Below are 115,343 nucleotides of genomic sequence, written 5' to 3'. Positions count from 1 at the left end.
GACACCACAACGCGGTCGAAGCCGAGTTCCTTCGCCGCCGCGACCTGCTCGGGACGCCGGACCGTGCCGACGACCTCGCGCGCCCCAAGCAGCCGCGCCACCTCGGGGTACACCGAGGCGAGACCGCCGAGCGCACCGTGCACGAGCACGCGCGCGTCCTTCGGCAGCCGCACCGCCTCGGTGAGCGAAAGATAGGCCGTCACCGTGTTCGCCAGGCCAGCCACGGCCTGCGCGCGCTCCACGCCGGTGCCGGCGAGCGGCACGACGAGGCTGGCGGGCGCGAGCTTGACGTCGGCGTAACCGCCCATGCCGGGCAGTGTCAGCGTGACGACCTCGTCCCCGACGGCGAACCCGCTGTCCGGCCCGGCCGCGCGGATCGTGCCCGCGACCTCCAGCCCCGGCACGAGCGGCGGCTTCGGCGCGTAGTCGTACTCGGCGAGCGTGCCCCGGCGGATCAGCGCGTCGATCAGCCCGACGGACGCGTGCGAGACCGCGATGGTCACCTCGCCCGGCCCCGGAACCGGCTCGGGCGCCTCGATCTCTTCGAGGACTTCTGGACCGCCGTAGCGAGTGATGGACAAAGCGCGCATCGTGCGTACTCCCCCGTGTGGTGCGTTTGTTTCAGCGAGCCGGAACAACCTGGTCCAGGCTGCGGTTATTCCGGCTTAGTTCCCCGGAGGAAGGACTCGCCGTGCCGACCGAAACGCAACCGCTGCGCAAACTGGGCTTCCTGACGATCGGGCTGTTCGACGGCGACGACCCGCGGCCGGGCCACGAATCCACGCTCCGGGTGCTCGAACTCGGCGAGCAGCTCGGCTTCGACAGCGCCTGGGTGCGCCACCGGCACCTGCAGTACGGCATTTCCTCGCCGGTCGCCGTGCTCGCCGCGGCCACCCAGCGCACCAGCCGGATCGAGCTGGGCACCGCGGTGATCCCGCTCGGCTGGGAGAACCCGCTGCGGCTGGCCGAAGACCTCGCGACCGTCGACGTGCTGTCCGGCGGGCGGCTCAACCCGGGCGTCAGCGTCAGCCCGCCGATGCACTACGACGACGTGCGGGCCGCGCTGTACCCGGACACCGGCGACCGCGAAGACTTCGGCTACGACCGGGTGTCGCGGCTGTTGTCGCTGGTCCGCGGCGAAACCGCGTCCACGTTCAGCGGGGTGGAGGGCATCGAATCGTTCTCCGACCGGGTGCAGCCGCATTCGCCCGGGCTGGCCGGCCGGCTGTGGTACGGCGGCGCGAGCACCCGGTCCGCGGTCTGGACCGGGGAAGCCGGGATGAACTACCTGACCAGCAGCGTCGTCCGGGCCGAGGAAGGCTCGACGGACTTCGAGAAAATCCAGCTCTCGCACGTCCAGGCGTTCCGCGCGCACCATCCGGACGGTGCGCGGGCGCGGGTTTCGCAAGGCCTGGTGGTGATTCCGACCGACAGCGCCACCGCCGAGCAGCGCGCCAAGTACGAGGATTACGCGGCCAAACGCCTGCCTCGCACGAAAACCCCGCAGGGCCCGGGCGGGCTGCTGTTCTCGCGCGATTACGTCGGTACTTCGGCGGAGATCGCCGAGCAGCTGTACCGGCACGCCGCTTTCCGGGAGATCGACGAGGTCGCGTTCGCGCTGCCGTTCACCTTCGAGCACGAGGACTACGTGCAGATCCTTACCGACCTGGCGGAGCGGCTGGGGCCGGAGCTGGGGTGGAAGCCGGGGTCGTGAGTGTTAGCGTGGAGGGGTGCCGGATTTCACGTCCACAGTGGACATCGCACGCCCCGCCGCGGACCCACGCGACGCCCTGGCCTGGGCCCGCGCGGTCTGGGAAGACGCCCCGCCGCCGGTGCGGGCCTTCCTGCGCGCCGGCTGGCTCGGCCTCGGCCTGACCACACGGCTGTCCCCGGAGCGGGTGCTGGGCTGGACGGTCGTCTCGGCCACGCCGGACGAGGCCGTGCTCGAAACACCGTCGCCGATCCTGACCGCGCGCAACATCGTGCGGCTCGACCCGGACCGGGTGCGCTGGACCACCGAGGTCACCTACGACCGCTTCCCGGCCCGGCAGGTGTGGGCCGTCGCCGTCCCGTTCCACGAGATCGTCATCCCGGCCCGGCTGCGGCACGTCGCAGGCCAGGCGCGGCCCGGCGATCTGCAGCACCAGATCGTCACGACATTCCAGCGGCGGCTCGGCAACCCCGTGCTGTCCCGGCTCCCCGGCCAGACGCTGCTCGAAACCACCGGCCGCAGCTCGGGCCTTCCGCGGCGCACCCCGATCGGCGGACGGCGCGTCGGCCAGGAGTTCTGGCTGGTGTCCGAATTCGGCGAGCGGTCGCAGTACGTGCGCAACATCCAGGCCGACCCGCGCGTCCGGCTGCGCCTGCACGGCCGCTGGCTGCGCGGCGTCGCCCGCCTGCTGCCGGAGGACGATGCCCGCGCGCGGCTGAAGTCGCTGCCGCGCCTCAACAGCACCGCGGTCCAGGCGTTCGGGACGGACTTGCTGACGATCCGGATCGACCTGGACTAAGCCTTCCGCCGCAGATACGACAGTGCCTCGCTCCAGAGCCCGGGCTGCGTACCGTCCACCGGAAGCGGATCCGGCACCGGCGGCCGCGGCGACGAGGCAGAACTGGAGATCAGGTCAACGTAAGCCCGGTCGTAGGCGGGCGCAGGCTGGGCGCGGGGCACGCGGACCCGGGAGGTGGTCTGCCGCACCCGCTCAAGGTCTTCGCCGCCCAGCCAGGCGGGGCCGGACGCAGCCAGTTCGAGGTCTTCGACCGCAGTCTTCGGATCGCCGAGGTGATCGGCGACCAGGAGCCCGCGCACGAAGTGGAGCACGGCCCGGTCCTGCGGCCGTTCGACCCACATCTGCAACGCCAGGTCACAACTGTGGACGGCGGTCTTCGGCTGCCGGTGGAGCAGCGCCGAACAGACGTCCATCAGCCACGCCTCGGGCAGGTACGCGCCGCCGTCGTTGCGCCAGCTCATCGCCGTTCGGTAGAGCTGGTGCCAATCGCCGTCCCGGAGCATCGCGACGCACTGCGCACGCCACCAGGACGGCGCGGTTGAAGAGGGCATGGCGTCAGTTTTTCACGGGCTAACCGTCCGACAGCACGGCCTCGATCGTGCGCCGCGAGTTGGTCGCCAACACCGGATTCGTCTCGCGGTAGTACGGCAGCTGGATCAACGCGATCGACAACGCCCAGCCACGGCCGCGCTCCCACGTCGCGTCGTCCACGTCGACCGCGTCCCGGAACACGGCCCGTTCGGCGGCGGCGAACGTGTTCCACGCCGGGATCACGTCGACCGCCGGATCGCCGGTACCCACCCCCGCGAAGTCCAGCACCGCGGTGAGGCCGTTCTCGTCGACCAGCACGTTCCCCGGCGACAGATCCGCGTGCAGCCACACCGGCTCCCCCGTCCACTCCGGTGCCGCGAGCGTCTTCTCCCAAGCCGCGACGTACGCCGGATCGCCGCCGAGCTGCGCGATCGCGTCCCGGGTCGGCGCGTCACGAGTGCGCAGCGGACGACCCCGGCTGACTTCCGGCGCGCCGGAGATATCCAAGCCGCGCAATGCTTTCACGAACGCGCCCAGGTCGCGCGCCACCTGAGCGTCGCCGAAATCCGGGTTGGCGCCGGGCAGCCAGCGCAGCACCGACCAGTCCCACTCGAACCCCTCGCCGGGCCGTCCTTCGGCAAGCACCTCCGGCACCGCGACCGGCAGGCGCGGCGCGAGCCACCGCAGCCAGCGCTGTTCGTGGCCGATCTCGGCGGCCCCGCGTTCCAGCCTCGGCAGGCGGGCGACCAGCTCGTCGCCGAGCCGGAACATCGCGTTTTCCGTGCCCGACGAGGCGACGCGCGAGACCGGCAGCCCGGCCCACCGCGGAAACTGGGCCGCGACGAGGCGACGGACCAGAGCGTCGTCGATTTCCGCTTCGTCCGCGTGCATCCGTTTCATGAGCATCGAGCAAACCGCGAAGGCACGACGGCGGGCAACCGGTTTATTCCCGCTCCGGCCGACTGTCCCAGACGCTGGTTACCGTCGCCCTCGTCCCGGACTCCGCGCCACACTGCTGGCATCCACGGGGAAAGGACGCAGCATGACAGGGCTCACCGGACCACGGCTCGCCGTCGCGCTGGAAGGCGCCGGCTGGCATCCGGCCGCGTGGCGCGAACCGGACGCCCGCCCGGCCGACCTGCTCACCGCCGGATACTGGACCGGCCTGGTCCAGCAGGCCGAAGCCGCGCACCTGGACTTCGTCACCTTCGAGGACTTCCTCTCCCTGCGCGACCCCGCCGCGCCGAAAGCCCACGACGACCGCGCGCAGACCCGCCTCGACGCGGTGCTGCTCGCCTCGCGGGTCGCGCCGCTGACGTCGCACATCGGCCTGGTCCCGACCGCTGTCGTCACCCACACGGAGCCGTTCCACCTGTCGAAGGCAATCGCGACGCTCGACTACGTCAGCACCGGCCGCGCGGGCGTCCGCGTGCAGGTTTCCGGGAGCCCGGAGGAGTTCCAGCACTTCGGCCGCCGCACGCCGCCTGAGGTCGCGGATCTGTTCGAGGAAGCCGCCGACTACGTCGAGGTGCTGCGCCGGCTGTGGGACAGCTGGGAGGACGACGCCGAAATCCGCGACGTCGCCACCGGCCGGTTCATCGACCGGGACAAACTGCACTACATCGACTTCGAGGGCCGCTGGTTCTCCGTCAAAGGCCCGTCCATCACGCCGCGCCCGCCGCAGGGCCAGCCGATCGTCGCCGCTCTCGCGCACGGACCGGACGCCTACCGCCTCGCAGCCCGGCAGGCCGACGTCGTGTACGTGACCCCGAACGACCGTGCACACGCCGCGTCGATCATCGACGAAATCGGTGCCCCCGTTCAGGTTTTCGCCGACCTCGTCGTCTTCCTCGACGAGACCGAGCAAGCCGCCGCCGACCGCAAAGCCCGTCTGGACGGCCGCGCCGAGTTCACCTCCGACGCACACGTCTTCACCGGCACCCCGGCCCAGCTGGCCGACCTGCTGCTCGACTGGCACGCCGCGGGCCTGACCGGCTTCCGCCTGCGTCCCGGCGCGCTGCCGCACGACCTGACCGCCATCACCCGCGCCCTGGTCCCCGAACTGCGCGACCGGGGCGCGTTCCGCACCGGTTACGAGGCCTCGACCCTGCGCGGGCTGCTCGGCCTGCCGCGCCCGGCCAACCGCTACGCCGCCTGATTCCCGGGAGATCTCCATGACTGCCAAGCAGATCCACCTCGCCGCGCACTTCCCCGGGGTCAACAACACCACCGTGTGGAGCGATCCCGAGGCGGGCAGCCACATCGAGTTCAGCTCGTTCGTCAAGCTGGCCCAGACCGCCGAACGCGCGAAGTTCGACTTCTTCTTCCTCGCCGAAGGCCTGCGGCTGCGGGAACAGAACGGCGAAATCTACGACCTGGACGTGGTCGGCCGCCCGGACACCTTCACCGTCCTGTCCGCGCTGGCCGCCGTCACCGACCGCCTCGGCCTGGCCGGCACGATCAACTCCACCTTCAACGAACCGTTCGAGGTGGCCCGCCAGTTCGCGTCGCTGGACCACCTTTCCGCCGGCCGGGCCGCGTGGAACGTCGTCACCTCCTGGGACGCGTTCACCGGCGAAAACTTCCGCCGCGGCGGCTTCCTGCCGCAAGACCAGCGCTACTCGCGCGCCGAGACCTTCCTCCGCACCGCGTGGGAACTCTTCGACTCCTGGCGCGGCGGCGAACTGCTGGCAGACAAGGAATCCGGCCGCTTCCTCGCCGACGGCGGCGCCTTCGCGCACCACGACGACCACTTCGACATCTCCGGCCGCTTCCCGGTCCCGCGCAGCCCGCAAGGCCGCCCGGTCACCATCCAGGCTGGCGACTCCGAGGAAGGCCGCGAATTCGCCGCCGCGACCGCCGACGCCATCTTCACCCGCCACGGCACCCTCGAAGCGGGCCAAGCCTTCTACTCGGATGTGAAGGGCCGCCTGGCGAAATACGGCCGCTCCCCGCACGAGCTGGTCATCCTCCCAGCCGCCACGTTTGTCCTGGGCGACACCGACGCCGAAGCACACGAGCTCGCGCACGAGGTCCGGTTGCAGCAGGTCAGCGAGCAGACCGCGATCAAGTTCCTCGAACAGCTCTGGAACACCGACCTCAGCGACCACGACCCGAACGGCCCGCTCCCGTCGTTCGACCCGGCGGTCGGCGACCTGATCTCGAAGGGCCGCGCGAGCGTCCGCATGCACCGCGACCCGATCGCGACGGCGAACGAATGGCGGCAGCTGGCGGAGGCGAAGCACCTGACGAGCCGGGAGCTGATCATCGAGGTCACCGGACGGCAGAACTTCATCGGCTCGCCCGAGACGGTCGCGTCCGCGATGAACGAACTCGTGCAGGAGAACGCGTCGGACGGCTTCATCCTGGTCCCGCACGTGACGCCGGGCGGGCTGGACCGGTTCGCCGACGAGGTAGTGCCGCGGCTGCAGGAACGAGGGGTGTTCCGGGAGGACTACAGCGGGCCTACTCTGCGGCACCACCTCGGTTTGGCTTGACCGGCACCTTCAAGTCCGTGAGGGCCACCTTCACGGACGCTGATTCCCTCAGCCAGAAACTCAAGGCGGCGCGATGGTTTCGGCTTGAGGTGCGTCCGCCCACGTCGAACGGATCAGCGCGGGCTCTTGCCGAGCCCAGCCGCGGTCGTCGGGAACAGGATCGTCGTCCGTGAAGGACTCCTTGCGGGAATCTGATTCCCTCAAGGAGTCCTTCACGGACCGCAAGCTGTGGCTTAGCCCAGGAACCGCGTCGCGTTCTCGCGTAACAGCAGCTTCCGCGAAGCCTCGTCCAGGAACGATGCCCGCCGCACCACACCGCCAGCCGGACGCTCCCCCAGCGGATACGGATAGTCGCTCCCGACCATCACCTGCTCCGCCCCCAACGTATCGACCAGATTCCGCAACGCCGGCTCGGTGAACACCACCGAATCGACACTGAACCGCCCCACATACTCCGACGGCGGCTTCTCCGACGTCGCGATGATGTCGGACCGCTGATGCCAAGCGTTCTCCAACCGCCCCAGCCAAAACGCGAACGACCCGCCCCCGTGCGCGAAGCAGATCCGCAGGCTCGACGGCACCCGGTCGAACACGCCGCCGAGGATCATCGCGATGATCGACAGGTGCGTCTCCGCCGGCATCCCGGTGAGCCACCGCGCCATCCACCGGTCCAGCCGCGGTGCGTCCGGCATGTCCCACGGGTGCACGAAAACCGGGACGCCCAGCGACGCGGCGTGCTGCAGGAACGTCACCACGCCCGCGTCGTCGAGGTCGCGGTCGCCGACGTGGTTGCCGATCTCCACGCCCCGGTGCCCGGCGGCGACCGCGCGGTCCAGTTCGCGGCAGGCGGCGTCGGTGTCCTGCAGCGGGACCTGGCAGAACGGGATCAGCCGGCCCGGCGCGGGCGCGCAGATCTCCAGGGCGAGGTCGTTGAAGACCCGCGCGATCTTCTCGCCGTGGCCGGGGCTGGTGTCGTAGCCGAAGAACACCGGCGTCGGCGAGACGACCTGCGCCTCGATGCCGTCGGCGTCCATGTCGCGCAGGCGGACGGACGCGTCCCAGCAGTCGGAGCGGATCCGGCGGAACTCCGCGGAGCCGACCATGATCATGGCCTCGCGTTCGGTTTCCGCGCGCAGCCACGGCATTCCTTCGCCGAGGTCGGGCCAGCCGTGCGGGACGAAGTGGCTGTGGACGTCGATCGCGCGCACGCTCAGCCCTTCCCCGGGTGCAGCGTCCCGCAGTTGCCGCAGGTCCGGGCCTCTTCGGAGGTGTAGAACTGCTCGAACACCGGCGGCAGGTCGTCGACGATGTCCCGCACCTGCAGTTCCACCTCGTGCACCTTCGCGTCGCACTCCAGGCAGAACCACACGAACTTCTCCAGCGTCCCCTCCTCCCGGATCCGCTCGATCACGATCCCGATCGAACCCTCCTGCGGACGCTGCGGCGAATGGTGCACGTTCCGCGGCAGCATCCACATCTCGCCCTCGCGGATGTCGACGCGCCGGGGACCGTCGTCGGTCATCAGGTTGACGTGCATGTCGCCCTTGTACTGGTAGAACCACTCCTCGTACGGGTCGAGGTGGTAGTCGGTGCGCTGGTTCGGCCCGCCGACGACCTGCACGATGAAGTCGCCCATCGGGGCCCACATCTGCTTGTTGTTGACCGGCGGCTTCAGGTCGTCCTCGTGCTCTTCGATCCAGGCGGCGAAGTCGAACACGGGCGGGATGGCGGTCATCATTCCTCCTTGCCGGGGATCCGGGCGATCGCCTGGATCTCGATGAGCAGATGCGGATGCGGCAGCTGGTGCACCGCGACGGTCGTGCGCGCCGGGCCGGTCTCGTCGAAGAACTCTCCGTAGACCTCGTTGTAGCCGCCGAAATCGTTCATGTTGACCAGGAACACGGTCACCTGGGCGAGGTCTTCGAGGCCCGCTCCTGCCGCGGCCAGGATGTCCCGGATGTTCTCGATCACCGCGCGCGTCTGCGCCCGGATGTCCAAAGTGGTCACACCGAACTCGTCGGCCTCCGCGCCGGCGAAGGTGTTGTCCGGCCGCCTGCTGCTGGTGCCGGAGACGAACACGAGATCGCCGACCACCTTGACGTGCGGAAACCGTCCCCGCGGAGTCGCTTTCCCGGCGACCACATGGGCTTGCGCCACGCTCATCCCTCCTCAGTCCGTACGGAAACTGAACCCAGCCCAGCCACCCGGGCCTCGACGTGCGTTCCGGCTTTCAGGGCCACCGCCGCGGTCGCCGCGCCGGCCAGGAGCACCGACCCGTCGAGCAGCCGGTGCCCGTACTCGGCGGCCATCCGCTGCGCTGCCGGGAGCGCACGCAGCGGGTCGCCGAGGATGTCCGCAGTCGATCCGGTCGCGACGGTCTCGCCGTCGAAGAGCAGTTCGACGGCCAGCGCGTCCACCTGGTCGATCCGGGTCCACGGCCCGAGCACGAAGGCCGACGCCGAGGTGTTGTCGGCGACGACGTCGGCCAGGCTGAAGCGGAAGTCCCGGTACCGACTGTCGATAATTTCCAGCGCGGGCGCGACGGCGAGCAGTTCGGCGTCCGGTCCGAGCCGGAACGCGACCTCGGGTTCGACCCGCGGATGCACGCCGCGGCCGACGTCGAAGGTCCCGCCGTCCTCGATCCGCATGCGGTCGGTCAGCGACCCGATGATGACGTCGGAGACGCCCATCTGCTCGGCCTTCGCCTTGCTCGTGAAGCCCAGTTTGACGCCCGCCAGCCGCTCCCCGCGCCGCTCGCGCAAGGCGATTCCGGCGTGCTGCACGGCATAAGCGTCCTCCAGGCTCATCGGCCCGTCGCTGGTGAGCTGCGGGACGGCCTGTCCGGTGGCGGTCGCCCGGTCGAGCAGCGCGGCGCGTTCTTCGATGGTCATAGCTGCACGCACACATTCGTCGGCTCGGTGTAGAAGTGCATCGAGTGCAGGCCGCCCTCCCGGCCGATGCCGGAGAGCCCGACACCGCCGAACGGCGACCGGAGATCGCGCAGGTACCAGGTGTTGACCCAGGCCATCCCGACCCGCATCTGCTGCGCGACGCGGTGACCCCGTTCCAGGTCCGTGGTCCACACGGCGGCGGCCAGCCCATAGTCGGTGTCGTTCGCCAGCCGGACGGCTTCTTCCTCGGTGTCGAACGGGATCAGCGCCGCGACCGGTCCGAAGACCTCCTCGCGCACGACCCGCGCCGAGTTGTCCAGCCCGGTCCACACCGTCGGCTCGATCCACGAACCGCCCGCGAGTTCCGGTCCGAGGTCCGGGACCGAACCGCCGGTCAGCACCGTCGCGCCTTCGGTGACCGCGAGGTCCACATAGGACTGGACCTTCTTCCGGTGCTGCTGGGAGATCAGCGGACCGGTCGTGGTGGCCGGATCGTCCGGACGGCCGAGGCGCAACGCCGCCGCGCGCTCGGCGAGCCCGTTCGCGACCTCGTCGAAGACGGACCGCTCGACATACACCCGCTCGGTGCACAAGCAGACCTGGCCGGTGTTCAGGAAAACCGACCGGGCGAGGCCGTCGAGGGTCTTCCCGAGGTCGCAGTCCGCGAACACGACGGCCGCGTTCTTTCCGCCCAGCTCAAAGGAAACCGGCCGCACCGACGGGGCGACCGCGCGCATGATCGCCGACCCGGTCCCGGATTCGCCGGTGAACGTCACGCCGTCGATGCCGCGGTGCGTGGTGAGGTACTCCCCGGCGGAGTCCGGCCCGAAGCCGTGCACGACGTTATACACCCCGGCCGGCGCGCCCGCCTCCGCGATCACCTCGGCGAGCAGCGTGGCGGTCGACGGCGTCTCCTCCGACGGCTTGACCACCACTGCGTTGCCGCACGCCAGCGCGGGCGCGACCTTCCAGGTCAGCAGCAGGAGCGGCAGGTTCCACGGCACGATCACCGCGACCACGCCCAGCGGCTTGGGCACCGCGTAGTTCAGCGCCTTGCGGCCGGTCGGCAGGTCGGTCAGGAAGGAGTCGAGACCGGCGGAGGCGATCGTGTCGGCGAAGGAGCGGAAGTTGGCCGCCGCCCGCGCGACGTCGAGGTCGCGCGCCAGGTGCTCCGGCTTGCCGGTGTCGCGCACCTCGGCGGCGGCGAAGTCCTCGAACCGCTCCTCGATCCGGTCGGCGATCCGGCGCAGCAGCGCGGTGCGCTCGGCGACCGGCGCGCGTCCCCACGGACCGTCCAGCGCGGCTCGCGCGGCCGAGACCGCGGCGTCGACCACGTCCGGCCCGGCCTCGTGGACGTGCGCGACGAGCGACCCGTCGACCGGGTCGATCTTCTCGAAAGTGCGCCGCCCGGCGACCCGGGTCCCGCCGACGACGTTGAGGAGTTCCGCAGCCATGAACCTGACCGTAGGGACGCCAGGAATGCCTCGCCAATGCTCTTTGCCGCCGCTGCCATGACCGTCCGGGCATAGCGTTGACCCATGCCTCGACAGACATGGACGCCGCCGGAATGAGCATTGGCCAGGCATGACGGCTGCGGCGAAGGATGGACCCCGTGACGGACGTCGATCAGGACTACAGCGCGCAAGCCACAGTGACCGAAGCCGAGTTCGACGCCGTGATGGCCCGCTACCGCTCCGCCTCGGAAGCCGCCATCGCCGGTCTCGACGGCCACCCTGACCTGGCTTTCGACCCGCTCAGCGACGAGCGGCTCGACGTCTGGGGCATCGCACCGGGAGAGCTGCGCCCCGTCGTCATCGCCGTCCACGGCGGCTACTGGCGGATGCTTTCGCGGCACGACACCGCCTTCATGGCCCGAACCCTGGCCGATGCCGGAATCGCCACCGTCGTGCCCGACTACACGCTCTCCCCCGCGGCGAGCCTGGAAGAGATCGTGCGCCAGGTCCGCGCCGCGGTCGCCTGGGTGCACCGGCACGGCACCGAGCACGGCCTCGACCCGGACCGCATCCACGTCGTCGGCAGCTCAGCGGGCGGTCACCTGACCGCGATGACCGCCGTCGGCGGATGGCAGCACGCGGCCGGACTGCCCGAGAACGTGGTCAAGGGCGCGATGACGATCAGCGGTCTCTTCGACCTCCGCCCGCTCGTCGACACGTTCGCCAACGCCTGGCTGAATCTCGACACACCGCGTGCGGAAGCCCTCAGCCCGCTCCTGGCCCCGCCGGGCACCGCGCCGCTGCACGTGGCCGTCGCCGAACACGAAGCCGCCGGATTCCACCGGCAGAGCACGGAATTCCACGCGCACTGGCCCGCCGAACGCTCGTGGACCCTCGTGCCCGGCCGCAACCACTTCGACGTCTTCCTCGACCTGGCCGACCCCCGCTCCGCGCTCGGCGAGGCCCTGCTCCGGCTCGTCCGCCCATGACGCTGGAAGCCGGGCCGGACAGTAATGTCGCCGGAATGGACCTGCCCCGCCTGCTCGACGGCCGTCTCAAGCTCCGGCATCTCGTGCTGGTGGACACCCTCACCGAGCAGGGCAGCGTCGTCGGCGCGGCCGCCGCACTGCATGTCACCCAGCCGGTGGTCACGCGCGGGCTGCACGATCTCGAAGCCATCCTCGGCGTCCCGCTCTACGAACGCGGCCCGCGCGGGATCACGCCGACCGAGTTCGGGACGGCGTTCACCGAACACGCGCGCGCCGTGCTGGCCCAGCTGACCCACGCCGCCCGGCACGTCGTGGAGATCGCCGACGCGACGCGCGGCCGGGTCGTCGCGGGCATCCACCTCGCGGGCTCGAACCTGTTGCTGCCCCGGGCCATCGCGCACCTGAAGGAGGACCACCCGCTGGTCACGGTGGTCGTCCGGGAGGGAACGCCGGAGTCGCTGCTGGTGGAGCTGACCGCGGGCCGGGTGGACGTGATCGTCGGGAGGCTGAGCGGCCCCGGCACCGAAGGCACGCAGCGCAGCGCGCTGTATCAGGAGTCGATCCGCGTCGTCGCCGGCGCGCACCATCCGCTGGCCGCGCGCGAGGCCGTCTCGCTGGAAGACCTCGCCGAGTTCCCGTGGATCGTGCCCGGCACCGAGACGATGCTGCGCCAGGAGCTGGAGAGCCTGTTCGCCCAGCACGGCCTCGACCTGCCCGCCAACCGCGTCGAGGCGACGTCGTTCCTCACCGTGCGGCAGCTGCTCACCGAAACCGCCATGGTCGCCGCGCTCCCCGGCCTCCTCGGCATGGACGACCCGCGGCTGGTCACTCTGCCGACGCCGCTGGAGAACATCGGGCACAGCGTCGGCCTGACGCTCGCCGCCGGACGCCGCCTGAACCCGGCCACCCAAGCGCTGATCGCGTCCCTGCACACCGTCGCCGGGCAGATCGACGACGCCTGACGCTGTCTGTCGTTTTCTTGACGACCGACGGCGAAACGTGATACCTCAATGCCTCTGCGGAGGGAGCGTTTCATGGGTTACCGCTTGTCCACCGTCGATCCGGCCCGCACCGCGCTGGTCGTCATCGACATGCAGCACGACTTCCTGGCTCCGGGCGCCCCGCTGGAATCCCCGGACGGCCGCGCCATGATCCCCGTCCTGAACGACACGATCCGGTTCTGCCGCGACGCGGGCATCGCCGTGTTCTTCACCGCGCACGTGCACCGCCCGGACGGCTCCGACATGGGCCGGTTCGCCGACCTGTACCCGCCGATCGCTTCTCGGCAAGCGCTCAGCGAAGGAACCCCTGGCGCGGCTTTGTATTCCGAAGTGGACCGCCGCCCGGACGAACCGCTGATCCTCAAGCACCGCTACAGCGCCTTCTACGGCACCGATTTCGAGACACTGCTGCGCGGACGCGGCGTGGACACCCTGATCGCCGCCGGAGTCACCACCGAGGACTGCGTCCACGCCACCATCCGCGACGCGATGTTCCGCGACTTCCACACCGCAGTGCTCGCCGACGCCTGCGCCACCTACGACCACCCCGACCTGGGCCACGGCGCGATGTCCGCCGCCGAGGTGCATGCGGCGACGCTGGTCGTGCTCGCTCAGTCCACTGCGGACGTGCTGACCAGCACCGAATTCAAAACCCTCGCCACGAAACCCTGACCCCCACCGCGGGTCGCGTCGGCGTCTAACACACGTGCGAGTGGATCCACCCCAGCGTCTCGTCGATCTGCCCAAGCGCGAGGTCCCGGGCATCGGCAGCCAGACCGTCAGGCAGGTGCAGCAGGTCGTTCGCCACCCAGGAACTCCGTTGCACCGCACGGGTCCGCGGCCGACGCAGCTTCTCGTACCTCTTCAGCGCCGTCTCACGGGAGTCCCGGGCCAAACACTCGGCGAGCGTCACCGCGTCCTCGATCGTCTGGTTCGCGCCCTGCCCGTGGTGCGGCAGCATCGCGTGCGCGGCGTCGCCGAGGAGCACCACTCCGCCGCGATGCCAGCGGTTGAGCGGATACTGGCCAAACAGCGCCCATCGCTGGAGCAGCGTCGTCGCCGCCACCATCTCGCGCACCGCCGGATGCCAGCCCTCGAAAGCAGCGTCGATCTGGTCCCGGGAGATGTCCTCCGTCCAGGACTCGCTCTCCCAGGTGTCCGGTTCGTCTAGCACGGCAAGGAAATTCACCACCGACCCGTCGCCGATCGCGTAATGCAGCACATGCCCGCCCGGCCCCATCCAGAACTGGATCGCGCCCGGGTCCGGCAAGGACGGCAACTGCTCCACCGGCACGAGCCCGCGAAAGCCGCTGGCCCCCGAGTACCGGGCGAGCGGCGCGTCGTCCACCCACGCGCGAACCGTCGAATGCACCCCGTCCGCCCCGACCACGACATCGGCGGTTTCGGTGGTGCCGTCCGCGAACTCAAGCCGGTATTTGCCGCCGTCCGCCGCCAGCCCGGTAACCCTCCGTCCAAGGTGGACCTTCCCGCAGGCGTCAGCCAGGATCCGCTGCAGATCCGCCCGGTGCACCCCGAAATACGGCCCGCCGAACCGTTCCTCGTACGCCGCCCCGACCGGATGCGCGGCCACCCGCTGCCCGCTCCGCCAGTGCCGGTAAACCAGCTCGGTCGGCACCGCCGAACACGCGGCAAGGTCGTCCCGCAGCCCGAGCCCGGCCAGCACCCGGGACCCGTTGGCGGACAACGCCACCGCCGCCCCGATCTCCCGCAGTTCGGCCGACCGCTCGTACACCTCCGCCCCGATCCCGCGCTCCCGCAACGCGAGCGCGAGCGTCAGCCCGCCGATCCCGCCGCCGACGATCGCCACCGAGGCCGCCTTCTCCGCCATCCGCCCTCCTCGCCTTGTACCGATCGGTACGGGACTGGACGGTACGGCGTACCGATCGGTACAGTCAAGGGGTGGATCCCGGAAGCGGCCGCCGCGCCGAGCTGCTCGAGCAAGCCGTCGCCTACCTCGCGACGCACGGCCTCGCCGACCTGTCGCTCGCGCCGATGGGCGAAGCGCTGGGGACGAGCAAGCGGATGCTGCTGTACTACTTCGGCAGCCGCGAAAACCTGATCACCGAAGCGCTCGCCGCGAGCCGCCCGGACGTCGCCGAACTCTTCCACGCCGTACACGACGCGGATTCACTTGCCGCCGCTTCACACGCGCTGTGGCAAGCGATCACCCGGGGACGGCAGCAGCGGCCGATCCACATCCTGTTCCAAGTGCTGGCTCTGGCCCCGACGCAGCCGGAACGGTATCTGGAGGTCGCGCGGGAGGCGATCACCGCGATGATGGAGCCGTTGGTGCCGGTGTACCGGAAGCTCGGGTACGACGAACGCGAGGCGGCCGCGCGGGCGAGCCTGCTGATCTCGGGCTTGCGGGGGTTGTGCTTGGACCGGATCGTGACGGGGGACGAGGAGAGGATCGAGGTCGCGGCGGCGGCGTTGATCGCTACTGCGGTCGCGCCGCCTGGCTGAGCCGCTCGCCTAGTGCTCAAGCACCCCCGGCAACTCCGCCACCGACCCCAGCACATGCGTCGCCCCGTGCGCCCGCAACGTCGCCTCGTCATGCGCCCCGGTCAGCACCCCCGCCGCCACCGAAGCCCCCGCCCTTCGCCCGGTCAGCATGTCGAACCCGGTATCCCCCGCCACCGCGACCGCGCGCACGTCCGTGATCCCCAGACGCAGCACCGCGGTCAGCACCATGTCCGGAAACGGCCGGCCCCGGCCTCCCGCATCAGCCGGGCACACCACGAGATCCGCCAGTTCCGTCCACCCGAGCCGACGCAGCAGCGCATCGCGCGTCCGCGCCGAGAACCCCGTGCTCAGGCACACCCGACGCCCCTGCGCGCGCAGCTTGTCAATCGCCTCCTCCGCACCGGGAAGCGGCTCAGCAACCTCGATCGCCCGGTCCGCGAACGCGGTCTCGAACACCTGATTCGCTTTCTCCGCAACACCGTCCGCCGGGAACAGCGCCCGGAAGACCTCGATCTTCGACTGCCCCATCGTGTCGCGGACGTAGGCATCCACGTCCTCCCGCTCCGGCGAATCCGCGGGAACCCCGGCCGCCTCCAAGGCCGCGGAGAACGCTGCCTCGACCGCGCCGTCGTCGCGGACTGTCGTGCCTGCCATGTCGAGCACGACCAGCTCCACCCCTCGCGTCATCGGGCGTTCTCCACTTCCCGGCCGGTCACCGCGTGCACGGCGCTGATCAGGGCCATTGTCTCGATGTCGGCCGCGCTGCAGCCGCGGGAAAGGTCGTGCAGCGGGGCTGCGACGCCTTGCAGGATCGGCCCGAGCGCGGTCGCTCCGCCGAGGCGTTCGGCGATCTTGTAGGCGATGTTCCCCGCGTCGAGGTTCGGGAACACCAGGACATTCGCTCGGCCGGCAACGCTCGAGCGCGGTGCCTTAGCCAGGCCGACGGCGTCCACGACGGCCGCGTCGAATTGCAGTTCGCCGTCCACATCGACGCCAGGCAGCCGTTCCCGGACCAGGGAAGTCGCCTGGCGCACCTTGTCCACTGCGGAATGCTTGGCGCTGCCTTGGGTGCTGAAGGAAAGCATCGCCACCACCGGTTCGGTTCCGGTGAGCGCCTGGTGCGTCTGAGCCGCGCCGACGGCAATGTCGGCCAGGGCGTCCGCGTCCGGTTCGGGGACCACGGCGCAGTCGGCGAAGGTGAGCGATCGGCCGTCCTGCAGGAGCATCAGGAACGAGCTGCTGAGGGTCCGCACGCCGGGCGCGAGGCCGACGATCCGCAGGCCGGCCCGGAGGACATCGGACGTCGGCCGGGTCGCGCCGGCGAGGCACGCGTCCACCCGGCCGAGTGCGAGAAGTGCGGCGGAGAGGGCGATCGGGTCGGTGCGGACCGTCTCGACCCGGTCGGGGAACGCCGTAGCCAGCCGGGCGAGGATGGCGTCGTCGGCGGCGAGGGCGGCGGTGTCCAGGAAAGGCGCGGAGACACCCAGGTCTGCCGCGACCGCAGCGATTTCCGCCGAAGGGCCGACCAGCACCGGTTCGATCTCGCCGCGCTCGGCCAGCCGCGCGGCCGCGGTGACGGCGCGCGGGTCGGCGCCGTCGGCGAGCGCGACGCGCGGGCGGGCGTCTCCGACTCGCTCGCGCCAGGTCTCGGCCAGCGGGGCCACGGTCATCTCTGAACTCCTCGCGCGGACGGCAGTGCTCCTCCGTGAGGATGGCGACGCCTGGCCCTAAGGGACAGAGCCAGAACAGTCCCCGTTGAGGGGTCCAGATGTCCTCGGCACTGGACCTGCCGACCGAGCGGTTTCTGGCACTTTCGCGGTGGCCAGTCCTCCCGCACTCTCGGTCGGACCACACACGGCAGATGGGAGCAGGGCGATGAAGATCGGTGTGCCTCGCGAGGTCAAGAACCACGAATACCGGGTGGCGGCGACGCCCGCCGGCGTCCACGAGTTCACCTCGGCCGGCCACGAGGTCTTCGTGGAACGCGGCGCGGGCGAGGGCTCGTCCATCCGCGACGAGGACTACGCGGCCGCCGGCGCGAAGCTGCTCGACCACGCGGACGACGTCTGGGGCACCGCGGAAATGGTGCTGAAGGTCAAGGAGCCCGTCGCCGAGGAGTACCACCGGCTGCGCGGCGACCAGCTGCTGTTCACCTACCTGCACCTCGCCGCGAGCGAACCCTGCACCAAGGCCCTCCTCGACGCGGGCACGACTTCCGTCGCCTACGAGACGGTCCAGCTGCCGAACGGCTCCCTTCCGCTGCTGTTCCCGATGAGCGAGGTCGCCGGACGGCTGGCCCCGCAGGTCGGCGCCCAGACGCTGATGCGCGTCAACGGCGGGCGCGGCGTGCTGATCGGCGGCGTGTCCGGGGTGCCGCCGGCCCGCGTGGTCGTGCTGGGCGCGGGCGTCGCAGGCATGAACGCGGTCGCCGTCGCGGCCGGGACCTGGGGCGACGTCGTGCTGTTCGACAAGAACGTCGACAAGCTCCGCGCCGCCGACCGGATGTACCAGGGCCGCATCCAGACCGCCGCCGCGAACTCGTACGCGATCGAGCAGGCGGTGCTGGAGGCCGACCTGGTGATCGGCGCGGTGCTCGTCCCGGGCGCGAAGGCCCCGAGCCTGGTGTCCAACGAGACGGTCTCGCGGATGAAGCCGGGCAGCGTGCTGGTGGACATCTCGATCGACCAGGGCGGCTGCTTCGAGGACTCCCGGCCGACGACCCACGCCGAGCCGACCTTCCGGGTCCACGAATCGGTGTTCTACTGCGTGGCCAACATGCCCGGCGCGGTCCCGCACACCTCCACGCACGCGCTCACCAACGTCACGCTCCCCTACGCGCTGGAGATCGCGAACAAGGGCCTCCGCACCGCGGTCCAGGACACGCCGGAGCTGCGCGGCGGCGTCAACACGGTGTCCGGCACGCTGACCTACGAGCCGGTCGCCGTGGCGCACGGGCTCCCGGTCGCCGACGTCGCCGAAGCGCTGGCCTGAGCGGCCCGGCGTGGCGCGGGGTGGGAAAACCGGCCACTGCGAGTTACGTTTCCACCCACCCCGCCGCCCGCCGACCGCCTGGAGAGCGCACTTGCCACGCACGTTGATCGAGATCGACCGCTCGTCGGACGAACCGCTGTACCGCCAGGTCCGGCGGGCGATCGAGCACGGGATCGCCATCGGCACGTTCGACCCGGCGCGCCGGCTGCCCAGCTCCCGGGAGCTGGCCGTCGAACTGGGCGTATCCCGGAACACGATCAACCTCGCCTACCAGGAGCTGGTCGCCGAGGGTTACGTGGAAAGCCGGGAGCGCAGCGGCCTGTTCGTGAACGGCGAGATGCGCCCGCACTGTGCGGTGGAGGAACGGGACACCGAATCGCGCATCGACTGGACGCGCCGGGTCCGCCGGTTCCCGGACGCCGGTGTCGCCCACATCGAGAAACGCACCGACTGGGCGAGCTACCCGTACCCGTTCCTCGCCGGGCAGGTCGACATCACCGCGTTCCCGGCCCGCTCCTGGACGCGCTGCCTGCGCGACGCGCTCTACCGGCCGCACGTCTTCCACAGCCTGCAGGACAGCGTCGGCTCGGACGACCCGATGCTGGTCGAGATGGTGTGCCGCCAGCTGCTCACCACCCGCGGCATCGAGGCCGACCCGGACGAGGTGCTGATCACCGTCGGCTCGCAGCAGGGCCTCGACCTGCTCGGCCGGGTGCTGCTGGGCCCGGACCAGGTCGTGGCCATCGAAAACCCCGGCTACCTCGACGCGCGGCACATCTTCCTCCGCACCGGCGCGCACGTGACCGGCATCGACGTCGACTCGCGCGGCCTGCAACCGCCCGACTCGCTCGACGGCGTCGACCTCCTCTACCTCACCCCGAGCCACCAGCACCCGACCAACGCGACGCTGAGCATCGGCCGGCGCCGCCAGCTGCTCGCCCAGGCCGCCGCGTCCGGCACGGTCGTCGTCGAGGACGACTACGACAGCGAATTCCGCTACCAGGGCAGCCCGACTCCCGCGTTGAAGGCACTCGACAACACCGGCGACGCGGTCTACCTCGGCACCTTCTCCAAATTCCTCTCCCCCGGCCTGCGCCTCGGCTACCTGGTCGGACCGCGCGAACTGGTGCGCGCGCTCCGCGAGGCCCGCCGGTACGTCCTGCGCCACCCGCCGGGCCAGCTGCAGCGGGCGCTCGCGCTGCTGATCGAGAGCGGCGAGTACCACCGTTCGCTGCGCCGCTACCGCACGAAACTGATGCGCAAGTGGACCGCGACCTGCGCCGCGGTCACCGAGTATCTGCCGTGGCAGCAGGGCCCGTACCCGCCCGGCGGGGTCAGCCTGTGGATGACCGGACCGGCCGAGCTGGACTGCCGGGTGCTGGTGGAGCGCGCGGAGGAGCTGGGCATTCTCATCGAACCCGGCGACATTTTCTTTCTCGGCGACGACCCGCCGCGCAACCACTTCCGGATCGGGTTCTCCGCGACGCCGCCGTCCGCGATCGACCCGGGGATCCGGCTGCTCGGCGACCTGTGCCGGGAACTGCTGGACAGCTGACTGGTCCTGCGGCTGGACCATCCACAAAGGACGCTAGAACCGCCGAAATGCCCGATTGATGCCCGCATGACCTTCTCCGAAGGTCCGTGAGGGGAACCCTGAGGGAATCAGAGTCCGTGAAGGTTCCCCTCACGGACGGCCCCAACTCCCACGCCCGCCGGACCCGCCTAGAGCCGCGCCGGCCCTGGACAGCCCCTCGGACCTGAGCAGACGAGCCTCGACCGCAAGTCCCTGGCGTCGGGTCCCCTCACCGACGATGCGATACGCCACGACGCAAGCCCGCGACAGTGGCACTGGACCCACGCGCGCGTAGCCTTCTGGACCTGTTCGCCGACCAGCTCCCCCGGCACTGTCTTGGGGTCAGGACACGTGGACAAGGAGGTCCCATCGTGGGCGAACCCGCCGTATCCGCTCGTCCGACCCCCGACCTGGTGGTGCTCGGGGGCACGGTGCTGACTCTGGACCGGGGCGGGACGCGGGCGTCCGCGCTCGCCGCTCGCGACGGCGCGATCACCGCGCTCGGCGGCGACCGGGAGATCGCCGCCCTCGCCGGTCCCGAAACGACAGTGCTCGACCTGGCCGGGCGCACCGTCGTCCCGGGGTTCGTGGAGTCGCACAACCATCCGTCGTTCTTCGGGATGGCGCTCGCCGCCCCGGTCGACGCGGGCAGTCCGCCCAACGACCGGATCAGCGACATCGCCGAGCGGGTCCGGCAGGCGGCGCGCGACTTCGGGCCCGGCGAATGGATCAAGGGTTTCCGTTACGACGACACGCTTCTCGCCGACAACCGGCACCCCACTCGACACGACCTCGACCCGGTTTCGCCACGCAACCCGGTCCTGCTCACGCACGTGACCGGCCACTTCTCCGTGGCAAACTCGGCCGCGCTGCAGGCCGTCGGGATCACCGCGGCCACGCCCGATCCGCCCGGCGGCGTCATCGCCCGCGACGAACGCGGCGAACCGACGGGACTCCTCATCGAGACCGCGGCGTTCCTGGTGAACTCCGCGATGCCCGCGCAAGGCCCGGACGCACTCGCCGAAGCACTCCAGCTGGCCGACGCCGAGTACCTGCGACACGGCGTGACTTCGGTGCACGACACCGGAATCGGGCTCATCGGCGGCGACCAGGAACTCGCCGCGTACCGGATGCTGACCCGCGCCGGGAAGCTGCGCACCCGCATCCACGGCTACCTCTTCCACACCCTCCTGCCCGGCCTCGCCGAGGGCACCCCGGAACCGCCCGATCCGTCCAATCCGGACGGTTTCACCATGAACGGCGTCAAAATCGTCGCGGACGGCTCGATCCAGGGCCGCACCGGCTGTCTGGCCGAGGGTTACACCTGCGCCCCGGACGAGCACGGCATGATGCTGCTCGAACCGGGCGAGCTGGCCCGCCGCATCGCCGCCCTCGACGACGCGGGCTGGCAGGTCGCCGTGCACGGCAACGGCGACGCGGCGATCGACGCCATCATCGACGGCTACGCCCGCCTCGGCGCGCCCGAGGGCACCGGCCGCCGCCACCGCATCGAACACTGCCAGACCGCCCGCGAGGACCAGCTCGACCGGATGGCCGCGCACGACGTCGCCGCGTCGTTCTTCATCAAGCACGTCTACTACTGGGGCGACCGGCACCGGGACGTTTTCCTTGGCCCAGAACGGGCGCGCCGGATCAGCCCGCTCGCCTCGGCGCGGTCCCGCGGAATCCACTTCGGACTCCACTCGGACACTCCGGTCACGCCGGTGCCGCCGCTGGAAGGCATCTGGTGCGCGGTCGCCCGGCAAACGAGCAGCGGCCAGCTCCTCGGGCCGGAGCAGGCGATCGACGTCGAAGCCGCGCTGCGCGGGTACACGATCGACGCGGCCTATCTGGCTGGCGAAGAGACGATCAAGGGCAGCCTGGAGGTCGGCAAGCTCGCCGACCTGATCGTGCTGTCCGAGGATCCGACCACAGTGGACCCGAGCCGGATCCGGGACCTGACCGTCGACGCCACGGTGATCGGCGGGCAGCTGGTCTGGCAACGCGATCCCGTCGCGACGGGAGGCGGCCGATGATCCGGAGCTGGCCGAGCCTGTGCATCGGGCTCGGCGTCCCCGCGGTCGCGATCCTCGGCGGCATCCCGCTGGTCGCCGGCTCGTCCGCGACGGTCGCCGGGTTCCCGCTGGTGTTCTTCTGGATGTTCCTGTGCTTCCCGCTGACCACCCTGTGCCTGTGGATCAGCTGGCGCTTCTTCGACCGCAAGCACTATCCGTCCGACACGCCCGCCGCGAAGGAGGACCGGCAATGCTGATCCTCATCGTCGCGGTCGTGATGGGACTGTCGATCCTGCTGGCGCTGTGGGCGGGCCGGTCCTCCCGCAGCGGCGGGATCTCCGAATTCCTGGTCGGCGGCCGCTCGTTCCCGCCTTGGCTGCTGTACTTCCTTGCCGTCGGCGAGGTGTACAGCATCGGCACGATGATCGGCTTCCCGAGCGGGATCTACGCACACGGCGCGAGCTACGGGATCTGGTTCCTCGGCTACATCCTGCTCGCCTACGCGCTGGGCTACTTCCTCGCCCCGCTGGTCTGGCGGGCGGCGCGCAAGCACGACGCGATGACCGTGCCGGACGTCTTCGGCCGCCACTACGGCAGCCGGACGCTCGAACTCATCACGTGCGTGACGATGCTGATCGCGCTCGTGCCGTGGGGCCAGTACCAGTTCATCGGCCTGCAGGTGGTGCTGAGCAACCTCGGCCTGACCCTGACGCCGGTGCAGTGCGTGCTGCTGGCCGGGATCATCGCGTTCGCCTACATCGCCGTGTCCGGCATCCGCTCGCCCGCGTTCGTGTCGATCCTCAAGGACGTCTTCATGCTGCTGGGGGTCGTGCTCGTCGGCCTCGCCGCGGTGCTGGCCGCGGGCGGGACGTCCGGGGTGACCGGGCCGGAGGCGCTGGCCAGGGCGCAGACCACGATGGGCGGCCAGGACCTGTGGTTCGCGATGACCACGATCCTGTTCCAGAGCGTGGTGTTCTACCTCGGCTTCGGCGGCGCGTACGTGTTCCCGGCGCGTTCGGAGCGGGCGGTGAAGAGTTCGACGGTGTGGATGCCGCTGTACATGCTGATCTACCCGTTCCTCGTCTTCGCCGCCTACTACGGGCTGAAGCAGCACCCCGGGCTGAAGAACCCGAACACGGTGTTCATGGTGACCGCGAAAGGCCTTCTGCCGGAACCGGTTCTTGGCCTCGTGGCCGCCGGCGCCGCGTTGTCCGGGGTGCTGGTGCTGTCCGCGACCGCGCTGGCGATCGGCGGCATGGTCAGCCGGAACCTGGCCCCGAACGTCCGTCCGGCGGCACAGCGGCGCTGGACGGTCGTGGCGGTGGCGGCGTTCCTGGTGCTCGCCGCCGTGCTCACGCTGACCGCCTCGACGCTCATGCTCACCGTGCTGAACCTGACCTACAACCTGCTGGCCCAGGTCGTGCCGGGCTGGCTGGCGATCCTGTTCGCCCGCCGGGTGCGCACCGCCGCGATCGCGACCGGCATGGTGGCCGGGGTGGTGACCGCGGTCGTCCTGTACGCCACCGGCGTGACGCTCGGCGGCCTCAACACGGGTCTGGTGTCGATGGGCCTGAACCTGGTGATCGTCTTCGGCTGGAGCCTGCTCGCGCCGGGCAAGCGACGGTCGCCGATCGCCTTCGAGAGCGGTACGGAGGTGGCGGCTAGCCCGGCGGTGGCGGCTGCGCGTTGAGCAGGGCTCGTGAGTGCTGGTGCCGGTTCTAACCGGCGTCAGCACTCACGAGGCAGGCCACGCGCGAGCGGGCGGCGCGGCGGGAGCGGCAACAGCAGCGCGGCAGCGGCAGCGGCAGGCCGGACCGTAGTCTGCTGCGGCCAGGTAGGTGGCTCGTGAGTGTTTATCCCGGTTCTAACCGGGATAAACACTCACGAGCCTGTGCAGTCGTCCCAACCGCAGCTGGCCTTAGCCCGTCGCCCCGCACCAGCGCCTGTCCCGCACCAGTACGCAGCGCGGCATGGCTTGTGAGTGCTGGCGCCGGTTCTAACCGGCGTCAGCACTCACGACCTGGTACCCGCGCTGGATCGCGACGTGGTCGGCGACGAACTTCGCGTCGTGCCACACCCCCCAGATGAAGCTCGACCCGCGCCGCGCCAGCCAGGGCAGTCCCAGGAAATACACCCCAGGCTCCACCGACACCCCCCGGCGCTGCTTCGGCCGCCCGTTCTCGTCGAAGGCGTCGACCTGCAGCCAGCTGTAGTCGACGGCGAACCCGGTCGCCCACACGATCGAAGTCACCCCCGCGGCGGCCAAATCCAGCTCCAGCACCGGATCCGTGACGCACGCCGGGTCCGGGCCCAGCTCGCGTGCGGACGGTTCCTCGGGCAGGTCGAGTCCGTTGCGGGCCACGTAGGCGTCGGCTTCGTCAAGCAGGGCAAGGTAATTCTCGTCGCCGGCGGCGATGTTCTTCGCCAGGTCCGTCGCGAAGCTGAGCTTGCCGTTCTCGTACGCGCCGGTCATGCCGACGAGCGTGATGCCGAGTCCGGCCAGCGCCCGGAAATCCACCGTGTGCCCGCCGCGCGCGCCGCTGACCGCGATGGTCACGTGCTCCGCCCCGGCCGGCGGCGTCTCGGCGTCCCACTTGCCCAGAACGCCCAGCCACCAGCAAAAATCGCGGTCGCGGTAGCTGCGCGGCGGACGGTCGTGCGGTCCGACCGACAGGTACACCTCGCGTCCGGCGCGGCGCAGTTCCTCGGCGATCTGCACGCCCGACGAGCCCGCGCCGACGACCAGTACCGCGCCTTCGGGAAGCTGCTCCGGGTTCCGGTAACCGCTGGAGTGCAGCTGCACCGGACCGGCGTCGGCGGGCACGATCGGCGGGATCACCGGCCGCTGGAACGGGCCGGTCGCGGCGATGACGAACCGCGCGTCGATCGTGCCTTCGGAGGTCTCGGCGCGGAATCCGGGCCTGCCCTCGTGCCGCCGCACGGACGTCACCTCGACTCCGGTGCGGATCGGCGCGGCGATTTTTTCCGCGTACGCCTCGAAATACTCCGCGACCTGATCCTTCGACGCGAACGCGCTGGGAGCCACGCCGGCGAACTCCAGGCCGGGGAACCGGTCGTGCCACGCGGGGCCGTTCGCGACGAGCGAGTCCCATCGTTCCGAGCGCCAGCGTTCGGCGATCCGGTGCCGTTCCAGGACGAGATGCGGCACGCCGCACTCGCTCAGGTGCTCGCTCATCGCCAGGCCGGCCTGTCCCCCGCCCACGACGAGGGCCTCCACCTGTTCGCTCGACATCCCAGACCTCCGCTCCGGCTCCGGCGCGGTTCAGCGCCGTCTCCCCGGATCCTCACGGCCCGCCCTGCCCGTGTCCAACAGATGTTTCCGGCGCTCAAGATCTGTTTTTCCGATGCAGAGTGCATCACCAGAACAGATGCATTGGTCCAGAAAGATCTACTGGACAGAACCTCGGCGGCGCGGTCAGGCTGAGGCGTCCGACGACCGCCGCAAGGGAAGGCCACGCAGTGACTGTCCACCGTCGCATCCGCCCGTTCAACACGCGGGACACCTATCCCGAGCAGAACCTCGACAACGACCTCTGCCAGGCCGTCGTCGCCAACGGCACGGTCTACGTCCGCGGCCAGATCGGGCAGGACCTCGACACGAGCGAATCGGTCGGGATCGGCGACGTCGCGGCGCAGGCGGAGCAGGCGATGGCGAACATCAAGATGCTGCTCGAAGAAGCGGGCAGCCGGATGGAGCATCTGGTCAAGCTCACCATCTACCTGGTCGACCCGCGTTATCGCGAGGCCGTCTACCGCACCGTCGGACGCTGGACCAAGGGCGTGCACCCGATCTCGACCGGCGTGGTCGTGTCCGCGCTCGCCCGGCCGGAGTGGCTGTGCGAGATCGACGCGATCGCGGTGATCCCGGAGGAGGAGAAGTGACCTTTTCGATTGTCGCCCGCGACGTTTCCGCCGACGGCGCGGTCCGATTCGGCATCGCGGCCAGCTCGTCCAGCCCGGCCGTCGTCGCCCGCGTCGCGCACCTGCGGCCGGGTCTCGGTGCGGCGGCTTCGCAGAACATCACCGACCCGCGGCTCGGCGGACGCCTGCTGGACCAGCTCGCCGAGCACGGGGATCCGGAGAAGGCGCTCGCCGCCGTCACGTCGACAGCGGAGCACATCGAGTACCGGCAGCTGACCGTGCTCGGCCACACCGGTCCCGGTTTCGCTTACAGCGGCTCGAAAACCCTCGGCACGCACGCTTCGGCGACCGCGGACGGCGTGGTCGTAGCGGGCAATATGCTGGCCGGCAAGCACATTCCGCAGTCCATGGTGGACGCTTTCACCGCGTCGACCGGCGAGCTGGAGCAGCGGCTGGTCGCGGCGATGCGGGCCGGGCTCGCGGCCGGCGGCGAGGAGGGGCCGGTGCGTTCGGCCGGGCTCGTCGTGGTGTCCGCCGCGGACTGGCCGGTCACGGATCTGCGCGTGGACTGGGCGGACGAACCGATCGACCAGCTCGCCGAACTCCTCGACGTGTGGCTCCCCCAGCGCGACGACTACGTCACCCGCGGCCTGAACCCCGCCGCCGCGCCGTCCTACGGCGTGCCGGGAGACGAGTGATGACCGCGCCCAAAGCGGCCGTCCGCGCGGTGGTCGACCGCCGCGCGGACGAGCTGATCCAGCTGTCCGAACGGCTGCACGCCGATCCGGAAACCGCGTGGGAGGAACACCGGGCCGCCGCCGCGGTGCCGGAGCTGCTCGACCGGGCCGGGTTCGCCGTCACGGCGAAATACCTCGGCCTCGACACCGCGTTCCACGCCAGCTTCGGCTCCGGTCCGACGCGGATCGCGCTGTGTGCCGAGTACGACGCGCTGCCCGGTCTCGGCCACGCCTGCGGGCACAACCTCATCGCGGCCAGCTCCGTCGGCGCCGCGCTGGGCCTCGCCGCGGTCGCCGACGAGATCGGCGTGACCGTCGAGGTCTACGGCACTCCGGCCGAGGAGGGCGGCGGCGGGAAGATCGAGCTGCTGGAACGCGGCGCCTTCGCCGGTGTGGACCTCGCGATGATGGTGCATCCGGCTCCGGTGGACGTCGCCGAAGCACGGCCGTTCGCGGTCAGCCACTCGAAGATTTCCTACACCGGCAAGTCCGCGCACGCCGCCGCTTATCCCGAAGCCGGGGTCAACGCCGCCGACGCGTTCACCGTCGCCCAGGTCGCGATCGGTCTGCTGCGGCAACAGCTTCCGGCTTCGGCGCGGGTGCACGGGATCGTGACGCACGCCGGGGACGCGCCCAACGCGATCCCCGAACACGCGTCCGGCCGGTGGTACGTGCGCGCCGAAACGCTGGCCGAACTGTCCACACTGGAGCCACGCGTCATGCGGGCCTTCGAGGCCGGTGCGCTGGCAACTGGGTGCGAGCTGAGCGTGGAGCCGGAAAGCAAGCCGTACGCCGAATTCCGCGCCGACGAAACCGCTTTGGCCGCCTATCGCGCCAATGCCCTCGAACTCGGCCGCGAATTCGCCCCGGACGGCACGGCGTCCCGGATGAACCGCGCGTCCACCGACATGGGCAACGTCTCGCAGGTCGTGCCCGCCATCCATCCGTACATCGGCATCGGGTCACTGCCCGCGATCAACCACCAGCGCGAATTCGCCGCGCACTGCGTCGGCGGCACCGCGGAACGGGCCCTGCTCGACGGCGCGATCGCGCTGGCGTGGACCGGCGTCGACCGAACCTCCTAGTCACCGGGAAGGACACCGATGTCCAGCACCCGCTCCGAGCACGACATGCTCGGCGAGATCAGCGTGCCCGCGCACGTCTACTACGGCGCGCACACCGCCCGCGCGCTGGTCAATTTCCCCATCACGCGCGAAACCCTCGCCGACCGGCCGCATCTCGTCACCGCACTGGCCGCCGTCAAGGAAGCCGCCGCGCGAGCCAACGCGGACGTCGGGGCCCTCGATCCCGAGCGGGCGGCGGCGATCGAGCAAGCCTGCGCAGAGATCCGCGACGGCCGCCTGCGCGACCAGTTCGTCGTCGACCTCATCCAGGGCGGTGCCGGGACCTCGACGAACATGAACGCCAACGAGGTCATCGCCAACCGCGCCCTGGAGCTGCTCGGCCACGCCCGCGGCGACTACGCGCGGCTGCATCCGCTCGACCACGTCAACCTCGGCCAGAGCACCAACGACGTCTACCCCACCGCGGTCAAACTCGCGCTCGACCGCCATCTCGCCGAACTGCTCGCCGCCCTCGCCGGGCTGCGGGAAGCTTTCGCGGACAAGGCGATCGAGTTCGCCGACGTCCTCAAAATGGGCCGCACCCAGCTGCAGGACGCTGTCCCGATGACGCTCGGCCAGGAGTTCGGCGCGTTCGCCGCGACGCTCGGCGAGGACGAACAACGGCTCGCCGAAGCCCGCCTGCTGCTGCACGAACTGAACCTCGGCGGCACCGCGATCGGCACCGGCCTCAACGCGCGCCCGGGGTACCGGGAGAGAGCCGTCGCGCACCTGCGCGAGCTGACCGGCATCGCCACCCTCGTCTCGGCTCCTGACCTGATCGAGGCGACTCAGGACGTCGGCGTCTTCGTGCAGCTGTCCGGCGTGCTGAAACGCGTGGCGGTCAAATTGTCCAAGATCTGCAACGATCTCCGGTTGCTCTCGTCCGGGCCGCAGGCCGGGTTCGGGGAGATCGCGCTGCCCGCACGGCAGGCCGGGTCGTCGATCATGCCGGGCAAGGTCAACCCGGTCATCCCCGAGGCGGTCAACCAGATCGCTTTCGAGGTCATCGGCCACGACGTCACGATCACGCTCGCCGCCGAGGGCGGGCAGCTGCAGCTCAACGCCTTCGAGCCGATCATCGCTCGGGCGCTGACCGCCGGCCTCGACCACCTCACCGCCGGAGCTCGCGTGCTCGCCGAACAGTGCGTCCGCGGCATCACCGCCCGGAGAGAACACCTCGCCGACCTCGTCGCCGCCTCGACCGGGCTGGTCACCGCGCTGAGCCCGGCGCTCGGCTACGAAACCGCGTGCACGCTCGCTTTGGAGGCGCATCGCACCGGCCGCCCGGCGCTGGAACTGGTGCGGGAACGCCGGTTGCTGACCGACGAGCAGGTCGGCGCGCTGACCACGCCGCAAGCCCTCACCGGCAGTCCGTGAGGGGAACCTTCACGGACTCTGAGTCCCTCAAGGTGGCCTTCACGGACTTGAAGCCGACGCGGGCCCCGCGCGTGAACGCTGTGTTTCGCGGCCGTCAGCCTCTCGTTTCGGCCCAGCTCAGCGCCTCCGCATAGATCGAACCGATGCATTGCTTTGCTTATTACTGCTTGTTAGATGCCGTGAGCCGCTCTTAGCGTCCTCCCGGAGAACCGGTCCAAGGAGGCCACTATGACCGCACCCGACGCCGCGCCCGCCAGCGATCTCGCCGGCGAGGGCGCCGATCCCGCCACGCTGCGCCGCAGCGTTGCCGCCGGCGCGGTCGGCGTCTTCGTGCACTGGTTCGACTGGGCCGCCTACGCCTACCTCGCGAGCACCATCGCGTCCGTGTTCTTCCCGGCGGGCGACTCGACCGCCGGGCTGCTCGCGGTGTTCGGCGTCTTCGCGGTGTCGTTCGGGATCCGGCCGGTCGGCGCGCTGATCTTCGGGCCGCTTGGCGACCGGATCGGTCGCAAGCGCACGCTGTCGGTGGTCATCTTCGTGATGTCCGGCGCGACGCTGGTGATCGGCCTGCTGCCGGGCTACTCGACGATCGGCATCGCGGCCCCGGTCCTGCTGGTGCTCCTGCGGCTGCTGCAGGGTCTCGCGGCGGGCGGCGAGTTCGGCAGCGCGGCCAGCTTCCTCGCCGAGTACGCGCCCCGGCGGCGGCGCGGTTTCGGCGTCAGCTGGATGGAAGTCGGTTCTCTGCTGGGCTTCCTCGCCGGTTCGTTCGTGTTCCTGCTGCTCTCGGTCGGCCTGACGCACGAGCAGCTGGCGTCCTGGGGCTGGCGCGTCCCGTTCCTGATCGCGGCCCCGCTCGGCATCATCGGGTTCGTCATCCGCAGCAAGATCGAGGACACCCCCGAGTACCGCGCGCTCGAAGCGACCGACAACGTGCCCCGCAGCCCGGTCCGGGAACTGTTCCGCCACAACAAGAAGCAGCTGCTCCAGGCGGCCGGCCTGATGACCATGATGCACGTGCCGTTCTACGCCGTCCTTACTTACCTGGTCACCTACGAGACCGATTACCTCGGCCACTCGTCCGGCAGCGCGGCGGCACTGTCCACCGTGATCTCGCTCGTCGGGCTCTTCCTCGTGCCGTTCTTCGGCCGGCTTTCCGACCGCGTCGGCAGGCGTCCGGTCCTGATCGGCGCGGGCGCCGCGCTGTTCGTCCTCGCCACCCCGGCGTACCTGCTGATGCGCACCGGCCTGGTCGGCACCTGGATCGGCAGCCTCGTCCTCGGCGCGATCCTGGCCGCGATCCTCGGCACCTACGCGGTGTGGTCCGCGGAGATCTTCCCGACCCGCACCCGCCAAAGCGGGCTCTCGATCGCGTACAACCTCACCGCCGCGCTGTTCGCCGGCACCGTGCCGTACGTGATGACCGTGCTGATTTCCGCCACCGGCACCACTCTCGTGCCCGGGCCGTACCTGATGGTCGCGGCCGTCGTCGGCCTCGTCGCCGCGTTCTCGATGCGCGAAACCGCCGGAACCCCGTTGCTGCACAAGGAAGACCTGGAGAACACCGAAGCCTGACCCTCCCCCTCGATTCACCAAAGGCGGTGAAGCGTGTCCGAACCCCAGTTCGTCAACAGCGAATCCGGAAACCTGCGCCGGAATCTGCGCCGGATCGACTCGATCTTCCTCGCGATCGCGGCCATCATCTCGGTGGACACGATCGGCCAGATCGCCACCTCGGGAGCGGAGGCGGTCACCTGGACCGCCGTGCTCCTGGTGCTGTTCCTCTTCCCGTACGGGCTGGTCATGGCCGAACTGGGCAGCGCCTTCCCGGCGGAGGGCGGCCCGTTCGTCTGGCTGCGGCTCGCCTTCGGGAAGCTGCCCGCCGCGCTCGGCACGCTGCTGTACTGGATCACCAACCCGGTCTGGCTGGGCGGATCGATCACCTTCCTCGCCGCGGCGACTTGGCAGCAGTACCTCGTCCCGGCCTCGCCCGGCGGGTTCGCGGACTACGCGTTCAAGCTGGTGTTCATCTGGCTGGCGATCCTCGGCGCGGTGGTGAGCCTGCGGTACGGCAAGTGGTTCATCGCCGCCGGGGCGCTGCTGAAGGTAGCCCTGGTGGTGCTTTTCGCGGTGACCGTGGCGATCTACGCGGCCCGCAACGGCGTCCAGGGCTCGCTGAACTTCTCCCCCACGCTCGGCGGTTTCCTCGCGGTCGTGCCGGTGCTGATGTTCGCGCTCGTCGGGTTCGAGGCCCCCAACGGGGCGGCCGAGGAGATGCACAACCCGCGCCGCGACGTCCCGGTCACCGTCGGCGTTTCCGGGCTCGTGTCGGCCCTGTGCTACCTGGTGCCGGTCGTCGGCATCGTGCTGGTGGTGCCGTCGGACAAGATCGACGGCCTCGGCGGTTTCCTCGACGCGGTGCGCCAGGTGTTCTCCGTGTACGGCGGTGCTTCTCCCGCGATGCTGACGCTCGCCGCCGTCGTGTTCGTCTTCGTGCTGCTGAACCAGGGCTGCTCGTGGATGATCGCGTCCGACCGCATCCAGGCGATGGCCGCCGTCGACGGCGCGTTCCCGCGCTGGTTCGGCGCGTTCCATCCGAAGCTGAACACACCTCTGCGGGTCAACCTGCTCTCCGGCGTGGTCGCGACCGCGTTCACGGTGGTGGCGACGATAGTGCAGAGCAGTTCGGCGTCGGCGGTGTTCGCGGTGGTGCTCAACATCGCGGTGAGCACGCTGCTGCTGTCGTATCTGCTGATCTTCCCGACGATCCTGGTGCTGCGGCGGAAGTACCCGTCGGCCGACCGCCCGTTCCGCGTGCCCGGCGGACGGATCGGGCTGTGGGCCAGCTCGGTGCTGATCTACCTGTGGATCCTGCTCGGCGCGTGGCAGACGATCGTGCCCGGCGTGCTCGACCGGGCGCTCGGGGCGCCGTACGACTTCGAGGCCACCTGGGGCGTTTCGCGGCTGACCTTCGAGCTGTTCACCGCCGGAACCCTCGCGGTGCTGATCGGATTCGGCTTCGTCGGCTACCTCGTCGCCCGCCGCCGGCCCGCGCCGGTCGCGGAGCCCGCCCCGGCCTAGACCTTCCGTCCCACCACGCCCGCGACACACCGCGCCGCGTCGCTCAGCGGCTTCAGGCGCGGGCCGTCCTGCCACCATTCGTCCGCGACCGACAGCCCCGGCCCGTCGATGCGGCTCGGCGGCAGCAGTTCCAGGCCCGGCAGCATCGCCTCGATCTCCGCGCGGGTGCGGAACCGGCCCGCGCCCAGCGGTCCGGACACGAGGATCTCTTCGATCCGCTTCGCGACCGCGGTCAGCTCCGGCACCTCGGGGTCATAGAAATGCGCCAGCGCGACGTACGAACCGGGTGCGAGGGCGTCGATGTACTCGCGCATCACGTCGACCGCGCCATCGCCCTCGTAGTGGTGCATCGTGCCGATGTGCAGCAGCGCCATCGGCTCCGAGAAGTCGAGGTACTCGCGGACCGTTTCGTGCCGCAGCACGGCCTGCGGCTCGAAGATGTCGGCCTCGACCATGTGCGTGAAGTCGTTGTCCTCCAGCAGCGCGCGCCCGTGCGCGAGCACCACCGGGTCGTTGTCGACGTACACGACGTGCGCGTCGCGGTGGTAGCGCTGCACGATCTGGTGGGTGTTCTCCGCGGTCGGCAGCCCGGAACCGCAGTCGAAGAACTGCCGGATGTCGGTCTGGCTCGCCAGCATCCGCAGCACGCGGTTGTGGAAACCGCGGTTGCCGCGCGCGATGTGCACCGCCTCCGGGACCGCCGTGCTGATCTTTCGCATCACCGCGCGGTCGACCTCGTAGTGGTGGCTCCCGCCGAGGAACCCGTCGTAGATCCGCGCGATGCTCGGGCGGTTCGGGTCCACCCCCACTGGCACCTGGCTGGGCGACAACGAGCCGGTCATGGACACCTCGCGGGACGATCGGTCGGCAGTGACCTACGCACAGTAGTACTCCGGCCGGTCAGCCGTGCGACCGATGCGGCCCCGCATGCCCGCCGCCGCCCCACTCCCGCATGTACGAACTGACCGCCGAGCGGAACGCATCCTCCATCGAGTCCCCGGACTCGCCGCCCTCCTCCTGCCGAGGCTCCTGCGTCGGCTGCACCTTCGGCGGCGGCGCGGTCGTCGCGGGACGGCTGCTCGCCCGGATCACCGTGTCACGCATCTTTTCGCTCGCCGGTGCCGGAGACGCGCTGAGCGTGCTCACCGCCGGCGGGGCCGACGTGTGGGCCGGTGCGGGAGGCGGCTGCACGGGCTGCGGGTCGGTCCCGCCAGACGCCGACGGCCACAGCGCCCACGAGCCCAGCCCCGCGCACAGCACGACCGCCGCGCCCGCGAAAACGCCGTACCGGTGCCTTCGCTCGACAGGCGGCGCGGTCTCGGCAGCAGGCGGCTCCACGACCGGGATCGGGCCGCGTTTGGCGAGTTGCTCGATCGGCGAGCCGGTCGAGGCGTCGAGGACCCCGCCGAACGCCGACGCGGTCTCCTCGGCGCGGTCCGCCCGGGGACGCACGAGCGGCGGGGGTTCGCTGCCGTCGATCCGGGGCATCGGCGCCGTCTCGGACAGCCGCACGAGATTCGCGACCGTCTCGAGGTCGCTGCCGGATTCCGGGTTCCCCATCCAGACCTCCACCCCGCCGGGGCCGCGCGTCCGCGGCGCTCCCGGCGCCGCAGATCCTAGGGACCCCCGGTCCGCGCTGTAAACCCGTCCCGGACGTGATCCCTCCCGTCGCTTACCGCAGCACGCGGTACCGCAGGCTCGTCCCCTCCTGCGCCAGCAACTCCAGCCGCACCGGCAGTCCAGGCCGTTCGAACAACCGCACCCCGCCGCCCAGCAGCACCGGCATCACCACGACGGCGACCTCGTCCAGCAGGCCGGCGTCCGCGCAGGCCCGGCCCACCGACGCGCCCAGCACGTTCACCGTCTTCTCCCCCGCCGCCGCCCGGGCCGCCGCGACGCCTTCCGCCAGCGACGAGCAGAACGTCACGCCGGGCACCGCCGGGAAAGACTGCCGGGTGAGCACCACCTGCGGCCCGTCCCAGCCGCCGCCGAACGCCTTGCCCTCGCCGTCGGTGCCGCGGTAGGGATCGTCGCCGGAGAAGGTCCGGCGGCCGACCAGCAGCGCGCCGACCTCCGCCGCCAGGTCCTCCCCCTCGGAGCCTCCGGTGTAGGGCGCGAGCCAGCCCATGTCCCCGCCGGGTCCGGCGATGAACCCGTCGAGCGACATCGCGGCCGAGTACAGCAGTTTTCCCATGTCGTGCCCTTTCGTGCCGGTTTCCGGTACCGGCTCCGGACGGGCCGAGCCGATCTGCGTGGCATCCGGTTCAATGCCGGGAGCTTAAGGCGAAACTGCCAGCGCGGACACGGTCAGGTGAGCATCGATCGGGCCCTTCGGTCGCACTGACATCCTTTGTGGACAGAGGCCACGCAGCTTGAGTCCTGGCATGGGGAATCAAAGTCCGCGAGGAAGCCCTGAGGGAGTCAGATTCCCATGCCAGGGACTTAAGGCGGCGCTGCGGGTGCGGCTGGCGCGGGGTTGGGCTGTCCGTGAGGGGAACCTTCACGGACTCTGATTCCCTCAGGGTTCCCCTCACGGACCTCAATAAACGGGCAGATGGACATCAGTCGGGCATTCGGCGAGCTTGGCGTCCTTTGTGGACGGGCCGCACCCATCGCGCCGCCTTGAGTGCCTGGGCAAGCGGGCCTGCCGGTCAGCCGGACAGCGCGCGCCAGGCCTCCCGGCGTTCCCGCTGCCGTTCCGGGTCCGCCACCGGGGCCGCCGCCACCAGCCGCCGCGTGTAGTCCTCTCGCGGGGAGCCCAGCACCGACGCGACCGGGCCCTCCTCCACCACCCGGCCGTCGTGCAGCACCACGACCCGGTCCGCGACCCGTTCCACCACCGCCAGGTCGTGGCTGATGAACAGGCACGCGAACGCCAGTTCCCGCTGCAGGTCCGCCAGCAGGTCCAGCACCGAGGCCTGCACCGACACGTCCAGCGCGCTCGTCGGCTCGTCCGCGATCAGCAGCCGCGGCCGCAGCGCCAGCGCGCGGGCGATCCCGACCCGCTGCCGCTGCCCGCCGGACAGTTCGTGCGGGTACCGGCCGCTCCAGCCGGGATCCAGGCGCACCGCGGCGAGCAGTTCGGCGACCCGTTCCCGGTGCTCGCCGCGTTCTCCGTGCACCACCAGCGGTTCGGCGATGCTCGCGCCGATCGTCGCGCGCGGGTTGAGCGCGGAGGCCGGGTTCTGGAACACGATCCCGATCTGCCGCCGGATGTCCCGCCGCTGCCGGGCCGAAGCCCGCGCGACGTCCACCCCGTCGACCTGCACGGTGCCCGCCGAAGGCGCGACCAAACCGGTCAGCACCGACGAGATCGTGCTCTTGCCCGAACCGGATTCGCCGACGAGGCCGAGCACCTCGTCCGTCCCGATCGTCAGGGACACGCCGTCGACCGCGCGCACCGGCGGGGCGCCACCGCCGACCCGGTAGGTCACCGCCAGATCGGTCACCGACACCAGCGGCGCCGACGTCGGCCGTACTGCTCCGGCCGGCGCGGAACCCAGCGACAGCACCGAATCCAGCAGCTCCCGCGTGTAGTCCGCCTGCGGCGAGGCGAACAACCCGGCGGCCGTGTTCTGCTCGACCACCTGGCCGTCGCGCAGCACCACCACCCGGTCCGCCACGTCCGCGACCACGCCCATGTCGTGTGTCACCAGCAGAATCGCCGTGCCGAGCCGGTCCCGCAGCGACCGCAGCAGCTGCAGGATCCCGGCTTGCACGGTGACGTCGAGCGCGGTCGTCGGCTCGTCCGCGATCAGCAGCTTCGGGTCGTGGATCAGCGCGATCGCGATGACCACCCGCTGCAGCTGCCCGCCGGACAGCTCGTGCGGGTACGCGCGCAGCACCCGCCGCGCGTCCAGTTCGACCAGTTCCAGCAGTTCCCGGGCCCGCTCCCGCGCGACCGCCCGCGACACCTTCCGGTGCGCCCGCACCGCGTCCACGAGCTGGGTGCCGATCCGGAACACCGGGTTCAGCGCGCTCATCGGCTCCTGGAACACCATGCCGATCTCGCCGCCGCGCACCGCGCGCAGCGCCGGACCGTCCACTGTGTACAGATCGCGGCCGTCGAGCACCGCGGACCCGGTCACCGTCGCGGTGTCCGGCAGCAGGCCGAGCAGCGACAGCGCGGTGACCGACTTGCCGGAACCGGATTCTCCGACGAGGGCGACGACCTCGCCGGGGTTCACCTCGAACGTCACCTCCCGCACGGCGGCGGTGTCGCCGAACCGGATCGAAACGTCGCGCAGGGACAGCAGCTGCTCGGACACGGGATTACTTCGCCAGGCCCATCTGGAGGTAGTTCGGGTACGCCGGGAACGCGCCGATCGCGAAATTGCCGACCTTCGCGCCGTGCAGGAACGAGTTGCGCGTGTAGATCAGCGGGATCACCGGCGAGTCCTGCATGATCCGCTTGTCCGCCTTGGCCCACAGCTTCCCGGCCGCTGTCGGGTCGACCGTGCCCTGCGCCTCGGTGATCAGCGCGTCCACCTCGGGCACCGAATAGCGCGCCCCGTTGTACCCGCCGTTGCCGATCTCCGAGGTGGCGAACAGCGGCTCGATGTTGGCGTTGGCGCTCGGGAAGTCCGGCTGCCACGAACCCAGGGTCAGGTCGTAGTTGCCGTCGTTGCCGGTGACCAGCGTGGTCCAGGCCTCGTCGTCGAGCGGGCGCAGCTTCGTGCGAATCCCCGCCCGCTGCAGCGCGGCCTGGATCGCCTGCGCCTTGTCCGCTTCGTTGTTCGACGTGGACACCGGGAAGTCCAGGTTGTCGATGCCGTTCGGGAAGCCCGCCTCGGCGAGCAGCTGCTTCGCCTTCGCGACGTCGCCGTTCGGCGGGGCCGGGTAGAGGTCGTACACCTCGCGCCCGGCGATGCCCTCGGTGATCAGCGTCGTGGCGATCGGGCCGGCCAGGTCCGCGCTGCCCGCGGCGGCGACCTGGTAGGCGGTCTTGTCCACGGCGTACTGGAACGCCTGGCGCACCTTGGGATTCGCCAGCGGACCGCGTTTGGTGTTCAGCGCGAGGTAGGCCAGCGCGCCGGACTTCGACGTGACGAGCTGGGTCTTCGCCGCCGGGTTCGTGCGGATCTGCGCGAGCTGCGCCGGGTTCACGAACGACGAGCCGAACGCGAACGCGTCGTTGCCCTGGCTGGCCAGCAGCCGCTTCGCGACCACGCCGGTGTCCTGGCCCATCTGGATCACGACCGAGTCCGGCAGCCCGGTGCGCGCCAGGTCGGTCTTGGCGTCCCAGTTCGGGTTCCGGACCAGCTTGACCTGCACGCCCTTCTGGTACGCCTCGACCTGGTACGGGCCGGACGCGACCGGCTTCGTGTCGTAGGTCGCGTCGGTGCCCTTGCCCTTCGGCACCGGGGCGAACGCCGGCATGCTCGCGATCCACGGCCAGTCGCCGTACGGGCGGGCAAGGTGGAAGACGATGGTCTTCGGGTCCGGGGTCTCGATCGACGCCAGCTCGCCGCCCTTGAACGGGCCCTTGTACCCGGAGCCGCCTTCGAGCAGGTTCTTGTGGTAGCTCAGGCCGCCGGAGAACGCGGAGTCGAACGACCGCTCGATGCCGTACTTGATCTCGGCGCTGGTGATCGGCGTGCCGTCGGCCATCTTCAGGCCGTCCTTGAGCGTGTACGTCCAGGTCTTGCCGTCCGCGCTCGCCCGGCCGGTGTCGGTGGCCAGGTCCGGGACCACGGTGGCCGGGCCGTCCGCGGCGGTCTTCCACGCGGTGAGCCTGCGGTGGATCAGGCTGATCGTGGTGATCGCGAGGTTCTGGCTCTTCGCCGGGTCGAGGTGCTGCGTCGTGGTGTCGCTGAGGATGTAGAGCGTCCCGCCGGACGACACCGCGACCGCGCCCCCGCCGCCGGACTGCTCGTTCGCGTTGCACGCGGCGAGGAACGCCCCCGCACCGGTGACCGTGGCGGTGATGCCGACCGCCTTCAGGAAGTCCCTGCGATCCATGGTTTTTCCGTTCCCTTTCCTACGAACCGAGCCGGGCACGGGGATCGAGCACCCCGTAAAGCACGTCCACCGCGAAGTTCGCGAGGACGACGAAGAAGGCGGCGAACAGGCTGACGCCCATCAGCACCGGCAGGTCCACCTGGTGCACCGCGTCGACGAGCAGCCCGCCGAGGCCGGGCAGCGCGAACACGCGCTCGGTGATCACCGCGCCGCCGAGCAGCGCGCCGAGGTCGACCGCGAACACGGTCACCACCGGCAGCAACACGTTGCGCAGCGCGTATTTCCCGACGACCGTCCGCTCCGGCAGGCCGACCGCCCGCGCGGTGCGGATGAAGTCCTCGCCCATGATTTCGAGCATCTGGCCCCGCGAGAGCCGCGCGTACACCGCGGCGTTGATGAACGCCAGCACCAGCCACGGCAGCACGAGATGCCACGCCCAGTCGACCGGGCTCTGCGCGAACGTCACGTAACCGCTCACCGGCACCACGTCGAGGGTGAAGCCGAACAGCAGAATCCCCAGCAGCCCCACCAGATACGCGGGCGCGGACACCCCGGCGAGCGTCACCGTCATCGCGGCCCGGTCGGCGAACTTCCCGCGCCGCAGCGCGGAGAACACCCCGGTCGCGACGCCGGCGATCAGCCAGATCACCGACGCGCCGATGGCCAGCGAAACGGTGATCGGCAGCCGGTCGCCGATCAGCGTCAGCACCGGTTCGCTCTGCTGGAACGAGTAGCCGAAGCAGGGCGCGGAGCAGACGATCGCGGTCACGCCGGTGCCGAACGTGCGGCCGGTGAAGATGCCGCCGAGGAAGTCGAAGTACTGCTGGATCCACGGTTTGTCGAAGCCCATGAACTCACGCGCCAGCGCCAGGTTCTCCGGCGTGCACGGCTTGCCGCAGGACATGAACGCCGGATCGGTGGGCAGCAGGTAGAACACCGCGAAGGTGCCGAAGCTGACCACGAGCAGGACGCCGAGCATGCCGAGCAGGCGGATGCCCACGAAGCGCAGGGTGCGGTTCACCGGCGCACCGCCGTCTTCGGGTCGAGCGCGTCGCGCAGCCCGTCGCCGAGCATGTTGAACGCCAGCGTCGCGATGAACAGCGCGGCACCAGGGAAAATGAGGAACATCGGATCGGTCTGCACCCAGTTGATCGCGTCGCTGATGGAACGGCCCCAGCTCGGCGTGGGCGGCGGGATGCCGACGCCGAGGAACGACAGCGCGGCTTCCAGCCCGATGTTGGCCGGGATGCTCACCGTGGCCAGCACGATGATCGGCGCCCACAGGTTCGGCAGCAGTTCGCGGCGGAACACGTGCGTGCCGCCCGCGCCGAGCGCACGGGCTGCCTTGACGAAGTCGCGGTTGCGCAGGCTCAGCGTCTGCGCGCGGACCACCCGGGCCACCCGCGGCCAGCCGAACAGGCCGATCACCGCGATCAGCAGCAGCGGCCTCGGGATCGACTGCGGGGCGACCGCGCCGAGCGCGATCATGAAGATCAGCTGCGGGAAGCCGAGCAGCACGTCGGTCACCCGGCTCACCACGGTGTCCCACCAGCCGCCGACGTATCCGGCGCTCGCCCCGAGCAGCACGCCCAGCAGCATCGACACCGCGGTCGCGGCGAGCCCGATCAGGAACGACGTGCGCGCGCCGTACGCGACGACCGCGAAGAGGTCCCGCCCGGTCAGCGGTTCGACGCCGAACCAGTGGCTGCCGCTGATCCCGCCGAGGAAACCCGCGCCGGTGCCGTCGGCCGGATTCAGCAGTTCGGTGTGGTACGTGTACGGATCCTGGCCCTCGATCAGGGCGAGCAGCGGAGCCGCGAGGGCGGTGACGATCACCAGCACGATGACGACCGCGCTGGCTTGCGCCCAGCGGTCGTGCCGCAGCGCGCGCCACAGGTTCCGGGAGGCCGGTGCGGCCGCCGGGACCCCAGCGCTGCCGGGCGACAAGATGTCGGACAACGGTTCCCTATGCAGATCAGCGTTACTTGACGACGTGACAGTAAAGAACCTGAAGGAAATTCACCACGACGGCGGAGCCCGTCCCGGATCGTGAGACGCCGCCGCCGTCGCTCCTCCCCCTGTTCTCGACGCGGTTTTCGCAGGTCGCCAGTGGTTCGGCGGCCCGGGACAGGGTGCCACGCGGACGACGGCCCGGCCACCGTTGTTGTCACCCGTTCGGACGTAGTCCCGGGACCGTCGGCTGACTCCGTTTGTGCCCCCGGACGCCCGGCGCTGGACTGGGCGGACGTAGATCAGTCTCCTGTGGACGGAAGGACCCGCCGATGTCTCGCTGCTCGCTCCGCAAGCTGGCCGGGATCGTGTTTTCCCTGGCCGCGGCCGCCTCGCTGGCCTCCCCCGCGTCCGCGGCGGCCGCCACGGCGGTGAACGGGGGCGACGCGATGTACACCGTTTCGCCGGGCCCCGGCCGCGAGCCGTACTACTGCTCGGCGGGGTTCGCGATCCTGGTCAAGGACGTCCGGTACGTCCTCACCGCCGGGCACTGCACCGAACACGGGCTGGACTGGAAAGACATCGGCGCCAACGGGGACACCCACTTCCCCGGCACCGACTACGGCCGCATCCACGACCCGTCCGGCTCCGCGCACGCGCAGGTCGATCTCTACAACGGCAGCACCCAGCGGATCCTGCGCGCGGGCACGCCGCGGGTGGGACAGACGGTGTGCAAGAGCGGCATGACCACGAAGAAGACCTGCGGGAAGGTCCTCGGCCTCAACCAGACCGTGAACTACGGCGACGGCAAGCTGGTCGTCGGGACGATCGCCACCGACATCCCGGTCGGAGAAGGCGACAGCGGCGGCCCGCTGTTCTACGCCGGGGTCGGGTACGGCGTGCTGTCCGGCGGGAACAGCCAGGTCAGCTTCTTCCAGCCGCTGCCGCCGGTGCTCGCCGCCTACGGGGCCACGCTCGCCTGAACGAGTCGTGAGCGGCGATGCCGGTTCTAAGCGGGATCGCCACTCACGATCCAAAACCGGTCTTCGCCGCGCTTCCGGCCGTCCGGCACGCCGCCGTTGGCCAGGATCGCCCGGCGCGAGGGCTCGTTGTCCACGTCGCAGGTCAACAGGACACGGTCGAGCCCGAGACGGCGGCACTCCGCGAGCCCGGCCGTCAGCATCCGCGTGGCGTGGCCCTGCCTTCGCCACGGGGGCACCACGTGGTAGCCGATGTGGCCGCCGACCTCGGCGAGCTCAGCGGTGAGCTCGTGCCGGACGACCAACGTGCCCAGGTAGTACTCGCCGGAGACGTACCAGAAGATCGTGGAAGGCACTCCCCATCGCGGTCGCACCCCGCGCCGCGCGGCGACGAACCCGGCGAAATCGTCGCTCGCCGCCTCCAGCCACTCGGTCGGGCGGCCTTCGAGCAGGCAGCCTGCCTGCTCGCCGACGAGATACGACGTGCGCACCTCGGCCGTGGGCCAGACCAGACGGGGCGGTTCGACAAGACGGATCATCGGCCTAGTCTTTCCGCCGCTCGCCCGGCGCACAGCTCATTTTCGCCTCCCGGACCTCACGACTGCGCCAGGTCCGCGTGGCTCTCCCGCAGGGTGCGCTTGACGATCTTCCCGCTCGGGTTCTTCGGCAGCGCGTCCGCGAACACCACGTATTTCGGGCACTTGTACCCGGCCAGGTGTTCCCGGGCGTGCGCGATGACCTCGGCCTCGGTGAGCGTGACGCCCTCGCGCGGCACGACCGCCGCCGTCACCGCCTCGATCCAGTGCGGGTGCGCGACCCCGAACACCGCGACCTCGGCGATCCCGTCGAGCAGGTATAGCGCTTCCTCGACCTCGCGGCTCGCGACGTTCTCGCCGCCGGTCTTGATCATGTCCTTCTTCCGGTCCACTACGGAGAGATAGCCCTCGTCGTCGAGCACGCCGAGGTCGCCGGAGTGGAACCAGCCGCCCGCGAAGGCCGCGGCGGTCTTCTCCTCGTCCTCGTAGTAGCCGAGCGTCGCGTGCGGGCTGCGGTGCACGATCTCGCCGACCTCGCCCGGCGGCAGTTCGCGGCCCTCGTCGTCGACGATCCGGGTCTCGACGTTGATCGACGCGCGGCCCGCCGAACCCGCCTTCGTGTGCTGTTCGTGCGGGCGCAGGATGGTCGCCAGCGGGGCCATTTCGGTCTGGCCGTAGAAGTTCCACAGCTGCACGTCCGGCAGCCGGCGCGCGAGTTCGCGCAGCACCTCGGCGGGCATCGCCGCCGCGCCGTAGTAGCCCTTCCGCAGGCTGGACAGGTCGGTGGTGTCGAACGCCGGATGCCGCAGCAGCGAGATCCACACCGTCGGCGGCGCGAACAGCTTCGTCGCGCGTTCGCGTTCCACCGCGGCCAGCAGCGCCGCCGGGTCCGGGCCGGGCAGGAGCACGCTCGTCGCGCCGAGGTAGACGTCGACCGACAGGAAGCAGTCCAGCTGCGCGCAGTGGTAGAGCGGCAGCGAGTGCACCTCGATGTCGTCGCCGGTCATGCTGCCGTCGATCGCGCACGACACGTACTGCGAGATCAGCGACCGGCTCGACAGCAGCACGCCCTTCGGCCGCGATTCGGTGCCGGAGGTGTACATCAGCCGCAGCGGATCGTCGTCCGCCACCAGCACCGCCGGGGCGGTTTCGTCGCCGGGCCGGTCGATCCAGTCCGCCACGCTTTCCCAGTTCTCGTCGCTGCCGCCGATCCGCCCGCGCAGCACGTCGGTGCGGCCGGAGCGTTTCAATGCCTCCGCGGCGGTGTCGAGCAGCGCGTCCTGGGCGATCAGCCCGGACACCCCGGCGTGGCCGAGGATGTACGCGACCTCCTCCGCGCCCAGCATGAAGTTCACCGGCACCAGCACCACGCCGAGCTTGGCCGTGGCGAACACGAGCACCGCGAACTCCCAGCAGTTGCGGCTGAGCAGCGCGAGCCGGTCGCCCTTCGCGAGGCCGCGTTCGGCGAGCCGGTGCGCGCAGCGGTTGACCGCCGCGTCGAACTCGCGGTAGGTCGCCCGTCGCTCGCCGTCGACGATCGCGAGCTTGTCCGGGAGGCGCACCGCGGTGCGCCGCAGGAAATCCCCGACGGAATGCTGGCGGGCGTGCTGGATCGCTTCCGCCGTTTCGGCGCTGAACGGGCTCGGCATAGCCGGAGTCTCATCCACCGGCGCGGCGCGCGCAAGCACGGCCGGCGGCGCCGCTCGGTACGCTTTCCCGGCACCCCCGGGGAGAGGCGCGTGGACGAGACCGAAGCACCGACGCTGGAGCGGCCGGACATCACCGGGCGGCTGCCCCGGTACCGGCTCGTGCGCCAGCTCGCCCGGACCCGGATGAGCGAGGTCTTCGAGGCCGCCGACACCCTGGCCGGCGACCGCGCGGTGGCGCTCAAGATCGTCGGGCCGGAGTTCATGGCGGTGCAAGGATTCCGCACCCGGTTCGAACGCGAGACGCGGATCGCCCGCGACCTGGTGCATCCCAACGTCGTCCCCGTGCTGGACGCCGGGTTCACCGACGACGGCCACCTGGGCTACCTCGCGATGGAGTACGTCCGGGGCGACAACCTCGCGCGGCTGCTCGCCGAACGGGGTTCGCTGTCCTTCGACGAGACTGTCGCGATCGGACGCGGGATCGCCGCCGCGCTCGACGCCGCGCACGGACGACGGCTGGTCCACCGGGACGTCAAACCCGGCAACATCCTCTTGGACGACACCGGCCGCGCGTACCTGTGCGACTTCGGCATCGCCCGCCAGCTCGACCTCACCCAGCTCACCGCCACCGGCGCGTTCCTCGGCACGATCGGCTACGCCGCCCCCGAGCAACGCCAAGGCAAACCGGCCGGACCGGCCGCCGACGTGTACTCGCTCGCCTGCGTGCTCTGGGAATGCCTGGCCGGCGCGCCGCCCGGCCACGACGACGGCCTCGGCCACCCCGGTGCCGCCGCGCTCCGCCGGTCGCTCAGCACCGACCCGGACGCCCGGCACCCGACCTGCGCCGCGCTGGTCGAGGAGCTGGCCGCCGCCCGGCGCCGCCGACGGTGGGTGCGCGCTGGAATCCCGGCCGCCGCCGTCGTTGTCGCGGGTGCGCTTGTCGCCTGGCTGACCACCGCCAGCCCGACCGGGTTCGACGACGCCACTCTCACCCGCCTGCCCGCCGCGCTGCGGGCGAACTGCACCACCGCGGACGCACCCGTTCCCGGCGCGACCGCGACCATCACCTGTCACGACCCGTCCGGCCGCGCCGCCACCACCGCGTTGTACGCCGACCCGAAGCAGGCCGCCGACGCCTACTCGACCGCGCTGTCCCGAGCCGGAGTCGCGGCCGATCGGGGCGACTGCGCCACCGCGTCCGGGGCGGAACATCGTTACCCGGCAACCGGACCCGCGCTCGGCCGTACGTTCTGTCAAGTCCGGGATGGACAGTCCACAGTGGTCTGGAAGAACGAAGCGGCGCGGACGGTCACCACCGCCCAAGCCCCGGCGGGAGACGACCCCGCGTTACGCGCTGCCTGGGTCGGCTGGACCGGCGCGCCCGCTTTCCCGACCCCGGACGAACAAGCCCTCACCGAGATCGCCGCCGGAACCGGCTGCCACCGCGCCACGCCAGCGGATCTCGGCGACTACCCCGGTGCCATCGCCGGAATCGCCTGCACGCCACGCGGCAGCGGTGCCCGCGAAGTCTCGTACTACCGCTTCGCCGACACCCAGACGCTGCGCAGCGGCTTCGACAGTCTCGTCACCGCGGCGAAAGCGCCGAGCGGGAAACCGTGTCCGGGCACGCCGCTGAGCACCACGCGCTTCGACTGGCTGAGCGTCGACCTCGGGCAGGTGCTGTGCCATCCCGGCCCGGAAAGCACCGTCGCGATCGACTGGAGCCTCGAGGCCTTCCACGTCCTCGGGCACGTCACCGGCACCAGCCCGGACGCCGCCGGCGGATGGTGGGCCGAATGGCATCTCGCGCCGCTGAACCGGATCGTCGCACAGGTCAACCGCGAGTCCGCGTTCCCGGCACCGGCGGAAAACGCGCTGCTGCAACGGATTCCGGCCGCGTCCCGGGTCAACTGCGTGCGCCCGTCCGCGGACCAGAAGTGGAACGACCTCGGCGCGGTGCAGTCCACTGCCGCGGTCGCGTGCGGGCGCACCAGCGGCGCCGAGCTGGTCGTCTACTACCAGCTGCCCGACACCGCGACGATGAACCAGATCTTCAACAGCACCGGCACCACCGAAAAGGCGTGTACCGAGCAGCCGCCCGACTTCGCCGCCGACCGCCCGTACGCCCGCGGCGGCCACACCGGACGGCTCGCCTGCGCGACCCTCTCCCCCGGCGGCGAGCGCTATCTCAAGTGGACGGACGACCAGACCGGAATCCTCGCCGTCGCCCATCGCGGCACCGACCTGTTCGCGATGATCGACTGGTGGAACCACGACGCGGGCCCGGCCTGAGCACTCAGCCCTGCACGCTGCCGCCGATCGACGCCGACCCGGTCAGGTTCCCGGACCCGGACCCGCCGCTCGCGCTGTGCGCGGACTCCTTCCCGTCCACCACCGAATACATCTCCACCTGCCCGCTCGCGCCGGAGTAGGTGATCTCCAGCGTCCACTGGTGCGGTTTCCCGTCCGCGGGCACGGTGAGCGACTGCCGCCACGGCATCTTGACCGGGCCGGTTTCCTTGGCGGCGCCGTCCAGGGTGTAGGTGACCTGCTTCAGCGAACCGGAACCGGTCGCGTTCAGCACGAGCGTGTGCGGCTGGCGGTCGGGCACCTGTTCCTTCACCGGAGCGGCCGACGAAGACGACGGCGCCGGGGCGGGCGGCGCGGGGGCCGGGGCGGGGCTGCCCGAACACGCGGTCAGCAGCACGACCGGCACGATCGCCGTCCAGGCAGCGGTACGAAAGTTCATGCGCGCACCGTACTGAGCGCGCGCCGGGACCGGTCCCCTTTCGGGAAATCAGCCGTCCTTCGCCCACACCCGCACGGCCACCGCGACGGCGACGCCCACGACGCCCAGCACGATCCCCGCCACCAGCAGCCCCGACGCGATCAGCCCGAGCGCGGCCACCGCGAACAGCGCCACCTCCAGGAAGAACCGCGTCGGCTCGGGACTGCGCCGCTTGGCCCGCGGCGCGATCACGAGCCCCCAGATCACCGCGGCGAGCGCCGGCCACAGGACCGCCGCCAGCACGTCGAGGAACACGTTCCCGCCGAGCCGCGCGCCGGCGACCGCGAGCCCGGCCAGCAGCGCCAGTTCGGTCAGGAAGCGGACGGCGAGCACCGCGCCGGGGAAACCGCGCAATTCGGGTCGAGTGGTGGTCACGCCGGGGAGCCTAACGGCCGGGCCCGCGCTCCGTACGAGGAGTCGCGGACCCGGCCGGAATCAGCGCCGGGCGACCATCCGCGACAGGGTCATCAGGATCGCGCCGAACACCAGCAGCGCCGCACCGAACACGGCGAGCCGCGGGGTGCTCACGCCGGTCTTCGCCAGCGCCTGCTGCTTCGGCTGGCTCGACTCCGGCGCGGACGCCTTGACCGGCTTCTCGGCGACCTTCTCCGGGGCCTTCGGCGTCACCTTCGCGACCTCGTGCACGCGCGCGGTGAGCGAGTCGGCGTGCTTCGCGTCCGACAGCGACCTCGGCGGGTTCGCCTGCTTCCCGCCCGCCCAGACGAGACCGTTGATGTCCTTCTTCGCCGCGGTCGACGAGGCGGACGTCGGCGACTTCGTGGCCGAACTGGTCGGGCTGGACTTCGTAGTCGTCGGCGGCGAGGTCGTCGCGGAACTGGTCGGAGTCTTGGTGGGCGTCTTGGTCGCCGAGGAGGTCGGCGGCGCGCTCGTGGTCGGCTTGGTGGACGTCGGCGGCTTCGTCGACGTGGTCGGCTTCGGCGGGGCCGGGACCTCGGCCTTCGGCGGCTGGCCGCCGGCGAGCTTGATCAGCTGCTCCATCGAGCCGTTGAACGAGTCCTGGTCGCCGGGCTTGTTGCCGGAGTCCGAGTACTGCCAGATGGTGTAGTACCGCCAGCCCGAGGGCAGCGGACCGGCGCTCTGCGCGTACCGGGCGATGAACAGCGGATGCGTGTCGCCGAACGCCGCCGAGTTGCCGGTGCAGGTCTTCCACCAGTCGGTGGTGGTGTAGAGCATCGGCCAGCGCGACGTCTTCGCGTGCACCCGCTCGGAGAACGACTTCACCCACGACACCATCGCCTGCTTGGACAGGCCGAAGCAGGTGGCACCGTACGGGTTGTACTCGATGTCCAGCATCGGCGGCATCGTGCGGCCGTCTCCCGACCAGCCGCCGCCGTGCGCGACGAAGTAGTCCGCCTGCTTCGCGCCGTCGGACACGTCCGGCCGCGCGAAGTGGTACGCGCCGCGGATCATCCCGACGTCGTAGGAGCCGTTGTACTGCTGCGCGAAGTACGGGTTTCGGTACCCGGTGCCCTCGGTCGCCTTGACGTACGCGAAACGCGCGCCGGCGTTCCAGGCCGCTTTCCAGTCCACGTTGCCCTGGTGCCCGGACACGTCCATGCCCGGCACCTCGGCAGGCGCGGCCGCCGCCGGGGGCGCGTGCAGCAGCCCCAGCGCTCCGACGGCGGCCACCGCTGCCGCCGCCACGACCGAACCCGCCCGAGCCGCAATCCGCCCGGAGCCCGTCATCGTCCACTCCCTCTTCTTTTCCCGCCCAGGGAGCGCTCCGGCCGTTCCGCGGCTCTTCCCCGAGTGCGGCACCGGATCGCCTGGGCGCGACCAGTGTGTGTGACACCCGGGACGCCTGTAAACCACTGGGAGTGATGTGACGCGTGGTACATGAGAGGTTTTCGCAGGCCATGGCGGGTGCGGGCGGAGAGGGGCGGGACGAAACTCACCCGTCCTGGGTCACTGCGGGCAAGCGGGCGGTGGGGCAGGCGGACGGACGGGCAGGCAGGCAGGCAGGCCAGCAGGCCGGGCCGGGGCGGGGCGGGGCGGGGCGGGACCCTGCCGCCGGTCCGGCCGCGCACAGGACGCCGCCGCTGGCCCGTCCCGCGCGGGGCCTTGCCGCCGGTCCGGCCCGTGCGGTCGTGAGTGGCAATCCCGGTTCTAACCGGGATTGCCACTCACGACCCCCACCCCGCGACAGCAGCCTTCGACCCGGCTTCCCCGCCGCACCCGCCACTCCGCAACCGCAGGCACGTCTCGCGTCGCGACCGCAGCAGACCTCCGACCCTCCCGCCGCACCACGGCACCCCGCGCCGCCTCGCAACCGCACGCCTGTCCCGCGTCGTGACTGGTCTCGTGAGTGCTGGCCGGGCCGGGCGTCGCCGCGGATGGTCCGGGCGGAGCGAGGGGTCGTGAGCGGCAATCCCGGTTCTAACCGGCATCGCCGCTCACGACACCCAGCCCCGCGCACCCCGCCGCCGCGAGACTGTCGCCCCGCACTCGCGCAAGGGCCGAAAGTCGGTCCCCTGAAACCCGCCCGGGACCCGCGCCACGCCCGGCCCGGCGAGCCGTTCACGAACAATTTCCCCGCGCCGGAAACCCTTGCCCGCACTGCGGAAACCGCCCGCTACCAGCACTTTTCGCCCAGGAGCGGGTAACTGGCCGGACACGCAGCGTCAACCGGGCCGACGTCTTCGCAACATCTTGGCAACCGGCTTGACACCGGCTGTGGTCCGGACCACCCTGCAGGACATTGGTCTACACCATTTGTCATTCAGCCCCGGTCGCCGACGACCGGGCACCGAAAGGACGAGACACGTGAAGCGCTGGCTCAAGCTGGCGGCGGGAGCCGCCGCCATCACGCTCGCCACGGCCGGGTGTGCCGGCTCCGGCGGGAGTGAGAACGCCTCGAGCGCTGGGGGCGCGCAGGACGGCAAGCTGACCGTCTGGCTGATGACCGGCTCCGCGCCGGACAGCCTGACCGCCGCCCTCCACAAGGAATTCGAGGCCGCCCACCCCGGCGTCAAGGTCGACTACCAGATCCAGCAGTGGAACGGCATCCAGCAGAAGCTGACCACCGCGCTGGCCAGCGACACGCCGCCGGACGTCATCGAGGTCGGCAACACCCAGACGCCCGCGTTCGCCGCGCAGGGCGTGCTGCAGGACCTCACCGCTGACGTGAACAACCTCAACGGCGCGCAGTGGCTGGCCGGGCTCAAGGCGTCCGGGCAGTACGAGGGCAAGACCGTCGGCGTGCCGTTCTACGCCGCCAACCGCGTCGTCATGTACCGCAAGGACATGTTCGAGCAGGCCGGCATCACGAAGCCGCCCGCCTCGAACGACGAGTGGCTCGAAGACATCGCGAAGCTGAAGACGAAGTTCGGCGGCGACTCGCAGTTCCAGCCGCTCTACATGCCGGGCCAGAACTGGTACGCGCTGTCCTCGTTCATCTGGGACAACGGCGGCGACATCGCGAAGGGCGAGGGCAAGTCCTTCAAGTCGTCGCTCAACACGCCGGAGGCCAAGGCGGGCGTCGAGTTCTACAAGAAGCTCGTGGACGCCTCCGGCACCACCGCGCCGAAGGACAACGACGAGGCCACGCCGCAGCAGGCGGGCATCTACGGCGCGGGCAAGGTCGCCATGTTCATCGGCACCCCGAACGAGGTCGCGACCGCGGCGAAGACCGACCCGGGCATCACCGCCAAGACCGGCGCGTTCCCGATCCCGTCGAAGACCGCCGGCCAGGGCGCTCCGGTGTTCCTGGGCGGCTCGAACCTGGTCGTCCCGCTCAACAGCAAGCACCAGGACCTCGCGAAGGACTACCTGAAGCTGCTGACCAGCACCAAGTACATGACGCAGCTGGCCGCGGGCGGCTACGTGCCGGGCACCTCCACCGACCTCAGCGCGCTCGACAAGGACCCGCTGGGCTCGGTGATGGCGAAGGCGTCGAAGAACGGGCACGCGATGCCCGCCAGCCCGAAGTGGGGCGAGGTCGAGTCCGGCCAGAACCCGCTGAAGGACATGCTGACCGCTTACCTGACCGGGAAGAAGACCCTGGACCAGGCCGCGGCTGACGCGAACACGGCCCTCGACAAGATCATCGGCGGATGACCGCGACGAAGGACAAGCCGATGCCGGCGGGGGCGACCCCGCCGGCATCGGCGCACGTCGGGGCAGCGCGGCGGCGCGGCACCGGATGGTTCAGCGAGCGGCTCATGCCGTATCTGCTGCTCCTTCCCGCGCTCGCCGCCGTGCTGGTGCTGCTCGGCTGGCCCACTATTCAGATGCTCGGCATCAGCCTGCGCCAGCTCGACCTGCGCGAGCTGGTGACCGGCAAGATGGTGTGGATCGGCTTCAAGAACTACACCGACGTGCTGTCCGACCCCGAGTTCTGGGCAGTCGCGCTCCGCACGATCCTCTTCACCGGCGCGCTCGTCGCCGGCACCCTGCTCGTGGCGCTGCTGATCGCGGTGCTGATGCGCCATCTCCCCCCGGCGCTGCGGATCTTCCTGCAGATCTCCCTGGTGCTGGCCTGGGCGGTGCCGGTCATCGCCACCACCACGGTGTTCCAGTGGATCTTCGACCAGCAGTACGGCATCCTCAACAAGACGCTGGACCGGCTGGGCTTCCACTCGTTCATCGGGTACTCGTGGTTCTCCACCGGCACGAGCACGCTCGTGGTGATCGGGCTGCTGGTGCTGTGGCAGGCCGTGCCGTTCGTCGCGTTCACGCTCTACGCGGGCCTCATCGGCGTGCCGCGCGAGCACTACGAGGCGGCGGGCATCGACGGGGCCGGGCCGTGGCAGACGTTCCGCGCGGTCAGCTGGCCCGCGATCCGGCCGATCCTGACCATGGTGACGTTCCTGTCGATGCTGTGGGACTTCAACATGTTCGCCCAGGTGTGGGCCATCCGCCAGGGCGGCCCGGACGGCGCGAGCACCACGCTGGCGATCATGCAGTACCTCAAGGGCATCGCGGGCAGCCACTTCGGCTCCGCCGCGGCCATCGCCACCATCATGCTGGTGCTGCTCCTGCTGGTCACCGGCCGGTACGTGCAGCTGCTGGTCCGGACGAAGGACGGGGAGATCGCATGAGGAAGTCCCTGCCCGCCCGGATCCTGGTGTCGGTCGCCGGCGTCCTCGTGGCGCTGCTGTTCCTCTTCCCGACGTACTGGATGTTCACCACGTCGCTGAAGACGCCCGGCGACGTGCTGTCGCCGAAGTACGACCTGATCCCGACTTCGGCGACGCTGTCGAACTTCGCGTCGGCGCTGACCAAGCCCGGGTTCGTCACGTATCTGTCCAACAGCCTGATCGTGACGCTCGGCGCGGTGGTGGCCGCGCTGATCGTGGGCGTGCTCGCGGCGATCCCGCTGGCGCGCTTCCGTTTCCGCGGCCGCAAGGGGTTCCTGCTGCTGATCCTGGTGGCGCAGCTGGCCCCGCTCTCGGCGCTGTTCATCCCGATGTACCTGCTGATGCGCGACATCGGGCTGCTGAACACGCTGCCGTCGCTGCTTCTGGTGTACTTCGCGACGTCGCTGCCGTTCACCGTGTGGATGCTCTACGGGTTCGTCAACGGCATCCCGTACGACCTCGAAGAGGCCGCGATGATCGACGGCTGCAGCCGGGTCGGCGCGTTCCGCCGGGTCACGCTGCCGCTGCTCGGGCCGGGCCTGGTGACCACTTCGGTGTTCAGCTTCATCACGGCGTGGAACGAATTCCTGTTCGCGCTGGTGTTCATGCGGGACCAGTCGAAGCAGACGCTGCCGGTGTGGCTGTCGTCGTTCAAGACGGCGTTCTCGATCGACTGGGGCGGCGTCATGGCCGCGTCGGTGATCTACGCGATCCCGGCGGTGATCTTTTTCCTGATCGTGCAACGGAAACTCGTGTCCGGCATGACCGCCGGCGCGGTGAAGGGATGATGGTGGCTGACCCCCGCAAGCTGGCCGAAGCCGTGCTGCTGCCCGGATTCGCCGGCACGACCGCGCCGGACTGGGTGCGCCGCCGCCTCGCCGAGGGGCTGGGCGGCGTGATCCTGTTCGGCCGCAACGTGGTCGACGACGAGCAGGTCGCCGCGCTGACCGCCGAGCTGCGGTCCGCGCGGGACGGCGTGGTCGTCGGGATCGACGAGGAAGGCGGCGACGTCACGCGGCTGGACGTCGGCAAGGGCTCGTTCATGCCCGGCCCGCTCGCGCTCGCCGCGGCCGGGGATCCCGGGCTGACCTCGTCGGTCGCGGCCGTGCTCGGCGAGCGGCTGGCGGCGTGCGGGGTCACGGTCAACCTCGCGCCGTGCGCGGATCTCGCCATCGCGGCGGAGGATCCGGGCAACGGCGTGCGGGCGTTCGGCTCGGATCCGGTCGCGGCTTCGGCGCACGTCACGGCGTTTGTCGACGGCATGCAGAAGTACGGCGTCGCCGCGTGCGTGAAGCACTTCCCCGGACACGGTGCGGCGACGGAGGATTCGCATTTCTCGCTGCCGGTGCTGCCGCGGACCGCGGCCGAACTGCGGGAAGTCGAACTGGTCCCGTTCGGCGCGGCGATCCAGGGAGGCGTCCGGACGGTCATGTCGGGACACCTCGTGGTGCCGGAGTGGGGCGAGGAACCGGCGACGTTCAACCGGACCGCGCTGGTCGACGTGCTGCGCGGCGAACTGGGCTTCACCGGGACGGTCATCACCGACGCACTGGAGATGGGGGCTGTCTCCGGGGCCTACGGCCGGCACGACGGTCTCGGCGAGGCTTCGGTCCGGGCTCTCCTCGCCGGCGCGGACGCGCTGTGCCTCGGCGGCGCGGCGTTCGATGCCGAGACGCTGGACCGGGTCGCCGAGGCGATCGTCGCGGCGGTGGCCAATGGGCGGCTTTCCTTGGAGCGGCTGGCTGATGCCGCCGAGCGGACTGCTGCGCTCGGCACCTCTCCGAGCCCGGCGCAGCTGCGGCCGGTGGACTACACGCTCGGCCTGTCCGCCGCGCGGAAGGCGTTGCGGATCACCGGCACGCCGAAGCTCGCCGGGCCGCCGCTGGTGGTGGACGTGCAGACCGACCCGGGCATCGCGGCCGGTCCGATGCCGTGGGGGCTGGGGACGCACCTGACGGAGCTGGTCCCGGGCAGCCGGACGCTATCGGTCTCGCCCGGCGACGCCGCTTCGGTGCTGGCCGAGGCTTCGTCGGCGGCGAGTGTCGTGGTAGTGACCCGGGAGGCGCACCGGCATCCGGCGGTGCGGGAATTCCTGGGCCAGCTGTCCACTGTGGACTACATTCGGGTCGAAACCGGTTATCCCGGGCCGGAAACTGGGGATGTGCAGCGGGTCGACACGTTCAGCGGCTCTTACGTGAGCTTGCGGGCGGCGGCGGAGTACCTGGCTGGCGCGTGACGTGAGGGGAACCCTGCGGGACTCTGATTCCCCCAGGGTTCCCCTCACAGCCCCGCGCACCTGGCCACGCGGGCATCAATCGGGCATTTCGACAGTATTGACGTCCTTTGTGGACGGTCGACAGGCGCGGTGCCACGCAGCTTAAGTTCCTGGCATTGACTCTGGTTCCCCCAGGGTTCCCTTCACGGACCGCAGCGGTACAGGTCGCCGACGCCGGAGGAGGCACCGGACTCCGACGGCGGCACCGGCCGGCACCGGGAGCGGACGAACTCGTACCGGCTGCGGTCCGGGAGCAGCAGGACGTGGGCCACCTCGCCGCGGTCGATCCACTCGCGGAGGCGTTCCGGGGACGGTGCCGCGTCGCGGCCGGTGAAGCCGGCCATGCCGACGATGCCCCGGTGAGCCGCGAGGATAAACGGCGCAGCCGCGTCGGCCGTTTCCACCGCCAAAGTCACCTTCGCCGCGCCGGCCCCGCGTTCCGCATAGGACAGCAGGGCTGCCGACGGTTCGTCGAGTTTTCCAGCCACCGCACGGAAGTCCCGGGCGCCCCAGCCGCCGAGCAGGTGCCGGAAGTCGTCTCGGACGTCCGGGGCCAGGTAGTCCGTCTGTAGCGTCACTGGGCCCGCCGCGGGCAGCATCGGCAAGCCGGCCGAGTAGCCGATCGTCGTCGCGGCCGACCAGGTCAGCGGGGCCGCCAGCACGGCCGCCAAGCCGGTCGCGAGCCCGGCCGTGCGCGCGCGGGAAGCAGTGCGGCCGACGCCGAGCAGCGCGACCGAAAGCACCGTCGCGCCGGCCACGACCGGGGCGACCCAGCCGTTCCAGGCGGGGTCGCGCCGGACCAGCACCCACGCCCAGGCGCCGAGGGCCGCGACCGTCAGCGGCAGCAGCGGCCAGCCGCGTCCGCCCGCCCGGTAGAGCCGCCACAGCGCGGCGAACGCGGCCGCGGACAGTGCGGCGATCGCCGGGGCGAGCTGCGCGGTGTAGTACAGCAGCCAGATCCCGCGCATGAAGCTGAACACCGCCGCGCAGACCAGCAGCCAGCCGCCCCAGAGCACCCAGCCGGCCAGTTCCTTCCGCGGCGGGCGGCGTCCGGCGCAGACCAGCACCAGCACCGTGCCGACAGCCGCCAGCGCGAGCGGGAGCAGCCAGGACGCCTGTCCGCCCAGCGACGTCCCGAACAGCCGTCCGATGCCGGGATCGCTTTGGTAGAAGGACTTCCCGTGGTCTTCGGCGTAGCTGGCCGCCGCGGCGAAGTCCTGGCCGAAGATCCGGCCGAAGCCGTTGTAGCCGAAGACGAGGTCGCGCGCGGTGCCGTCGGCGCTGCTGCCGATGAAGGGCTTCGGCGACGGCCAGAGGTCGACCAGCACGACCCACCAGAACGAGGTCGCCGCCAGCACCAGCGCGAACAGCCCGGCAGTCCACGCCTTCGCGCGTGCTCCGGACGACGACCCGACGAGGTAGGCCACCGCGATCGCGGGCAGGATCAGCCACGCCTGCACCATTTTCGTGGTGAACGCGCATCCGAGCAGCGCCGCGGACAGCGCCATCCACCGCCGCTCCTCGCCGTCGAGGGCGCGGGTCAGCGCCCAGGCCGCGCCGACGAGCAGCAGGAGCATCAGCGGGTCGGGCATGTTGTCGCGATTGACCGCGACCACGACCGGGGTCGCCGCGAGGATCGCCGCGGCCAGCAGCGCGACCCGCTCCCCCTGCCACCGGCGGACGGCGAGGTACAGCAGCCCGACGGCGGCGACGCCTTCCAGCACCTGGGGCAGGATCAGCACCCAGCCGTGGAAACCCAGCAGGCGCGTGCACAGCACTTGGACCCACAGCGCCATCGGCGGCTTGTCGACGGTGACCACGCCGAGCGGGTCGACCGAGCCGAAGACGAAAGCCGTCCAGTCGCGCGACATCGAGTCGACGGCGGCGCTGTAGTACGGGTAGCCGAAGCCGAGATCCCAGCTCCCCCAGCCGTATCCGACGGCCGAGAGGACCAGGACGGCGGCGAGGCCCGCCCGCGGCCATCGGGTCCGGGCTGGCGCGAGCGCGGTGCTGACCATGGTTCCCCCCTCGCATGACGAGGCCCGGCGGTCCACAGTGGACCGCCGGGCCCGGTGTCCGGTCAGTACTCCTTGAGGATCTTCTCGATCTCGTCCTGGAACGCCATCGCGGCCTTGTAGTGCAGGGCGTAGAAGTTGCCGGTCGGGAACGCCTTGCCCGCCTTCACCGCCTTCAGGCCCTTGAACGCGGGCAGGTCGACGATCTGCTGCGTGTCCGGTCCGGCCTTGCCCTGGTAGTCGGCCTGGTACAGGATCACGTCGGCCTCGTTGAGCTTGTCGAGGTTCTCGATGGAGAACTCCGGCGTGTTGTTGGCCCGGTCGGTGACGCCGCCCCGGGCGAACTGGACGCCGAGGTCCTTGAGGATGGTGCCGCCCCACGACTCGTCGAGGTTCAGGAACCACTTCCCGCCGCCGCCGTTGATCAGCGCGAACTTGAGCTTCGAAAGCTTGTCCGCGTACGTCGCCTTGATCTGCGCGGCGCGCTCCTCGTACCGCTTCTTCAGCGCCTCGGCCTCGGGCTTCTTGCCCACCGCGTCGGCCGCCTGGATGACCCACTGCGGCCAGGCCACGCCGGGTTCGCCGGGCGCGCCGCCGAGGATCGCCGTCGGCGCGAGCTTCTGGTAGTCCTCGATCTTGTGCTTTTCCAGGGACAGGAACTTGTTGCCCAGGATGAGGTCCGGGGCCTGCGCGCCCACCTGCTCGATGTCGATCTCCATCGAACCGCCGACCTTCGGGACCTTGGCGTACTCGTCCGCATAGGGCGGGAAGACCGCGAAGCTGTCGGTGTAGCCGGACGCGGTGGCCTTCGGGTGCACGCCGACGTCCAGCAGGCCGAAGTAGGTGTACTGGTCCAGCGCCACCACGGATTTCGGCGCGACCGGGATCTGCACCTGCCCGCTCGGGGTGTCGAAGGCGCGCGTGGCGCCCGCCGTGTCCGCGCTTTCGCTGGTCGATCCGCAGGCGGCGGCGCCGAACGCCAGCACCGCCGCCGAAATCCCGGCGACCGTCGTCCGCCACTTCTGGTACTGCGTCCTCACGACGCCTGCCTTTCTGTCACCGCACTCGATTGGTTAGGGCAGGCTATCCTAATCATGGTTCTCCGCGGAACGGGTCACCAACCGGTCAAGATTGGCCGTCCAGGACCCGGTGATCCGGGAGATCAGCTCGGCCGGGACCAGCTCGGGCAGGAACGACCAGTGCGCGGTCAGCACCCCGCGCTCCACCGACACGTTGATCGACACCGCGTGCGTGGCGCGGGCTTCCGGGTCGACGTCGCCGCCGATCACGTTGTCCCCCGGCGCGACGAGCCAGTCCTCGTCCCGCGCTTCGCCGGTGTCGTTCTGGCCGATGTAGTTGAACAGCACCTCGGCCGACGCGAGCTTCTCCCCCGCGCCGTAGCGCAGCAGTCCGTAGCCGATCCCGTTGTCGGGCAACGTCTTTTGTTCTTCGGACAGCTGACGGGCGGTGGCGGCGAGATCGTCGCCGAGCGCGACGCGGACCGGGTACAGCGAGGTGAACCACCCCACCGTGCGGGACAGGTCGGCGTCGCCGAGCAGCCCCTCCGCGCGGCCGTGGCTTTCGAGGTCGACCAGCAGTGCGTCGCCGCCCCGGTGTTCCGCGACCGCCGAAGCCAGCGCGGCCAGCAAGACGTCCTGGACGCCGCAGCCGAGCGCGGCGGGCACCGGGCCGAGCAGCGCCCGGGTCGTCTCGGCGGAAAGCGCCACGACGTCGTTGCGGCCCCGCGCGATCGTGTCGCCGGGCCCGAGCGGCCGGGCGGCCAGCGGGACGTTACCGGAGATTCCTTGCCAGTACGGCAGTTCGCCGCTCCGGTCCAGTTCGGACAGTCGCAGCGCCCACTCGCGGAACGGGACCTCCACCGGCGGCAGGTCCAGCCCGCGGCCGAGCGCGGCGAGGTCCTCGGACAACGCGCGCCACGACACCGCGTCGACCACCAGGTGGTGGATCATCAGCAGCAGCCGGCCGGGGCGGGCACCCGCGTCGAACCACACCGCGCGCACGACGTCCCCGGTGAATGGGTTCAGTTCGCGCACCGTGCGTTCGAACTCCGGGAACTCTGTGGTGAACAGGTCGTGGTCCGGGCGGTCACCGAGGTCGACGCGGCGCAGCACCGGTGTGTTCTCGGCGCCGACGTGCACGGTCCAGTCCTCGCCGAGCCGGGCGCGCAGGATCGGGTGCCGGTCTCGCAGCGCGGCCAGGACTTCGGCGAGCCGTTCGAGCCCGACTCCGGCGGGCACGCGCAGTACCGAATACTGGCTGAGCCTGCCGATCGGGCCGCCGCGTTCGCGCTGGGCGAGCATGATCGGCGTCGCCGGGAAGCTGCCCTCGGCCGGGACCGCCGCACGCCGGGCACCGTCGGTATCGGTGGCGACCTCGGCGAGCGCCGCCACGCTGCGCTGCTCGAAGACTGCGCGCGGGGTGATCCGCAGCCCGGCCGAGCGGACCCGGCCGACGACCTGCATGGACAGGATGCTGTCGCCGCCCAGTGCGAAGAAGTCGTCTTCGACGCCCACCGACGGCAAGCCCAACACCTCGGCGACGATCTCGGCCAGGACGTGCTCGCGCGGGGTGCGCGGTGCGACTCCGCCGCTGAGCGCGCAGAGGTCGGGGGCGGCCCAGTCTGCGGTGGCGAGTGCGGTCCGGTCGACCTTGCCGTTCGGGGTGACTGGCAGGGCGTCGAGCAGCACCACCGCCGCGGGCACCAGGAAGTCCGGCAGCGATTCGGCTAGGGCGGAGCGCAGCACCGACCCGTCCACTGTGGACTCGTCGGCGACCGCGTAGCCGATCAGCCGGTCGTCGCGGACCACGACGACCGCGTCCGACACCGCTGGGTGCGCGGACAGCTTGGCCTCGATCTCGCCTGGTTCGACGCGGTGGCCGCGGACCTTGACCTGGTCGTCGGCACGGCCGCGGAAGTCGAGGCGGCCGTCCTCGGTCCAGCGGGCGAGGTCGCCGGTGCGGTACATCCGGCCGCCCTCGAAGGGATCGGCGACGAACCTGGTCGCGGTGAGGCCAGGCGCGCCGAGGTAGCCGCGGGCCAGCTGGGCGCCGCTGAGGTACAGCTCGCCGACGACGCCGGGCGCGACCGGGCGCAGCGCGTCGTCCAGCACACGGAGACGGGTGTTGGCGACCGCGCGGCCGATCACCGGTCCTTCGGTGTCCCTCAGCCGCGCGACGACACTGTCCACAGTGCACTCGGTGGGGCCGTAGAAGTTGTACGCCTCGGTGCCGGGCAGGCTGCGCAGTTCGCTCCACAGTCCCGGTGGCACCGCTTCCCCGCCGACTCCGACGACGGCGAGCGGGCATTGCCCGTCGCGGACCAGTCCCGCCGCCGCCAGTTGCACGAAGTGCGATGGCGTGACCTCGACGAAGTCGATCCGCCGCTCGATCAGGAACCGGGCCAGCGCTTCGGCGTCGACCCGCACATCGTCGGTGACGACGTGCACCTCGTGCCCGAGCAGCAGGCCGAGCGTCGGCTGCCAGGAGGCGTCGAAGGCGAACGACCAGTTGTGCCCGACCCGCAGCCGCTCCCGCCCGGTGCGTTCCCTAGCCGGAACGAACACTTCGCGGTCGTGGCTGTGCGCCAGGTTGACGATGCCGCGGTGCGGGACGAGCACGCCCTTCGGCTTCCCGGTCGAACCGGACGTGTAGATCAGGTGGACCGGGTGCTGCGGACGCAACGGCGCGCGGCGGTCGGCGTCGGTGACCGGGTCGTCGGCGAACGCGGCGGTGTCGGGAAGCTCCTCGGTCAGCACGAACAGCGGGCTCGCGTCGGCGAGGATGTCCGCCGTCCGGTCTTCCGGCTGGGCCGGATCGATCGGCAGGTAGGCGGCACCGGACTTGAGAACCGCGAGCAGGGCGACGAAGAACTTTTCCGTGCGGCGCAAGCGGATTCCGACGATCTGCTCCGGCCCGGCTCCCCGCGCGATCAGCGCCCGGGCGAGGCGGTTGGCGCGCGCGTCCAGCTCGCCGTAGGTCAGCGTCCGGTCCTCGCAGGCGAGCGCGATCGCGTCCGGGCCGCGGCGGACCTGCTCGGCGAACAGATCGGCCACAGTGGACTCCGGCACCGGCAGGGCGGTCTCGTTCCACCGGTGCAGCACCAGGTCCCGCTGCCGGTGCGGAAGCAGGTCCACCCGGCCGACCGGGGTGTCCTGCTGTTCCGGGACTCCGGCCAGGAGCGCCACTAGCGACTGTCCCAGCTCGCCGATCCGGTCCGCGGTGAAGACGTCGGTGCGGTACTCGAGGATCAGCTCCAGGCGCGGGCCGGGCGCGGCGACGATCGTGAGCGGGTAGTGCGTGGCGTCCTCGCCCTGGACGCCGGTGACCTGCACGCCCGACTGCCGTTCGCTCTCGGCCAGTGCCTCGGCGTCCACCGGGTAGCTCTGGAAGATCAGCAGGGTGTCGAACAGCTCGCCGGATCCGGCCTGGCGCTGGATTTCGGCGAGGCTGAGGTACTGGTGGTCCAGCAACGCCGCCTGTTCCCCCTGCACGCGGGCGAGCAGCGCGCCGAGGGTTTCGGCGGGGTGCGTCCGCACGCGGACCGGCAGGGTGTTGATGAACAGGCCGATCATCCGGTCGGCACCGGGCAGATCGGCCGGGCGGCCGGACACGGTCGCGCCGAAAACGACGTCCCGGCGGCCGGTCAGCCCGCCCAGCAGCAGCGCCCACGCGCTCTGCACGACGGTGTTGAGGGTGACGCCGTGCTCCCGGGCCCACGCGGCGAGCCGGTTCGTCTGGTCCTCGGTCAGGCCGACGGTCAGCTTGTCGGGCAGGCGCTGGCTGCGGCCGATCCCGGGCGGTGCCAGCAGGCTCGTCCCGTCGAGGCCGGACAGCGCTTCCCGCCACGCCGTACGGCCGGTCTCGCGGTCCTGACGGCCGAGCCATTCGAGGTAATCGCGGTACGGCCGGGCTTTCGGCGGTTCGCCGGTGCGGTACAGCTCCAGCAGCTCCTGGCCGAGCAGCGGCGCGGACCAGCCGTCGAGCACGATGTGGTGGCTGGTGATCAGCAGCCGATGGCCGTCGCCGGTGTCGAACAGCGTGAAGCGGATCAGCGGCGGTTCGGCGAGTGCGAACGGCCGGAGCCGTTCCTCCGCTGAGACGTCGGTGTCAGTGAGTTCCTGCCAGCTCAACGGAACCGACCGCGGCACGACCTGCACCGCGCGGCCGGACGAGAGGTAGCGGAAGCCGGCGCCGAGGTTCGGGTGCCGTTCCAGCAGGCGCGCGGCGGCGGTGCGCAACCGGGCCGGGTCGGCGTCGCGCAGGTCCAGCATTTGCTGGGTGACGTAGACGTCGAGGCTGTCCTCGTCGAACGACGCGAGGAAGAGCATGCCTTCCTGCAACGGCGACAGCGGCCAGACGTCGGCGGCGTCGCCGATCTCCTCGACCTCGTCGAGAGTCAAGTCCAGCAAGGGGAAATCGGCCGCGGAGAATCCGCCGACGCCGCCCGAGGTCAGCCTTTCGGCCAGTTCGGCGGCGGCGGTCATCCACTCGGCGCCGATCGCCTCGGCGTCCAGGACCCCGGGCAGGTACGCCAGGCTCGCCTCCAGTCCGGCGGGCGTCACCGAGCAGTTGACTTCGAGCGCGTGCGAGGCCGGGGCGGCGGGATCGAGGTCGCCGCCCAGTCCCCCGGCCGGGCCCCAGTCCTCGCCGGAAGTTTCGCCGTCGAAGCGGCCGAGGTAGTTGAACAGCACCTCGGGATGGCCCTTCAGCTCCCCGGTGAGGTACCGCAGCAGCGCGTACCCGGCGGGAAGCCGGAGCCGGGTGTCCTTGGCCTGCTTGAGCTGGCGCACGGGATCGGACTCGGCGGTGATCCGCAGCGGGGCCACCGTGGTGAGCCAGCCGACGGTGCGCGAGAGGTCGAGGTCTTCGTCGCGGCCGTGGCCTTCGGTTTCGACCAGCACGGAGTCCGTGCCCCGCACCCGCGTCACCGCGGTGGCCAGCGTGCTGAGCAGGGCGTCCTGGATGCCCGCGCGGAATGATTTCGGGACGCCGGAGAGCAGGGTGTCGGTGATTTCGCGCGGCAGCGTCACGCGGACTTCGCGGACTTCGCGGACGTCGCCGGCGGTGCCGGTCACCGGGGCAGTGGTGCCCAGGACTTCGCGCCAGTACGGCAAATCCGCCCGCAGCTGTTCGATGCGCGGGGCCAGGCTCGCCGCCCAGGCGCGGAACGAGACCGGCACCGCGGGCAGCTCGCGGCCAGCCGCAGCGGTGGCGAGGTCGTCGAAGAGAATCCGCCAGGACACTCCGTCGATCACGGCGTGGTGGATCACCAGCAGCAACCTGCCTGGCGCGGCTCCGGGGTCGAACCAGACCGCCCGGACCATCACGCCCGCCGCCGGATCCAGCTCGGCTTCGGCCCGGGTCGCCTCGCGGTGCAGCAGTTCCTGGTCCGGCTCGCCGGTCACGCGGCGGACCGCGATCGTCGTGCCGGGCGGTGGAATCCGCAGCGTGGTGCTGAGGGTGGCCCGCAGCGCGCCGTGTCGGTCCAGGACCGCGCGCAGCACCCGGTTCAGCTCGGGCTCGGTCAGCCCGCGCGGCGTCCGCACCATGGCGGACTGGCTGAACCGCCGGGGCACGCCGCCGCGTTCGAGCATCGCGGCGATCATCGGGGTCTGCGCGGCGACGCCGACGGCGGGCACCTCGGCCGGGCCGGCGGCGGTCACCGGCTCGGCCAGTTCGGCGAGCGCCGCGACGGTCCGGGCCTCGAACACCTGGCGCGGCGTGATCCGCAGCCCGGCCTGCCGCGCCCGGCTCACCACCTGCAGCGACAGGATGCTGTCGCCGCCGAAGCCGAAGAAGTCGTCCGTCACCGAGATCGACGGAAGACCGAGCACTGCCGCGAACGCGTCGGCCAGCGCCTTTTCCTCCGGCGTGCTCGGGGCGGCGGCACCGGTCAGCCCGCTCAGGTCCGGCGCGAACTCCGCGCTGGCGGCCAAGGCACCGCGGTCGACCTTCGCGTTCACCGTCAGCGGCAGCCGGTCGAGCACCACGACCGCGGACGGCACCGAGTAATCCGGCAGCCGCGCCGCCAATGCGCCGCGCAAGTCGCCCGGCACCGCATCGGGTTCGGCCGTCACGTAGGCGACCATGCGGCGGACGCCGGGCTGGTCCTCCCGGATGACCGCGACCGCTTCGGCGACGCCTGGCTGACCGCACAGCGCCGTCTCGACCTCGCCGAGTTCGACGCGGAAGCCGCGGATCTTCACCTGGTGGTCGACGCGGCCGAGGAAGTCGAGGTCGCCGTCTTCGGTCCAGCGGACGAGGTCGCCGGTGCGGTACATCCGGTCGCCGGGAGCCCCGAACGGATTGGCGACGAACCGGGCCGACGTCAGGGCGGGCAGGCCGAAGTAGCCGCGCGCGAGGCCGCCGGCGACGTACAGCGCGCCCGCGGTGCCCGGCGGCACCGGCCGCAGGTCCGCGTCGAGGACGTACGCCTGCTTGTTCGGATCGGGCGGGCCGATCACCACCCGCTGCCCGGCAGCGCAGTGCCAGAGCGTGGAGTTGACCGTGCATTCGGTCGGGCCGTAGGCGTTGAACATCCGGCGGCCGCGGCTCCAGCGGGCGACCAGTTCCGGGGTGAGCGCGTCGGTGCCCGCGATGAGCGTGACGCCCTCGGGCAGGTCGCTGCCGGAGAGCGTGGTGAGCGCCGAGGGCGGCACGAACAGGTGGGTAAGGCCTTGCGCGGCAACGAACTCCGCGAGCGGTTCGCCCAGCCGGCTCTCCTCCGGGACGACCACTGCGGTCGCACCGACCAGCAGCTGGGTGGACAGCTCGGCGAGCGACACGTCGAAGCTCGGTGAGGCGAACCCCAGCACCCGGCTGCCCGGGCCGCTGCGGACGGAGTCGGCGAACATCGCCACCAGGTCCGGCACGCCCCGGTGCGGGACGAGCACGCCCTTCGGCCGTCCGGTCGAACCCGAGGTGTAGATCAGGTACGCGGCGCTGTCCGGGTGTGGCAGCGGAAGCTCGGCGGGCGGCTCGGGCAGCGCGGCGTCCAGCACGACGAGCGGCACGCCGTGCGCCGCCATCGTGTCCACAGTGGACGGATCGGCGACGATCAGGGCCGGGCGGGCGTCGGAGAGCATGTACGCGAGCCGGTCGGCCGGGTACTCCGGGTCCAGCGGCAGGTACGCCGCGCGCGCGAGCTGGACGCCCAGCATCGCGGTCAGGAACCCGAGCCCGCGTTTGATCGCCACGCCGACGATCTGCTCCGGCCCGGCTCCGCGCTGCCCGAGCACGCCCGCGAGCCGGGCGGCCCGCTCGCGGAGTTCGCCGTAGGTGACCGCGGTGTCGCCGTCCTCCACGGCGACCGCGTCCGGTCTCGCGCGCACCTGCTGGAGGAACAGGTCCACTAAGGACTCGCCGGCCCGGGGCAGCGTGGCCGCGTTGAACTTCCGCAGCACCAGCTCCCGCTCGGCGGCGGTGGTCAGCTCGGCCGCGCCGATCCGGTGCCCGGGTGCTGCGAGCAGGCCGGACAGCAGCGCGGCGGCCCGCCGGACCAGCGTGGTGCTGACGAGGTCGTCCCGGTAGACCAGAGCGATCGCGAACTCGTCGCCGGGCAGCGCGACGGCGGTCAAAGGGTAGTGCGTGACGCTGCGGGTCTCCTCGGCCCGCACCGCGAGCCCGGAAGCTTCGTCGGCGGCGCGGAGAGCCTCGGCGTCGGCCGGGGCGCTCTGGAAGACGGTGAGCGTGTCGAACAGTTCGCCGTGCCCGGTTTCGCGCTGGATCTCGGCGAGGCCGAGGTACTGGTGGTCCAGCAGCGCGGCCTGTTCGGTCTGCACTCGGGTGACGAGGTCCGCGAGCGTCTCCGCCGGATCGATCCGGACACGGACTGGGAGCGTGTTGATGAACAGGCCGATCATCCGGTCGACGCCGGGCAGGTCGGCGGGCCGTCCGGAGACGGTGGCGCCGAACACGACGTCGCGGCGGCCGGTGAGCTTGCCGAGCACCACCGCCCACGCCGCCTGCAGGACGCTGTTGAGCGTGACTCGCTGTTCGCGGGCCCACTCCGCGAGCCGCTCAGTGTCCGTTGTGGACAGCCGGACCTCCAGCTCGCGTGGGAACTCCGCGGCCGGGGTGGCTCCGGGCGCGAGCAGGGTCGGGTCGGCGAGCCCGGCCAGGGATTCGCGCCAGGCGGTGCGGGCCGCCGTGCGGTCTTGCCTGCTGAGCCAGGCGAGGTAGTCCCGGTATTTCGGCGCGGGCGGCAGCTTTTCGCGGCCGTAGGCGGTGAACAGCTCCTCCCCCAGCAGCGGACCGGACCAGCCGTCGAGCAGCAGGTGGTGCGCGGTGATCACCAGCTTGTGGTGCTCGGGCGCGAGCCGCAGCAGGCGGAACCGGATCAGCGGCGGCTTCGCGAGGTCGAACCGCCGCGCCCGGTCGGCGTCCAGCAACGCGGGGAGATCGGCTTCGGTGGCATCGTCGACCTGCCACGGCACCGGGACCGATTCCGGGATCAGCTGGACGGTCTCGCCGCTTTTGCGGGGCCGGAAAGCCGCACGGAGGTTCGGATGCCGTTCGAGCACGGTGGCCGCCGCCGCGCGCATCCGCTCCGGGTCAAGGGCCCCGCGCAGGTCGAATACCTGCTGGATGGTGTAGACGTCGGTGGCCGCACTGTCCCATGTGGACAGGAAGAGCAGGCCCTCCTGCAACGGCGACAGCGGCAGCACGTCCTGGACACCCCGGGCGGCACTCACGAAACACTCCAATCACCCGAGAACTCGGCGAACTCGTCCTCGTCCAGTTCGATCAGCGGCTCCCCCGCCGCCGGTTGCTCCTCGGCCGCGACGGCGACGTCCGCCAGCGCGGCTGCCGTACGCAGTTCGAACACCTGCCGGGGCGTGATCTTCAGCCCGTGCGGCCGTAGCCGGCCGACGAGGTTCAGCGAGCGGATGCTGTCCCCGCCGAGGGCGAAGAAGTCGTCGAACACCCCGACCCGATCCAGTCCCAGCACTTCCGCCACCGCCTCCGCGAGCACGCGCTCGGTTTCGGTGCGCGGTTCCGCCGAACCGGTTTCGGCCTGGCGGTCGGGTTCCGGCAGCGCGGCACGGTCCAGCTTTCCGTTGGGGGTCACCGGGAACGCGTCCAGCCACATGAACGCCGACGGCACGAGCTGGTCCGGCAGGACGCCGCGCAGCGCTTCCCGCACCGGCGTCTGCTCGCCGGTCAGGTAGCCGACGAGGCCCGCGCTTCCGGCGACCACCTCGGCCCCGGTGACTCCGGGCAGCGCCGCCAGTGCCGCCGCGACCTCGCCGGGTTCGATCCGCACGCCGCGGATCTTCACCTGGTCGTCGCCGCGGCCGAGGTATTCGAGCACCCCGTCTGCGCGGCGGCGGGCGAGGTCCCCGGTGCGGTAGAGCCGGGTGCCGTCCGCGCCCGCGACGAACCGGGTCGCGGTCAGGCCCGGCCGGCGCAGGTATCCGTGGGCCAGCTGGGTTCCGGAGAGGTACAGCTCGCCGGCGCAGCCTCGCGGGACCGGCCGCAGCGCGGCGTCGAGGACGTGCGCGCCGGTGTTCCACACCGGGTGCCCGAGCGGCACCGGCCTGGTTCCGTCCTCGCCCGCGGTGTCCCAGAAGGTGACGTCCACCGCGGCCTCGGTCGGGCCGTACAGGTTGTGCACGCTCGTTCCGGGCAGCAATTCCCGCGCAGCGAGCACCAGGTCGCCCGGCAGCGCCTCGCCGGAGCAGACGATCCGGCGCAGCGGCAGGCCCGCCGACGACGGTTCGGCCAGGAACGGCCGCAGCATCGACGGGACAAAGTGGACGGTGTCGACCCGTTCGGCCCGCAGCACCTCGGCCAGCCGGGCCGGGTCCTGATGCGCGTCCGGCGGGGCGACGACCAGGGTGCCGCCGGTGAGCAGCGGCAGGAACAGCTCCCACACCGACACGTCGAAGGAGATCGGCGTCTTCTGCAGGGTCCGGGTGCCCGCGTCGAAGCCGTATTCGGCGGCCATCCACCGCAGCCGGTTGACGATCGCGTGGTGGTCGACGACGACACCCTTGGGACGGCCGGTCGACCCGGACGTGTAGATCACGTACGCGGGCGCGGTGTCCGGGACCCGCACCAGCGGTTGCCGCTCGGTGCTCAGCTCGGGGAGTTCGGTAATCAGCAACGCCGGGGCGGCGTCCTCGACGAGGTACTCCCGGCGCGCGGCCGGGTAGCCCGGGTCGATCGGCAGGTACGCGGCACCGCGGCGGTGGATCGCGTGCAGGACTGCGACCAGCTCGATCGACCGGGGCAGGCTGACGCCGACGAGGTCGCCGGGGCCGACGTCGAGGGTCGCCGCGATCCGGCCGACCAGGTCGTCGAATTCGGCGTAGGTCAGCGAGCGTCCGTCTCCGACCACGGCCACCGCGTCCGGGGTCGCCGCGGCTTGGGCGGCGAACAGTTCCGGCAGGGTCGCCGGTTCCAGCACGACCTTGGTGCCTGGCGGTTCTTCCTCAGCGGCAAGGGGAATCCGGCCGACGAGCACGCCGGGGTCGGCCGCGATCGTGTCCAGGACACCGGCGAGGCGGGCCAGGACGGCGTCGGCGTCGACCACGCCGGGACGGTGGTCCAGGCCGAGGACCAGCTCCTCCCCCGGCTCGACGACCAAGGCCAGCGGGTAGTGCGTCGCGTCCGTTCCGGCGACGGCATCGACGGTCAGCCCGGCCGAGTGTTCCGCACCGGCCAGACGGGCGTCGTCCACCGGGTAGCTCTCGAAGACCACCAGAGTGTCGAACAGCTCGCCAGTGCCCGCCCAGCGCTGGATCGACGCGAGACCGGCGTGCTGGTGGTCCAGCAGCCGGACCTGCTCCTCGTCCACCCGCCGCACCAGGGTCGCGAACGGCTCGGCGGCGGCGGTCCGGACCCGCACCGGGACGGTGTTGATGAACAGGCCGATCATCCGCTCGGCACCGGGCAGGTCGGCGGGGCGGCCGTGCACGGTGACGCCGAAGACGACGTCCGTGCGCCCGGTCAGCTGGCCGAGGACCAGCGCCCAGGCGGTGTTGAGCAGGGTGCTGACGGTGACGCCGAGGTCGCGGGCCGCCGCCGTCACCTTCGCCGACCGGTCGGCGCCGAGGGAGGTGCTCGCGCGGTCGGGCCGGACGGTCTCGCGGGGGCCGGCCGGGAGCAGCACGGTCGGGCCGTCGAGGTCGGCCAGCGCGGTGCGCCAGGCCTGCTCTGCGGCGGCTTCGTCGCGGGCCGCCAGCCACTTCAGGTACTCCGCGTACGGCCGGACTGGGGGCAGCTCGCGGCCCGCGTAGAGCGTGAACAGCTCCTCGGCGAGCAGCGGGCCGGACCAGCCGTCGGCGAGGACGTGATGGTGCGCCAGCAGCAGCCGGTGCCGGTTATCGCCGAGCCGCCGCAGCCCCATCCGGAGCGCGGGCGCCTCGGCCAGGTCGAAGCGGCGGGTCGCGAACTCCGTCTCGTCTTCGACGGTCTCCCACGGCAATTCCGCTCGTGCCGGGACCACCTGCACGGTGGCGCCGGACCGCAGCTGCCGGAACGCGGCGCGGAGGTTGGCGTGCCGGTCGAGCAGCGCCTGCCCGGCCGCGCGCATCCGCTCGGCGTCCAGCGGCCCGGTCAGGTCGAAGGAGTGGCAGACCGAGTAGACGTCCTCGCGGTCGAACGACGCCTGGAACGCGATCCCTTCCTGCAGCGGGGAAAGCGGCAGGACGTCGGCCGCGTCCGCGAGTTCGTCCACATCGGACTGTCCTAACGCGACCAGCGGGAAGTCCGACGGCGTGCGGAACGGCTCGCGGACCGCGCCAGCGAGTTCGGCCAGGGCGGTGCGCCAGCCGTCGGCGAGTTCGCGGATGTCGGCGGCGGTGAACACGTCGCGGACGTAGGCGAAGTCGCCGTGCAGCCGCAGGCCGTCGTCGTGGCGCACCGCGACCGCGTTGATCTCCAGCGGGTGGCTGACCGGGGTGGTCTGGTCCGCGCTTGCGTCGAGCTGGGCCGATTCCGGGGCGGGACGCCAGTATCCGGTCGCGGCCGGGCCGTCGAGGCGGCCGAGGTAGTTGAACAGCACGGTGCGCCCGGCGGCCGGGCCCGGGAAGGTCAGCGGTTCGGGCAGGGCGCGGAGCTGTTCCTTGACGGTTTTCAGCCAGGTGACCGCGTCTCCGTCGGCACCGCCGATCCGGGCGGGATAGACCGTGGTGAACCAGCCGACGGTGCGGGACAGGTCGGTGCCGGGCACCAGGTGCTCGTCCCGGCCGTGGCCTTCGAGGTCGAGGAGCAAGCCGTCGTCCGGGAGGCCGCGGGCCGCCCGCCAGCGGGACACCGCGAGCGCCAGCCCAGTCAGCAGGACGTCCTGGACCCCGGCGTGCGCAGCGGCGGGGATGCTCGTCAGGAGCTTGTCGGTCAGGTCCGCCGGGATCTCGACGGCGTAATCCTCGACGGTTTCCCTGGCGTGCACGGCCGGGGTTTCCGTGCCCAGTGAACCGGTTCCGGCGAGGACGCCTGTCCAGTCGGCTTTCCACTCACGTTCGCGGAGCGCGCGGGCCCAGTCAAGGAACGACGTTTCCTCGGGCGCGACCTGGGGCTCGGCGAAGTCGTCCATCAGGATGCGCCAGGAGACGCCGTCCACGACGAGGTGGTGTGCGACGAGCAGCAGGAGCCCGCGGTCGAACCACACCGCGCGCAGCATGATCCCGGCCTCGGGGTCCAGCTCGCTGAGCGCGGTCTCGAATTCCTCGCGGACGTCGCCGGTGGCGCGCCGCAGGACGTCGGCCGCGGTGACGCTGCCTTCGGGCCGGATCCGGTAGACCCAGCCGGGTTCGAGCTGGGCGCGCAGGGCGTCGTGCGCGGCCAGCACGGCGGTCAGCTTCTCGGCCAGCTGGGCCTCGGTGAGATCCGGCGGGGTGGTCAGCAGCATCGACTGGCTGAACCGGCGAGGGTCGCCGCCGAGGTCGCGCAGGGACTCCATGACCGGCAGCAGCGGGACCACGCCGGTGCGCGTGCCCGTCGTGGCGGCTTCGCGGTCCCGGCGGGCGAACGCGGCCAGCGCGGCCGGAGTGCGGTGCTCGAAGATCTCGCGGGGGCTCAGCCGGTAGCCCGCGCGCCGCAACCGCGCGATCAGCTGCAGCGACGAGATGCTGTCGCCGCCGAGGCGGAAGAAGTCCGCGGAGGCGCCCACGGTGTCGAGGCCCAGTACGGCGGCGAACTCGGTTGCGATCGCCGTCTCGACTGGGCCCGCCGGAACGTCGCCGCTGTCCTGTGTGGACAGATCGGGGGCGGGAAGCGCCCTGCGGTCGAGCTTTCCGCTGGGCGTCAGGGGCAGCGCGGCGAGCACCAGCACCACGGTGGGCACCATCGCCGCCGGCAGCCGCTCGGCCAGCCGGGCACGGACTGCTTCGCCGTCGACCGGGCCGGTGACGTATCCGGCGAGCACCGGACCGTGCACCGCGACCGCGGCGGTCTCGACGCCGGTGATGTCGCGGAGAGCGTGCTCGATCTCGCCGGGTTCGATGCGCTGGCCGCGCAGCTTGACCTGGTCGTCGGTGCGGCCGAGGTAAGCGAGCGTGCCGTCAGGATGCCAGCTCGCGCGGTCGCCGGTGCGGTACAGCCGAGTGCCGTCCGGGCCCGCGACGAACCGGGTCGCGGTGAGCCCGGGACGGCCCCGGTACCCGTCGGCAAGCTGGGCTCCGGCGAGGTACAGCTCCCCTGGCACGCCGGGGGCGACCGGCCGCAGCGCGGCGTCGAGCACGTAGGTCTGCGTGTTCCACACCGGACGGCCGATCGGGATAGGGCGGGTGCCGTCTTCGGCCGCGGTGTCCCAGGCGGTGACGTCGACCGCGGCTTCGGTCGGGCCGTAGAGGTTCTGCACGGCGACGCCGAGCACCTCCCGGGCCTTCAGTGCCAGGTCGGCGGGCAGAGCTTCGCCGCTGCAGACGACCGTGCGGAGGCCGAGCCCGGCCGCTTCGGGCAGGAACGCCGCCAGCATCGACGGGACGAAGTGGACCGTGTCCACGCGCTGCTCCCGGATGATCGCGGCCAGCCGCGCCGGGTCGCGGTGCGCGTCCGGAGCGGCGACGACCAGCGTGCCGCCGGTGCTCAGCGGGAGGAACAGCTCCCACACCGAGACGTCGAACGAGGCCGGGGTTTTCTGCAGGGTGCGGGTGCCGGGGCCGAATCCGTACGCTTCGGCCATCCACAGGAGACGGTTGACGATCGCGGCGTGGCCGACCGCGACTCCCTTCGGCCGTCCGGTCGAGCCGGAGGTGTACAGCACGTAGGCGGTATCCTCCGGCTGGACCGCGACCGGAACGAACGCGGCACTGTCCACTTCGGACAGCCACTGCGGCGTGACGACCAGCGCGGGCCGGGTGTCTTCGAGCAGGAACTCGATGCGCTCGGCGGGCAGGTCCGGGTCGATCGGCAGGTAGGCCGCGCCGCACGCCTGGATCGCGTGCAGGACGGCGACCAGCTCCGCCGACCGCGGCAGCGACACCGCGACCACCGCGCCCCGCTCGACCCGCAGCGCACCGGCCAGCTCGCGGACCCGCGCGGCGAACTCCGCGTACGTCCACTCGCGATCACCGTCGACCACCGCGAGGGCGTCCGGACTGCGCTCGGCTTGTGCGGTGAACAGCGCGGGCAGCGTCGTGCGCGGGACGTCCCGGGCGGTGTCATTCCAGGTGTGCACGACGGTCCGGCGCTCGTCCGCGGTGAGGAAGCCGGTGGGCACGTCGCCGCCGCGGACGAGCCAGTCGGCGACCGCGCGCAGCCGGGCGGCGAGGCGCGTGACGTCCCGGCGGTGCCGCAGGGTCAGCAGCGGGGTTTCGCCCGGCGCGACGAGCAGCGTGAGCGGGTAGTGCGTCTCGTCCCGTTCGGAGAGACCGGCGACGGTCAGGCCGGACCGGCGTTCGGCGTCGGCGAGGGCGGCGTCGTCGACCGGATAGCTCTCGAAGACCAGGAGCGTGTCGAACAGTTCGCCGGTGCCGGCCGCGCGCTGGATGTCGGCGAGACCGGCGTGCTGGTGCTCCAGCAGCCGCGCCTGCTCCGCCTGTACCCGGGCCAGCAGCGCGGCCACGGGCTCGCCGGGCCGCAGCCGGACGCGGACCGGGACGGTGTTGATGAACAGCCCGATCATGCGGTCGGCGCCGTCGAGGTCGGCGGGCCTGCCGTGCACGGTGGTGCCGAACATGATGTCGGTGCGGCCGGTCTCGGCGGCGAGGGTGAGCGCCCACAGGACCTGGACGACGGTGTTGAGCGTCGTGCCGTGCTCGCGGGCCAGCGCGGCCAGCTCCGGCGGGAGGGGGACGACGAGGTCGCGGGCGGGTCCTTCGGCCGCGCCGACCAGCGTCGGGCCGTCCACATCGGACAGTGCGGCGCGCCAGGCCTCCTCGGTGGCCGCGCGGTCCTGGCGGGCGAGCCAGCCGAGGTAGCCGGCGTAGTCCGCGGCCGGGGGCAGCGCGGCCGGGTCGCCGCCCGCCGCGTACAGCAGGAACAGCTCGCGGCCGAACAGCGGGCCGGACCAGCCGTCCATCAGGATGTGGTGGTGCGTGAGCACCAGCCGGTGGGTGCCGTCGGCGAACCGCACGCAGGCGGCGCGCAGCAGCGGCGGTTTCGCGAGGTCGAACCCGGCGGCCCGGTCCGCTTCGAGCAGTGCGGCGAACTCGTCCTCGGTCCGGTCGAGTTCGCGCCACGGCAGATCGGTGCGGTCCGGCACGAATTGGACCGGCCGGGACGTCTCGCTGAACACGAACCCGGCCCGCAGGTTCGGGTAGCGCTCCAGCATCGCGTGCAGGCACCGGCGCAGCAGACCCGCGTCGAGGTCGCCGGAGAGGGTGAAGACCTGCTGCACGAGGTAGCCGCCGGGCTGGAGCTGGTCGAGGTAGAGCAGGCCCTCCTGCAACGGGGCGAGCGCCTGCGACTGTCCGTTCGCGACGGTCGGCTCGGCTTCGAGCGGGGCAGCCGCGGCGGCCAGCCCGGCGATCGTCTGGTGCTCGAACACCTGGCGCGCGGTGATCCGCCAGCCCGCGGAACGCAGCCGCGAGACGACCTGGATCGACGAGATGCTGTCGCCGCCGAGCGCGAAGAAGCCGGTGTCGACGTCGACCTCGCGCAGGCCGAGCACGTCGCCGAATGCTACCGCGACGGCCCGTTCCGCGTCGGTCTCGGCGGCCCGGCCCGCTGTCTCGGGCGGGGTGGCCCAGTCCGCTGTGGACAGTGCGCGCCGGTCGATTTTCCCGTTGGCGTTGAGCGGAAGGCTGCTCAGCCCGACGATCGCCGACGGCACCAGGTACTCCGGCAGCGTCGCGCCGAGCTGACGGCGCAGCTCGGTGCCGTCCAGCTCGGCCGGAACAACGTAGCCGACCAGCCGCCGCTGTCCCCCGTCCGCGCGCGCGACGACGGCGGCCATCGAGACCTCCGGCAAGGCGGTCAGCGCCGCCTCCGCCTCAGCCGGTTCGACGCGGAAGCCGCGGATTTTCACCTGCGTGTCGGCGCGGCCGAGGAATGCCAGCTCGCCGTCCTCGGTCCAGCGGACGCGGTCGCCGGTGCGGTACATCCGGCCGGGCGCGAAGGGGTTGGCCACGAACCGTTCCGCGGTCGCCCCGGGCGCGTTCCAGTAGCCGAGCGCCAAGCCGTCACCGGCGACGTACAGCTCGCCCTGGTACGCGGGCCGCAGCCAGTCGTCGAGCACGTACAACGCGCGCCCGGTGTCGGGGCGGCCGATGCGGACGGGGCCGGCGAACGGTTCCGGGCAGGCCCAGACCGTCGCGTTGACGGTGGTTTCGGTGGGTCCGTAGGCGTTGAACAGCTTGCGCGCGGGCGCCCAGCGGGCCACCAGGTCGGCGGGGACTTCGTCGGAGCCGACCACGATCGTCGCCGTCGCGGGCAGCGATCCGGCGGGGAGGGTCGCGAGGGCGGCGGGCGGGAGATCGACGTGCGTGAGGTCGTGCCGCCGGGCGAACTCGCCCAGCGCCGCGCCGAGGCGTTCGCCGTCCTCCGGGATGTACAGCGTGCCGCCGGAAAGCACGGACATCGCCAGTTCTTCAAGCCAGACGTCGAAGGCGGGCGAGGTGAACTGCAGGACTCGCGCGCCCGGCCCGGCGCCGTAGGTGTGCACGGCGGTGTGGACCAGGCTCTCGATCCCGGCGTCCGAGACCAGCACGCCCTTGGGGCGACCGGTCGAGCCGGACGTGTAGATCAGGTATGCGCCGGGCGCGGCGGGACAGGACTCGCCCAGCGTCCGCACGCCGTCGGCGGTGATCTCAGCGATCGGGCGCGCGTCGGCGACGATCTCGTCCCGCCGGGCGGCCGGGACATCGACCGCGAGCGGCAGGTAAGTGGCACCGGTTTTGGCCACGGCCAGGAACGCCACGACGGCGTCCGCCCCGCGAGGCAGCTGGACGAGCACGCGCTCGCCAGAGCGGGTGCCGAGCCGCGCGGCCAGTTCGGAGCTTCGTGCGTCCAGGTCGCGATAAGTCAAGCCGGAAACCGCTGTGCGGTCGGGGAAACGGGCCACGGCGGACGCGAACAGCTCCGCGATGGAACGGCGGCCGGGTGCCGCCGCGCCCCGCCCGAAGCCGAGCAGACGGTCACGGTCGGCCAGGGACAGCAGGTCGACGGACGTGATCGGGCGGTCCGGGTCGGCCGCTGCCTCGGCGAGCAGCCGGACCAGGCCGTCGGCGAGCCGGCGCGCGGCCGCCGGGGTGAACAGGTCGGTGCGGTGCAGCACCGCGCCGGTCACGCGGTCGCCGAGGTCGGCGAACTCGAACTCGAGGTCGAATTTGGCCACCGGGAACGGAAAACGGTATGGCGACAGGGTCAGCTCGCCGTGCCGTTCGTCCCCGGCGTCGGCGTGCTGGTAGGCGACGCCGACCTGGAACAGCGGGTGATGCGCGGTCGAGCGCTGCGGGCGCAGCTGGTCAACGAGCCGGTCGAAGGGCACGTCCTGGTGCTCGAAGGCAGCCAGGTCCGTCTCGCGGACGCGGTCCAGGAGCGTGCGGAACGCGGGGCTTCCGCCGACGCGGGTGCGCAGCACGATGGTGTTGGTGAAGAACCCGACCAGCTCGTCCAGCGCGCTGTCGGAGCGTCCGGCGACCTGGGTGCCGAGCGGGATGTCGTCCCCGGCCCCGGCGAGGTGCAGCAGGGCGGCGACCGCGGCGTGCGCGACCATGAACTGCGTCGTGCCGGTCTGCGCGGCCAGTTCCCGCAGGCGCGCGGTCGTTTCGGCGGGCAACTCGAACTCGGCCGCGCCGCCGTGCTGCCCGGCCACTGGCGGACGCGGCAGGTCGGCGGGCAGGTCCAGCAGCTCCGGGAGCCCGGCCAGCTCCTTCAGCCAGTACTCCGCCGACGGCTCGTTTTCCTTCTGCCACACCGCGAAGTCGGCGTACTGCACCGGCAGCGGCGGCCATTGCGGAGCGGTTCCGCCGAGCCGGGCTTGGTAGGCCGCGAACAGGTCGCGACGCAGCGGATGCGACGACCACTCGTCGCCCGCGATGTGGTGCAGCAGCAGGACCAGCACGTGGTCCTCGGCGCCGAGACGCAGCAGCGCTGGGCGGATCGGCGGCTCCGCGGTCAGGTCGAACGGGCGTGCGATCAGCTCGGCGACCCGGTCCGCGAGGCCACCTTCGGCGACGTCGGCGACCGGGCACTCGACCGGGCCCGGGTCGAGGATCCGCTGGTACGGGACGCCGTCGCGGTCCGGGTAGACGGTCCGCAGGATTTCGTGGCGTGCGGTGAGGTCGGCGAGTGCGGCGCGCAGTGCGTCGGCGTCGAGCGGGCCTTGGATCCGCCAGACCAGCGGCAGGTTGTAGGTGGCATTAGGGCCGTCGACCCGGTGGAGGAACCACAGCTGCCGTTGCGACGCCGACAACGGCGGGAATTCCGGCCGTGGCAACGGAGTCAGCGGTGGCCGGGCGGCGTCGGCGTCGGCCAGCGCGGCGGCGAGCGCGGCCGGCGTCGGGTGTTCGAACACCGTGCGCGGCGACAGGTCGACGCGCAGCGCGGACTTGAGCCCGGCGACGAGCTTGACGGCCAGCAGGGAATGCCCGCCGAGGGCAAAGAAATCCTCGTCGGTGAAGACCCGCGAGCGGCCCAGCACGGCGGCGAACCGTTCGGTGATCAGCTGTTCCGCCGCCGTTCGCGGCTCCCGGCGCACCCCGCCCGGCCCTCGCTCGGGGTCGGGCAGCGCGGCGACGTCGAGCTTGCCGTTCGCGGTCACCGGCAGGGCGTCCAGCGCGACGATCGTCCCTGGCACGAGGTAGGACGGCAGGGTGCGCGCCAGTTCCGCGCGCACCGCCGCCGGGTCGGCCGTTCCCGGAGTGAGGTACGCGGCCAGTTCTCCGGCCCGGAGCGTCACCACGGCGTCGCGGACGCCCGGCAGCGCGGTCAATGCGTGCTCGATCTCGCCGGGTTCCACGCGGACGCCGCGGATTTTGACCTGGTGATCGGTGCGGCCGAGATAGCCGAGGGTGCCGTCGGGGTTCCAGCGGGCTAGATCGCCGGTGCGGTACATCCGGCCCGTGCCGAAGGGGTTCGCGATGAACCGGCCCGCGGTGAGCCCGGGCGCGCCGAGGTAGCCGTCTGCCAACTGCGGTCCGGCGAGGTACAGCTCGCCGGGTTCGCCGGGCGCGACCGGGCGCAGGGCGGCGTCGAGGACGTAGGCGCGGGTGTTCCGGACCGGCCGCCCGATCGGGACCGGGCGGCTGCCGTCCTCGCCGGAGGTGTCCCACGCGACGAGGTCGACCGTGGTTTCGGTCGGGCCGTAGAGGTTCAGCAGCGTCGCGGCGGGCAGGATTTCGCGGGTGCGCCGCACGTGATCGATCTGCAGGGCTTCGCCGCCGACGGTCACCAGCCGCAGCGACGTCGCGGTGGCGGCGGCCGGTTCGGCGAGGAACGCGCCGAGCATCGACGGCACGAAGTTGACGACGGTGACCGCGTCACGAGCGATGAGACCGGCCAGATAGGCGGGATCCCGGTGCCCGTCGGGCCGGGCGAGGACGACCGGCTGTCCGGAGTACACCGGCCAGAACGCCTCGGTCAGGAAGACGTCGAAGGAGACCGGGGCTTTGAACAGCATCCGGTCCGTGTCGCCAGGCTGCACGACCGCCGCGAACCACGCGGTCTTGGCGGCGATCGCCGCGTGCGAGACGACCACGCCCTTGGGACGGCCGGTCGACCCGGACGTGTACAGCACGTACGCCGCGCCGGAGACCACGGTGGTCCCGGAAACCGGTTCGGCGGGCTCCGCCAGTACTTCGGGCGTGACGACCAGCGTCGCCCCGGAATCCTCGACGAGGTACTGGATCCGCTGCTCGGGCAGCCCGGGATCGACGGCGAGGAAGACCGCGCCGAGCCGGTGCACCGCGTACAGCGCCGCGATCAGCTCAGGCGACCTTGGAACCGCGACGGCGACGCGATCCCCCGCGCCGACCCCGTGCGCGGCGAGGACCCCGGCGTACTGGGCGACGCGCCGGTCCAGCTCCGCGAACGTCCACCAGCCGTCCTCCGCGATCACCGCCAGCGCGTCCGGGGACCGGCGGACGCGGTCCGTGAACTGTTCCGGCAGTGTCGTATCGGGCACCGGGTGACCGGTGTCGTTCCAGTCGCGCAGCACGGTGCGGGCGACGTCGTCCGGCAGCAGCGGCAGCCGCCCGACCGGCCGCGCCGGGTCGTCCGCGAGGGCCAGCAAGGTGGTGACGACGCTGCGCAGCAGGTGGTCCGCCCGCTCCGCCGGCACCAGATCGGCGCGATGGGACAGGCCGATTTCGAGGCGGGGACCGGGAATCACGGTGAGGCCGACCGGGTAGTGCGCCGCGTCGGCGGTCGTCACCGAGCGGACGTCGAGCCCGGCTTCGCGCTGGGTGCGGGCCAGTTCGTCCTGGTCGACGGGATAGCTCTCGAACACCAGGAGGCAGTCGAAGAGGTCGCGGCCGCCGGCGAGCTGCTGGATCTCGGTGAGGCCGAGGTGCTGGTGCTCCAGGAGGTCTGCTTGCTCGGACTGGACACGGCTCAGGAACGCGCCCGCGGTCTCGGCCGGACGCGCAGTGACGCGCGCGGGCACGGTGTTGATGAACAGGCCGACCATCTCGTGCGCGCCGGGCAGATCGGCGGGCCTGCCGTGCACGGTGACGCCGAAGACGACGTCCGCGCGGCCAGTGGCCCGGCCCAGCACCAGGCCCCAGGCGGCCTGCATCAGCGTGTTGAGCGTGATACCGCGCCGCCGGGCGAACGCGGTCAGTTTCTCGGTGTCCGCAATGGACAGACGCTGGCTGATCCGGTCCGGCACCGCCGACCGGCTCCCTTCGGGCGCCAGCAGCGTCGGTCCGTCCACATCGGACAGTGCGGCCCGCCAGGCGGCGCGGGCGGCGGGCTTGTCCTGCGCGGCGAGCCAGCCGAGGTAGTCGCGGTAGGGACGCACGCGCGGCAGCGCCGAAGCATCGCCCGCGGAGGCGTAGAGCGTGAACAGATCGCGGCCCAGCAGCGGACCCGACCAGCCGTCCATCAGGAGGTGATGGTGGGTCAGCAGGAGCTGGTGCGTGCCGTCGCCGAGGCGGACCAGGGTGAACCGCAGCAGCGGCGGGGTTTCCGGATCGAAACGGGTCGCGCGGTCGGTTTCGGCGATCGCGTCCGCTTCCGCGCGATCGGCCGCGGCGACCTCCGCGAAAGGCACCGTGACCCGGCGCAGCACCAGTTGCACCGGCCGCTCGACGCCGGTCGCGGTGACCGCCACGCGGAGGTTCGCGTGCCGGTCCAGCAAGGCTTGCGCGGCCGTGCGCAGCCGGTCCGCGTCCACGTCTCCGCCCAGCTCGAAACGCAGCTGGACGGTGTAGACGTCCCGCTCCTCCCGGTCAAGAGAGGACAGGAAGAACAGGCCCTCCTGCAGCGGTGTGAGCGGGAGAACGTCCTCGAGTCCCCCGTGCGTCATGCCTTCCCCCATTTCGCTTCGAGCAGGTCGATCTGCTGCTGGCTCAGCGAAACCAGGCCGAAGTCGGACGAGGTGTGCCCGCCCGTGCCCGGTCCCGCGGTGTGTTCGGCGAGTGCGGCGAGCGCGTCGGCCCACGCGTCGGCGAGTGCCCGGACGTCGGCCTCGGCGACCGCGCCCGGGGCGTACGTCCAGTCGACGGTCAGCTCGTGCCCGGTGACCACCGCGGTGACTTCCACCGCGTGTGCCATCGGCAGCTCCGGTTCGGTGGCGCCGTCGACGCCGGTGCTGCCCGGCGCTGCCGCCCACGGTTGTTGCTCCGGGGCATCGAACCGGCCCAGGTAGTTGAAGCTGATCCGCGGCGGGTCGAAGGCGGCGAGTTCGGCGCTGGCGGACGGATCGAGGTACCGCAGCACCCCGTACCCGAGCCCCTGCTCCCCCGGCACGGCCTGCAGCTGTTCCTTGACCGCCTTCAGCGCGCGCCCGGCCGCGTCGCCGCCCCGCAGCGCGTCGGCGACGTCGACTCCGGTCAGCCGCAACCGGACCGGATAGGCGGTGGTGAACCAGCCGACGGTGCCGGAAAGGTCGGCGCCGTCGAGCAGTTCGGTGCGGCCGTGGCCTTCCAGCTGCACCAGCAGTTCCCGTGGTCCGTGCTTGGCCGCGGCCAGCGCGAGCGCGGTGAGCAGGACGTCCTGGACCCCGGCGCGGTAGGCGGCGGGAACGGTGGTCAGCAGCGGTTCGGTCTTCTCCGGCGGAAGGACCCGGCGGAGGCGTTTCGCCGTGCCGACGCGGTCGAGCTTCGGATCGGGTGCGCCGAGCCCGGGCGGGACCGGGGCGTCGGCGAGGGTGGCGCGCCAGTGCGGCAGTTCCGCGGCGAACTCGCCGTTCTTCCCGGCTTCCGCGAGGCGGTGCGCCCAGGCGCGGAACGACGTGCCCGGCGCGGGCTGTTCGCCGGCCAGCGCGGCGGGCAGGATGCGCCAGCTGACGCCGTCCACCGCGAGATGGTGGACGAGGACGAGGAGCCGGTCGTGCTGCCAGACGAACCGCACCTGGCCGTACTGCTCGGGATCCAGCGTCGCGGCGGCCGCCTCGACGTCCGGCTCGCCGAGCGAAAGCACGTCCTCGGCGCGGACGGTGCCGGGTGGCGGCACCTCCAGGGCCGATCCGGCCAGGCGGGCTCGCAGCAGGTCGTGCCGGTCCAGGACGTCCTGGATGCGCCCGGTCAGCTCGGCCAGGGTCAGGCCGGGCGGGGTGACCAGGAGCTGGGCCTGGCTGAAGCGGGCGATCGGGCCGTCGAGTTCGCGCAGCCAGTGCATGACCGGCGTGAGCGGCATCGAGCCGACGGCGGCGATCTCCGGCGCGGCGGCTTCGGCCGGGATCCGCGTCGCGGCCAGTGCGGCGAGGTTCGCCACCGTCTTGCGGTCGAAGAGGTCCCGGGGCCGGACGTCCAGCCCGGCCGCGCGGGCCCGGCCGGACACCTGGATCGACAGGATGCTGTCGCCGCCGAGCGCGAAGTAGTCGTCGTCGAGGCCGATCGAGGGCAGGCGCAGGACGTCCGCGACGATTTCGGCGAGCACGCGTTCGGTTTCGCTCGCGCCGGTCAGGTCGCCGGCCGCGGCGGGCTCCGGCGGGGCCGGGAGCGCTCGCCGGTCGAGTTTTCCTTGCGAGGTCAGCGGAAGCTCCGGCAGCGCGACGAAGACCGCCGGGACCATGTGGTCCGGCAGCTTCGTCAGCGCGGCCGCGCGCACGTCCGCGAAATCCGCTTCGCCGACGACGTAGGCCACCAGCCGCTTGGCACCGCGTGCGTCCGGGAGCGCGAGCACCGCGACCCGCCGCACGCCCGGGCAGCCGGACAGGACGGCTTCGACCTCGCCCAGCTCGATCCGGAACCCGCGCACCTTGACCTGGTGGTCTGCCCGGCCGACGTAGACCAGCGCGCCGTCCGCGCGGCGGCGGGCGAGATCGCCGGTGCGGTACAGCCGGGTGCCGTCCGGTCCGGCGACGAACCGGGTCGAGGTCAGGCCGGGCGCGCCGAGATAGCCGCGCGCCAAACCGGTGCCCGCGGCGTAGATCTCGCCGACCGAGCCGGGCGGGACCGGCCGCAGCCGCCGGTCGAGCAGATAGACGGCGGTGTTGTGCACCGGGCCGCCGATCGGCACCGGGCCGGGGCCGTCGTCCGGCCCGCACTCCCACAGCGTGATGTCCACTGTGGTCTCGGTGGGGCCGTAGGAGTTAAACATCCGGCGCTGCGCCGACCATTCGGCGGCGAGCGCGGGCGGGCACGCTTCCCCGGCGGCGATCACGACGAGGTCGTCCGGCACCTGCTCGGGACGGATCGACGCCAACGCGGCAGGCGGGAGCGTCGCGTGCGTGACGCGGTGCTCGCGCAGGAACGCCGCGAGGGGTTCGCCCGCGCGTTCGTCGTCGGGGACGATCACCAGCGTCGCGCCGGTGAGCAAGCCCATGCCCAGCTCCCACACCGAAGTGTCGAAGCTGACCGACGCGAACTGCAGGACCCGGCTTCCCGGGCCGGTGCCGAACGCCTCGGTCATCGTGTGCACCAGGCTGGCGACCCCGGCGTGGCTGACCAGGGTTCCCTTGGGGCGGCCAGTCGAACCGGAGGTGTAGATGACGTACGCGCCGGCGGCGGTCGACGGCGCCGGCGAGAGCGGGTGGTCGCTCGGCGGCAGGTCGAGGTCGCGCAGGATCAGCACCGGGTTCGCGTCGGCGACCATGGCGGCGCGGCGTTCGGCCGGATAGTTCGGATCGAGCGGCAGGTATACGCCGCCCGCCTTCTGGATAGCGATCAGGGCGACGATCAGGTCCGCCGATCGCGGCAGTTCGACCCCCACCACAGCCTCGGGCCCGACACCCCGCTCGGCCAACGCGTGCGCCAGGGCGGTCGAACGGCGGTCTAGCTCGGCGTAAGTGAGCGTGGTGCCGCCGTCGAGCACTGCGGGCTGCTCGGTCTGGGCCACTCGCGCGAACAGCTGCGCGATCGTCAGATCCGTTACGGCGCAAGCGGTATCGTTCGCCGCCGCCAGCTCCGCGTGCTCGGCGGCGGAGAGCACGTCGACCGCTCCGGCGAGCTGATCGGGCCGCGCGAGCAGCGTGCGGCAGAGCTGGGTGAACCGCTCGGCGATCCGCTCGGCCTCGCCCGCGCCGAACGCGTTTTCCGCGTACTTCCAGGTGATCCGCCCGTCCGGCTCGACGACCAGCGCGAGCGGGTAGTGCGTGTCGTCCGAGGCTCGCACCGAGCGCAGGTCGCCGGACTCGGCCTGGTCCAGCGGGTAGTTCTGGACGACGAGGAGCGTGTCGAACAGCTCGCCGGTGCCGGTGATGCGCTGGAGGTCGCCGAGGCCCGCGTGCTGATGGCCCAGCAGAACCGCTTGCTCCGCCTGGATCCTGGCGGCCAGGGCGCGCAGCGATTCGGCGTGGTCGATCCGGACGCGGACCGGGATGGTGTTGGCGAACAGGCCGATCGCGGCGTCGGCACCGTCCACTTCGGCCGGTCGGCCGGAGACGACCGTGCCGAACACGACGTCGTCGGAGTCGGTGAGCCGGCCGAGCAGGAGACCCCACGCGGCCTGGACGACGCTGGTCAGCGTCAGGCCGGCGTCCCGCAGCAGCGGGGTGAGGTCCGGCAGCGCGGTCTCGAACCGGCGTCCGATGCGCTCGCCGGCGGCGGCCGGAACCAGCAGAGTCGGCTCTTCGACGCCGTCCAGTGCGGTGCGCCAGGCCTTTTCGGTGGCTTCGTGGTCCCTTGTGGACAGCCAGGCGAGATGGTCGCGGAACGGCCGCGACACCCGCGTCGGCGCGCCGTCCCGGCGGTAGGCCTCCAGGAGGTCGCCGACGAGCAGCGGGCCGGACCAGCCGTCGTACAGCAGATGGTGCGCCGTGAGCAGCAGCGTGCGGTCGACCAGGGCGAGCCGCAGCAGCGGCGGGTCGGCGGGGTCGAACCGGTCGGCCAGTTCGGCGGCGGCCAGTGCTTCGACGTCGCCGCCGGGATGTTCGGCCCAGCGGGGTTCGAGCGCGGCCGGGACGAACTGGACCGGCACGCCCGAAGCCGTGTGCCGGAAGCCCGCGCGCAGGGCGGCGTGCCGGGCCAGCAGCGCGGCCGCCGCACGGCGCATCCGTTCGCCGTCGACCGGGCTGCCGAACTCCAGCCGCAACTGCATCAGGTACGGGTCGGGTCCGGCGGCTTCGTAGTCGCTGAGGAACAGCAAGCCGGTCTGCAGCGGCGTCAGCGGCAGGACGTCCTCGACGGCGCCGAGTTCGTCCACATCGGACTGGCTCAGCTCGGCGAGCGGGAAGTCCGACGGGGTGTGGAACGGCTCGCGCACCGCGTCCACGAGATCGGCGACGGCGCGCTGCCACCGTTCGGCCAGCGCGCGCACCTCCGGTTCCGGAAGGACGCCGGGGACATACGCCCAGGACGCGCGCAGGACGTCGCCGTCGGCCGAGGCGTTGATCTCCAGCGCCGCCGCGACCGCCGTCGACGGATCGGCGTGCCCGCCCATCGGCTCGGCCACCGTCCAGTCGCCGTCGCCGCCGGTGAACCGGCCGAGGTAGTTGAAGCCGACCTCCGGCTCCGGCAGGCCCGGCACCCGGTCGAGATAGCGCAGCTTGCCGTACTGCGGACCGGCCAGCTCGCCGCCCGGCAGGCCGCGGACGGCGGTCTTGACGCCCTTGAGCGTCGCGACCGGGTCCCCGGCCGGGTCGAGCGGGACGGGATAGCGCGAGGTGAACCAGCCGACCGTCCGGGAGACATCGAGACCCAGATCGACGCGGCCGTGTCCCTCGACGGCCACCAGCAGCGGCTGCCCGGCCGCGGTCACCAGCGCGGCGAGCAGGACGTCCTGCACCGTGCCGTGCGCCCGCACCGCGACGTCGGACAGCCCAGCCCAGGGCAGCTCGACGACGAACTTCGCCGCCCCGCCGACCAGGTCCGCCGGGCCGGCCGGACGGCGGCCGAGCCGGGGCACCGGCCGGTCCAGGAACGCCCGCCACGCCGCTGGATCGGCTTCGACCCGGACGGCTTCCCTTGCCCAGCGGGCGAAACTGCTGCTCGGCGCTGCCGGAGAGCCAGCGAGGTCGTCCAGGATGATCCGCCAGGAAACACCGTCGACCACGAGGTGGTTGGCCACCAGCAGCAGCTTCCGTTCCGGCGGGCACCACACCGCGCGGAACAGGACCCCGGCCTCGATGTCCAATTCGGACAGTGCGCGTTCGCGTTCGCCGGTCAGGTCCTCGACCACCCGCACCTTCGGCGCGCTCGTACGGCCGGGCGCCATCCCGCGGGTGCCGAGTTCCGGATGCCGCGCGAAGAGGTCGTCAAGCCGGTCCTGGAGGTCGTCCAGCCCGGCCGGGGTCGTGACGACGAGCCACTGGGCGAACCGGTCGAGGTCGCCGCCGCGTTCGGCCGCCCACGCCATGATCGGCGTGCGCGCGATCTCGGCGGGCTCCTCGGCCGGGAGTTCGGCTTCGACCGCGCCGATCCGCTCGGCCAGGGCCGAGGGCGTGCCGAGTTCGACCACGTCGCGGGCGCGGACCGCCAGCCCGGCCGCCCGGGCGCGGCCGACCACGCGCAGCGACAGGATGCTGTCGCCGCCGAGGCGGAAGAAGTCGTCCTGCTCCCCCACCGAGGGCAGGTCCAGGACCTCGGCGAAGATGCCCGCGAAGACGGCCGCTGCCGGACTGCTCGCCACGGACTCGGTCACCCGCGCGACGGGTTCGGGCAGCGCCGCCCGGTCAAGCTTTCCGCTGGGAGTCAACGGGAACCGGTCCAGCACGACGATCGCCGACGGCACCATGTAGGACGGCAGCCGGTCCGCGCAGTGCGCTTTCAGGTCTACAGTGGACAGTCCGGTGACATAGCCGGTCAGCGTGTTCCCGCGAGCCGCGACCGCCGCGCCGGTGACTCCCGGGGCGGCGGCGAGGACGTGCTCGATCTCGCCCAGCTCGATCCGGAAACCGCGCACCTTGACCTGGTGGTCGGCGCGGCCGAGGTAGTCGAGCTGGCCGTCTTCGGTCCAGCGGGCGAGGTCGCCGGTGCGATACATCCGGCCGCCGCCATAGGGGTTCGCGACGAACCGCTCGGCGGTCAGCCCGGGGCGGCCGAGGTAGCCGCGGGCCAGGCCGCCCGCGAGGTACAGCTCGCCCGCGACGCCCGGCGGCACCGGGTTGAGGTCGCGATCGAGCACGTAGCAGCGGCAGCCGGGCAGCGGCGCGCCGATCAGCACCCGCTCGCCGTCGGCGACCGGCCAGCTGGTCGCGTAGACCGTGGCCTCGGTGGGGCCGTAGATGTTGACCAGGTTCGCCTCAGGCGCGGCGGCGCGGATGGACCGCACGAGATCCGCCGACAACGCCTCGCCCGCGAGCGCGAACGTGCCGACTTCGAGGCCGGACAGGTGCTGCGCGAAGACCCCGGCGACCGCCGACGGCACCGCGCAGACCAGGCTGAGCCGTTCGCCCGCCGGGGCGTCGGCCAGCGCGAGCACGTCGGGCACGACGTCGATCCGGCCGCCGTTCAGCAGCGGCGCGAAGATCTCGAACACGGACACGTCGAAGGTCGCCGGGGTCGCCGCGAGCACCCGGGAAAGTCCTTCGGTGCCGAAAGCCCGGTGCCCCCATTCGACCAGCCGCAGGACGCTCTCGTGCGCGACAACCACGCCCTTCGGACGGCCGGTCGAACCCGAGGTGTAGATGACGTAGGCCGCGTTGCCCGGCTGTACCGCGACCTCGGCGTCGCACGGCTCGAATCCGGTCAGGGACAGGTGCTCGAAACCGTCGTAGTGCTTGTCAGTGGTGAGGATCAGGACTGGCTGGGCCTCGGCGAGCACGCCCGCGACCCGTTCGGCCGGATGGGCGAGGTCGATCGGCAGGTAGGCGCCGCCGGCCTTGTGCACGGCGAGCATCGCGACGATCAGCTGCGCCGACCGCGGCAGCGCCAGCGCGACGACGGACTCCGCGCCGACGCCCCGCGCCACGAGCGCCCCGGCCAGGCCTCGGGCGGCCGCGTCCAGTTCGGCGTAGGTCAGCTGGGTGTGGTCGTCGGTGACGGCGATCGCGTCCGGGGTCCGGCGGGCCTGGGCGCGGAACGCGTCGGCGAGCGTCCCGCGCGTGTCGATGTCGCCGGTGTCGTTGAACTCCGTGACGACCAGGGCGCGTTCGCTCTCGTCGGTGATGCCGAGCGAGCCAACCGGGGCCGCCGGGTCGGCCACGACGTCCAGCAGGACTCGCACGAACCGGTCGAGCAGTTCCGCCGCCTGCCGCGCCCCGAAACCGGGCTGGTACTTGACTCCGACGTACAGCTCTTCTTCGGGCGCGACGATCAGCGTGACCGGATAGTGCGTGGCGTCGACCGGCGGACCGCCCGTGACGCGCAGGCCGGGCCCGGCGTCCCAGCCGGTGTCCGCCGGGTAGTTCTCGACCACGACGAGGGTGTCGAACAGCGTGCCGATGCCCGCGATCCGCTGCAGTTCGCCGAGGCCGATCCGATGGTGGTCCAGGAGGGCGGCCTGCTCGCGCAGCACGCGGGCCAGCAGGTCGCTGACCGGTTCGCCGGAGCGGAGGGCGATCCGCACCGGGAGCGTATTGATGAACAGCCCGATCATCTCGGTACTGCCCGGCAGGTCGGCGGGGCGGCCGGAGACGGTGGTGCCGAACACGACGTCGGCGCGGCCGGTGAGCCTGCCCAGCAGGATCGCCCAGGCGGCCTGGACCAGGGTGTTCACCGTGCAGCCGAGTTCGCGGGCGCGTGCTGTGACGCGCGCGGTCACGTCCGCGTCGAGAGTGCGGTCGAGGTGTTCCGGCCACTGCGGAGCGCGGACGTCGGGGGCGAGCAGGGTGGGTTCGTCGAGCCCGGCGAGCGCTTCCGTCCAGGCGGCCCGGTCGGCCTCGTGGTCCACTGTGGACAGCCACTGGTCGCGATGCGGCCGCCGGGACGGGGGTTTCGCCCCGGCGTAGGTCGCGAAGAGTTCGCGCGCGAGGGCCAGCGAGGACCAGCCGTCGAGGAGAATGTGGTGATGGCACACCAGGAGCCGACGGCCGGGGGTCAGCGCGAAGCGGATCAGCGGCGCGCGGCTCAGGTCGAACCGGGCCCGGCGGAAGTCCTCTTCGGCGATTTCGCCGTCCTGCCAGTCCAATTCCGGTGCCGGGCGGATGACCTGGATCGGGTCGCCTTCAGCGCGCAGGTGGAACTCCGCCCGCAGCGCGGCGTGGCGGCGGACCAGGTCCTCGGCGGCCACCCGCAGCCGGGCCGGATCGAGATCGCCGTCGAGATCGAAGGCCAGCAACACGGTGTAGACGTCGGTTTCGTCGTCCTGCGCCAGCAATCCGGCCTGCAGCGGGGTGACCGGGAGAACGTCCTCGACCGTGCCGAGGCCGTCCACTTCGGACTGACTGAGCCGGACGAGCGGGAAGTCAGACGGGGTGTATCCGCCACCTTCGGTCAGTGCGGTGAGCGCACGCCGCCACGCCGCGAGCAGCGCGTCGAGGTCGACGTCCGGCACGGACGACCAGCGCGCCTTCAGCATCCCGTCCGCCAGCAGCGTGGACACCTCGACCGGATGGCTCGCGCCGAGTTCCGGATCGACGCCGCCGGCCAGGAAGTCCAGCCCAGGCAGCTGCTCGGGACGGGCAGTTCCGAGATGGTTCACCAGGAACGGCCGCGGCGCTCCGGGCACCCGGTCGCGCAGCAGGCCGTACCCGGTGCCGTCACCCGGGACCGCGGCGAGAGTTTCCTTGACCCGCTTGAGGATCTGCTCCGGAGTGCCACCGAGATCGACGCGCACCGGGTACAGGCTGGTGAACCAGCCCACGGCGGTGTCGGCGCCCGGGACGCCGTCGCGGCCGTGGCCCTCCAGATCGGCCCGCAGCGCGGTTTCGCCCCAGACCTCGCGCGCGGCAAGGCCGAGCGCGGCCAGCACGACCTCGCGGACGCCGGTGTGGAACGCGCCCGCGATCCCGGAGACCAGCTCGGCGGGCACCTCCGTGACCACGTGCCGCAGTTCGCCGACCGGGCCGGTGCGCAGCTCGACGCTGGTGCCCCCGGCCATCTCGGCCCAGAACGGCACCTCGGTCTCGTCGGCGGCCAGCGCGGCCGCCCACGGCCGGGCGGCGAAGTCCGCCGGGCGGTCCGGCACCCCCTCGGCCAGGTCGGCCGCGATGACCGACCACGACACCGCGTCGATCACCAGGTGATGCGCGACCAGCAGCAACCGGTCGGCCCCGATCCGGACCGCCCGCAGCACCACCCCGCCACGCGGGTCGAGCGCGGCGGCTTCCCGGGCCAGCTCGGCGTTCGGGTCGGCGTCCGCGGGCACCGAGCGCAGCGGGACCTCGCGCGGTTCGCCGATCTCCAGAGTGTCGCCGGTCAGCCGGGCGCGGAGGAAGTCGTGCCGGGCTACCAACCGGGCCAGCAATGCCGGTACATCGGGCGTGGACACGGACAACAGCGCCGCCTGGCTGTAGCGGTCGATCGGGCCGCCTCGGCCGAGCAGCCAGCGCACCATCGGGGTCGGGGCTACCGGCCCGGCCCGGTCGACGGACACCACGGGCGCGGCGGACTCGACCGCGCGGGCGGCGAGACCGGCCACCGTCGCAGCTTCCACGACGTCGCGCGGCGAGACGGTCAGCCCGGCCCGGCGCAGGGCGGCGACCAGGTGGATGGCCAGGATGCTGTCGCCGCCCGCAGCGAAGAACCCGGTGTCCGCCCCGGCCTCGGCCAACCCCAGGACCTCGGCGAACGCGGCGGCGACCGCGGTTTCCCGCGCATCCCGTGGTGCGACAAGCGCGGCCGTCTCCCCCGGCGGCTCGGACAGCGCGGCCCGGTCGAGCTTTCCGTTGCGGTTCACCGGAAACTCGCGCAGCGGCACCAGCACCGACGGCACCATCGCGGCCGGCAGCACGCGGCTCAGCTCGGTGAGCGCGCCGGAGACCGTTTCGGGCACGCAGTAGGCGATCAGCCGTCCGTCACGCGCGACGACCACGGCGGCGTCGACCCCGGGCAGGGCCGCGAGCCGCGCTTCGATCTCGCCCGGTTCGATGCGCTGGCCGCGGATCTTGACCTGATGGTCGGTGCGGCCGAGGTAGTCGAGCGCCCCGTCTGCGCGGCGGCGCACCAGGTCGCCGGTGCGGTAGAGCCGTCCGCCGTCCGGAGCCGCGACGAACCGCTCGGCGGTCAGCGCCGCGCGGCCGCGATAGCCGCGGGCGAGCTGCGCCCCCGACAAGTACAGCTCCCCCGCGACGCCGTTCGGCACCGGCTGCAGCCCGGCGTCGAGCACGTGCGCCCCGGTGTTCCAGACCGGCACGCCGATCGGCACCGGCCGGACGCCCTCCTCCGCTGAGGTGTCCCATTCGGTGACGTCCACGGCGGCCTCCGTCGGGCCGTAGAGGTTGTGCAGCGGCGCGGCGAACACCTCCCGCGCTCGCGGGACCAGATCGGCGGGCAGCGCCTCGCCGCTGCAGAACACCCGGCGCACCGAACGGAGGTCGTGGAGCACCCCGGCCGCCACGAAGGCGGCCAGCATCGACGGGACAAAGTGGACAGTCGTGACCCGCTCGGCCTCGATCAGCGCGGCGAGGCGCTCCGGATCGCGGTGGTCCCCGGGCTCCGCGACGACCAGCGCGGCACCGCTGATCAGCGGGAGGAAGAACTCCCACACCGAAACGTCGAACGTGGCCGGGGTCTTCTGCAGCACCCGGTCGCCCGCGCCGAAGCCGTAGCGTTCGCGCATCCAGAGCAATCGGTTCACGATCGCGCGGTGCTCGACCAGCACGCCCTTGGGACGGCCGGTCGAACCCGAGGTGTAGATCAGGTAAGCCGCGTTGCCCGGCTCCACCGGCGCGCGGCGGAGTCCGTCCGCCGCCGGGAGGACGTCGGCGGTGAGGACGGCGGCGGGAGCGGCGTCGGCGAGCAGCTCGCGGATCCGCTCGGCCGGCTGTTCCGGGTCGACCGGCAGGTAGGCGGCACCGGCGCGCAGCACCGCGACCAGCGCGAGCACCAGCTCCAGCGAACGCGGCAGCACGACGGCGACCACCGATTCCGGCCCGACGCCGCGGTCCTGCAGGGCCGCCGCCAGCCGCGCGGTGCGGTCGTCGAGGTCGCGGTAGCTGAGCCGCGAACCGCGGAAAGCCAGCGCTTCGCGGTCGGCGTGCTCGGCGAACGCCTGCTCCAGCAGCGCGGTCAGGGTCAGGTCCGGCAGCGCGTGGCCGGTGTCCGGGACGAGCCGCTCTCCGGGCAGCCGGACGTCGAGCGCGGCCACCGGTTCGTCGGGCGCGGCCAGCAGGTCGCCGAGGACCTGGGCGAACCGGTCGGCGAACAACGCGGCCTCGTCCGGCTCGAACAGGTCGCGGGCGAACTCGAGGAAGCCGCTGAGCCCGCCGCCGGTTTCGGTGACGTTGAGGGTCAGGTCGAACTTCGCGGTCGCGGTGGGCACCAGTTCGGTTTCCGCGGCCAGCCCGGCGAACCGGCCGGTCCCGGCCGGGGTGTTGCGGTAGGCGAACAGCACCTGGAACAGCGGATGCCGCGACGTCGAGCGCGGCGGGGCGAGCCGGTCGACGACCTCGTCGAACGGGACGTCGTCGTGCGCCAGCGCGGCGAGGCCGGTGCGGCGGACGCGGGCCAGCAGCTCGCGGAACGTCGGACGCCCGGACAGGTCGGTGCGCAGCACGACGGTGTTCACGAAGAAGCCGACCAGCGGATCGAGGGCTTCGGCGGCGCGTCCGGCCACCGGCACGCCGATCGGGACGTCGTCTCCCGCGCCGCACCGCGCCAGCACGGCGGCGAACGCGGCGTGCAGCACCATGAACACGCTGGTGCCGGTTTCGGCGGCCAGTTCCCGGATCCTCGGCAGCTCCGGGACGGCCAGGTCGAGAACGATGCCCTCGCCGGACGGGCGGGGCGGGCGGGTCCGCCCGCTCGGGACCGCGATCTCGTCGGGCAGGCCGTCGAGTTCGGCGGCCCAGAAGTCCAGGTCGACCGGCAGCGAGCGGTGCCACAGCGCGTAATCCGCGTACTGCACCGGCAGCGGAGTCCACTGTGGAGCGTGACCGGCGGCCCGGGCGGCGTAAGCGGTTTCGAGGTCGGCCAGCAACGGCCGCAGCGACCACTCGTCGGTGGCGATGTGATGCACGGTGACCAGCAGGACGTGGTCGGCGTCGCCGAGGACGATCAGGGCCGCGCGGATCGGCAGTTCGTCCGCGAGCGAGAACGGCCGGCGGCTGAGGTCGGTGATCCGCTCAGCCGCCTCCGCAGGCAGCACGGTGAACGGAACCGGCTGCGGCGCAAGGACTTCCTGCCACGGCTCACCATCGGTCTCGTGGTAGACGGTGCGCAGCGGCTCGTGCCGGGCGACGACGTCGTCGAGCGCGGCCCGCAGCGCGTCGCGGTCGAGGTCGCCGCGAAGGCGCACGCTCAGCGGGAGGTTATACGCCGCGCTGTCCGGGCCGGACAGGGACTGCAGCAGCCACAGCCGTCGCTGCCCGGCCGACAACGGCAGGCGATCCGGTCTCGCCGCGACCGGCACTTCCGGACGCGCCGGGGCGAGCCCGGTCAGCCGTCCGGCCAGCTCGGCGGGGGCCGGGGCGTCGAAGATCGCGGCGATCGGGACGTCCACGCCGAACTCGGCGCCGAGGCGCGTGCTCAGCCGCAGAGCGAGCAGGGAGTGCCCGCCGAAGCGGAAGAAATCGTCGTCCGGGCCGAATCCGGGGACGCCGAGAACATCGGCGAACAGCTCGCTCAGCCGGGCCGTCCTCGGGTCCGCCGCGGCGGTGCCGGAGCCGGTGTGCGTGCGGGCGGCCAGCGCGAGCCGGTCGACCTTTCCGTTGGGGGTCAACGGCAATTCGGGCACAGCGACGAGCAGGCCGGGCACCATGTAGTCCGGCAGGTGCCGGGCCAGCTCGGCGCGCAGGTCGCCGATGTCGCCGGTCGGCACGTAGTACCCGGCCAGCCCGGCGCCGACGGCGACCACCGCGCAGTGCCCGACGCCCGGCGCGCGGCCGAGAACGGCTTCGATCTCGCCCAGCTCGACCCGGAAACCGCGGACCTTGACCTGGTGGTCGGTTCGGCCGAGACACTCGAGGGCGCCGTCGGCGGTCCGGCGCGCGAGGTCGCCGGTGCGGTACATCCGCCCGCTGCCGTACGGATTGGCCACGAACCGCGACGCGGTCAGCCCCGCACGGCCGAGATAGCCCAGCGCGACGCCCGAACCGGCCAGGTACAGCTCGCCGGTCGCACCGGGCGGCACCGGCCGCAGTGCCGCGTCGAGGACATAGGCGTGGGTGTTGTGCAGCGGACGCCCGATCAACGGCCGCTGTGCACCCGCCGCGTCGATTTCACTGGCGGTAGACCAGATCGTGGTCTCGGTCGGTCCGTACAGGTTGGTGACCTCAGCGGTGCTCCGGACAAGCAGCTTCGCCAACGCAGGCGGCAACGCCTCGCCGCCGACCAGCGCCCGGACGCCGCGCAACGCCTCGGGAACCGACTCGGCGAGCGCCTGCCACAGCGATGGCGTGGCCTGCATCGCGGTGACCCCGTCCAGCAGCCCCGCCAGCCGGGCCGGGTCGCGCACGTCGGCGGACTCCGCCAGCACGACCGTCGCGCCGTCGAGCAGAGGCAGGAACAGCTCCAGCGCGGCGATGTCGAAGCTGATCGTCGTGACCGCCAGGAACCGGTCCTGCGGGCCGAAAGCGAACCGCTCGCGCAGCGAGGCCAGCAGGTTGCCGAGGTTGCGGCGGGTGACGACCACGCCCTTGGGACGGCCGGTCGAGCCCGACGTGTAGAGCACGTAAGCGGGTGCGTCGGCCGGAACGTCCGGCAGCGCGACCGGCTCGGGCAGCTCCTCCGCGCCCAGCCAGTCCGCATCGACGACCAGCACCGGACCCGCGTCGTCGAGCATGAACTCCACGCGCTCGGCGGGAAATCCCGGGTCGACCGGCAGATACGCGGCACCGCTCTTGAGCACCGCGAGCAACGCCACGACCAGCCCGGTGCCCCGGGGCAGCCGGACCGCGACGAGGTCGCCCAGGCGGACGCCTTCCGCGATCAACCGGGCCGCCAGACGGTCGGCGCGGTCGTGCAGCTCGGCGTACGTGAGCCGCGAGGTCGCGTCCTCCACCGCGATGCCCGCACCGCGCGGAATCTCGCGCAGCAGAGCGAAACTGTCGTGCGAGGTCGGCTCCGTCCGGCCCGCCGCGAGCGCGCCGGGCACGTCCGCGGTCACGTCGAAGCGGCCGACTGGCGTGCCGGGAGCGGCTTGGCCCAGCGCGGAGAGCACGGCGGCGAATCCGGTGGTGTGCCGGTTGAGGCCTTCGGCGTCGTGCACCGCGGGGTTGGCGTCGACGTCCAGGACGAGCCCCGCGTCCCCGGGCAGGCCCTGCACGGTGAAGGTCAGGTCGTCGACCGGTCCCGCCGCCAGGTAATGCGTCGTCGCGCGCAGCCCGCCGAAGGACAGCTCCGTCGGGAACGGCTTGATGTTGATCCACGGCCCGACGAGCCGCCGGGACCCGAGCCGCCCGAGGTCGCGGCGGACGTCCTCGCCGCGGTAGCGATGGTGCGGGCGGGTCGTCTTCAGCTCGGCCGCCACGGCCGCGACCAGTTCGGCCACCGTGTCCGACGGAACGACCGGGACCCGCAGCGGCAGCACGTTCACCGTCGTCGCGGGGATGCGCGCGGCCGGGCCGAGCCGGCCCATCACCGGCAGGCCGAGCACGATCTCCGGGGCGCCCGAGACGCGGTGCAGGTACAGCGCGGTCGCGGCGATGACGACCTCGGTCCAGCCGGTGCCGAGGTCTTTCGCCAGCGCGGAAAGCGCGGCGAAGTCCGGCACCGTCGTGTGTTCCCGCAGGAAGTCGTGCGACGCCGGGGCCGCGGCGGGCAGCTCCGGCAGCCCGGCGAGGTGGTCTGTCCAAAAGCGACGGTCGGCGGCGAAGCGGTCGGACGCGCGATAGGCGACGTCCTGCTCCAGCAACGCCGCCATCGGCCGGAACGGGCTCTCCCCGGCCTCCGCACCGGCGGTCAGCGCGGTGTAGACCTCCGCCACCCGCCGCTGGACCAGCCCGAAGCCGTAACCGTCGAGCAGGATGTGGTGGCAGCCGAAGAACCAGGAGTACCGGTTTCCCGGCCGCCGGTAAAGGATCTGCGTCACCAGCGGCCCGGTGCCGAGATCGCGCGGGGTCGCCAACTCGGCCCGCATCAGCGGTTCCGGATCGCCGTCCACCTCCACGACTGCCAGCTCAGGCACCGCCGCCGCGCCCGGACGGGCCGACGGGCCGGGTCCGAAAAGGACAGTCAGCCCGTCCGCCTCCGACATCGCCGTGCGCACCGCTGTGCGGAAGGCTTCGACGTCCAGCTCTCCGTGGATTTCCAGGTACTCGCCGGTGTGGTACGCCGGGCTCGACGGATCGAGCCGGGTCCCGAACCAGACGCCCTCCTGCGCGGCGGTGAGCGGGCTGCGGGCGTCCTCGTGCGCCGACGACACAGGTGATCCTCTCGTGGTGCCAGAAACTCAGTGGGAGTGGCCGCCGCCGGGAGCGGGCGGCAGTTCGCGGGCCATCGAGTCCGCGATCGCGATGACTTCCTTGGGCTGCACGAGAAACGGGCGCATCATGCTCATGTCCTCGTGCTCGAGCATGTGGCAGTGGTAGACGAACTTGCCGGTGACGTCGCCGAATTTGGCGATCACGTCGACCGACTCCCCCGCGTCCACGTTCACCACGTCCTTCCAGCCCGCCTGCGCCGGCGCGACCGGCGGGGCCTCTTTCCAGAACACCGGGGTGTCGGTGCCGCCGCCGATCCCGCCGCCGGGCAGGTCGATGAACTTGAAGCCGTCGATGTTGTAGTAACCGCGCTTCACCGGCTGGAACGCGCACACGTGGACGTGCATCGGATGCGGCCAGCCGGACCAGTCGAGATTGAGGAACCGCCAGCGTTCCCACGCGCCGGCCGGCACGGTGAACTGCGGCGGATCGGTCCACTGGTAGGCCATCCGCTGCCAGGTGACGACGGTGCCGTCCGCCTCCTTGACCTGCACGATGCCGTCGATCGGCAGCTTGCCCTCTGGCGGGCCGTCGATCCGCTTCATCTCCCACAGCCGGGCGTGCGAAACACCCACCGGAGTCAGCATGATCATCCGCTCGGCCTGCACCGGCTGCGTTTCGGCCACCCGCCGGAACGACTTCGCCAGCGTCTTCGGCAGCCGGAAGACCGGCGGCCTCCCGTACTGGGCGACGCGGAACTGGAGGAAGTCCGGCCACGGCCCCGGGTCGTAATTCACGTTGCGCAGCTTGAGGTTCCGCCCGGCCAGCGCGCGGAAGTCGATCAGCACGTCGGCACGTTCGGACGCGGCGAGGCTGAACCCGTCCCGGACGTCGACCGGCGCGCCGAGCAGGCCCGCGTCGGTGCCGATCACGAAAATCGTGCCCGGCGGGACGGGTTTGCCGTCGTCGGTGACCAGCTGCACGTCGTAGGGCCGGGTGTTGGACGCGTTGGCCATCCGGAAGCGGTACCAGTCCGGCTCGACGTCCCGGTACGGCCAGATCACGCCGTTGACCAGCGTGTACGGCCCGGCGAACGACCGCACCTGCTTCAGCGGGTCGGTGCTCATGATCGTGGTCTTGTGCAGCATCGTGCCGGTGAGCCGGTTCCGCGCGTCGGTGTCGAGATTCCGGTCGCAGATGACCAGCGGGATTTCCCGGTCCCCCGAAGGCAGCCGCAGCGCCTGTTCCTCGTCGTCGCGCACGAGGTACATGCCGAGCAGTCCCGCCATCACGTTCCAGCGCGTGATGTGCATGGCGTGGTCGTGGTACCAGAGCGCGGTCGCGGGCTGGTCGTTGCGGTACTCGACCAGCTGGCTGTGCCCGGGGAGGACGGCGTCCTCGGCCCAGCCGTCGCTGCTGCCGTCGCTGAAGTGCCCGTGCAGATGCGTCGACGTCCAGCCCGGCAGCGCCGCGACGTCCGCGCGCGGCGCGACGCCCTCGCGCCCCGGAACGTCCCATTGGTAGGGATTCGCGTTCTCGTCGAAGAGAATCTCGACGACCGGGACCGGCATCGTGCCGGTGATCTCGTTGCGCCACGTGACGCGCAGCGGGCGGCCGCGGCGCGCTTCGATGACCGGGCCGGGGAATTTCCCGTCGAATCCCCAGATTTTCGTCGGCGGGAGCTGCGAATGCAGCCGCACGGTCGCCGGGCGCATCCGGACGGTCAGTTCGCCCGCGTAGTCGCCGCGCGCCCGCGCCAGGTCCGGCAGCGGATCGCGGAACGGGGCCAGTTCGGTGACCGTGCCGCGGAACGGCGCGCCGGCCGGTTTCCCGTTCGCCGCCGGGCGGACCGGGCTCGTCCGGTCGCCCTGGGCCCGCGGCCGGACGAGCGCCTTGGGGTCGATCGCGACGGCTTCGCCGCGGCCCCTCGGCATGGCCTCCGCGGCCACCGAGCCGATCCCCAGCGCGAGCGCGCCCGCGCTGCCCGCCTTGATCAGGAATCCGCGCCGGTCGAAGCCTTCCCGGCCGCTCACGGCCGTTCGGCCATGCTTTCGACGAGGCTCTTCGGCCGCAGATCGGTCCAGTTCCGCTCGACGTAGTCCAGGCATTCCTGGCGGCTCGCCTCGGTTTTCGCGACCGTCCAGCCGGACGGCACCTCCGCGAAGACCGGCCACAGCGAATGCTGGTTCTCTTCGTTGACCAGGACGAGAAACCGGCCGTTCTCGTCGTCGAACGGATTGGTCATGGCAGCTCCCTCAGTAGACTTAGGGAAGGCTAGCCTAATTCGCTTTTCCGGGCTATAGGCCAGAAAAGTGACGCGGGCTGCACTTTTGATCAGTGCGGCCCGAGCAGCGCGGCGTGCTCAGGTGCGGCCCTTGCGCACTTCGCCGGCGAGCAGCCAGCCGAGATACAGCCCGCCGAGGACGAGCGTCGCCACGCCGACCGGCAGCTGCGTGCCCGCGATCAGCCGCTGTGCCAGCAGATCCGCCAGCGCCAGCAAGGCCGCGCCCATCAGCGCCGAGATCACCAGCGACGGCCCGGCCGAGCGCGCCAGCCGCCGCGCCGCCTGCGGAGCGGCCAGCGCCACGAACGAAATCGGCCCGGCGCAGATGATCGCCGCCGCGCTCAGCACCACCGACACCACGATCGCCCAGCGCCGCACCCGGCCCACCGCCAAGCCGAGCGCGATCGCCGGCTCCTCGCCGATTTCCAGCGTCAGCAGCGCCCGGCTCAGCGCGAAAGCCAGCGGCAGCACGAAAACCAGCACCACGGCCAGCAGCCGCACCTGGTCCCAGCCCCGGCCGTTGAGGCTGCCCACCAGCCAGATCTGCGCGTTGAGCGAATCGTTCAGGTCCGCCCGGCTCAGCAGATACGCGATCCCCGCGCCCAGCAGCGCGTTGATCCCGACGCCGACGAGGATCAGCCGGTACCCGCTCACCCCGCCGCGATAGGCCAGCAGGTACACCAGCACCGCGACGACCCCGCCGCCGGCCACCGCGCCGATGCCGGTGCCCAGCAGGCTCGAATCGCGCAGCAGCACGAGGCAGACCAGCGCCCCCGCGCTCGCGCCGCTGTTGAAGCCGACGATGTCCGGGCTGCCCAGCGGATTCGCCGACAGGCTCTGGAAAATCGCCCCGCTCACCGCCAGCGCCGCCCCGACCAGGAGCGCGACCAGCACCCGCGGCAGCCGGACGTCGTTGACGAAGTACCGCTGCTGCAGCGTGCCGTGCCCGCCCAGCGCGCGGAAGACGTCCGGCAGGCTGATCGCGTACTGCCCGGAAAGCAGGCTGGCCAGCACGATCCCGAGGCACAGCACGACGAGCGCGGCCGCCACCCACGCCGTCCGCCGGTGCACGCGCAGGGAAATCCGCCCGGTGCGCAGCGTCCATTGGCGGTTCGCCGTCGCGGTCACAGTTTCGCCAGCCGTTTCCGGCGGACCAGGTTGATGAACACCGGCGCGCCGATCACCGCCGTCACCACGCCCGCCTCCAGCTCCCCGGTCGGGAGGACCACCCGGCCGAGCACGTCCGCTCCCACCACCAGCAGCGGTGCCGCGGCCATCGAATACGGCACCACCCACCGGTAGTCCGGGCCGACGATCGCGCGCACCGCGTGCGGCACGGCGAGACCGACGAACCCGATCGGCCCGGCGGCCGCGGTCGCGCCGCCGCACAACAGGACGATGCCGAGCATGCTCAGCACCCGGGTCCGCCCGGCGTGCGCGCCGAGCGCACGGCCCGCGTCGTCGCCGAGCGCCAGCGCGTTCAGCGCTCCGGTGACCGAAAGCCCGATCACCGCACCGGCGACGAGGAAGGGCAGCACCTCCCACAGCACGTCGTAGCCGCGGTTGACCAGCGAGCCGATCGTCCAGAACCGCATGACCTGCCACGTTTTCGCGTGCATCGTGGTGAACGCGGTGATCACCCCGGTGAGCACCGCGGTCACCACCGTGCCGGCCAACGCGAGCCGCACCGGCGTCGCCCCGCCCCGGCTGCTCGCGCCGAGGAGGTAGACGAGCACGCTCGTCGCGGCGGCTCCGGCGAGCGCGAACCAGACATAGCCGGAAAGACTGGCTACGCCGAACACCGAAATCGCGGTCACGACCGCGACCGACGCGCCCGCCTCGACGCCGAACAGCACCGGATCGGCCAGCGGATTGCGGGTCACCGCCTGCATGAGCGCCCCGCCCCCGCCGAGCGCGGCCCCGACCAGCGCACCCAAGAGCGTGCGCGGAATCCGCTGGTCCCACACCAGATTCGCGTCGTACGAACCGTCGAAATGGAAGAGCGCGTTCCACACCACGTCGATCGGCAGGTGCTTCGCCCCGACCGCGACGCTGACGAGCATGGCCGCGAACACCAGAGCCAGTACGACGAACAGCCCGCCGATCCGGAGCGCGGTGAGCCGCCGCCGTTTCGCTTCCCGCACGCGCGGCATCTCCACGACAGTCATCGCTCACCCGCCAGTACCCGGCCGGATTCCAGCCGCACCGCGTCCGGCAGCCGGTCGATCGTCGACTGCCGGTGCGCGACGACGATCAGCGACCGCCCGGTGTGCAGCCGGTCCAGCGCCCGTTCGATCCGGTCGCCGGTCTCCGGATCGACGTCCGAGGTCGCCTCGTCGAGGATCAGCACCGCCGGGTCCACGAGCGCGGCCCGGACCAGCCCGATCAGCTGCCGTTCGCCCGCCGAGAGCGTTTCGCCGACCGGGGTGTCGAGGCCGTTCTCCAGGCTCGCGGCCCACTCGCGCAGGCCGAGGTCCTCGAGCGCCCGGTCGATGCGGTCGTCCGGCGGCGGTTCCGGGACGAGCCGGATGTTGTCGCGCAGCGTGCCCGCGACGAGGTGGACCCGTTGCGGCACCAGCATGACGCGGCGGCGCAGGACGTCCGGGTCGATCTCGTCCAGCGGGACCCCGGCGTAGCGCACCGAACCGCCGTCGACCGGGTACAGCCCGGCGAGGATCTTGGCGAGCGTGGTCTTCCCCGACCCGGTCGGCCCGACGAGCCCGGTGCGGGCCCCCGGCGGGAACGCGCACGACACCGCGGTGAGCACCGGAACGCCTGCCACGTAATGAAAGTCCACAGAGGACGCTTCGAGCGCGCCGCGGGCGGGCAGCTCGTCGACCGCGCCGGGACGCGACGGCCGCGCGGTGAGGTCGAGCAGGTCGAGCAGCCGGGCGAGACCGACGCGAGAGGTCTGCAACTGGCCGATCAGCGCGGTCAGCTGGTTGGTGGAATCGAACAGCTGGCGCATGGCGACGACGAACACCGCGACGGTGCTCAGCGGCAGGCCCCAGGCGAGCACGAGCCCGCCGCCGAAGACCAGGATCGTGGCGTCGGCGACGCTCTGCGCCAGGGTCACGCCGCCGGTGCGGAGGACGACGAACTCCGAGCGCAGCGCGGTCTTCCGGACGGCGGCCGCGTCGCGGTCGAACCGTTCGCGCCACTGGCTTTCCGCCCCGCGCGAGACGATCGCCTCCCGCGCCTGCAAGCCTTCCCGGTAGGTCGCGGCGACCGCGGCCCGCGCGGCGGCTTCGGCGGCGAACGCCGGACCGGCCCCGCGCTGGAACCACCGCATGATCAGGACGGCGAGCGGCAGGAACACCAGCACGACCACCAGCGTGAGCTGCCACGAGTACACGAGCAGCAGGATCGTGGTGAAGAGCAGATACCCGGTCACCGACAGCAGATCCGGCAGATCGCCGCGCACGAACGAAGCGAGGTCGGCGATCTCGGTGGTGCTGCGGCGGAGCAGGTCGCCGGAGCGCTGGGCCTCCAGGAAGCGCAGCGGCGCGGTGGAAAGCCGCGAAACGACGAGGTCGCGCAAGCTCTTGACGACCCGTTCGCCGGCCTTGGCGAGCCAGATCTCCCCACTGCGCAACAGAACCATCCGAGCAGCGACAAGCACCGCGAACGCACCGGCGGCAAGGCCGAGCCCCGCCACATCCCGCTGCGCGACCCGGTCGACAGCCCACCCGACCACCGACGGGACCAGCGTCAGCGCCAACGTCGCGGCCGTCCCGAGAGCGATCGCCACCGCCAGGACGCCGCGATGCGGCCGCAGAAACGGAACGATCCGACGAAGGATCCCGCGCAGACGCGGACTTTCGCTCAACAACAACGCCTCAGGCACGGCACGCTCCCACCGCATCCGCAGCAGGCAACGCCACGACCCGATCCGCCGCCTCGGCGACCGCGCCCCGGTGCCCGGCGAACACCACTGCCCGGCCCTCCCCCGCCGCCAGCCACTCCCGCAGACCCGCCAGGATCCGCCGCTCGGTCACGGCATCCACCGCCGACGTCACGTCGTCCAGCAACAGCACATCCGCGCCGTGCAGGAACGCCTGAGCCAGCGCCAGCCGCTGCAACTGACCACCCGACAACGTCGCTCCGCCCTCGCCGGTCTCCGTGTCGTAACCGTTCGGCAGCGTCACCAGGTGGTCGTGAATCGCCGCCGCCACACAAGCCGAACGCAGGTCTTCCTCGGTCAGGTGCGGCCGCCCCAGCATCAGGTTCTCGCGGATAGTCCCGGAAATCAGGCCAGGCCGCTGCGGCACGAAAGCCAGCCGCCGCCGGACGTCCTCGCGGGCGGCGGTGCGCAGGTCGGTCCCACCGTAGGACACGGTCCCGGCGTCCGGGTCCGCCCAGCCCGCCAGCAGCCGCAGCAGCGTCGACTTCCCCGACCCCATCGGACCGGCGAGCGCGACGAATTCCCCTGGGCCGACGGTGAAATCGAACGGCCCGATCGTCCGCCCCGGCCCCGGGCGAGCCTCGGCTCCCGACGCGACCAGCGCCGCCCGAGCAGGCAACGGCGTCCCCCGATCCTCAGCCACCGGAACGTCGAGTACTTCGGCGATCCGCCGCCCGGCCGTCAGCGCCTCGCCGAGCTGCGTGAACCGGTCGGTGAGCACACCGACCCACATGCCGAGCATCGCCATCCACGTCGTGAACGCCACCAGCCCGCCGATGGTCAGCGATCCGTCGATCGCCGCGCGCCCACCGGCCAGCAGTCCGACGGCAGTGGCCAGGCCGGGCACAAACGGCCCGGTGGCAGCCCAGTTCGCCGCCGCCCGTGCGGTCGCCATCGTCTCCTCGGCGACCGTCCCGCTGTGCTCGGCGTGCCGGTCCAGCAACGGCCCCGACCCGCCGATGCCGCGTACCGCCGCACTCGCCGAAAGCAGCTCCTCGACCGTGTCGGCCCGCGCCCCGTGCGCGGCCGCCAGCCGGTTGTTGGCCGCCGCGAACCGCTTGGGCAGCACGATGTTCAACGCGACCAGCAGCGGCACCGTGGCCAGCCCGACCAGCGCGAGCAGGCCGTCGAGCCGGCCGATCAGCACCAGGATCACGGCGAACCCGCCGAGGCCCGTGACCATCGAGGCGAACCCGGCCATCCAGTGCTGCACGAAGTCGACGTCGCGGGTGCCGCGGATGGCGAGATCGCCGCGGCCGAACCGCGCCGGCCCGCGCCGGTCCGTCCGCAGCCCCTGGTCCAGCAGGTCCGCGCGCAGCCCGTTCGACGCCGAGACCGCCGCGACGGTGATCTGCCACTGCATCAGCGCGAGCCCAGCGACCAGCGTCACCGCCGCGCCGACGACGGCCAGCGCCCAGCGCACGGTCGCGGTCTGGTCGCCGGCGTTGATCCCCTGGTCGATGGCGTTCTCCACGCAGAGCGGGAAAACCACCGAGGACAGCTGGAAGACCGCGCCCCCGGCGATCGCGGGCAGCACGTGCTTCCATTCCGCGCGCAGGCACCGGCCCAGCAGCCGGACGGCGGCGCGCGGCGACGTCGTTCCCCCCGTGTCGGTCACGTCGGCGGCCTCAGTCCTGCCCGGCCTCGAACGGCGCGTCCTCAGATTTCCCGTACCGCCAATAGCCGCAGAAGTCGATGCGCTTGCGGTCCATGCCGCGTTCCCCGACCAGGTGCCGCCGCAGCTCCCGCACCTGCCCCGCTTCCCCGGCCAGCCAGGCATACCCCGGCTCGGCAGGCAACTCGGCCTCCCGCACCGCCGCGAGCAGCGCCGCGCTCGTCCCGGCCGGAGCCCCGTTGCGCGGCAGCCAGGTCACGGTGACGTCGCCAGCGGTCCGCCACTCCTGCCGGTCAGCCGCGACCGGGACCTCAACGAAGACGTACGCCCGCTGCCCCGGAGCCAGGCTCTCCACAATCCCGCCGATCGCGGGCAACGCGGTCTCGTCGCCGGCGAGCACCTGCCAGGTCGCGTCGGCCGGGGCGCCGTAGTCCGCGCCCCGGCGTGCCGGATCGCCGTCGTCGGCGAACCGCGCGTTCGGCCCGTAGATCACCACCTGGTCGCCCGGCGCGACCGCACCCGCCCAGCGCGTCGCCGGACCGCTGTCCCCGTGCCGCACGAAGTCGACGTCGATCTCGCCCGCCCGCGCGGCCCGGATCGTGTAGGTGCGCATGTACGGACGTTCCGCGTCGGGCAGCTCCCGGTAGCGGCCGTACCAGTCCTCGCCGGTCGGCACCCGGGCACTGCCGCCCGGCTCCCTCGGCAGGAAGATCTTGATCCGCTGGTCCGGACCACACGTCGTGACGTCCCGCATCCCCGGACCGCCGAAGGTCACCCGCACCAGGCTTTCGCCGAGCGGTGCCACGGCCAGCACCTCCGCGTCGAAGTGCAGCGTCGGCTCGGTGCCGAGCAGATCGGTGGTCATGCGGGAACCAGCTTTCAGGACGGACGGATGCGTGGACCAAAGGTTAGCCTAACCATATTCCGAAGGGGAGGGGAAGAGGCCCGCGATCCGGACGATCGCCCGGCGACACCGGAAAACCGCCGGCCCGGCCGGCGAACACCACCCGTCTGGATCAACGCACGCACGCGAAAACCGGCCCTGCCGCCGGCGCGCGCGCGGAAGGGCCGACGACGTCAGCCGCGGAACCGAGCGGACGGCGGGCGAAGTCCGTGAAGGACCCCTTGAGGGACTCAAGCTGCGCGGCCTGGAACCTGCTGGACCATCCACAGAGGACACCAGAACCGCCGAAATGCCCGACTGGTGCCCGCATGACCACAGGTAAAGGTCCGTGAAGGACTCCTTGAGGGAACCAGATTCCCTCAAGGAGTCCTTCACGGACCTGGGCCCCGACGACAGGGCTTAAGGCGGCGCGATGGGTGCGGCCGAGGCGTGTCCACCCAGGCCGAACTGGCTGGCGGACCGGAGCCGACGCGGGCAACGGAAACTGGACGTGTTGTCCGTGAGGGGAACCCTGAGGGAATCAGAGTCCCTCAGGGTTCCCCTCACGGACTTGAAGAGACGGACATCATGGCGTTAATCGGGCATTTCGCTTACGTTTGCGTCCTTTATGGACGGTCAGCAGGCTGAGCCGCCCGGCTCAAGTCCCTGGCACGGGAATCAGGGTCCGTGAAGGGACCCCTCACGGACAACCCAACCCCGTACCCGCACCGGACCCGCCCGGAACGGCACCGGAACGGCCCTGGCCCTGGCCCTGGCCCTGGCCCTGGCCCTGGCGAGCATGGCACCCTCATTCCCTCAAGGAGTCCTTCACGGACCTAAGCCGGAAAGCACCGCCTCACGCGGCGTCGAGAGCGCGGGTGAACGCGACCCGGTCCAGACCGGGCCCGTCGTAGTCCGGCAGCACCTCGGACTCCGAGAACCCGAGCCGGGCGTGATACGCACGGGACGGGGTGTTCTGCGGGCTGGTGATGCACTTGACCTTGCGCACTCCCGAATCCCGGACCTGGCCGAAGAACCATTCGTACAGCGACCGCCCGATCCCCTGCCCGTGCAGTTGCGGGTCGACGCCCACGAAGTGGATGTACGCGGTGGCCGGGTCGGTCTGCGAGACGAAGCCGATCAGGAACGCCGCGAGCGTCCCGTCCGGACGCTCAGCCAGGCGGCTGGTCGTGGTGAAGTGCTGGAAGTACAGGCGCGGCACCAGCAGCGCCCGTTCCTTCGCACCGGCTTCGCCTTTCAGGCCGCCCCACCAAGGTCCCAGCGCGGCAAGCACCCGCGCGTGGTCGTCTTCGGTCGGCTGGCGGAAGGTCAGGTCGGCACTCATGCCCCGACCCTCTCGTTTCCGCGCCCACACGGCAACCTGGTTACCGACGCGGGTCCACGTGCACCTTCGGCGCACCGCCCGGCCGCTGCCCGCCGAGCACCGCTGCGACCTCGCCCAACCCGACCGTCGCCGCCACCAACGGCCGCGGATCGACCTCGCCGGACGCATAGGCGTCAATCGCCGTCGCCAACCCCGGCGACCCGCTCAGCACACCGATCGCGGTGATGTCCTTCAACGCCAACATCCGCGTGTCGAGCAGGCTCGGCCGCCCGGACAGTCCAATGTAGACAATCCGCCCGGACGGCTCGACCACCTCCGCCGCGAGCGCGGGCGCGGCGGGATCGTTCGTCGCGTCCACCACCGCGTCGAAGGGCGGCTCCGGAACGCTGGTACCAGCGGAAAAACCCAAGCCGCGGGCGAATTCCACCGACCACGGCGTCGCACCCACGAGATGCACCTCGCTGCCCGCCGCGCGCAGAAACAACGCCGTGAGCAACCCGATCGTCCCCGGGCCGAGAACCAGCACCCGCTCGCCCGCCGCCGCCCGCGCCGCGCGGCAAGCGTTGCCGCCCGGTTCGACCAGCGCGCCCGCGACGGGATCCAGCCCGCTCGGCAGTTCGTGCAGCGACCGCACCGGCACCGCGAGGCGTTCGGCCAGCGCACCGGCCCGGCCGCCGCGGATGCCGACCTCCTGCCGGTTCGCGCAGACGTGCTGGCGCCCGCCCCGGCAGCGCCGGCAGTCGCCGCAGCCGAGCATCGTGTCGCCGGTGACGCGGCGGCCCGCCCACGCCGGATGCACGCCGGGCCCGGTCTCGGACACCGTGCCGCACCATTCGTGGCCGAGCCGCATCGGGTACCGGGCGTGGCCGTCGGCGAGGTACTGCATCTCGCCGGTGAAGAACTCGACGTCGGTGCCGCACACCCCGGCCCGCTCCACGTCGACGACGACCTCGCCGACCCCGGCGACCGGCTCCGGCACCTCGGCCGGCCCTGCCTCCCCTGGCCCGGTCACCACGAACGCCCGCATGCCCCGATCGTACTGTGCCGATGGTTGCCAACCCGGCCACAGCCACGGCCGGATGACTTCGCAGCAACGGTTGCGTGCCGCGTGGGGGCCGGCCTGCTTTTGGCCGGATCGGCAACTGCGCTCAGCCGGTCACGCGCTCGCGCAAGAAGGCGGCGGTCGCCGGGTCGGCCGGGAAGAACGACTCGATGACCAGCTCGGCGACCGTCACGTCCAGCGGCGTCCCGAAGGTCGCGACGGTGCTGAAGAAGGTGAGTTCCAGGTCGCCGTGCCGATAGCGCAACGGGACGAAGATGTCGCCCGGGCCGGGGATTTCCACCTCGGGCACCTCGTCGTCGCACGGATAGCCGCGCAGTTCCTCCAGCAGCTCGGCCAGCCCCGCGTCCGCGGTCTGCTCCACCTGCCGGCGCAGCCTGCCGAGCAGATGCGCGCGCCACTCCCCCAGGTTCAGCACCCGCGGCGCCATCCCGTCCGGGTGCAGCGTCGCGCGCAGGACGTTCACCGACCCGGTCAGCAGGTCGGCCGAGATGCCCTCGGTGAGCAAGCCGAGGCTGAGGTTGGCGTCGACGAGATTCCAGCCGCGGTCGACCACCGCCGCCGGATACGGGTCGTGCCCGGCCAGCAGCCTCCGGACCGCCTCGCGGACCACGGCCATCTCCGGCGCGCCGATGTCCGACTCGCCGTACGCCGGCGCGTATCCCGCCGCGAGCAGCAGGCGGTTGCGCTCGCGCAGCGGGATGTCGAGGTGCTCGCCCAGCCGCAGCACCATGTCCCGGCTCGGCTTGGACCGCCCGGTCTCCACGAAGCTCAGGTGGCGCGTCGAGATGTCCGCCGAGATCGCGAGGTCGAGCTGGCTGATGCGGCGGCGGTCGCGCCATTCCCGGAGCAGCTCGCCGACCGGGGCCTTCACCGATGTCGTCACCCGTCCGACGCTATGGCCTCGCCGGGCTCTGGGCCATTACCCCCGGGGTAACGGCGCGTGCACCACCAGCGCCTCGCCGAGCGGTTTGCGGTCGAGGTCGGGCACCTCGCAGTCCGGCGCGGGATAGCCGACCGGGAACAGGATGTACGGCCGCTCGGTGACCGGGCGCGCGAAGACCTCGTTGAGGAACCCCATCGGATTCGGCGTGTGGGTGAGCGTCGCGAGGCCCATCGTGTGCAGCGCGGTGATGAACATGCCGCACGCGATGCCGACGCTCTCGTTGACGTAGTAGTTCTTCCGCAGCGAACCGTCCGGCAGCGGCGTGCTCTTCTGCGCGAAGGCGACCACGAGCCACGGCGCGATCTCCAGGAACTCCTTGTGCTCGTCGGTTTCGAGCCGGGCGAGCGCCGCGTGCCAGTCCGGCGCGTTCCGCTCGCGGTAGAACTTCCGCTCCTCGATCTCGGCCGCCTCGCGCACCGCCCGCTTCACGTCCGGATCGGCCGTCGCGACGAACGTCCACGGCTGGTGGTGCGCCCCGCTCGGCGCGGTGTTCGCGATCCGCACCGCGGTCTCGATCGCCTCCAGCGGCACCGGGTCCGGCGAGAACCAGCGGACCGAACGGCGCTGGTCGAGCAGCCGGTACAGCTCCTGCCCGCGCGCGAGGCTTTCCGCCGGGGACAGCCGCGGCGGCGCGTACGGGACGAACGGGTGCGAATGCCGGGTCATGCCCCGACCCTGCCGCGTCCGCGGTCATCGGTCCAGTTCACATTTCTGCTGAAGAACCTAAGCTGAACTGATGTCTCCCTCGTTGCGCCAGCTCGAGTATCTGGTCGCGGTCGCCGACACCGGCGGCCTCACCTCGGCCGCGGACAGCTGTCACGTGTCGCAGTCGGCGGTGTCGCTGGCGATCGCTTCGCTGGAACGGACTTTGGGCGTCCAGCTCATCCTGCGCGGCCCGGGCCGCACGACCGCGCTCACCGACGCCGGCCGCCAGGTCGTCGGCGAGGCCCGCGCGGTGCTCACGTCGGTCGCCGAACTCGGCACCGCCGCCCGAGACCTCGGCCAGGACCTCGCCGGCCGCCTCAATTTCGGCTGCTACACCCCGCTCGCGCCGCTGCACGTCCCCGCCGCGCTCGCGACCTTCCGCACCCAGCACCCGGAAGTCGACGTCGCCTTCGCCGAAGGCACCCTGCCGGACCTGCAGCACCGCCTGCTGGAAGGCCGCTGCGACCTCGCGGTGCTGTACCGCCAGGACCTCGTGCCCGGCATCGCGGTGGACAAGCTGTACGACCAGCCGCCGAGCGTGCTCCTCCCGCCGGACCACCCCCTGGCCCGCCGCAAGACGGTCTCGCTGCGCGCCTTGGCGGACGAGCCGTTCGTCCTGCTGGACGTACCGCCGTCGGAACGCTATTTCCGGGACGTGTTCGCCTCCGTCGGCCTGCCCATGCCGGTCGCCCACCGCACGACAAGCTTCGAACTGGCGCGGGCGTTAGTCGCCCGGGGCCTCGGCTACACCCTTTCGGTGCAACGCCCGCCGCTGGAGCTTTCCGTCGAAGGCACGCCCTTCGCCGTCCGCCCACTGCGAGAACGAGTCCCGACGACGCCGGTCGTCCTGGCCCGCGCAGAGGGTGCGCGATTGACCCGGCGAGCCGAAACCTTCCGCACCTTCTGCCGGGAGTTTTTCGGCGCTAGAGCGTAATACCGCGCGGTTCGCGCCCGAGCAGCTCGGCCAGCACCGGACTTGTCTCGGCGAAATGACCTTCGCGAGCGGCCTGGAACAACGTCAGCGTCATCCGCGCCTCCGGTCCCCTTGCGGCCCACTCCTCGTCGTCCACCACCACGCGTTTCACCTCGCGCCCGATGACCCGCGAGGCCGTCTCGGCCACGTCGTCCAACGTCACCGCCCGCCGCGCGGTCAACGTAACCGGCCCGTCGAACGCCCTGTCCTCGGCAAGCAGGACCGCCGCCGCCTCCGCAAGGTCAGCCCGATCCGTCCACGACACCGGCCCGTCCGCCGGTGCCTCGATCAGCCCGCTCTCCCGCCACGGCCCGAGCAGCCAACCCAGGCTGTGCGCGTAAAACCCGTTGCGCAGCGCCGTCCACGCAACACCGGACTCCGCGAGAATCCGCTCCGTGGCGGCATGGTCCGCCCCCGGCGGAAACGGCGTGTCCGGCCGGGAATTCTGGTGACTCGTATACAGAATCCGTTGCGCCCCAGCCGCCACTGCCGCCTCAACGCCAACGCGATGCAACCCGGCCCCGTCCGCCCGCGGATCGTTCGAGGAAACCAGCAGGACTTTTTCGGCCCCCTCGAACGACTTCCGCAATGCCGCCGGGTCCGCATAGGCCCCCTCGCGCACCCGCACCCCACGCTCCGCGAAATGCCGCGCCTTCTCGGCATCCCGCACACTCACGCCGATCCGCTCCGCCGGAACCCGCTTCAGGAGGTGCTCCACCGTCGCCCCATTGAGCGCACCGGTCGCCCCCATAATCACGATCATGCCCGATCCTCCTTCTGCCTCAGCAACGGCAGCAGAATGTCGTCCACGAGATGCCGCACAAACCGCTCGTCGCACCGCTCCCCGGCGACCACGATCCGATGCACGATCACCGCCGGCGCGACCTCGCCGAACAACGCCACCGCACCAGGAGCCAGCTCCGCACCCGGCAGCAGATCTGTCATCGCCGCCTCGTCCCGGCGCAAAATCCGGCGCATCTCCTCCGCCAGCCGGGGATCGCCGCGCATGCCCGCGAACAACGCACCCAGCACCCCGATCTCCTGCTCGGCGATCTCCCGGGCCAGCCACCCCACGACCGTCAGCAGGTTCTCCCTGAGCCCGCCCGCCCCCGTCTCCGGTGGCGTGCCCCCCTGCCTGCGCTCGACCGCGACCGCGACCAGAGCCGCTTTGTCCCGGTACCGCCGGTAAACCGTCGTCTTCGCCACCCCGGCCCTGGCCGCGATCGCCTCGATCGACAACTGGTCATAACCGACCTCGGTCAGCAACTCCAGCGCCGCCGCATGAATCGCGTCGTCCCGCCGGGCATCACGCGGCCTGCCCACACCTTCCACCGGCGCCTCGTTTAGATACGCTACCGTTTCGTATCGAAACTACGCCCGGCCCGGCACCCCCGTCAACCCGGCCACGGCAACACGGTCAACTCCGGCCATTGTTCCTGCCACCGCCGGGCTTTCGCCTCGTAACTGCTCCGCGGCGCCTGACCCGGATTAGGCCGGACAACAAGGTTGAACACATCAGCGAACCCGTGCGGCGCATAGACCTGCCACTCCCCGCCGTCCCCCACCCGAATCCCAAGACACGGCGTCGTAGACGGGAACGAGTCGATCGCCGCCTCAGTCGACGAGTACGGCGCACACGGCACCCCGAAGCGGTCTTCGTACCAGAGATGCACCCGCGCCTCGTTGCGGATCTCCACCGTGGCCGGGAGATCCCCGAACCTCCGGGCACCCTCCTCGATCACTGAGTTTTCCGCTTCCCAGCTGAGATCGGAGCTGTCGAAGTAGAACAGGTCGTAGTCCTTGATGCCCTCCGCAGGCGGACGTCCGGTCACCACGTTCCACACCGTCTGGCAGAGACAGCCCGCCGTCAGATACCAGCCGGGAAGCGCCAGCTCGGCGGCCCGCGCCAGCACCTCCGGCACCAGCTCGTTGCGAGTCACGATCTCGCGGAATTTCGCCAGTTGCCCGTCGATCGCGAGCCGCCCGTAGTCCATGCCCCCGGTTTAGCACGGCGAGCCGGTTACCTCCCGGGTAATCGACCAGCCGCCGCGCTTCGGACAGGCTTGGCCCTACCGAAACCGGGACGACACAAGGAGAACCCCGAAATGACCACCACCGCCCCGACCGCCGCCGACCTCGCCCGCCGCTACGTCGACGTCTGGAACGAGACCGACCCGCAGCGCCGCCGCCGGCTGGTCTCGGAGGTCTTCGCCCCGGGCGCGACCTACACCGATCCCCTCGGCGCGGTCGCCGGACAGGACGAGATCGACGGCTTCATCGGCGGCGCGCAAGCGCAGTTCGCCGGGCTGGTCTTCAGCCTGCCCGCGGAACCGGACGCGCACCACGACCTCGCGCGCTTCCAGTGGCACCTGTCGGCCCCGGGCGCCCCGGAGCCGATCGCGATCGGCTTCGACGTGGTCGAGATCTCGGACGGCCGGATCGCCAAGGTGCACGGCTTCCTGGACAAGATTCCGGGCTGACCCTCGACAAGCGGCGGCCGCGATGTGGTCGAGACCACATCCTGAGGTTCAGACCACCCGGGAGGTCTGAACCTCACCCGCCGCGCCAGAACGCCGAAAACTCGCCGGCCGCGCGGAAATTCCCAGTCTCACCGGGCCACGACACCGGGCCCTCACCAGCCACGCCGCGACGCACGCGCGGAAACGTGGGCCTCCCCACTCTGTCCGTACCCCGCGGGGCGCCTGAGAGTTTCACCCGCGTGGATACCCGGGTTTGCACCGTCGGCGGCATCGGCTGGTGGTCTCCTGCCGATGCGCTTTCCAGAGGCGTCTCGTCCGCGCGGTCCAGGGTGCCTGAGAGGTTCCGGGGAGGACTTGCTCCTTCGGCGCCGGTCCGGGGATGCCGGTCCGGTCTCTCCCGCGCGGGTTCGTCGATCGCGCGCCCAGTCTAGCGCGGACCAAGATCAGCCCGTGCGGCGGGCGTTGCGGCGCTGGGTCAGCTCGTCCGGCACGACGGCCTCGACCAGGCCGCCGTCGGCGCGTTCGGCCGGGAACTCGTGGATCGTGCCGCTGATCTCCTGCATCGCGCCGCTGACCGCGATGCCGAACACGCCCTGGCCGCCCTGGAGCAGATCCACGATCTCCTCCGGCGAGGTGCATTCGTACACCGTGGTGCCGTCGGAGAACAGCGTGACCTTCGCCAGGTCGCGCACCCCGCGCACGCGCAGGTGGTCCACCGCCACGCGGATGTTCTGCAGCGAGACCCCGGTGTCCAGCAGGCGTTTCACGACCTTGAGGACCAGGATGTCCTTGAACGAGTACAGCCGCTGCGACCCCGAACCGTGCGCCGTCCGGATGCTGGGCGCGACCAGCTTCGTGCGCGCCCAGTAGTCCAGCTGGCGGTAGGTGATCCCGGCGATCTGGCAGGCCGCGGGACCGCGGTAGCCGACCAGTTCGTCGGGCAGCGAGGCGTCGGGGAACAGCTCGCCCTGCTCGCCGTCGGCGACAGGTCCGGCAGGTATCTCCGGACGACCAGCCTCGACCACCGCAAGCCTCCCCTCGCCCGGCCTCGCGGCGGGGCGTTCGACAGGCCGGTCGAGCCCAGGATCGGGTTCGGCCGGGGAAAACTGCCACGAGCGCGCCGGGTCGGCGAATCACATCGTGGCGATTTACCGCCTTTGACGGTAAGGCTGCGCCGCGAGCCGGTCAACGCGACGCGCGGCGGACCTCAAGGTCGTGTCGAGGCTTTGGCCCGTTCGCCGTACGGGATTGACATCTTTTACTCAGCCGAGTAACTTATTACTCATGCAAGTAAACATCGACACGCAAGCCGAACTCGGCCTCAGCGTCACCGAGGCCACCACCCGGGCGCAGATCATCGGCGCGACCATCGCCACGATCGCCGACCAGGGCTACGCGCGCACCACCTTCGCGCGGATCAAGGAGCGGGCCGGGCTCAGCAGCACGCGGCTGATCTCGTACCACTTCACCAACAAGGCCGGCCTCATGCAGGCGGTGCTCAGCACGGTGTCCGAGACCAAATCGGAATACCTGCGGCTGCGCAGCGAGGGCATCGACCCGGCGGACCGGCCGGGGAACCTGCGCGCGTACATCGAAACGTCGGTCGCGTTCCTGCGGGACTACCCGCAGTGCGAGCGGGTGCTGGTCGAAATGGCCGCGCACGCCGACGACCGCGACGGCTGGGCGATGACCGGGATCATGGTCGGGCAGCTGCGCACCGGCTTCCTGCAGCGGCAGCTCGACCAGGGCCGCAAGGAAGGGGCGTTCGGCGACATCTCGCCGGAGATCGTGGCGCTGTCCATCGCGCAGGCCATCGACGGGGTCGCGGCCGCGTACGCCGCCGATCCGGCGGTGGACCTGGATCGCTACGGCCGGGAGCTGGCGGATCTGTTCGCCCGCGCCACCGCGGCATCGTGACCGTGTCGCCGCCCGGCGGGCAACCGCCGGGCGGGCCGGTCAGGTGTCGGCGCCGCGGAAGTCTTCCGGGGACACGGAGTCGAGGAACTCGCGGAACTTCTCGACCTCGTCCTCCTGCTCGTCCGGGATGATCAGGCCGGCTTCCTCGAGCACCGCGTCGACCGCGTGGATCGGGACGCCGATGCGCAGCGCCAGCGCGACCGAATCGCTCGGGCGGGCCGACACCCGGATGTCGCCGTCGAAGACCAGTTCCGCGAAGAACGTGCCTTCCTTGAGGTCGGTGATGACGACCTGCTCCAGCTCGCGGCCGAGCGCGCCGATGACCTCTTTGAGCAGATCGTGGGTGAGCGGCCGGGCGGGCCGGACGCCTTGCTGTTCCAGGGCGATCGCGGTGGCTTCGACCGAGCCGATCCAGATCGGCAGGTACCGCTCGCCCTCGGTCTCCCGCAGCAACAAGATCGGCTGATTGGCGGGCAGTTCGACCCGCACGCCGACGACGCGCATCTCGCTCATCGGGCTTCGCCTCCCTCTCGTGCACACGGGCCGCAGCGCTGGCGACGGCTGACGACCGTTGTCTCCGACGCTACCCGTCATCCGGGCGCTGTGCTCGCTCGCAGCGGACATTCTCGGTTCGTGGTCTCGCGAACCGTCTCTCACGGTACGGCATCCCGGCGCTGAGGTTCAGTCATTGACAAGTGCCGGGAAACGCGTCTCGGGCATACAGCCCGTCAGTCGCCGGCGACGCCGCGGATGCCGGCTTTGACGAGCAAGGTGTGCAGCGTGACCGACAACGCGGCCAGCTCGCGCACGACCTCGTCCGCGCGCGCCGCCGCGGTGGTCGAATGATGCCGGTACACCGGGGTCACGATCTGCTCCAGCAGGCCGACCTCGCGGTCGGCCGCGGCGCGGAACGCGCGCAGGTGCCGGGGTTCGAGCCCGAATTCGGTCATCGCCTTGACCGTGCGGGCGATGAGCACCGCCTCCGGGCCGAAAAAGCCCGCCGCGCCGGGGCGCAGCAGGCCGTACTGGCACAGCTCGGCCAGCGTCGCTTCGTCGATGCCGGCTTGCTCCAGCAGGTCTTCCTGGGTGAGCCGGTGGTCCGGCCCGGTCTCGAAGTCCGCCGCCGAGGGCAGTCCCGCCGGATCGCTTCCGTCGCCGAGCGGCACGAGCCGCCGCGGCAGCTGCGGGGCCGCCGGGACCGGCGCGGGCGGCGGCACGCCCGCGTCGGCCGCGTCGAGCTGTTCCTTGATGACCTTGAGCGGGAGGTAGTGGTCGCGCTGCGCGGACAGCACGTACCGCAGGCGCTCCACGTCCGCAGGCGAGAACTGCCGGTACCCCGAGGGCGTCCGGCCCGGGCGGACCAGGCCTTCCGCCTCGAGGAAACGGATTTTCGAAATCGTGACATCGGGGAAGTCCCCGCGCAGCTGCGCGAGCACCGCCCCGATGCTCAACCCGTCCCGCCGGGCCTCCTGACGACCGGGCTGCCCGGCCGCCGTCACTGCGCCCCCTGGCCCCCGTGCCCCGGGCCGGTCAGGAAGACCAGGCGGAACTTGCCGATCTGCACCTCGTCGCCGCCGGCGAGGACGGCCTGGTCGACCGGCTCGCGGTTGACGTAGGTGCCGTTGAGGCTGCCGACGTCGATCACGACGAACTCCCCGCCCTCGCGCCGGAATTCCGCGTGGCGGCGGGAAACCGTGACGTCGTCGAGGAAGATGTCGCTGTCGGGGTGCCGTCCCGCGCTGGTGGTGTCGCGGTCGAGCAGGAAGCGGGAGCCCGCGTTGGGCCCGCGCTTCACGACCAGGAGGGCGGAACCCGGCGGCAGGGCGTCGACGCCCTGCACCGGTGCCTCGGCGGCCGGCGCGGACTCCTGCTGGCCTTCCATGTCGGCCAGGAAATCGGCCCGGAAGACAGAGGTCCGCTCCGGAGACTGCTCCGGGGGAACGCCGGGCCCGTCGTTCGTGCTCACCTGAGCTCTCCTCTACGCATGAAGTGTTGTCGTCGACCAAGAACGTGTAGCTGTCAACGTACCGTGCCCGACCGGCCCGGAACCCTCGGGCTCCCCTTGAGGCTCACCGCGCCCGGCCGAACGGGTCAGCCCTTGATGAGCGCCTGGTACGCCTCGGCCTCGAGCAGCGCCTCGAGACCGGCCGGGTCGTCGAGCCGGATCTCCACGAGCCAGCCCTCGCCGTAGGGGTCGGAGTTGATGAGCTCCGGCGAATCGGCGACCGCGGCGTTGACCGCCACGATCTCGCCGTCGACCGGCGCGAACAGTTCCGAGACGCTCTTCGTGGACTCGACCTCGCCGAACGGGTCGCCCGCCCCGACCTGCTTGCCGACCTCGGGCAGGTCGACGAACACGACGTCGCCGAGCTGGTCCTGCGCGTACTCGGTGATGCCCACCCGCACGAGCGAACCCTCGCGGGCCGCTACCCACTCGTGCTCCTCGGTGTAGCGCAGTTCTTCCGGAGTGGTCAACGCCGCTCCCCTTCCTGGTGCTGGCTTTCCTGCCGACAATCTTCCATCACCGGGTGCGCAGCGCGCGAGCCGCCTGCACCACGTAGAGCGCGCCGGACCAGACATACAGGACGCCGCCCCAGACCATGAACGCGTACGCGATCGGCCGCGCGACCGCCGCGACGTCCGAGCCGCCCTGGGTGAGCAGCAGGAACGGGAAGGCGTACATGAGGACGAAGGTCGCGCCCTTGCCGATGTAGGTCACCTCGGGCGGCGCGAACCCGCCGCGGCGCAGCAGCATCACGCACACGCCCAGCACCAGCTCGCGCAGCACCAGCGGCGCGACGACCCACCACGGGATGATGTCGCGGATCAGGAAGGCGACGAGCGTGGCGAGGATGTAGAGCCGGTCCGCGGCGGGGTCGAGCAGCTGACCGAGCCGCGACATCTGGTCCAGCCAGCGGGCGAGCTTGCCGTCGAGCCAGTCGGTGAGCGCGGAGAAGACGAGGATGGCGAGCGCCCAGCCGTCCTCCTTCGGGCCGAGCAGCAGCCAGAGGAACACCGGGACGCCGGCCAGGCGCAGCAGGGACAGCAGGTTGGGCACGTTGAGCGCCTGCCGCCACAGGGAGGGCTCGGTTTTGGGCTCGTCGGGGACCGTGGTCACGCGGCCAGCCTAGAGCGGGCGGGATCGCGAGGTTTGTCCTGGCGGGGTGAAAGGCGGGGTTCGCCGGTCCGGGCCGGGGGTTCCGGCGGGCGCGGCGCACTCGGAGTGGCGTGGGGCGCGTCGTGCGCACCCCACCCGGCATTCGGTGCGTCGCATGCGGCCGAGGCGGCGTTGGGTGCGCCGCATGCACCCGAGGTGGCCTGCGGTGCGTCGCGTACGCCCGGAGTGACGTTGGGTGCGTCGCGTGCGCCCCAATGTGGCATTGGGTGCGTCCCACGCACCCAATGTGGCGTTCGGTGCGTCGCACCTGGATCCACCGGTGGAATGTGGTGGGGCTGGTATGTCGTGGGCACGCAGATGCCCTCTGGCC

General features: G+C 71.6%; 77 protein-coding genes and 2 riboswitches (1 of these 79 running past the window's edge). Of the genes, 28 read left to right on the top strand and 49 right to left on the bottom strand.

Going from position 1 to position 115,343, the window contains the following annotated elements:
• Positions 1-590, bottom strand: the 5' portion of a protein-coding gene (locus ACFSVL_RS45140) for a quinone oxidoreductase family protein (protein ID WP_378314108.1). It extends 385 nt beyond the left edge of the window; only the first 590 of its 975 coding nucleotides appear in the window; its start codon is at positions 588-590; the stop codon falls past the left edge of the window.
• A 101-nt stretch (positions 591-691) separates the two neighbouring features.
• Between ACFSVL_RS45140 and ACFSVL_RS45135 the strand changes: the two genes are divergently transcribed.
• Together ACFSVL_RS45135 and ACFSVL_RS45130 are read left to right on the top strand one after the other, a co-directional pair.
• Entirely contained in the window at positions 692-1,714 is a 1,023-nt protein-coding gene (locus tag ACFSVL_RS45135) for an LLM class flavin-dependent oxidoreductase (RefSeq protein ID WP_378314107.1), read from the top strand.
• Positions 1,715-1,730: 16 nt separating this feature from the next.
• Positions 1,731-2,510 carry a nitroreductase/quinone reductase family protein gene (locus ACFSVL_RS45130; protein WP_378314105.1) on the top strand — a complete coding sequence of 260 codons (780 nt, stop codon included), beginning with the start codon at positions 1,731-1,733 and terminating at the stop codon, positions 2,508-2,510.
• Here ACFSVL_RS45130 and ACFSVL_RS45125 read toward each other — a convergent pair.
• Complete coding sequence (locus ACFSVL_RS45125) at positions 2,507-3,061, bottom strand: hypothetical protein (RefSeq protein WP_378314103.1); 555 nt, start codon at positions 3,059-3,061, stop codon at positions 2,507-2,509. The two genes, ACFSVL_RS45130 and ACFSVL_RS45125, sit on opposite strands and share 4 nt — an antisense overlap.
• Positions 3,062-3,080: 19 nt before the next feature.
• Positions 3,081-3,941 carry an aminoglycoside phosphotransferase family protein gene (locus ACFSVL_RS45120; RefSeq protein WP_378314100.1) on the bottom strand — a complete coding sequence of 287 codons (861 nt, stop codon included), beginning with the start codon at positions 3,939-3,941 and terminating at the stop codon, positions 3,081-3,083.
• Positions 3,942-4,083: 142 nt separating this feature from the next.
• Here ACFSVL_RS45120 and ACFSVL_RS45115 point away from each other — a divergent pair, with 142 nt between their 5' ends.
• Positions 4,084-5,199 (top strand): LLM class flavin-dependent oxidoreductase, encoded by a 1,116-nt coding sequence (locus ACFSVL_RS45115; protein ID WP_378314099.1) that lies wholly within the window; start codon positions 4,084-4,086, stop codon positions 5,197-5,199.
• A 16-nt stretch (positions 5,200-5,215) separates the two neighbouring features.
• Positions 5,216-6,538, top strand: a complete 1,323-nt coding sequence (locus ACFSVL_RS45110) for an NtaA/DmoA family FMN-dependent monooxygenase (protein WP_378314097.1) — start codon at positions 5,216-5,218, stop codon at positions 6,536-6,538.
• 233 nt (positions 6,539-6,771) lie between these two features.
• On the opposite strand, the gene ACFSVL_RS45105 is transcribed toward ACFSVL_RS45110, so the two are convergent.
• Genes ACFSVL_RS45105 through ACFSVL_RS45085 form a run of 5 tightly spaced genes read right to left on the bottom strand, consistent with a single transcriptional unit; the run spans position 6,772 to position 10,883 of the window.
• Positions 6,772-7,746 carry an amidohydrolase family protein gene (locus tag ACFSVL_RS45105; protein ID WP_378314095.1) on the bottom strand — a complete coding sequence of 325 codons (975 nt, stop codon included), beginning with the start codon at positions 7,744-7,746 and terminating at the stop codon, positions 6,772-6,774.
• A gap of 2 nt (positions 7,747-7,748) precedes the next feature.
• Positions 7,749-8,273: a 3-hydroxyanthranilate 3,4-dioxygenase gene (locus ACFSVL_RS45100; RefSeq protein WP_378314094.1), complete on the bottom strand. Its 525-nt coding sequence runs from the start codon at positions 8,271-8,273 to the stop codon at positions 7,749-7,751.
• Complete coding sequence (locus ACFSVL_RS45095; protein ID WP_378314092.1) at positions 8,273-8,695, bottom strand: RidA family protein; 423 nt, start codon at positions 8,693-8,695, stop codon at positions 8,273-8,275. Before ACFSVL_RS45095 ends, ACFSVL_RS45100 begins: the two co-directional genes overlap by 1 nt.
• Before the next feature lie 2 nt (positions 8,696-8,697).
• Positions 8,698-9,429 carry a 2-keto-4-pentenoate hydratase gene (locus ACFSVL_RS45090; RefSeq protein ID WP_378314090.1) on the bottom strand — a complete coding sequence of 244 codons (732 nt, stop codon included), beginning with the start codon at positions 9,427-9,429 and terminating at the stop codon, positions 8,698-8,700.
• Positions 9,426-10,883: a 2-hydroxymuconic semialdehyde dehydrogenase gene (locus tag ACFSVL_RS45085; RefSeq protein ID WP_378314088.1), complete on the bottom strand. Its 1,458-nt coding sequence runs from the start codon at positions 10,881-10,883 to the stop codon at positions 9,426-9,428. The genes ACFSVL_RS45090 and ACFSVL_RS45085 overlap by 4 nt, the downstream gene beginning before the upstream one ends.
• A 158-nt stretch (positions 10,884-11,041) precedes the next feature.
• On the opposite strand from ACFSVL_RS45085, the gene ACFSVL_RS45080 reads away from it, so the two are divergent.
• From ACFSVL_RS45080 to ACFSVL_RS45070, 3 genes are all read left to right on the top strand, one after another.
• Entirely contained in the window at positions 11,042-11,872 is an 831-nt protein-coding gene (locus tag ACFSVL_RS45080; RefSeq protein WP_378314087.1) for an alpha/beta hydrolase, read from the top strand.
• A gap of 35 nt (positions 11,873-11,907) precedes the next feature.
• Positions 11,908-12,834, top strand: coding sequence for a LysR substrate-binding domain-containing protein (locus ACFSVL_RS45075; protein WP_378314086.1), 927 nt, complete (start codon positions 11,908-11,910; stop codon positions 12,832-12,834).
• 72 nt (positions 12,835-12,906) lie between these two features.
• Positions 12,907-13,545: a cysteine hydrolase family protein gene (locus tag ACFSVL_RS45070; protein WP_378314085.1), complete on the top strand. Its 639-nt coding sequence runs from the start codon at positions 12,907-12,909 to the stop codon at positions 13,543-13,545.
• A 25-nt stretch (positions 13,546-13,570) separates the two neighbouring features.
• Here ACFSVL_RS45070 and ACFSVL_RS45065 read toward each other — a convergent pair whose 3' ends face one another.
• Positions 13,571-14,722: an FAD-dependent monooxygenase gene (locus ACFSVL_RS45065; RefSeq protein ID WP_378314083.1), complete on the bottom strand. Its 1,152-nt coding sequence runs from the start codon at positions 14,720-14,722 to the stop codon at positions 13,571-13,573.
• A gap of 71 nt (positions 14,723-14,793) precedes the next feature.
• Here ACFSVL_RS45065 and ACFSVL_RS45060 point away from each other — a divergent pair, with 71 nt between their 5' ends.
• Positions 14,794-15,357: a TetR/AcrR family transcriptional regulator gene (locus ACFSVL_RS45060; RefSeq protein WP_378314081.1), complete on the top strand. Its 564-nt coding sequence runs from the start codon at positions 14,794-14,796 to the stop codon at positions 15,355-15,357.
• 9 nt (positions 15,358-15,366) lie between these two features.
• On the opposite strand, the gene ACFSVL_RS45055 is transcribed toward ACFSVL_RS45060, so the two are convergent.
• Positions 15,367-16,044, bottom strand: coding sequence for a phosphonatase-like hydrolase (locus ACFSVL_RS45055; protein WP_378314079.1), 678 nt, complete (start codon positions 16,042-16,044; stop codon positions 15,367-15,369).
• Positions 16,041-17,027, bottom strand: coding sequence for a phosphotransacetylase (locus ACFSVL_RS45050; protein WP_378314078.1), 987 nt, complete (start codon positions 17,025-17,027; stop codon positions 16,041-16,043). The genes ACFSVL_RS45055 and ACFSVL_RS45050 overlap by 4 nt, the downstream gene beginning before the upstream one ends.
• 205 nt (positions 17,028-17,232) lie before the next feature.
• On the opposite strand from ACFSVL_RS45050, the gene ald reads away from it, so the two are divergent.
• The 5 genes from ald to ACFSVL_RS45025 all read left to right on the top strand — a co-directional run bounded on the left by ald (position 17,233) and on the right by ACFSVL_RS45025 (position 23,626).
• Positions 17,233-18,348: an alanine dehydrogenase gene (ald, locus tag ACFSVL_RS45045; protein WP_378314076.1), complete on the top strand. Its 1,116-nt coding sequence runs from the start codon at positions 17,233-17,235 to the stop codon at positions 18,346-18,348.
• Between the two features lie 91 nt (positions 18,349-18,439).
• Positions 18,440-19,903, top strand: coding sequence for a MocR-like pyridoxine biosynthesis transcription factor PdxR (pdxR, locus tag ACFSVL_RS45040; protein ID WP_378314074.1), 1,464 nt, complete (start codon positions 18,440-18,442; stop codon positions 19,901-19,903).
• A 389-nt stretch (positions 19,904-20,292) separates the two neighbouring features.
• The gene (locus ACFSVL_RS45035) at positions 20,293-21,957 is read left to right on the top strand and encodes an amidohydrolase (RefSeq protein WP_378314072.1); all 1,665 of its coding nucleotides are present in this window, start codon (positions 20,293-20,295) and stop codon (positions 21,955-21,957) included.
• Positions 21,954-22,193, top strand: a complete 240-nt coding sequence (locus tag ACFSVL_RS45030) for a DUF3311 domain-containing protein (RefSeq protein WP_378314071.1) — start codon at positions 21,954-21,956, stop codon at positions 22,191-22,193. The genes ACFSVL_RS45035 and ACFSVL_RS45030 overlap by 4 nt, the downstream gene beginning before the upstream one ends.
• On the top strand, positions 22,187-23,626 hold the full coding sequence (locus ACFSVL_RS45025; protein WP_378314069.1) for a sodium:solute symporter family protein: 1,440 nt from the start codon (positions 22,187-22,189) through the stop codon (positions 23,624-23,626). The genes ACFSVL_RS45030 and ACFSVL_RS45025 overlap by 7 nt, the downstream gene beginning before the upstream one ends.
• 306 nt (positions 23,627-23,932) lie before the next feature.
• Here the strand turns inward: ACFSVL_RS45025 and ACFSVL_RS45020 are convergent, their stop codons facing one another.
• The gene (locus ACFSVL_RS45020) at positions 23,933-25,189 is read right to left on the bottom strand and encodes a flavin-containing monooxygenase (RefSeq protein WP_378314067.1); all 1,257 of its coding nucleotides are present in this window, start codon (positions 25,187-25,189) and stop codon (positions 23,933-23,935) included.
• Positions 25,190-25,416: 227 nt separating this feature from the next.
• On the opposite strand from ACFSVL_RS45020, the gene ACFSVL_RS45015 reads away from it, so the two are divergent.
• The 6 genes from ACFSVL_RS45015 (at position 25,417) to ACFSVL_RS44990 (ending at position 32,134) form a co-directional block, all read left to right on the top strand.
• Positions 25,417-25,839, top strand: a complete 423-nt coding sequence (locus tag ACFSVL_RS45015; protein WP_037805786.1) for a RidA family protein — start codon at positions 25,417-25,419, stop codon at positions 25,837-25,839.
• The gene (locus ACFSVL_RS45010) at positions 25,836-26,516 is read left to right on the top strand and encodes a DUF1028 domain-containing protein (protein WP_378314066.1); all 681 of its coding nucleotides are present in this window, start codon (positions 25,836-25,838) and stop codon (positions 26,514-26,516) included. Before ACFSVL_RS45015 ends, ACFSVL_RS45010 begins: the two co-directional genes overlap by 4 nt.
• The gene (locus ACFSVL_RS45005) at positions 26,516-27,640 is read left to right on the top strand and encodes a M20 family metallopeptidase (protein ID WP_378314064.1); all 1,125 of its coding nucleotides are present in this window, start codon (positions 26,516-26,518) and stop codon (positions 27,638-27,640) included. The genes ACFSVL_RS45010 and ACFSVL_RS45005 overlap by 1 nt, the downstream gene beginning before the upstream one ends.
• Before the next feature lie 18 nt (positions 27,641-27,658).
• Positions 27,659-29,056 (top strand): aspartate ammonia-lyase, encoded by a 1,398-nt coding sequence (locus ACFSVL_RS45000; RefSeq protein ID WP_378314062.1) that lies wholly within the window; start codon positions 27,659-27,661, stop codon positions 29,054-29,056.
• A gap of 228 nt (positions 29,057-29,284) precedes the next feature.
• The gene (locus ACFSVL_RS44995; protein ID WP_378314060.1) at positions 29,285-30,628 is read left to right on the top strand and encodes an MFS transporter; all 1,344 of its coding nucleotides are present in this window, start codon (positions 29,285-29,287) and stop codon (positions 30,626-30,628) included.
• A 33-nt stretch (positions 30,629-30,661) separates the two neighbouring features.
• Positions 30,662-32,134 (top strand): APC family permease, encoded by a 1,473-nt coding sequence (locus ACFSVL_RS44990; protein WP_378314058.1) that lies wholly within the window; start codon positions 30,662-30,664, stop codon positions 32,132-32,134.
• Here ACFSVL_RS44990 and ACFSVL_RS44985 read toward each other — a convergent pair.
• From ACFSVL_RS44985 to ACFSVL_RS44955, 7 genes are all read right to left on the bottom strand, one after another.
• The gene (locus ACFSVL_RS44985; RefSeq protein WP_378314056.1) at positions 32,131-32,976 is read right to left on the bottom strand and encodes an SAM-dependent methyltransferase; all 846 of its coding nucleotides are present in this window, start codon (positions 32,974-32,976) and stop codon (positions 32,131-32,133) included. The genes ACFSVL_RS44990 and ACFSVL_RS44985 overlap by 4 nt on opposite strands.
• A 58-nt stretch (positions 32,977-33,034) precedes the next feature.
• Positions 33,035-33,694: a hypothetical protein gene (locus tag ACFSVL_RS44980; protein ID WP_378314054.1), complete on the bottom strand. Its 660-nt coding sequence runs from the start codon at positions 33,692-33,694 to the stop codon at positions 33,035-33,037.
• Between the two features lie 112 nt (positions 33,695-33,806).
• On the bottom strand, positions 33,807-34,328 hold the full coding sequence (locus ACFSVL_RS44975) for a dihydrofolate reductase family protein (RefSeq protein ID WP_378314052.1): 522 nt from the start codon (positions 34,326-34,328) through the stop codon (positions 33,807-33,809).
• 457 nt (positions 34,329-34,785) lie between these two features.
• On the bottom strand, positions 34,786-36,402 hold the full coding sequence (locus ACFSVL_RS44970; RefSeq protein WP_378314050.1) for a dipeptide ABC transporter ATP-binding protein: 1,617 nt from the start codon (positions 36,400-36,402) through the stop codon (positions 34,786-34,788).
• A 4-nt stretch (positions 36,403-36,406) separates the two neighbouring features.
• Positions 36,407-38,095 (bottom strand): ABC transporter substrate-binding protein, encoded by a 1,689-nt coding sequence (locus ACFSVL_RS44965; protein ID WP_378314048.1) that lies wholly within the window; start codon positions 38,093-38,095, stop codon positions 36,407-36,409.
• 19 nt (positions 38,096-38,114) lie between these two features.
• Positions 38,115-39,116, bottom strand: coding sequence for an ABC transporter permease (locus ACFSVL_RS44960; RefSeq protein ID WP_378314047.1), 1,002 nt, complete (start codon positions 39,114-39,116; stop codon positions 38,115-38,117).
• Positions 39,113-40,054 (bottom strand): ABC transporter permease, encoded by a 942-nt coding sequence (locus tag ACFSVL_RS44955; RefSeq protein ID WP_378314045.1) that lies wholly within the window; start codon positions 40,052-40,054, stop codon positions 39,113-39,115. The genes ACFSVL_RS44960 and ACFSVL_RS44955 overlap by 4 nt, the downstream gene beginning before the upstream one ends.
• A gap of 323 nt (positions 40,055-40,377) precedes the next feature.
• Between ACFSVL_RS44955 and ACFSVL_RS44950 the strand changes: the two genes are divergently transcribed.
• A complete protein-coding gene (locus ACFSVL_RS44950) occupies positions 40,378-41,028 on the top strand; it encodes a S1 family peptidase (RefSeq protein WP_378314043.1) in 651 nt (216 codons plus the stop codon).
• Positions 41,029-41,054: 26 nt separating this feature from the next.
• Here the strand turns inward: ACFSVL_RS44950 and ACFSVL_RS44945 are convergent, their stop codons facing one another.
• Positions 41,055-41,564 carry a GNAT family N-acetyltransferase gene (locus ACFSVL_RS44945; RefSeq protein ID WP_378314041.1) on the bottom strand — a complete coding sequence of 170 codons (510 nt, stop codon included), beginning with the start codon at positions 41,562-41,564 and terminating at the stop codon, positions 41,055-41,057.
• Positions 41,565-41,620: 56 nt separating this feature from the next.
• Positions 41,621-43,210, bottom strand: a complete 1,590-nt coding sequence (locus tag ACFSVL_RS44940) for an acyl-CoA synthetase (RefSeq protein ID WP_378314040.1) — start codon at positions 43,208-43,210, stop codon at positions 41,621-41,623.
• A 90-nt stretch (positions 43,211-43,300) separates the two neighbouring features.
• Between ACFSVL_RS44940 and ACFSVL_RS44935 the strand changes: the two genes are divergently transcribed.
• Positions 43,301-45,502: a serine/threonine-protein kinase gene (locus ACFSVL_RS44935; RefSeq protein WP_378314039.1), complete on the top strand. Its 2,202-nt coding sequence runs from the start codon at positions 43,301-43,303 to the stop codon at positions 45,500-45,502.
• A gap of 4 nt (positions 45,503-45,506) precedes the next feature.
• Here ACFSVL_RS44935 and ACFSVL_RS44930 read toward each other — a convergent pair whose 3' ends face one another.
• From ACFSVL_RS44930 to ACFSVL_RS44920, 3 genes are read right to left on the bottom strand one after another with little or no spacing between them, the layout of a single operon-like run.
• Positions 45,507-45,959, bottom strand: a complete 453-nt coding sequence (locus ACFSVL_RS44930; RefSeq protein ID WP_378314038.1) for a hypothetical protein — start codon at positions 45,957-45,959, stop codon at positions 45,507-45,509.
• A 48-nt stretch (positions 45,960-46,007) separates the two neighbouring features.
• Complete coding sequence (locus tag ACFSVL_RS44925) at positions 46,008-46,373, bottom strand: YrdB family protein (protein WP_378314036.1); 366 nt, start codon at positions 46,371-46,373, stop codon at positions 46,008-46,010.
• 60 nt (positions 46,374-46,433) lie between these two features.
• Complete coding sequence (locus ACFSVL_RS44920) at positions 46,434-47,705, bottom strand: lysozyme (protein ID WP_378314034.1); 1,272 nt, start codon at positions 47,703-47,705, stop codon at positions 46,434-46,436.
• Between the two features lie 1,077 nt (positions 47,706-48,782).
• Here ACFSVL_RS44920 and ACFSVL_RS44915 point away from each other — a divergent pair.
• The 4 genes from ACFSVL_RS44915 to ACFSVL_RS44900 are packed head-to-tail and all read left to right on the top strand — an operon-like array spanning position 48,783 to position 53,333.
• On the top strand, positions 48,783-50,075 hold the full coding sequence (locus ACFSVL_RS44915) for a sugar ABC transporter substrate-binding protein (protein ID WP_378314032.1): 1,293 nt from the start codon (positions 48,783-48,785) through the stop codon (positions 50,073-50,075).
• Positions 50,072-51,058 (top strand): carbohydrate ABC transporter permease, encoded by a 987-nt coding sequence (locus ACFSVL_RS44910; protein ID WP_378314030.1) that lies wholly within the window; start codon positions 50,072-50,074, stop codon positions 51,056-51,058. The genes ACFSVL_RS44915 and ACFSVL_RS44910 overlap by 4 nt, the downstream gene beginning before the upstream one ends.
• Positions 51,055-51,885 (top strand): carbohydrate ABC transporter permease, encoded by an 831-nt coding sequence (locus ACFSVL_RS44905; RefSeq protein WP_378314028.1) that lies wholly within the window; start codon positions 51,055-51,057, stop codon positions 51,883-51,885. The genes ACFSVL_RS44910 and ACFSVL_RS44905 overlap by 4 nt, the downstream gene beginning before the upstream one ends.
• 2 nt (positions 51,886-51,887) lie before the next feature.
• Complete coding sequence (locus ACFSVL_RS44900) at positions 51,888-53,333, top strand: glycoside hydrolase family 3 protein (RefSeq protein WP_449224410.1); 1,446 nt, start codon at positions 51,888-51,890, stop codon at positions 53,331-53,333.
• A gap of 182 nt (positions 53,334-53,515) precedes the next feature.
• Here the strand turns inward: ACFSVL_RS44900 and ACFSVL_RS44895 are convergent, their stop codons facing one another.
• From ACFSVL_RS44895 to ACFSVL_RS44820, 16 genes are all read right to left on the bottom strand, one after another.
• A complete protein-coding gene (locus ACFSVL_RS44895; RefSeq protein WP_378314024.1) occupies positions 53,516-55,390 on the bottom strand; it encodes a glycosyltransferase family 39 protein in 1,875 nt (624 codons plus the stop codon).
• 62 nt (positions 55,391-55,452) lie between these two features.
• A complete protein-coding gene (locus ACFSVL_RS44890; protein WP_378314022.1) occupies positions 55,453-56,427 on the bottom strand; it encodes an ABC transporter substrate-binding protein in 975 nt (324 codons plus the stop codon).
• A 48-nt stretch (positions 56,428-56,475) separates the two neighbouring features.
• Positions 56,476-65,100 (bottom strand): amino acid adenylation domain-containing protein, encoded by an 8,625-nt coding sequence (locus ACFSVL_RS44885; RefSeq protein WP_378314020.1) that lies wholly within the window; start codon positions 65,098-65,100, stop codon positions 56,476-56,478.
• On the bottom strand, positions 65,097-78,266 hold the full coding sequence (locus ACFSVL_RS44880) for a non-ribosomal peptide synthetase (protein WP_378314018.1): 13,170 nt from the start codon (positions 78,264-78,266) through the stop codon (positions 65,097-65,099). The genes ACFSVL_RS44885 and ACFSVL_RS44880 overlap by 4 nt, the downstream gene beginning before the upstream one ends.
• Entirely contained in the window at positions 78,263-93,745 is a 15,483-nt protein-coding gene (locus ACFSVL_RS44875; protein ID WP_378314016.1) for an amino acid adenylation domain-containing protein, read from the bottom strand. The genes ACFSVL_RS44880 and ACFSVL_RS44875 overlap by 4 nt, the downstream gene beginning before the upstream one ends.
• 27 nt (positions 93,746-93,772) lie before the next feature.
• Positions 93,773-95,776: a multicopper oxidase family protein gene (locus ACFSVL_RS44870; RefSeq protein WP_378314015.1), complete on the bottom strand. Its 2,004-nt coding sequence runs from the start codon at positions 95,774-95,776 to the stop codon at positions 93,773-93,775.
• The gene (locus ACFSVL_RS44865; protein ID WP_378314013.1) at positions 95,773-95,988 is read right to left on the bottom strand and encodes an MbtH family protein; all 216 of its coding nucleotides are present in this window, start codon (positions 95,986-95,988) and stop codon (positions 95,773-95,775) included. Before ACFSVL_RS44865 ends, ACFSVL_RS44870 begins: the two co-directional genes overlap by 4 nt.
• 117 nt (positions 95,989-96,105) lie before the next feature.
• The gene (locus tag ACFSVL_RS44860; protein ID WP_378314011.1) at positions 96,106-97,155 is read right to left on the bottom strand and encodes a FecCD family ABC transporter permease; all 1,050 of its coding nucleotides are present in this window, start codon (positions 97,153-97,155) and stop codon (positions 96,106-96,108) included.
• Positions 97,152-98,195, bottom strand: coding sequence for a FecCD family ABC transporter permease (locus tag ACFSVL_RS44855; protein ID WP_378314009.1), 1,044 nt, complete (start codon positions 98,193-98,195; stop codon positions 97,152-97,154). The genes ACFSVL_RS44860 and ACFSVL_RS44855 overlap by 4 nt, the downstream gene beginning before the upstream one ends.
• Positions 98,192-99,874, bottom strand: a complete 1,683-nt coding sequence (locus tag ACFSVL_RS44850; protein ID WP_378314007.1) for an ABC transporter ATP-binding protein — start codon at positions 99,872-99,874, stop codon at positions 98,192-98,194. The genes ACFSVL_RS44855 and ACFSVL_RS44850 overlap by 4 nt, the downstream gene beginning before the upstream one ends.
• Positions 99,867-101,549: an ABC transporter ATP-binding protein gene (locus tag ACFSVL_RS44845; protein WP_378314005.1), complete on the bottom strand. Its 1,683-nt coding sequence runs from the start codon at positions 101,547-101,549 to the stop codon at positions 99,867-99,869. The genes ACFSVL_RS44850 and ACFSVL_RS44845 overlap by 8 nt, the downstream gene beginning before the upstream one ends.
• A gap of 10 nt (positions 101,550-101,559) precedes the next feature.
• Entirely contained in the window at positions 101,560-102,411 is an 852-nt protein-coding gene (locus ACFSVL_RS44840) for a siderophore-interacting protein (protein WP_378314004.1), read from the bottom strand.
• Positions 102,412-103,285: 874 nt separating this feature from the next.
• Entirely contained in the window at positions 103,286-103,774 is a 489-nt protein-coding gene (locus ACFSVL_RS44835; RefSeq protein ID WP_378314002.1) for a GNAT family N-acetyltransferase, read from the bottom strand.
• A 40-nt stretch (positions 103,775-103,814) separates the two neighbouring features.
• Entirely contained in the window at positions 103,815-104,801 is a 987-nt protein-coding gene (locus ACFSVL_RS44830) for a zinc-dependent alcohol dehydrogenase (RefSeq protein WP_378314001.1), read from the bottom strand.
• Between the two features lie 121 nt (positions 104,802-104,922).
• Entirely contained in the window at positions 104,923-105,720 is a 798-nt protein-coding gene (locus ACFSVL_RS44825) for a helix-turn-helix domain-containing protein (protein WP_378313999.1), read from the bottom strand.
• A gap of 36 nt (positions 105,721-105,756) precedes the next feature.
• Positions 105,757-106,446 (bottom strand): nitroreductase family protein, encoded by a 690-nt coding sequence (locus ACFSVL_RS44820; RefSeq protein ID WP_378313997.1) that lies wholly within the window; start codon positions 106,444-106,446, stop codon positions 105,757-105,759.
• 70 nt (positions 106,447-106,516) lie between these two features.
• Between ACFSVL_RS44820 and ACFSVL_RS44815 the strand changes: the two genes are divergently transcribed.
• Positions 106,517-107,419, top strand: coding sequence for a LysR family transcriptional regulator (locus ACFSVL_RS44815; protein WP_378313995.1), 903 nt, complete (start codon positions 106,517-106,519; stop codon positions 107,417-107,419).
• On the opposite strand, the gene ACFSVL_RS44810 is transcribed toward ACFSVL_RS44815, so the two are convergent.
• The 3 genes from ACFSVL_RS44810 to ACFSVL_RS44800 all read right to left on the bottom strand — a co-directional run bounded on the left by ACFSVL_RS44810 (position 107,409) and on the right by ACFSVL_RS44800 (position 109,452).
• Positions 107,409-108,221: an NmrA family NAD(P)-binding protein gene (locus ACFSVL_RS44810; RefSeq protein WP_378313993.1), complete on the bottom strand. Its 813-nt coding sequence runs from the start codon at positions 108,219-108,221 to the stop codon at positions 107,409-107,411. The genes ACFSVL_RS44815 and ACFSVL_RS44810 overlap by 11 nt on opposite strands.
• Complete coding sequence (locus ACFSVL_RS44805; protein ID WP_378313991.1) at positions 108,218-108,781, bottom strand: TetR/AcrR family transcriptional regulator; 564 nt, start codon at positions 108,779-108,781, stop codon at positions 108,218-108,220. Before ACFSVL_RS44805 ends, ACFSVL_RS44810 begins: the two co-directional genes overlap by 4 nt.
• Positions 108,782-108,852: 71 nt before the next feature.
• A complete protein-coding gene (locus ACFSVL_RS44800) occupies positions 108,853-109,452 on the bottom strand; it encodes a nucleotidyltransferase family protein (RefSeq protein WP_378313990.1) in 600 nt (199 codons plus the stop codon).
• A 111-nt stretch (positions 109,453-109,563) separates the two neighbouring features.
• Between ACFSVL_RS44800 and ACFSVL_RS44795 the strand changes: the two genes are divergently transcribed.
• Positions 109,564-109,938 carry a nuclear transport factor 2 family protein gene (locus ACFSVL_RS44795; RefSeq protein ID WP_378313988.1) on the top strand — a complete coding sequence of 125 codons (375 nt, stop codon included), beginning with the start codon at positions 109,564-109,566 and terminating at the stop codon, positions 109,936-109,938.
• Between the two features lie 190 nt (positions 109,939-110,128).
• Positions 110,129-110,248, bottom strand: a riboswitch (glycine riboswitch).
• Positions 110,249-110,348: riboswitch (glycine riboswitch) on the bottom strand. It abuts the riboswitch before it with no gap.
• Between the two features lie 33 nt (positions 110,349-110,381).
• Here the strand turns inward: ACFSVL_RS44795 and ACFSVL_RS44790 are convergent.
• Positions 110,382-110,963 carry a MerR family transcriptional regulator gene (locus ACFSVL_RS44790; protein WP_009078853.1) on the bottom strand — a complete coding sequence of 194 codons (582 nt, stop codon included), beginning with the start codon at positions 110,961-110,963 and terminating at the stop codon, positions 110,382-110,384.
• 259 nt (positions 110,964-111,222) lie between these two features.
• Here ACFSVL_RS44790 and ACFSVL_RS44785 point away from each other — a divergent pair, with 259 nt between their 5' ends.
• Positions 111,223-111,855, top strand: a complete 633-nt coding sequence (locus ACFSVL_RS44785; protein ID WP_378313987.1) for a TetR/AcrR family transcriptional regulator — start codon at positions 111,223-111,225, stop codon at positions 111,853-111,855.
• A gap of 39 nt (positions 111,856-111,894) precedes the next feature.
• On the opposite strand, the gene ACFSVL_RS44780 is transcribed toward ACFSVL_RS44785, so the two are convergent.
• The 5 genes from ACFSVL_RS44780 to ACFSVL_RS44760 all read right to left on the bottom strand — a co-directional run bounded on the left by ACFSVL_RS44780 (position 111,895) and on the right by ACFSVL_RS44760 (position 114,973).
• Positions 111,895-112,368 (bottom strand): bifunctional nuclease family protein, encoded by a 474-nt coding sequence (locus ACFSVL_RS44780; RefSeq protein ID WP_009078856.1) that lies wholly within the window; start codon positions 112,366-112,368, stop codon positions 111,895-111,897.
• Positions 112,369-112,583: 215 nt separating this feature from the next.
• Positions 112,584-113,354, bottom strand: a complete 771-nt coding sequence (gene ftsR / locus ACFSVL_RS44775; RefSeq protein ID WP_378313986.1) for a transcriptional regulator FtsR — start codon at positions 113,352-113,354, stop codon at positions 112,584-112,586.
• A complete protein-coding gene (gene garA / locus ACFSVL_RS44770; RefSeq protein ID WP_009078859.1) occupies positions 113,351-113,821 on the bottom strand; it encodes a glycogen accumulation regulator GarA in 471 nt (156 codons plus the stop codon). Before garA ends, ftsR begins: the two co-directional genes overlap by 4 nt.
• 125 nt (positions 113,822-113,946) lie before the next feature.
• Complete coding sequence (gcvH, locus tag ACFSVL_RS44765; protein WP_378313983.1) at positions 113,947-114,330, bottom strand: glycine cleavage system protein GcvH; 384 nt, start codon at positions 114,328-114,330, stop codon at positions 113,947-113,949.
• A gap of 46 nt (positions 114,331-114,376) precedes the next feature.
• A complete protein-coding gene (locus ACFSVL_RS44760) occupies positions 114,377-114,973 on the bottom strand; it encodes a CDP-alcohol phosphatidyltransferase family protein (RefSeq protein WP_378313982.1) in 597 nt (198 codons plus the stop codon).
• Positions 114,974-115,343 lie beyond the last annotated feature (370 nt).

Source organism: Amycolatopsis silviterrae (assembly GCF_042684085.1).
Classification (GTDB): Bacteria; Actinomycetota; Actinomycetes; order Mycobacteriales; family Pseudonocardiaceae; genus Amycolatopsis; species Amycolatopsis silviterrae.
This window is presented reverse-complemented; position numbering and strand designations above follow the sequence as displayed.

What these genes read in the sequence shown, in the direction of transcription:
- ACFSVL_RS45055 (WP_378314079.1), bottom strand. Translation starts at nt 16,044, where the DNA reads ATGACGCGAGGGGTGGAGCTGGTCGTGCTCGACATGGCAGGCACGACA.
- ald (WP_378314076.1), top strand. Translation starts at nt 17,233, where the DNA reads ATGAAGATCGGTGTGCCTCGCGAGGTCAAGAACCACGAATACCGGGTG.
- ACFSVL_RS44950 (WP_378314043.1), top strand. Translation starts at nt 40,378, where the DNA reads ATGTCTCGCTGCTCGCTCCGCAAGCTGGCCGGGATCGTGTTTTCCCTG.
- ACFSVL_RS44840 (WP_378314004.1), bottom strand. Translation starts at nt 102,411, where the DNA reads ATGACCACCGATCTGCTCGGCACCGAGCCGACGCTGCACTTCGACGCG.
- ACFSVL_RS45030 (WP_378314071.1), top strand. Translation starts at nt 21,954, where the DNA reads ATGATCCGGAGCTGGCCGAGCCTGTGCATCGGGCTCGGCGTCCCCGCG.
- ACFSVL_RS45120 (WP_378314100.1), bottom strand. Translation starts at nt 3,941, where the DNA reads ATGAAACGGATGCACGCGGACGAAGCGGAAATCGACGACGCTCTGGTC.
- ACFSVL_RS44995 (WP_378314060.1), top strand. Translation starts at nt 29,285, where the DNA reads ATGACCGCACCCGACGCCGCGCCCGCCAGCGATCTCGCCGGCGAGGGC.
- ACFSVL_RS44830 (WP_378314001.1), bottom strand. Translation starts at nt 104,801, where the DNA reads ATGCGGGCGTTCGTGGTGACCGGGCCAGGGGAGGCAGGGCCGGCCGAG.
- ACFSVL_RS45065 (WP_378314083.1), bottom strand. Translation starts at nt 14,722, where the DNA reads ATGGCGGAGAAGGCGGCCTCGGTGGCGATCGTCGGCGGCGGGATCGGC.
- ACFSVL_RS45085 (WP_378314088.1), bottom strand. Translation starts at nt 10,883, where the DNA reads ATGGCTGCGGAACTCCTCAACGTCGTCGGCGGGACCCGGGTCGCCGGG.
- ACFSVL_RS44965 (WP_378314048.1), bottom strand. Translation starts at nt 38,095, where the DNA reads ATGGATCGCAGGGACTTCCTGAAGGCGGTCGGCATCACCGCCACGGTC.
- ACFSVL_RS45050 (WP_378314078.1), bottom strand. Translation starts at nt 17,027, where the DNA reads ATGACCGTGGCCCCGCTGGCCGAGACCTGGCGCGAGCGAGTCGGAGAC.
- ACFSVL_RS44820 (WP_378313997.1), bottom strand. Translation starts at nt 106,446, where the DNA reads ATGACCCGGCATTCGCACCCGTTCGTCCCGTACGCGCCGCCGCGGCTG.
- ACFSVL_RS45025 (WP_378314069.1), top strand. Translation starts at nt 22,187, where the DNA reads ATGCTGATCCTCATCGTCGCGGTCGTGATGGGACTGTCGATCCTGCTG.
- ACFSVL_RS44795 (WP_378313988.1), top strand. Translation starts at nt 109,564, where the DNA reads ATGACCACCACCGCCCCGACCGCCGCCGACCTCGCCCGCCGCTACGTC.
- ACFSVL_RS44980 (WP_378314054.1), bottom strand. Translation starts at nt 33,694, where the DNA reads ATGGGGAACCCGGAATCCGGCAGCGACCTCGAGACGGTCGCGAATCTC.
- ACFSVL_RS44985 (WP_378314056.1), bottom strand. Translation starts at nt 32,976, where the DNA reads ATGACCGGCTCGTTGTCGCCCAGCCAGGTGCCAGTGGGGGTGGACCCG.
- ACFSVL_RS44780 (WP_009078856.1), bottom strand. Translation starts at nt 112,368, where the DNA reads ATGAGCGAGATGCGCGTCGTCGGCGTGCGGGTCGAACTGCCCGCCAAT.
- ACFSVL_RS44855 (WP_378314009.1), bottom strand. Translation starts at nt 98,195, where the DNA reads ATGACTGTCGTGGAGATGCCGCGCGTGCGGGAAGCGAAACGGCGGCGG.
- ACFSVL_RS45020 (WP_378314067.1), bottom strand. Translation starts at nt 25,189, where the DNA reads ATGTCGAGCGAACAGGTGGAGGCCCTCGTCGTGGGCGGGGGACAGGCC.
- ACFSVL_RS44975 (WP_378314052.1), bottom strand. Translation starts at nt 34,328, where the DNA reads ATGGGAAAACTGCTGTACTCGGCCGCGATGTCGCTCGACGGGTTCATC.
- ACFSVL_RS45075 (WP_378314086.1), top strand. Translation starts at nt 11,908, where the DNA reads ATGGACCTGCCCCGCCTGCTCGACGGCCGTCTCAAGCTCCGGCATCTC.
- ACFSVL_RS45090 (WP_378314090.1), bottom strand. Translation starts at nt 9,429, where the DNA reads ATGACCATCGAAGAACGCGCCGCGCTGCTCGACCGGGCGACCGCCACC.
- ACFSVL_RS44910 (WP_378314030.1), top strand. Translation starts at nt 50,072, where the DNA reads ATGACCGCGACGAAGGACAAGCCGATGCCGGCGGGGGCGACCCCGCCG.
- ACFSVL_RS45125 (WP_378314103.1), bottom strand. Translation starts at nt 3,061, where the DNA reads ATGCCCTCTTCAACCGCGCCGTCCTGGTGGCGTGCGCAGTGCGTCGCG.
- ACFSVL_RS44880 (WP_378314018.1), bottom strand. Translation starts at nt 78,266, where the DNA reads ATGACGCACGGGGGACTCGAGGACGTTCTCCCGCTCACACCGCTGCAG.
- ACFSVL_RS44865 (WP_378314013.1), bottom strand. Translation starts at nt 95,988, where the DNA reads ATGACCAATCCGTTCGACGACGAGAACGGCCGGTTTCTCGTCCTGGTC.
- ACFSVL_RS44895 (WP_378314024.1), bottom strand. Translation starts at nt 55,390, where the DNA reads ATGGTCAGCACCGCGCTCGCGCCAGCCCGGACCCGATGGCCGCGGGCG.
- ACFSVL_RS44800 (WP_378313990.1), bottom strand. Translation starts at nt 109,452, where the DNA reads ATGGACTACGGGCGGCTCGCGATCGACGGGCAACTGGCGAAATTCCGC.
- ACFSVL_RS44920 (WP_378314034.1), bottom strand. Translation starts at nt 47,705, where the DNA reads ATGACGGGCTCCGGGCGGATTGCGGCTCGGGCGGGTTCGGTCGTGGCG.
- ACFSVL_RS45110 (WP_378314097.1), top strand. Translation starts at nt 5,216, where the DNA reads ATGACTGCCAAGCAGATCCACCTCGCCGCGCACTTCCCCGGGGTCAAC.
- ACFSVL_RS44945 (WP_378314041.1), bottom strand. Translation starts at nt 41,564, where the DNA reads ATGATCCGTCTTGTCGAACCGCCCCGTCTGGTCTGGCCCACGGCCGAG.
- ACFSVL_RS45100 (WP_378314094.1), bottom strand. Translation starts at nt 8,273, where the DNA reads ATGACCGCCATCCCGCCCGTGTTCGACTTCGCCGCCTGGATCGAAGAG.
- ACFSVL_RS44810 (WP_378313993.1), bottom strand. Translation starts at nt 108,221, where the DNA reads ATGATCGTGATTATGGGGGCGACCGGTGCGCTCAATGGGGCGACGGTG.
- ACFSVL_RS44785 (WP_378313987.1), top strand. Translation starts at nt 111,223, where the DNA reads ATGCAAGTAAACATCGACACGCAAGCCGAACTCGGCCTCAGCGTCACC.
- ACFSVL_RS45005 (WP_378314064.1), top strand. Translation starts at nt 26,516, where the DNA reads ATGACCGCGCCCAAAGCGGCCGTCCGCGCGGTGGTCGACCGCCGCGCG.
- ACFSVL_RS45000 (WP_378314062.1), top strand. Translation starts at nt 27,659, where the DNA reads ATGTCCAGCACCCGCTCCGAGCACGACATGCTCGGCGAGATCAGCGTG.
- ACFSVL_RS44905 (WP_378314028.1), top strand. Translation starts at nt 51,055, where the DNA reads ATGAGGAAGTCCCTGCCCGCCCGGATCCTGGTGTCGGTCGCCGGCGTC.
- ACFSVL_RS44940 (WP_378314040.1), bottom strand. Translation starts at nt 43,210, where the DNA reads ATGCCGAGCCCGTTCAGCGCCGAAACGGCGGAAGCGATCCAGCACGCC.
- ACFSVL_RS45115 (WP_378314099.1), top strand. Translation starts at nt 4,084, where the DNA reads ATGACAGGGCTCACCGGACCACGGCTCGCCGTCGCGCTGGAAGGCGCC.
- ACFSVL_RS44835 (WP_378314002.1), bottom strand. Translation starts at nt 103,774, where the DNA reads ATGAGTGCCGACCTGACCTTCCGCCAGCCGACCGAAGACGACCACGCG.
- ACFSVL_RS44815 (WP_378313995.1), top strand. Translation starts at nt 106,517, where the DNA reads ATGTCTCCCTCGTTGCGCCAGCTCGAGTATCTGGTCGCGGTCGCCGAC.
- ACFSVL_RS44930 (WP_378314038.1), bottom strand. Translation starts at nt 45,959, where the DNA reads ATGAACTTTCGTACCGCTGCCTGGACGGCGATCGTGCCGGTCGTGCTG.
- ACFSVL_RS45070 (WP_378314085.1), top strand. Translation starts at nt 12,907, where the DNA reads ATGGGTTACCGCTTGTCCACCGTCGATCCGGCCCGCACCGCGCTGGTC.